Raw genomic sequence first — 99,460 nt, 5'->3', positions numbered from 1 at the left:
CGCTTCCGCTTCATCTGTCCGTCCTTCGTCAGGGCGGACTCTAAATCCTTCTGGAGGAAATTCTTAGGGGCAGGTCAACCGCAACCTCGAAACAATCGCGTCAGGGGCGGGGATCAACACCCAGGACATTGTCGGACTGGATCAAGCAACAAGAGCGCAGTCGTGGGAGATATTGACCGTCCATCGCGCGACGGTTTGGAAGTCTCGACAAGCAGCTCCACGGCAAGGGATCTCCAAAATTTCTTTCGTGTCGTGACACAATCTAATGTTGCTTTCTATCATTATATGCAATTTAAAATTAGCACCGACGATTCTTGCAAGGATTTTGGAACATGATTTCGTGGGCAACGAGTGGGACCATACTCTCCACGCTGATCAGGTTCGCAAGGCGGGTAGCAGATTGGTGGTCAAGCGGGCGACCGCCGTTTCTGGCGCCCACATTGGCGCCGTTCAGTGACCCTGAAATGTTGAGGGCCTTCAGGGTTACACTGAAGAATGTTTCGTCGGTCAAAGTACAACTCCATTCGATATTCATTCGAGCACCTAAAGGCGCAGAATTTGCAATTTCCTGGCACGTACCGATGACGATTATCGGCGGCGTGTCCTCGCCCAAGATCGAATGGGAGCGATCAAGGGGAATACCGGCTTGATCAGTCGCTTGATCCGGGGGAAGACTACGATTGTGAGATAGGCATCCCATCGGGTTTCGCCATTTCCGCTTCTCGCAAGCCGCCGGTCACGATCTCCGTCAAATTCAGGACTCTCGGCACGGAGGAACGCACAGTCATTCAAGACATCAAACGGCGGATATCAGTCGATTAGCTAATCCGTAGCCTGAATTTCGGTAACAGCGCTGGACTGGACCCCTGTGCTATAAGTTGCACAACCGGCAGCAAAGCATCATTTCCAGCGGTTGAGGAGGCGTCAGCCGTGGGTCCTCCTTGCTAAGGGCTAGCTTCAGCGAAATTGAACGGAGAAGTCAGAATGGCCAAAAATAAGAGAAGAAAGGGCGGAAAGGAAAGGATACGCCAAGCTGATCCGGCCAGAGATGGATTGGCCTACAAGATGTTGAACCACTTCATCCCATACGAAGTAGGTATGATGCGGGCACTCTTCGAACGTTTATCGGCAGGATCGCCTTCGCAGCTTCAGCGCAACGCGGAGATTGAGGCGTTTCACATTCACGCACGCAATCTGATTGAGTTCTTCACGAACGACAAGCAATGCGCTATCGATCCGAGAACTTTTGCGGATTCAAGTTATACCGTGAACGGCAACTTCATTCCGAAGAAGCTTGAAAGCAAGATCAGTCAGCAAATCGTGCATCTCACACATGAACGCACCGATGTCGAAAAGGACAAGCTGAGCGATAGCGAGCGAGGTGAGACGCTTAGGTTCATCGAAGCTCAAATACGACGATTTGAAAAGGCTCTAAAGCCCGAATGGCAACAGGGGTGGCGCGACGGCCTCACAAGGATGAACTTCAGTGGTCCCGTCGGCCCGAATCCGCGCGCACAGCAGACAACCGGTCCAACTGGTCCAATTAGACCGGTTCACTTTGCGAGCACTGCGAATTTGGTAGCCGGAGCAACAAATCACATCGAAGCGACTTCATCTCAGCCCACCGCTGGCGCGCTCTTTCCTGAACGAGCATCGGACATGCCCCAGAAGACCGAAATTCGCACGGACTACGATCGTGACCGGAGCATCTGATCGCTAGGCGAGCACGTATACACCATCGGACAGATTTGGATTTCAGCTCGACTGAAGATACCGATCTGGAATTTAATTTCACAGGCGAGGAATTGATTCTCCAAGCGGAGCTTTCGCGACGCGAAGAAACGGAATCGTATTTCCTTCGTGAAGCTAAACATTGCGTCGGCCTAAAGTACGTTCGCCTTAGCAGGCGGACGTACGACCAAGATCAGCTTAAACGACCTCGGCTCGACATCGCCCTCCGCATCCCACCTATGCCCAAACTGCCCGTCGTGCCACTCTGTCGCAGGGTGTGCGGCTTGCAGCGTCGGGCAAATCAGAACGATCATCCTCGCCGTCTCGCGCTCACTGGAGGGGCGTTTCGCGATCGTCACGGACCGTGGAGCGTGGGATGCGGTGGCCGCATCGGGTCGCAGTGCGCGTTTCGCGTGCGGACGAACGACCTGGTCGCGGACGGTCAAGCCGTGTGGTCTCGGCACCCCGACGCTGGTGTCCCGCGCAACGCGCCTTGAAGGCGCGTGATCGCGAAAGCGACGAGGCCTCGCCTCGCGCGGAGGGGGCAAGAAAGCCCGGTCCCCTGGGAGAGCACGGAGCAGCCGTTAAGACCATCGCGCAGGGAAGGCCGGATGTTCGGCCAATCCTGTGGTGACTGCCGCCTGCTTTTCTTGTTGCAGGCGGGCCATGGGTGCGGCCTGCACCCGGCCTTCCCTGCGCCCTCCTCATTGAAGGGCGTCCATCTGGCAAAGCTCGGACGCTGATCGCGCCGCGGGGCTGCGAAGTCGCGCCGCCAGACCAGAGATCGAGGGAAAAGCGCCTGATATGGCGCGCACTCGGAATAAAGCTCGTATGGGATTGAGATGCAACGTTTTGCGTGGACCACACAGAGAACCAGGCCAGTTGCTAGGCTCCCAATGCGCTGGCGAGAGCGACAAAGCTGTCCGTGTAGATATCGAACCAGGTCTCCGATGCGGTATCAACGGTCCCGCCCGGGCCGAACTCCAATTCGCGCGCCACGAAGGCCGTGCGCATCCCGAATGCGCGCGCGGCTTTCAGATCGTATTTGTGGCATGCGACCATCAAGATCTCCCCAGGCTGATAACCGAGGTAATCGACTGCGAGCTGGTAAACCGCAGGAGCCGGCTTGTAACTGTGTGCAAGCTCAGCCGTCAGCACGGCGTCAAAGGGCAGGCCGGCATGCTTGACCACCGCGACCACCGCGGCCATGCCCGCATTGGAAAGGGTGGCTGTGACGAAGCGCCGCCGCAGTCGCGTCAGTCCTTCGACACTGTCCGGCCAGGGATCAAGCCGAGTCCAGATTTGATTGAGCTCATCTCGCTCGGCCGGCGTGAAGACTGCCGACAGCCCCTGGCGCTCCAGCAGCGTATCCAGAGCTTCGCGATAAATGCGGTCCACACGCAGCCATGGTCGGCGCCGCGCGATGACGTGATCGAGCGCTTGGCGGTAGAGATCGCGCCATTCAGAGGACAGGGCTGCCCAATCGATATCGAGGCCCTTGGCCTGGTTCAGGGCATGACCCAAGCGCAGGATCGGCTGGTAGAAATCCACGCATGTGCCCTGAACATCGAAGGCGAGCGCACGAACCGCTTCCAGGGCCCGGTCATGTCTCGCAAAAACCCGCTCCGTCACGGCCTTCCTCTCCGTTCAACTCATCCGGCCAGGTGGCCCGGATCGTGCGCAATGGCGCAACATCGGATCGACGACGGGTTGTAGGGATGGAATTCTCCGATGGGAACGATGGCATCCGCGAAATGGTGACACAGTGTCACGTTGTGACTGCGACCTTCGCCGATTTGTCATCTTTGTGTGTGCGCGGCCTGGTCGCGCATGTCGGTGCACGAGCGGCGGTTGAGAGGTTGGAAGATGAGCGAAGGCGGCGCGCGGCGCTGGCGCGCTCTAACCCTCGGCGGGAGGAAGAAATCCGCTCAACGCTTTCGCTTCGGCCATCAGGGCTTCGATCGCAACCCGGATCGCCTGCTCGTCGAAGCGGGTGCGGATCGAGGACACCGACAGCGCGCCGCGGAGCTTGCCGTGCACATCGATGACCGGCACAGCTGCAGCGGCGACCTCGGGGTCGCGTTCGCCTGCAGACAGATGAAAGCCCCTGGCGCGGATGGCTCGGCTGTCGGGGTCGTCGCCATTGCCGAAAGCGACGAGAACGCGTCCTGCGGCGCCGCGGTCGATCGGCAGCCGCTGGCCCTCCTCGAGATGGTGCCGCACCGACCGTGGAGAGTTGAGCCGATAGAGGCAGATGCGTTCGTTGCCGTCGGCGATGTAGAACGAGGCGGTCTCGCCGGTCGCATCGACCAGGCGGCGCAAGCATGGCCTGACCACATCGCCGAGATCGAGGCTGCGCTGATACAGCGCACCGAGCCGCCACAGCTCCTGTCCGGGGCGGAACAGACGATCGGCGCCTCGCACCAGGAATCCCTCGGCCTCGAGCGTCGCAGCCAACCGCAGCACCGTGCTCTTGTAGAGATCGGTCGCGTCCGCAATTTCGGTCAACGACATCGCTGCACGATCCGAATTGAACGCCTTCAGGATCGCCAGCGCGCGCGCCACCGCATCGACACCCGTCTTGGCCAAGCCCGCTTCCCCATGAGTTCTGCTGTACAGAACAAATATTGAAAATGGCGCCGATAGTCCATCAAAAACGATGAATGCCAATTCTATTGCACAGAACCCGCTTGACTCGCCTGATCGCTGCTGCCATTGAGTTGCACGTATCAGAATAAGTTCTGCGGGATGAAACAAATGGATGAGCGGCCCCCGCTGGCGGTGGACCTCAGCAATGTGATGATCCGCTTCGGCGACTTCGTTGCTGTGCGGAGCATGGATCTCGCGGTCGGCGAGACCGAGTTCGTTGCGGTCGTTGGACCGACCGGCTGTGGCAAGTCCACCATTCTCAACACGGTCACCGGATTGCTGCGGCCCTCAGCCGGCGATGTCCGCATTTTTGGCAAGGCGCTCGCGGGACTTAACGAGCAGTCTGGCTACATGCTGCAGCAGGACGGCCTGCTGCCGTGGAAGACCGCCGAGGACAATGTCGGGCTCGGCCTCGTCTTTCAGGGCAAGCCGATCACGGACGCGCGCGAGAAGGCACGCGTCTGGCTCGCCAAGGTCGGGCTCAAGGGTTTCGAGAAGCGCTACCCGCATCAGCTCTCGGGTGGCCAGCGCAAGCGTGTCGCGATGGCCCAGACCCTGATCATGGAGCCGCGGATCGTGCTGATGGACGAGCCGTTCTCGGCACTCGACGTCCACACCCGCCGTCTGATGCACCGCATCCTGCTTGACCTCTGGCAAGCCGACCGGCGCTCGCTGATCTTCATCACCCACGATCTCGACGAGGCCATCACGCTGGCGGACCGGGTGGTCGTGATGTCGGCCGGCCCCGGCAGCCGCATGGTCGGTGACGTCAGGATCTCGCTGCCGCGGCCGCGCGACGTGTCGGCGCTGCAGACCACCGACGAATTCATGGCGCTCTATCGCGAGATCTGGTCGCTGCTCGGAGCCGAAGTGGAGAAGAGCTATGCCACGCAGGCTTAAGATCCTCCTCACCCAGCTCGCGATCGTGCTCGGCGTGATCTGCTTGTGGGAGGCAGGCGTCCGCGCCGGCCTGATCGATTCCTTCTTCTTCCCGGCTCCGTCGGCGCTCGCCGCGCGGATCGCCGAATGGGCAGGCAGCCAGGATTTCTGGACGGATGTCGCCACCACGCTGGCGGAAACCGTGCTGTCCTTCATCGCCGGAATCGGCATCGGCACGGTGCTCGGCATCTGGCTGGGCTTAAGCCCGTTTGCCGCCGACGTGGTTCAGCCCTTCATCAAGATGTTCAACGCGATCCCGCGCATCCTGCTCGGGCCGATTTTCGTGATCTGGTTCGGTCTCGGCCTGACCTCCAAGGTCGCGCTTGGCGTGACCTTGGTGCTGTTCGTCGCCTTCTTCAACACCTTCCAGGGCATCCGCGAAGTCAATCCGGTCGTGCTCGCCAATGCCCGGCTGCTGCGGGCATCGCGTGCCTCGCTGTTGCGCCACGTCTATCTGCCCTCGGCCACCACCTGGATCTTGTCGAGCCTGCGCGTCTCGGTCGGCATGGCCGTGATGGGCGCGGTGGTGGCCGAATATCTCGGCTCGTCCGCCGGACTGGGCCACCTGATCGCGCAGGCCGAAGGCGTGCTCGATGCCACCGGCGTGTTCGCCGGAATCGTCGTGCTGTCGGCCTTCGTGGTCGCGCTCGACGCCATCGTCGACCGGATCGAGAAGCGCCTCTTGGTCTGGCGGCCGGCCCATGTTCACGAAGCCTGATCGATACCGGGGAGGATAAAAAGATGCGCGTCGCAACTCGCCTGTTTGCCGCAATGCTGGCCGTCGTCCTATCGGGCGCCACTGCCCATGCCGCCGAGCCCGAGAAGCCCAAGCTGAAGCTTGCGGTCGGCTCACAGATTCTCAACTACATGCCGCTCGAGCTCGGCGTGAAGCTCGGCATGTTCAAGGAGGAAGGGCTCGACGTCACCGTCGAGAATTTCCAGGCGGGCGGCTCCAAGGCCCTGCAGGCGCTGATCGGCGGCTCGGTCGACGGTACGGTCGGCTTCTATGACCACACGATCCAGATGCAGGCCCAGGGCAAGGAGATCACCTGCGTCTTCCTGCTCAACGAGACGCCCGGCGTGCTGCTCGGCGTCCGCAAGGATCTCGCCGACCAGGTCAAGTCCGGCGCCGATCTCAAGGGCCTCAAGCTCGGAATCACCACGCCCGGCTCGTCGACCGATACGATGGCGCGCTTCTACCTCAAGAAGTCCGGGTTGACGCCGCGCGATGTCAGCATCATCGCGGTCGGCAGCGGTGCTCCCGGCATGGTGGCGCTCGAAGCCAAGACCATCGATGCGCTGGTCTATTTCGATCCCACGGCGACCCTGCTGGCGCGCAAGAATGCCGCCAGGCCGCTATTCGATGCACGCACAGTCGAAGGCTCCAGGCAGGCGTTCGGCGGCGCCTATCCCAGCGCCTGCCTCTATCTGCCCCAGGCGTTCATCGACAAGAATCCGGAAACCACGCAACGCATGGTCAATGCGATGCTCAAGACCCATCGCTGGATCCATTCGGTGCCGACTGAACAGCTGGTCGATGCGATCCCGACCGGCTACAAGACCGACAATCGCGACGTCAACATAGAAATCCTGAACGCCTCCAAGGCCCTGTTCTCGCAAACCGGCCTGATGGATATCGAAGCCGCCAAGGTGCCGCTCGCAGTGCTGAGCGATTACGACCCCAAGATCGCCGCCGCCAAGATCGATCTCACCAAGACCTTCACTAATCGCTTCGTCGAACACGCGGCGAAGCAGCTGAAGTAATCGACCGGCGCGTCACGCCATACGCGGGCGCCGCGCGAGAAGGAAGTTCGTCATGTCCCTGCCGCTCAACGGCGTCCGTGTCCTCGATCTGTCGAACGTGCTTGCGGGTCCGTTCTGCGGCTATCACCTCGCGCGCCTCGGCGCCGAGGTGATCAAGATCGAGAACCCGAAAGGCGGCGATCTGGCGCGGCGACTGGGCGCGGATGCCGAGCGCGCCGAGCGTCTGCAGGGACTGTCGTTCGTCGCCGTCAATGCCGGCAAGCAGTCGGTCGCGCTCGATCTCAAGTCGGAGGCCGGACGTGATGTATTCCTGCGCATGGTGGATCAAGCCGACGTACTGCTGGAAAACTTCCGCCCCGACGTCATGAAGCGGCTGGGCCTCGGCTTCGAGGTGCTGAGCGCGCGCAATCCGCGCCTGGTCTATTGCGCGATCTCAGGCTTCGGCCAAAGCGGGCCATGGGCGGGCCGCCCGGCCTACGACCAGATCGTGCAGGGCCTGTCGGGCGCGATGAGCGTCACCGGCGATGCGCAATCGGCGCCCTTGCGTACGGGGTTTCCGATCTCCGATACCATCGCCGGCCTGACCGCGGGGTTCGCGATCTCATCGGCGCTGGTCGAGCAGCGCCAGACCGGCCGCGGCCGCTTCATTGACGTATCCCTGCTCGAGGCGACCCTGGCCGCGATGGGCTGGGTGGTCTCCAATCATCTGAATGCAGGCGTCGAACCGCAGCCGATGGGCAACCAGAACTTCACCGCCGCTCCGTCTGGCACGTTCCGGACCGCGACCGGGCCTTTGAACATCGCCGCCAATGAGCATAAGCAATATCACGCGCTGTGCGACATTATCGGTCGGCCCGATCTCAAGACAGATCCGCGCTTTTCGCGCCGTGACCTGCGCAAGCTCAATCGGAACGCGCTCAATCACGAATTGAACGAGAGTCTGCAGTCGCGCTCCGCCGAAGAGTGGGAGGCGGCACTGAACGACGCCGGCGTGCCGGCCGGGCGCGTGCTCAGCGTTGCCGAGGTGCTGCAAGAGAAGCAGCTGCGTGACCGCCACTTCGTTGAGACCTTGCCGGCGGAGCCGGGGGCTGCGCAGCCGTTGCGGGTGACGCGGCCGGGCTTTCGCCTTGATGAGGACTACCCGGCCCCGTCCCAACCGCCGGTGCTCGGCGCCGATACCGAACGATGGCTGGCGCGGCTCGGCTATTCCTATGCGGACATCGAGGACCTCGTCGCAAGCGGTGCGGCCGGCACGCCCAATCATGGCGACGCTTACTGGTCGGGACTGCGGGCGCCGCGGGGCGGCGCGGAGACATGAGCAGTCGCGCGAAAGCCGCATCGCTGCGCGAGGGCCCGCGGCAAGAAAGGAAACGACCATGACGGAGCAGGATGTGCTGGCGCAGGCCGCGCGCTGGTGGCGGACATCGATCTGCGACATCGCGCCGGGCCGCATCGCCTATCGCGGCTACCCGATCGAGGAGCTGATCGGCCGCATCTCGTTTCCCGCTATGATCTGGCTGATGCTGCGCGGAGATCTGCCGACGGCCGCCCAGGAACGTCTTTTGCAGGCAGCCCTCGTCGCCTCCGTCGATCATGGCCCTCATGCGCCCTCGATCGCCATCGCGCAGATGGCGGTCAGTTGCGGGCTGCCGCTCAACGGCGCCATGGCGTCGGCGATCAATACGCTCGACGATGTCCATGGTGGCGCCGGCGAGCAGGCGGTGGCGCTCTACGACGATGTGCTACTACGCGCCAAAGCGCTGGAGATCGACGCAGCAGCTGCTGAAGCCATCGACCATTTCACGACGACGCACGGCAAATATCTGCCGGGCTTCGGCCATCGCTTTCATCCCGTCGATCCGCGCGCCGCTCCCTTGCTGGGGCTGGTCGATCAGGCCGTGTCAGACAGTGCCGTCAGCGGCCGCTACGCCGCAGCCGCGCGCGCGATCGAGCGGGTGATGCAGGCGCGCAAGGGCAGGCTGATCCCAATGAATATCGACGGCGCCACCGCCGTCATCTATGGCGAACTCGGCTTCGCACCGCCGCTCGCCCGCGGCATCTTCTGCCTGTCGCGGGCGGTTGGCATTCTCGCCCATGCCTGGGAGCAGACCGGGCGCAAGGATCGCAACAAGGGGCCGATGCCAAAGCAGTTCGGCTACAAATATGAGGGCGAGCCCCACCGCAGCCTCGATGTAACCTGATCATGATGTATCTCGATGCACCTCCTCGCTTGATCGAGACGCGCCTGTTCTCCACCATGCCTGCGGAGTTCCGTAGGAGCGGCGTCCGCTCGGCTTGGGCCGATGCAAACAAGGGCGGACACCCGGTGGACAGCTTCATCGAGGGGCCTGCCTTCGATCGGGACGGGCATCTCTATCTGGTCGACATTCCCTTCGGCCGCATCTTCAAAGTGGCGCCCAACGGGACGTGGTCGCTGGTCATCGAATATGAAGGCTGGCCGAACGGCCTCAAGATCACCGCCGGCGGTCGCATCCTGGTCGCAGACTACATGAACGGGCTGATGGAGCTGGATCCGGCACGTGGGACGATCCGTGCCCTTCTCGGCCACCGCAATTCGGAGTCCTTCAAGGGCTGCAACGATCTTCACATCGGACTGGCCGGCGAGATCTTCTTCACCGATCAGGGCCAGACCGGATTGCACGATCCGACCGGCCGGGTGTTCCGGCTGAGCCCGGATGGCCGGCTGGATAGGCTGATCGCGAACGGGCCGAGTCCGAACGGTCTCGTGCTCGATCCCCATGGCACCGTGCTGTTCGTTGCGATGACGCGCGACAACAGCATCTGGCGCGTCCCCTTGATGCGCGACGGCAGCGTCGCCAAGGTCGGACGCTTCGCCTCCTTCTTCGGCACCAGCGGGCCGGACGGCCTGGCGCGCGACAGCAAGGGGCGTCTGTACGTCGCGCACGCCTCGCTCGGCCATGTCTTCGTGCTGGCGCCGAACGGCGAATGCATCGCGCGCATCAGGTCCTGCGCCGGTCCCACCTGCACCAATGTCGCCCTCGATGAGGCCGGCAAACGGCTGATCGTGACGGAATCATCGACCGGATCGCTGCTGGTGGCGGATTGGCCGGAAGATCTCTAGCACCGCTGCTCTTCTTCGCCATGCTGCCGAAAGAGCTCGAGCAAGCGCTTGCGCATGATCATGCCGGGGCGGTCGGACGGCATATGCATCTCGATCTTGCGGCCCATATCGACGATGGCGTCGGGATCAGTCGATTCCAGCATGTCGCGATCTTCGGCGATGATCGCGGCATCCCAGTCGATCAGCTCCTGCGTCGAGCAGTCGGCCTCGGTGTCGTTGCGGAACAGCAGCTGAACAACCTGGATCTGTCCATCCGAGATCGGCGTCGCGCAGTTGAAGATGATGTGACGGATACCTGACGGATATTCCATGTCGAGACGACGGCAGAACGGCATGAACCATTTGTTGCGTTGATGACGTCTGGTCATCGGCTCCTTCGTGCCGGTGATCCTATAGGCATCGGGCGGGTTTCGAACCGTGATGATGGTCTCGGCATCGAAGCCGGCATCAGACTCGACGATCTCATACTTCTCCGGCTTGGGCTGATTGATATCGCCGAAAGTCCCCTTGTGAACGAAGGCGAAGTGGGCATTGTCGAAAGAATTTTCCATCAGCCGCAACGCCGCCGTGTTCCATTTGTCATAGAACTGATTGATGCGGCGATAGCCCGGCATATCGTCCTCGGGGATCGAGGGGATGTCGCTCAGGGGCTCATCGAGGGCCACCCAGACATAGCCATAACGGGCCTTGGCACGGAACGAGCGCGCCTTCGCCTCCGGGACAGGCTGCTCGAACGGAAACTGCGGGATCATCACCAGCTTGCCGTCGCGATCGTATTCCCAGCCATGATAGCCACAGACGATGTTGCCGTTGTTGCACCAACCCTTCGACAGCCTTGCGGTGCGGTGGCAGCAGCGATCTTCCAGCGCGGCGGGCTCGCTCTTGGCATCGAGGAACAGCACGATCGGCTCGCCCAGCAGGGTGAAAGGCTTCGGACCATCCTTGAGATGATCGACCGGCATCAGCGCATACCAGAACCGGCGCAGCACGGGCTGCTTCGTGCTCAACATGACTTGTCCTCCCTGAGCCTATGCGGCCAGGCGCGTGATGACGCGCGCGGCATCGGTTTTGAGCTTTTGCAGATCGAGCCCAGGGATACCGCCATCCTCGACGACGATACGGCCGCCGATCAGGAGATAGCGGAGTTTGGGCGAGCCGCCGCAGGTCACCGGCGCAACCAGAGGATCGTGCATGCCGAAATGACGGGGTTCATCAAGATTGAAGATGGCGATATCGGCCTGCTGCCCCGGCGCCAGCGTGCCAACATGGGGCATGCCGAGCACACGGGCACCGCCCGCGGTTGCCCAGTGCACGATGTCCTCCGCCGTCACGGCGCCCGCACCCTTCACTGCCCGATGGGTGTGCCAGGCGCTGTGCATCTCGCAGAGCATGTCGGCCGCTTCATTGGAGGCGGCTCCGTCGACGCCGAGCGAGACCGCACCTCCGAGGCGCGCCATCGCATCGGCGGGCGCGACGCCTGAGCCGAGGCGGCAGTTGGATTGCGGACAATGCGCCATTCCGGTGCCGGTGCTCGCCAGGATCCGCACCTCCTCCTCGTCGAGATGCACCAGATGCGCGAACCATACGTCCTCGCCCAGCCAGTCGTGATCGGCCAGCCAATGTACCGGACGCTTGCCGTGGACGGACATGCAGAACTCGACATAGTCGGCCGTTTCCGACAGATGGCTGTGCAGCCGCACCCCCATGCGCCGCGCTGCCGCGATCACTTCGCGCAGTTCGCCGGGATCGAGCGACCAGGTCGGCGTGGTCGGCGCCAGCGCAACCCGCGACAGGCTATTCGGCGACGAATCGTGGAAACGCTGCGCGCACGCCTCCACCGACTGTAACATGCGATCGAGCGTTTCAACCGGCATCGCTGCAAATTTGCCGGTATCGACGTGGCGCGCCGTGGTGCCGCCACCGCGGCAAAACACCAGGCGAATGCCGAGACTGCGCGCGACATCGAAGATGACCTGAGCCGGGTCGAACCGGAAGGTGTCGCTGAAGAGATAATGATGGTCGGCGACCGTCGTCGTGCCCGACAGCAGCAGTTCCACGAGTCCGATCCGGGCCGCGACCGCGAGCGCCTCCTCGTCGAATTTCGACCAGAACCGATAGGGCACCGCGCGCAGCCAGCCGGCCAGCGGCAGGTCGATCCCGGAGCGTACGCCCTTCAAGACGCTCTGGAACAGATGATGATGCGTCGAGACCAGACCGGGATAGACCACGCCGCCCCGCGCATCGAGCCGTTCCTCGCCCGCCTCCGGCGCGAGCGCGCCGATTGCAACGATCACACCGTCACGGATGCGAATCTGGCCAGTGGTGCGCATTGCGGCGCCGGGCAGGCCGGTGAAGATGCCTGCAGCATTGTCGATCAGCATCGCGGTCATGTCTCGGTCCTGGTCTCACTGTCGTGCCAATTCGCCAGAGCCAGTTGCGACAGCGCGACCATGGCCGCGAACAACAACACGCCGGTCAACGTGATCAGGAACAGCGCAGCAAACATCCGGGGAATATCGAGGGAGAACCCCGCATCCAGGATTTCGTAGGCGAGCCCCGACGAACGACCGCCGGTGCCTGCTACGAACTCCGCGACCACGGCCCCTATCAGCGCGAGGCCGCTCGATATCCGCAAACCGCCGAAGAAATAGGGCAGTGCGCCGGGAATGCGCAGCTTGACCAGCGTCTTGAAACGGCTGGCGCGATTCATCCGAAAGAAGCTCGCAAGTCCGGGGTCCACGCTGCGCAGGCCGAGCGTCGTGTTCGAGATGATCGGAAACAGCGCCACCAGCGTGGCACAGATGGTCAGCGACAGCTGGGTGTTCTTGACCAGGATGATGATGAGCGGTGCGATCGCCACCACCGGAGTCACCTGCAGGAGCACAGCGTAGGGAAACAGGCTGACTTCGATCGCCCGGCTCTGCACGAACATGAAGGCGATCAGCGTGCCGAGAATGACGGCCGCCACGAATGCCTGCAAGGTCACGCGCAAGGTCACAAGCAGCGCACGGAGCAGCGAGGGGCCATGTTGCAGGAAGCTGTTAAAAACGTCGCTCGGCTTCGGAAATAGATAGACGGGAACGGCAGCCAGCCGAAAACCGATCTCCCAAACCGCGAACAGCACGACCCCGACCGCAAGCGGGGCTGCGATACACACGAACGTCTCGGATTCGAACAGCGGCTTCACTTTTGCCCTCCCCCGGCCGATTGCAGGGACGCCTCGGTGAGCCACGTCGACAATTCGCGGCAATAGGCTGAAAATTGAGGACTATCGCGAAATCCCTGATCGCGTGGCTGCGGATGATCGATGGTCATGACGCGGAAGATGCGCCCCGGGTTGGCAGCCATGACGATGATCCGGGTCGAGAGGAACACAGCCTCGTAGATCGAATGGGTGACGAACACCGTGGTCAGCTTGCGTTCCCACGACAGAGTGACGAGATCATCGTCGAGCCTGTTGCGCGTGAACTCGTCGAGCGCGCCGAACGGCTCGTCCATCAACAGGAGATTTGGGTTCGTGACGAGGGCACGTGCGATGGAGACGCGCATCTTCATGCCGCCGGAGAGCTGCCTTGGAAAATGCCGGTTGAATGCAGAGAGACCGACGCGCGCAATGGCATCGGCAACCTTCGGATCCGCGATGGCTCGCGGCATGTTGGCGAACTCGAGCGGCAAGCGGACGTTGGCCTCGACCCGCGCCCACGGCATCAAGGTCGGCTCCTGAAACACGAATGCGAGGCGCCGGCCCTCCTGCCCCACTTGCGTGAAATCGCCACGCCACCACAACAGCCGGCCATCGGAGGGTTCGATGAGATTGGCGATCAGCTTGAGCAAGGTGCTCTTGCCGCAACCGGATGGCCCGATCAGGGTCAGGAATTCGCCCTCGACTATGGCAAGGTCGATCGGCGCCAGGCCGCGCGCACCGTTGGCAAAAACCTTCTCGGCAGACAGGACCTCGACCGCCGGCGGCCGGTCATCAGCAGTCGTGGTCTGCTTTGCCCTCTCCTCGAGCGGCTCAACGGGCAACAGCGCCGTCATCTCAGCTTCCCCTACTTCAGACCGATCTTCAGGTTCCTGACGAACCGGTCGTCGAACGACTTCTGCCAATCCACCTTCGGATCGAGCAGGCCGCCGGCGACCAGGAAATCGTAGATCTGCCTGTAACGATCGGCCGTGATGATGCCGACACCGAGCGTTGCAGCGTCGCCACGGTCGATTGCCTTCATCTCCTTCATTCGCTCGACCGCGAACGCGAGCTGCCCGTCCGTCATCTTCGGATTGTCGGCCTTGATAAGCGCATTTCCGGGCGCGGGATCCTTCATGTAGTCGTACCAGCCTTCCAGCGAGGCCTTGACGAACCGCTCCACCACGCCGGGTTTTTCAGCGATCATCTTCTCGGTCGTGACGATTGTTGAGCCATAAGGCGGGTAGCCGCCATCAGCGAGCAGGAAGAACTTGACCTTCTCATGCTGCTGCTCGGCTTGATACGGCTCGGACGACGGATAGGCCTGCTGGGCCACCGTCTTGTCGGCGAAGAAGGGCTGCAGATTGAAGGTATAGGGGCGGATCTGGTCGTCGGTATAGCCGTATTTGGTACGCAGCCAGGGCCAGAATGTCGTGCGCGCCGATCCGGCAATCAGGATCGGCCGCCCCTTGAGCGCGCCGAGATCGGCGACGTCGTCATGGGCCATGATGCCCTGCAGGTCGAACTGGAACGAGGAAGCGACTGTCACAAGCGGCAGGTTCTGCTCGCGTCCCTTGAGAACCTGGATGTCGTAGCCCATCATGAAATCGGTATCGCCTGCCAGCAGAAGCTGTGAGCCGTTCACCTGCGGGCCGCCCATCTTGATCGTGACATCCAGGCCGGCCTTCTCGTACAGCCCGGTCGCCTTGGCCTGGTAGAACCCGCCATGTTCAGCTTGCGCGAACCAGCTCGTCAGGAACGTTACCTTGTCGGCAGCCCGCGCCGGCGTAAAGGCGGCGGCCAATGCTGCGCTCGCCAACAGACCGGCTGCGATCATTCTGGACAGAGTTTTCACGGCCATACTTGTGCCCTTCTGCATCTCGCCGGCCTCGACCGGCGAGCAGTGTGCTGAGAGACTTCCGAGCTTTTAGGATGCCTAAGCAGACTGTCACCTCAAAGCATTTTAATTCGAGCAATCCGTTGCCTTTCGAGCAACGCCGCTTTCGTGTGCAGGTGGCCTCGGCCGACGAGATCGGTCGCGCTCCATCGACCCATCCCCTTCGCAGGCCTCGGTCCATTAAGCAGAGCCGAACATGGGCTTGGCAGGACAGGACCGAGTAGCCCTGCGCATCTTGTTACCCGCTCAGCGATGCTGATTTCATGGGCAACTGGCTGCCAGAGATAGGCACAAGGTGGGCTGCGAGGGCGAAGGGCCTCGTGCCGGTGACCAAGTCGTCACCGGCACGGAGTTCGTCAGAACTTCATGGTGACGCCGGCATAAACCGTCTCCTCCGTACAGCTATTGTTGCTGCTTCCTTTGAAAAGACAGCTTGAGCTGCGATTGTGATCGAGGCCGAACTTGTTCTGCCAGTAGCGGTACGCAACCCAGAGATCGACCAGGTGGGCGTAGCGCGGTCCCCAGAGTGCCTTGCTCGCGTCGAATGTCAGGCGAATGGGCTCCGAGTTCAATGTCACCACAGTGGGCGTGCTGACGACCGGATTCTTCTCGTAACCTTTTGGTCCCTGCCAGGCGGCTCGGCCGCTGATCGACCAAAACTGCATGTTCTCCGGCAGGAAGCCTAGATCCATGTAGTAATTCGCCTCCACCGACCAGGTGGGATTGAAACTCCGCTCGCCGTCGGCGAGACAGGTGGCGCCGGCGGCGGGATAAGGAATGCCGGCTCCAAAGAGGCCGCATTGTGCGAAGGCGTTGCGGCTGGAATATTCCCAGTAAGCAAGCGGCGCGACGTTGACGTAGCCCTTGTAAGGCAGGTCAAAGGCAAACTGCAGACCGGCCACGACGGCGCGTTTGGAGTTCGCCAGGAAGCTGTTTTCCGTGTTCGCGTCCATGCCGACATCAAATGAAATGTTGTGGAGCGGCCCGATCGCGAACGCCTTGGTGTTGAATATCTCGTTCCACCCGAAGGTCGAACGAAACAGACCGTAAATTTCAGTCATCCCGGCGCAACTGGCCGGCAAGCCGGATACGCTGCTCACGATGGCGCCGGACGAGTTGGTAAGGCACGGATTGGCCGGATCGTTATGATCCGACTTCAACATGGAGACCGAGAGGAAATTGGTACCATACGCCCAGACGTCGAAATGCGTGAAAGCGTAGACTTGCTTCGCCGTGGTACCGTTGACGCTTCCGTTCGGTCGAACGCTGAAAAGACCAGGATCAGTCGCCTTTGGCATCCACGCATATGTCAGGCGGTCATCGACCACGAGAAAGAACGGAAGATCGGGCGTCTTCTTGACGGACTTGACCGCCAGGTCGTCTGCGCGGGCAAAGCCATCTGCATTCAGAGCAATCAGCGACAGAGCCGCCGCAGTCAGGAATCGTCGAAGATCGAACATTGAGTGTGCCCCTGGTTTGACAAGCGGGCGCTCGCAACCGTTCGCAGCGACGGCTTCGTCGCTACGGCTGTGGCTCGAGCATTTTACAAGGAGCGTCCCCCGACGACTGCGTCCTCGCCCGTACTCAAGATGCACAGGCAAGCTGTCGCCTAGAAGCATTTTGATTCGAGCAATGCGTTGCCTTTCAGATCACGCGCGAATATTTGCCGACATGCTGCACCAACATTGCTGATGCACGACAACATTCGCCGGCGGCGTCGAACACGTAGCTGATCTGTTCGTTAGTAGTAGGCCGCATGGTCAATCGCGTCCACGCGCGCGGCGTGATGCGCTTCGCGAGACGCGGCTAGAACCGGCTCATGTCCCGCGCCACCTTTGCAAGAAAGCGCCTGCGCTTCTCCGCGGTCGCGACGTTCATGTGGTAAAGCGCGTAATAGCGCACGCGCGCCTTGCCGCCGGTGAACCAGGGCAGATAGCGCTTGATGATCTTGCGCGGCGGATCGGCCATGCCGATCGCCTGCCAGCGCGGCCGGCCATAGGTCGCAATGCCCGTAATGCGTTCGATGTGTTGCAGCATCGGTTTCGCATGACCTGGATCTGAGAGATCGAGCGCGATGCCCGGGCCGAACATGCGGTCGAACCAGCCTTTGAGCATCGCCGGGGGTCCGAACGACCAGGTCGGAAACTGCACGATCAGCGCGTTCGCCGCCATCAGGCGCGCGGCATAGGCCTCGTTGTTGAGCCGGTTGCGCACGGGATCGTGGTAGTCGCGGCGGCGCTCCGCGTTCAGGACGGGATCAAACCCCTCGGCATAGAGATCGAGCAGATCCACCGTGTGGCCAGCCCGCGCGAGCCCGGCGAGCGCCTCGGCTCGAATGGCCGCATGGAAGCTGTCGGCGAGCGGATGGCAATACACGTAAAGTACGCGCATCGCTCATCCCCTCGCGCTGACAAAGCTCCGCATCTTGCCGGGATTGAGCAGGCCGTGCGGATCGACCTCATGCTTGAAGCCGAGTTGGTCCGCATCGGCGCGCTTGTAGCGGCTGCCGTCCTCAATGGTGAAGACGTGTGGATTGGCGATGAAGACACCGCGCTCCTCGTGCAGACGGATGATCTCGTTCAGGCGGTCCGCATCGGTGTAGCGGATCACCGGCAAGCTGCTGCACGTGACCCGGCCGCCAAAGCGAATGAATTCGAGGTGCTGCAGGACCTCATCCGGAAACAGCTCGCGCATCTCGGCGACCTTTTCCAGCACACGGTCATGAGGGTAGAGACATTGCAGGTAGGTCACGGAGCGATCGCTCTTCAAGACCTGCAGCGTGGTGTGATTCCAGCAATATTCATAGAGCGGGACCCGGCTCGGGCTGTCATCGGTCGGCGTCTCCAGCGTGATCGTGCCGCGGCCACCGAGTAGCGACTTGAAACTCTCAAGAGACGGCGCGGCGATCATCGCCATCAGCACGCTCTTACCCTCGGGACAATGCGGCTTCAGCGCGCCAAAATAGGAGGGCAACGGCCAGGTGACGGGCGAGAGAACCTTCTTCACGATCCCATCGGCGAGAGCAGCCTCGTAACCGAACGCCGCAGCTTCGATGAAATCGTCAAAGGCGACCACGACGTCGATCCAGTTCCACGCCGGCGCCAGCGGCATTTCCAGCGCCGTGATGATCCCGGTGGTGCCATAGGCGCGATTGACCTTCTGCGCCGCGTCGCCGCGCAATTCAATCACGCGCGGCTCCTCCTCGAGGGTCACGATCCGCGCTGCCAGAATGTTGCCCGGCTCCCGCAAGCCGCCATAGGTCACGGACCCGATCCCGCCCGACCCGCCCGCAACAAAGCCGCCGATCGTCGCCATGCGCTTGGTCGATGGATGCAACCGCAACTCCCACCCCTGCGCCTGCGCAGCGGCATCGATCGCGTTCATCTTCGCGCCCGCGCCGACCCGGACAGCGCCGGGCTTGATCCATTCGATGGTCTCGAGCCCCGAGATATCGAGCAGCACGCCGCCTTCGAGCGGCACAGCCTGCCCGTAATTGCCGGTCCCTCCTCCACGCACAGTAACCGGCACCCGGTGGCGCGCGCAGACGGATGCAATCCGAATTACATCGTCCTCGTTGCGGGGCAATGCGATCAGATCGGCCGACTTGCCATCGAGTTGTGCGTTCAGGATAGGGCTATACCAGAAGAAATCGCGCGACCTCCGGCGCAGGGCCTTCTGTTCGGTGACGACCGGAATGTCGCCGAGATCGGCCATAAGCCGGTCCAGCGCATCGACTGCGACATCGCTCACGATCGGTCACTCCTGGATGGACGCTGGGCGAGCTCAGACGCAATGACCTCGGATCTGACCACGAAGCCAAAGCACTGGTTAACATTGTAGATCGTTGCGGCCATGCAGTAGTCGGGCGACGTCGTGGCGGCACAGTCCTCCAGAAGCACGCAATCGTAGCCTCGGAAATTCGCATCCTGCAACGTGCAGAGCACGCACTGATCGGCGTTCACGCCCGCGAACAGCAGCGTGGTCACGCCGAGATTGCGAAGAATGCTGTCGAGCTCGGTGTCCTGGAATCCGGACATCCGGTACTTCGCGACATGGACGTCGGTTGGCGCGACCGGAAGCTCATCGACAATGGCCGCCGACCAACTGCCCCGCTCCAGCACCTTTGCCCCCGAGCCCGGCAGCGCGTCACCCAGACCAATGCCAACGCCGCTCGGTTTGTAGACATGCAGCAGCGACGGGCTGAGGTTGAGGCGGTCGGGCCGATTGCCCCAATTGAGCCAGATGATCGGCACCGAAGAGCCGCGCAGCATCGGAATCAACCGGCGCAACGGCGCGATCGGACGGCGTGCCGGCGCGATATCGACGCCGATGTGCGCCAGCCAACCTTCGGAGTGGCAGAAGTCGTTCTGCATGTCGACGACGACGAGCGCAGTGCGGGCAAGGTCGAACGTGATCAGCTTGCCCTGCGCCTTGACCGTGATCGGTCGTGGCAGGACCACTTGCCGCACCAGATTCGCGCGATCGTCGGAAACCATCCAGCTATTTGATCCGGTCGATCCGAGCGGCAGCAAGCCTTCGTCGTTGATGGCAGGATCGGTCGATACCGCGTCCATGGATCAGAGCCCTTGCAGAACGCGGATATCCTCGGCGTCGAGCTCCACCGGTTCGCCGCCGCGGATCAATTCGGAAAAGCCCTCGTTGGGTGTCATCACGGTAAGCGTGTAGAGCTTGCCTGGTCCCGTATTCTCGATGACGTGCTCGGAGCCGGGATGCAACAAGAGCGAGTCCCCTTTCTTGATCGGCAGGACCTTGCCGTCGCAGCGCGCAACGCCAACCCCGTGCAACACGTGAAAAAACTCGTGCGCGGAAGCATGCTCGTTGGGCGGCGTCGCCCCACCAGGTTGGAAAATCTCGATGACGAAGATGTTGCCGATCCGGTCCGTCACCTGATCGAACAGGACCGCGAAATAGTTGGTGTCCTTCGGCGAAATGCGAAAGGCCTTCGCACGCGTGAGTTCGGCAACGCTGAACGACATATGATGAATTCCCTTCGACAGTGCGCGTGTCGTCATCATGCATGTCGCATGCCCCAACGTCACTTCAAAGCGCTTTAATTCGACAGACCCGTTGCCTTTTTGGCAACGAAACGCCATCCTTCGCAATTCATTGGGGGGCAAGGATGCTTCACAGCCGGCTGCTGAACTATGTCGATGAGGTCGCCCGTACGGGCTCGATACGCAAGGCAGCGGACCGTCTGAATGTCGCAGCGTCGGCGATTAGTCGCCAAATTCTGGCACTCGAAACCCAGCTGGGAACGCCCATCTTCCAGCGCCTTCCCAAGAAGCTGATCCTCACCGCCGCCGGCGAAGTGCTGATCGGACATGTTCGTCAGACGCTCAAGGAGCTGACCCGGACACAGATCAAGATCGAGGAATTGAAAGGCCTGCGTCGGGGCGAGATCACAGTGGCGATGATGAGCGGCCTCGCCTCGAACCTCGTCCCCAGTACCGTCAAGGAGTTTCGAGCTGCCAATCCGAGGGTCAAGCTCAATCTGACGCTGTTCAATACGGGAGCGGAGATCCAGCTCGCTGTTGCCAATGGTGAAGCGGATCTCGGCATCGGATTCGACTTCGGCAAGGACAGCAGCCTGAAAGTCCTGGCCCGAGGCGTCGGTCGGCTCGGCGCAGTCATGGCGCCCAATCACCCGCTGGCCAAGCGAACCAGCATCCGCCTCAGCGATTGCACCGACTACCCGCTGGTCATCGCCGACAGCACCAGTGCGATCCGGCCGTATCTGGATACGGCTTTCGCCCGCGTCGCGATCGACCTGCAGCCGGCGATCGAGACGAACTCGATCGAGATCATGCGGCACGCAGTCATTTTGAACGACGGCATCACTTTCTTGACGCCGTTCGACGTCGAGTCCGAACGGCGTGCCGGGCGGCTGACCTATGTGACCATTCGAGAGCTCGCCCACGACACTCAGGCGCTGATGCTGATCGGCCATGTTCGCGGGACCAGCGCTATCGCGAGCGTGTTGGCGGAGATGCTGAAGGCCATGATCAGGGACGTTGCCGAGTAAAAGGCGGCCAGCGGTGGACGCGCAGCGTGATGATGGCAGCCATCTGCGGGCCACATCGCGTTGCCGAAAGGGCAACACAACAGGCTAAATTAAGCACTTTTCATACCTGAGTGGATATCTGACAGTGAGGTGGCCCGAAAAGTCGTGGCCCGATGCTGCGAAAATGCCACGCGCATCCTGCTCGCTAAAACGGAAAAGCGCTGAGATGAAGCTGAAATCGCACTGGTGGTGGGACCTTTCTGCCGAGGATTTCCGTCGCCTCGACGTGGAGAGGATCGTCGCTGTTCTGCCGGTCGGCGCCGTCGAGCAACACGGACCACATCTGCCCGTCCGCGTTGACACCGCCATCGTCGAGGGCATCATGCAGCATGCAGTTGCACGGATGGCCGACGACTTTCCGGCGCTCATCCTGCCAACAATGTCTATCGGAAAATCGAATGAGCATTCCGCGTTCCCGGGGACGTTGACGCTGTCGGCGGAAACTCTCGGGCGCCTTTGGTACGAGGTCTGCGAAAGCGTTCACAGAGCTGGGGTCCGCAAGGTTGTCTTCGTCAATTCGCACGGAGGGCAGCCGCAAGTCATGGAGATCGTCTGCCGCGAGCTCCGCATCAGGCTTGGAATGCTCGCCGTCTCCTCGCAGTGGTCGCGCTTCACGGACATGTCCGACCTTTTCACCGCGACCGAGCGCAAGCATGGAATCCATGCTGGGGAAATCGAGACCAGCGCGATGCTCTATCTTCATCCCGGTCTGGTCGACATGACCCTTGCCGAGGATTTTCGGTCGCTGTCTCAGACCCTGGAGACAGAATGCGAAATCCTGATGCCGGAGAGCCATGCAGTTGGATTTGGTTGGCAAATGCAGGACATCAATCCCAAGGGCGCATGCGGCAATGCAGCCCTCGCAGATGACAAGCGTGGCCAACAAGCGATCGACCGCGCGGCCAGTCGCCTGATCAAGCTGATCTCCGAGGTCGACAACTATCCGCTCTCTCGCATCAGGGCGACAGCGGACCCGGCGCCACCGACCAAGGATTGAGTCTGCGGCAGGCGGGCGATTCGAACCGCTCGCATACACGAATTCACTTCGACGAAGTCCGAGCAGATGTCAGCAAAATCTCTCCAACTACCCGTGCTTCCGCCCGAGATCGAGACCTTGACGTTGAAGGACGGCACGCGGCTCGATGCGGACGTCTATCGCCCGGCCGCGCCAGGACCCTACCCGGTTCTGCTGCAGCGGCAGGCCTACAGCAGACGCATCGCCTGCAGCATCTGCTACGCACATCCTGCCTGGTACGCCTCACACGGCTACATCGTCGTGGTCCAGGACGTCAGGGGACGCGGCACGTCGGAGGGGACATTCAGGCCCGGCGAAACCGAAATCGAGGACGGCGCCGAGAGCGTTGAATGGGCGGCGCGTCTCGATGGCGCAAACGGCGACGTCGGGATGTACGGCTTTTCCTATCAAGCCTACGACCAACTGCTTGCGGCCGCGGGCGACTGCCCGTCGCTGAAGGCGCTCGCGCCGGCCATGGGCCCTTGGAATCCCGCGCACTGGGCCTACGAGAACGGCGCCCTGCAGATGAAGCACATGATCGGCTGGGGCATTCAGATCACGGCCGAGGCCGCACGACGCGCAGGCGATGACGAGGCGTTCAGTGTCCTTCAGGCCGCCGGCAGCTACCTGCCATTCAATGGCCCGGTCGCGGCGATGCCACAGCTATTGCAGACGTACCGGCACTATTCACACGTCATGGACTGGCTCGAAACCCCGGTCGATTCACCGTATTGGGACCGCATATCGCCCGTGACACATGTCGACGCCATTCGTGCCCGCCATCTGCCGATGCTGTTCGTCGGTGGCTGGTTCGACCCTTTCCTGCCGGCAACAGTCGAGTCCTTCCGGGCTCTCGCAACCAGCAGCGAGGACACCAGACTGATTGTCGGACCCTGGATCCACTTCCCCTGGACGCGAAAGGTGGGCTCGGTCGATTTCGGTCCCGAGGCGCAGCGCAACGTGGACATCGATCACATCCGGTTCTTTGACCGCGTCCTCAAGGGCGCGCCGAGCGAGGCGGAACATCAAAGGATCGAACTGTTCGACATGGGGCTGAAAACATGGCGACGGTACCAGGACCTGCCGAATAACACGCAAGCTCTGTTTCTGGGCGGCACGGGGCGGACATCGATGGACCCTCAGGATGGCTCCCTTAGCCCTCGGCAGAGCCCGGACGACCATGTCGAGCATATCGTGCACGATCCCTGGCGGCCCGCACCGACCACTGGCGGCTACTATGGCGTTCCGACCGGGCCGGTCGACCGCCGGTTTACCGATGAACGCGGCGACGTGCTCACCTTCACGACGCAGGCCCTCGAGACTTCGATAGAGATCGTCGGCGAACCCGCGGTCGAACTCGACGTGAGCTGTGATCGCCCCAGCTTTGATCTTTCATGTATTCTTTCGGTCGTGACCTCAGATGACAGAGTCTTCCAGATTTCCAGCGGATATGCGCACTATCGCAAAGCGAGGGCCGGTCGATATCAGCTGAAGTTGGCCACTACGTGCGCGACGCTCAAGAAGGGCGAGCGGCTGCGTCTCTCCATCGCGGGCGCGGACTATCCGGCGTATCCCGTCAATCCGGGAACGGGCGAAGATCCGGTGATGACCCCAAAGACGCATGCCGTCGTGACCACAATTGCCGTCCATCATGGTCCATCACGGGCTTCCCTTCTCCGGCTGCCTGTCGGGCCCGGTTCGGACATCGGTTCCGACAGATATTGGGCCGGCTCTTAGGCATTCGTGTCGGCCCTCGCCGGCGTCTCGAACGTTCGCAGGTGATCGATCGTGCCTGCCGCAGCTTTGACGACACCGTGCAGGCGACAATCGTGAGTATCAGCGTTTCCGTCCGGTCAGCTTGACCCCAGTACGAAGCGCGCGCGATCCGTCATTCGTCCAGCAGATCCAAGAACTGTTCGACCCTTCGCAAGGCATGGTCGCTGCTCCGTCCGGCATAGATGACCCGATTGCCGTCGCGCTGCAGCAAGCGTGAATATGACTTCCGGAGCTTCCCCGCGAGCATGGTTGCGGCAATCGCCTCCGGCCCGACGTCAAGGCGCATGATCCCCCGCTCCCTGCAACTGACCCTGAGCTTGGCGACAGCGAAAAAATTGCTAGCCGCAGGCGGCAACTTGCCGAACCGGCGGAGCGTTTCATCCTCGAGCTCCTCCAGCTCCTCATCACTTCGGCACCGCGCAGCTCGAGCATAGATCTCGAGCCTGACCGCCTCCGACTGCACATAGTCTGAGGGAAGCAGCTCAGCGATAGGCAAGTTCAACTCCGGGACCCAGAGCGCGCACATTCCGTCGCGATCTCCCTCCAGGGCAAGGGTCAGAAGATGGCCGTAGAGCGTCGGGCCGAACACCTGCATGTGACCGGACTGTCGATCCGAGAGCATGTCGCCGCCGCCGCGGAGGTCGAGATCGCGGGCGCTGATCGCAAAACCTGCGCCAGGGCGATTCAGCTCCTCGAGAACGGCTAGCCGCTTCTCCGAGCGGTCGGAGCCGCCCTCCGTCAGAAAATGCGCAAACGCCCGGATACCGCCGCGCCCCACCCGCCCCCTGAGCTGATGCAGTTGCGCCAAGCCAAATCTTTCCGGCCAGCACACCACGATGGTGTTTGCACGCGGGATGTCGAGGCCGCTTTCCACGATGTTGGTCGCAAGCAATACGTCGGCCTTGGCTTCGACGAAGTCCATCAACCTCTCGTCGATCTCATCTGCAGGCAGCTTGCCGTGAATCGTGATGATACGTAGTTCAGGTGCCAGCGAATGGATGCTGGCCAGCATGGGATCCAGATCCTGGATCCGGGGACAAATGACGAAGCTCTGACCGTTGCGTCTATGCTCGCGGACCAGGGCTGCGGCGATCGCAATGTCCGAAAGTGGCGCCACCTTGGTCACGACCGGAACACGATGAACCGGCGGGGTTGCGATCACGCTGAGATCCCGCAGGCCGGTCAAGCCGGCTGCAAGTGTGCGGGGGATCGGTGTCGCGCTCATCCAAAGCCTGTGACCGTTCTTGTTGAGACCCGACAGCATGGCTTTTTCGGCCGCCCCGAAATGCTGCTCCTCGTCGATGATGATCAGGCCAAGATCGGCAAACTTCACTTCCTTCGATGCGAGCGAGAGAGTCCCGACGACAACCTTGAGCTCTCCGCTCCTGAGTCCCTCTCTCACCCGCCGCGCCTCGGCCGCCGACGCGACCCGCGACAAGTTTCCGACCTCGATACCGAGCGGCGCAAAGCGCTTGCGGAACGTTTCGACATGCTGTCGTGCCAGCACCGTCGTCGGCACGACGATCGCAACCTGCTTTCCTGCAAGCACGGCGGCCGCCGCTGCGCGCAATGCCACCTCGGTCTTACCGAAGCCGACATCACCGCAGACGATACGATCCATCGGGTGCCCCGAGGCAAGGTCATCCAGGACGTCGCGGATGGCTTTGGCCTGATCGGGGGTGGTGAAATACGGAAAGCGGGCGACGAACTGTTCATAGCTGGCAGGGCGCGGCACGAGCTTCGGTGCCGGGCGCCGCCGGCGCTTGCTCATCTGCTTGGCGAGCTCCTTGGCGACCACGTGAACCTCGGTCTCGGCAGCAGCTCGCCGCGGCCGCCATGAGCTGCCGTCGGCCTTGTCCAGCGAAGTGTCTCCGAGCTCAGCAGCGTACGGCCAGGTCAAAGCCAATTCCGCGAGAGGCACCAGAACGGCGTCGTTTCCGGCAAACACCAACCTGACCATCTCGCGTGCGGAGAGATCGCCCGTGCCCATTGACCGCAAACCGCCAAGGCGGGCCAGCCCGCGTTGCAGGTGGACGACCACGGATCCGAGTTCGGGCAGGTCCACCGCATCGAAGCCCGGCGTCCATGCCCAGTTCGCCGGTTGCGGTTGATGCGCCCTGCTGCCGAGCACGTCGGCAGCAGTGATGACCACGAGCGGCTTCCTTCCGGGAACGACAAAGCCGGCATCGAAGCCGGCCAGCATCGCGGCCTCCCGCCTGCCCTTCGCCGTGGCCTGCGCCCAATCGGTCACGCATTCGGCCTTGACGGCGCTCATCCGGGCCATGAGACGCAAATCCGCGTCCACCGCGGCGACGAACAGCAGACGTGCGTCACCACGCTGGGCTTCCTCGATAAACGCGCGCAGCGCCTTCCGCGGAGAAGCTTCCTTGTAGAACTCCGGCGTCGCCCGATACGGAGCAGTCGGGGGCAGCAGGGCGATCCTCTTCGCCGCCTGATCCCATTCGCGCCGGCTCAAATATGCGCGATCACGCTCGCCAGAGGCGGCCGCATCCTCGATCGTGCTCAGCCAGGTATCGGCGTTTCTGGGCACAGCGGTGTCGGCAATCCACTTGGCGCGCGCGCAGTACTCGAAGAGGTCCGACTTTTTCCGAGCTCGGTCCTTGAACGCTAGCTGCTCGGACATTGGATCGATCAGGAGCTCCTTGGGTTCGGAAATCACCTCCTGATCCATCGGGTTGAAGGCTGCGATCCGCCGTATCTTGCCTCCGGAATGCTCGATTCTGAAGGGGCCGAGCGCGCCGGCTGGAAAGATCTCGAACGTATTGCCGTGAAACAGAACGCCACCGGGATAGTCCGGACTGTCGTCCAGATCATATCCGAGAGCACCCAAGCGGACCTGGAGATCGTCTTCGGAATAGGCGCCCCCGGTGCGAAGCGGCAAGCCGATCCGAGACCAGTTCGCCGGCAACGGCAAGCGCTCCATCATTGCTTCCGCCGTGGTGATCAGCAGGATGGGCTTCTTCGCGCCGGCAAGATGTCTCAACACGGAGCTCCGCCTGCCCGCGATATCACGTGACGGCTCAAGCTGATCGAATGGCAGCGTGTTCAAACGCGGGTAGACGAGCACATCACACGTCGGCTCGATGACCTGGATGACGGAACCCAACCGTTCGGCCCGGCGCTCATTCTCGGCGAGAAACACAAGACCGCTGCGGCCCGACGTACGCCACTGGGTCACGAGATGCAGTGCCAACATCCCCAATGGAGATGAGGAGGAAACGCCGATCCGGGCTGGCGCCGCCTTCTTAGGCGCAGCGGAGGCCTTCTTCCGCGGAGCAGCCTTCTTTGGTGACGTGGAGTGCTTTGGTGAAGCGGTCTTTCGCTGCGCTGGGCTGCGAGGGGTACGAAGAACAGAGGGCAAGGGGGTCTCATGCGTGATCTGCAAACGCCAGGGAACCCCCAGCGAATCTGCCCCGAGCTTTAGCGGATTCGGTCGTTCAAAGGGACCCAAACTTCGGGGAGCTTGATCACGGCGTTGGCTTGAGCTCGAAGGTGTCACCGAGCAGCATCAGCGGCACCGCTCGTATCCCGGGAAAGCGGCGCGCAAGCATGAACATTCCGCAGACTGACCGATTGCAGCCGTTCCCCCGCAAAAGCAGCAGAATGGGAAGATCAGCGCATGTGGTATTTCCGCCTGGGTTCTTGGTGTCGGCTTCGCGTCTTGCTCGCCATCATAAACGCATTGTGCGGATGGACCGAAGATGTGCGACCCGCCAACAACGAAGCACACCACTGAGATGGCCTCGCTTGCCGAAGCTCAGATGCTGCTCAACCTGCCCTGCCGGTTGAGCGCATCATCCTCATGTTGGTTGGAACGCTTTACCCGCCGCTTCCGGCAGATGCCACGGGACGCGTTAGCCACCTGTCGGTTGGCCTTGCGTTCCGCGCGATGAGCGCAGGTGTCGTTCGCGGCGTCGGATTCGTTCCGCACTCCCGCTGACCTCAATGGCTGTTCTCCGCCTGCGAACAGGTTCAACGCACGTAGGAGCGTGCGGTACGGGGCCAGGGCTCACGACGTGAGCTCGCTGGATAGCGGTCTGCAATCTCGCTGTCGTTTCCCCGGTTTGACTTGGCGCAATGACCAACGGAGTCACTCACGCCATCTTGTTCAGGAAACATGAACTGAGGGTGGCTCAATGATAAGGACGGTGTTGCTGGCGGCCGCCATCGTTGTCGTCTCTGCAACCTCGGCGCTCGCGCAGGGCACTGGGGTTGTCTCAGCCCAATGTGCGGCCGACATTCAGACCTTCTGCGCGGGTAAAGGGCACGCTTCGGGCCAGACCCGGAGCTGTCTGGAGGCCAATCGGGACAAAGTGTCCGCCGATTGCCGTCACGCGCTTGATACGACCGGGCCAGGGCGAGGCAGACGTTCCAACCGATAGGGATCGAGGACCACTCCGGGAGCGCCTGTAGACCTGATCTGAGCAGTTTCATCTGGCAGATCGGCCAGCGGCTGCTCTATTTTCGGTTGGACGCGACTGGAATGCGCAAGGAAGATTGGACCAAGGCGTTTCCGCCGCTGCAGCAGTTGCCGCCTGAGACAGTCGAGCGACTACGCGCTGGGAGCCTGCTCGTCGAACTCCCTGAAGGCAGCCGGATCTTCGGGCCAGGGCAGGCCCCGGAGTCCTTCCTGCTGCTGCTCGCAGGGACAATCCGCGTGCAGCAGACCTCGGAATCCGGCCGTGAGATCGTGCTCTACCGGGTGCACGCCGGCGAGAGCTGTGCGCTGACGACGGCCTGCCTGATGGGCTACGAGGAATATCAGGCTGAGGGGGTTGCAGAGACCAAGGTGCGGGCGGTTGCGATTCCGCGGTCGCTGTTCGATGATTTGATCGCAACATCGCGCACATTCCGGCAGTTCGTGTTCACGGCCTTCAGCCGGCGAGTGACCAATCTGTTCCGGGTGATCGAGGAGGTTGCGTTTGAGCGCATCGACGCCAGGCTCGCGCAAAAACTCCTGGCACTCGCTGGGAACAACGCGCAGATCGTCGCCACGCACCAGGAGCTCGCCAACGAGCTCGGTAGCGCCCGCGAGGTAATCAGTCGCCAGTTGAACGAGTTTGCGCGGCGCGGCTGGATCAAGTCACTGCGCGGGACCGTTGAAATCACCGACAAAGCGGCGCTATCCCGGCTGGCTCAGCACAGTTGATCCGCCAGATATGAACACCCGCCGCCTCGGTGACTTAGTTACATACGGAAGGCCGGTCGCGCCCTAGGTTTTCGCCTATCACGGAGCAATGGGAGCGCCAAATGGCACAGAATATCGGAAAACTCGACCGGACGATCCGCGTCATCGTCGGGGCGGCCATCCTCAGCTTGGTCTTCGTCGGACCCAAGACGATGTGGGGCCTGTTGGGGCTGATTCCCCTTGGCACCGCACTGATCGGGTGGTGCCCGCCCTATGCGATGCTGGGAATCAGCACCTGCGGAACGAAATCAAGCTGAGCGGAATAGCGATTCGCATCTCGTCTGGCGGTGCGGCCGAAAGACGGCCGCACCGCCGGTTGAACTGCCTGAAGCGAGAAGCGTCCTGACCGCCTCGATCCAACAGTGGAGGAGATAATGCCCTATCCCATCGATACCGGCGTAAAACCGAAGGTGGCGGGCTTCTTCGATCCCGACACCAGCACGATCAGCTATGTCGTGCAAGATCCGCAGTCGGCGTCATGTGCGATCGTCGATCCGGTGATGGACATCGACTATGCGGCCGGCCGGATCAGCTTCAAGTCCGCAGATATTGTAATCGATTATGTCAGAACCAACGGGCTGACGCTCGAATGGCTGATCGAAACGCATGCCCATGCCGATCATCTCTCGGCCTCGCCCTATATCCAGGAGAAGCTTGGCGGAAAGATTGGGATCGGCGACCATATCCTGACCGTCCAGGAGACGTTCGGGAAGGTCTTCAACGAGGGCACGGAATTTCGCCGGGACGGCAGCCAATTCGACCGGCTGTTCAAGGACGGCGAGACTTATACGATCGGCAACATGACCGCGTTTGTGATGCACACGCCAGGACACACGCCGGCTTGCGCGACGCATGTGATCGGCGACGCGGCGTTCGTCGGTGATACGCTGTTCATGCCTGATGGTGGGACCGCTCGGGCGGATTTCCCGGGCGGCAACGCGCGAACGCTGTTTCGCTCGATCCGAAGGATCCTGGAGACGCTGCCGCCGGAAACCCGACTGTTCATGTGCCATGACTATGCGCCAAACGGACGGGACGTCCGGTGGGAGACGATGGTGGGCGAAGAGCGGGCCGCGAACATCCACGTTCGCGACGGCGTGACCGAGGACGAGTTCGTCGCCATGCGCGAAGCGCGTGACCGGACGCTTGGAATGCCGCGGCTGATCATTCCCTCGCTTCAGGTCAATATCCGCGCCGGGCACCTCCCTCCGCCTGATGCGAGCGGAAAAACGTTCCTGAAGGTCCCGATCAATGCTCTCTGAGGTGATGCCGATTTACCCTCGGCGTGCCCCTACGGCTCGCGACCTTAGGCAACCGCCCGATGCCGACATCGAGCAAAATAAGCGAGCAAAATAAGCGCGTGGATTTCAGGTGACCTGCCCGCCCCGCGCGCGCCAGCCGCTCATCCCGCCGGCGTAGTGGCAGACATCCTGCCGACCAGCGGCAAGCGCGCTCCGCAACGCCTTGGCCGACCGGCCACCCGCCTGGCAGATCAAGACAACGGACTTCCCCTGCGCAAGCCGCGCAGGATCGAATTGCGATAGAGGATGATTGATCGCGCCAGGAATATGCCCGCTCTTGAACTCATGCGGCTCGCGGACATCGATGATGACGCAACTCCGCTCCTGACGGGCTCGGACCAGTTCGTCGTGCTCGATCACCGGCACGCTCGCCGAGCCCATCAGCTTGTTCAAAAATCCAGACAGCATCGTTTCGACCTTTCTCTTGTGCGGACGCCGACGCCGCGAAACGCCGTCGGCGTGCTCGTCCCCGCCTATTAACGCCTTTGCTTGGCCTCAGTGGATTCGACCCAGAGGAAGAACGCGCCGGCCAGAATGGCGAGCGCCGCGAACCAGACCGCATCCGGCACGCCGGTGAGGTCAGGCAATCGCAACTTGCCGAGCGCCCAGACGTTGAGAATATGCGCCTTGAGCCAGTCGAAGCTCAGCGCATAGAGAATGGCACCGGCAATCATTCCGAGCGCGCCGACGGCGGCATGAACGCTGCCGCTTGCAATGGCGCCGAGCGCAGTGCCCGGACAATAGCCATAGACGACCATGCCGATGCCGAACAGCGCCGCGCCGAGCGCGACCGCGAGCATATTGGCGTCCTTGACGTAGTACTTGGTGTTGCCGGTATCGACCAGCAGCAGCACGCCGACGCCTCCGACCACGATCGCCGTGCCCATGACTTTGAGCACGGTGAAATCACGCAGACGAAATTGATTTTCGATGACATTGCAGCTCGTGACTTTGCCACGTTGCAGCAGAAAGCCGAATACAGTCCCCATCAGAAGCGGACCGAGAACACTTGCCAGTGCGGTCATGATCTCATCCTTTCACGATTTGCGGAACATAATGCGCGACACCAACAGGCCGGTCGCAAACATCACGACGAGGAAGAGCCAACTGGACACCGCAAGCTGCAGACCACCGGAGATACCGTGCCCGCTGGTGCATCCGCCGGCCAGACGCGCGCCGTACATGATGACGATGCCGCCGAGGAAAGCCGCGATGAACCGTTTGAGGACGGACGGTCCGAAACGCTCCTTCCAGACCTCAGGTACCAACTCCAGCCGCCACGTTCCCGACAGGATCGCAGACAGGAAGGCACCAAGCGGAATGCCGACCAAAAACCAGACGCCGTAGTCCCACTTCAGCGGCATCGATTTCCAATAGCTGTTCGCGGCGACTGCGTCGGCACCCATCACCGGAATTGCAAACAGTGAAGCCACGCGCGAATAGGCCGTGGTGACGCCCAAGGGATCTCCGAACGCCGCAAATGCCACCCAGCTCAGAACGCCAATTCCGGCGCCGACCAGATAGGGCGACCAGTTGATCCATCCGGATTTCTTGGTATCGCGGACTATGACGTCCGTCATCATCGTCATAGCAATGTCCTCCCTGCCTCTGGCAGCCTCCTTGCTGCCGTCCCGGCATTATATATTCATATCTTCGAATTTGTGAAGATAATTATGATGCTGCACGGCCGGCGAGATCGCCGGCCTGCTGTGCCGGTTTCCGGGACATGGTCCACCGGTCGACCACGAGATCGGTCATCGCCGCCCCGATCCACATTCCGCCCAGCACCAGCCACGCGGTCAGCGCGAACACGGAAGCTCCGGTGACGCCAGCGCCGACGGCGCAGCCCCCGGCCAGCATCGCACCGAACCCCATCAGCACGGCGCCAACCAGATAGCGCCGCATCCCGCGTCCGTCGGAGAAACCCTCGAGATTCAGCTCATGGGCAAGCGCGGCTGCCGCAAACGACCCGAGAAAGACTCCGGGTATGACGCCGAGATCGAAGTCAGGCCTCAGATGCGGGCTCGCGAGAACCTGCATCAGCAGCTCGGCCGATGGGCCGCTGAAGGTGAGACTCTTCAACGTCACCGGCGCAAAAGAGGCCTGGCCGAGCTGGTAGGTGAAGAGCCAACCCGCAACCACGGCCGCGCCGGTCGCGACGGCAGCCAGGGTCATACGCAGCCCGATCCGGAACCGCGCGACACCTGCGAGCCCTGCAAGCAGCCAGAGCAGGCTGAAGCCAAGCTTCTCGGGCGAGCCGCCGCCGATCAGGCTCATAATGTCACGGGACGGGCCACCATCGACCAGCCAGAGACTGGTCAGCCACTCCCGTGCTGGCGCAAGCAGGCCACGATAAGCCGATTGTGCCGTCACTGCGAACACGAGCCCCGACAGCAGCGCCCGCAGATTACCGTTGGCCGACAACACCAAGAGCCGGCTCGCGCAACCGCGCGCCAGAATCATGCCGCAACCGAACATCAGCCCCCCGATCATCGCGCCGGAGATGCTGCCCTGCTGCGCGAGCTGGCGCGCTTCGGAGACATCCAGTAGGCCTGCCGCGACGAACGCCTGGGTGCCGAGCAGCGCCGAGGCGAATGTCAGCAGCCAGACCGTCAGACGTGCTCCGCCCTGCCCGCGCGAGAACTCGATCGTCGCGGCTCGCAAGCAGAACCGGCTGCGCTGCGCGAAGAAGCCGAACAATCCCCCGACCAGAAGCCCGCCCAGCAGCGAGACGAGCTCTTCGCCGAGGAGATCGACCGCTTCATTGAGCAAGGGAATGCCTCGTGCTTGCGCTTGCCGGCTATGGGCGCAGGTAGGCGTAGCCGTCCTGCTGCAGCTCCGTCAGTCGGACGACGCCGCCCTTCTCGGCGACGATAAACCCATCTGTCAGGTCGTCGAGCTTCACGCCCTGCGCCTTCATGGTGTTGGCACAGGCCTCGAGGGCCGTTCCGCCTTTGATCAGACGAGCCGCGAGCTCCGCGATGTTGGGCTCGATGGAGATCGCGTGGAAAGCACGCAACGCCGGCCCGTGCACAACCAGTCGGATGTCCGCCTTGCCGGGTCCGCCGGTGCCGTCGATATGGTTCTGGATGTTGCCGAGCACGAACAGCACGCGGTCTTGGTCCGACAAATGGTACGCGACGCGTTGCCGCGGCCGTTCGGGGCCGGCCGCCTGGGCTCGGTTGGCGCCCAGCACGCCAACCAGGGCTGCAAGGCCTGCGCGCATGATCGATCGTCGTTCCATGACATCCTCCTGACGCGCCGCTCTGACCAAGCTTCCGCCACTCAGGGGCGCACGATAGTCCAGTGCTTTTCCGCCAAATCCATCATAGTGGCAACACCCGTCTCGACCACAGTGACTCCGGGCAGCAGCGGAGGCGAGGCACCTTCCTTGCGAGCAAGCGTCTCGAGCGTGTTGCCGCAGGCAATGAAACTGACGTTCGGCATCGACTTGGCAAAGCCTGTAAGGCGCTCCTTGACCGGCGAGCGGTCGGCCAGCAGCATGTCGAGCCCGCCGTTGAAGGCGACGACGACGATGTCGACCTCCTCGCCCTGGCCGGTATAGTGGCGCGAGACATTTGCCGCCACGTCGAGCACGGCATGCATTTTCACCGGGTCATCATCGCTGATCTGGAGCACCAATCTATGCGGTTCGGCCGCCAGAAGCGGTCCAGCGGTAACGATCAGAAGCCCGGCGGAGATGATCGCCGAAATAAGACCCCGACGGCTTTGGGTCCTTCCGGTCACTCGACCCCTCGGGATTTTCCCTCCTTGGCATCCTCAGGCGTGACGTCGACCGCGGTCGCGCGCCCAGTGATCTTGACCGGCGCAATGCAGTCCTTCATGCACGGGTCCTTCTGCCAGAACGCCTTTTCACTGGTGGCGCGGTCGTCCATGATGAAGCCGGCTTCGTTCGGCATCTTGATCGAGGCAAGGTTCTTGTTGTTGAGCTCGAAGTTCTGATCGGTGACGACGTCGTTGAGGTACAGAACGTAAGCGACGAGCGAATAGTAGTCGTCGACACTGAGAGTCTCGGCATTGCCGAACGGCATCGCGTGCCGCACATAATCGAACACGGTCGACGCATAGGGCCAGTAGGATCCGACCGTCTTGACCGGACTGTCGGCCGTCAAGGATCCCTTACCGCCCGCGAGCACCGGCCAGCGGCCATTGCCCTCGCCGAACTCGCCATGGCAGGTCGCGCAATTGTCCATGAACAGCTTCTCGCCCTGAGCCACGGTGCCCTTGCCGATCGGCAATCCCTGTCCGTCAGGACGCACATCGATATCCCAGCCGCGGATCTCCTCCGGTGTCGGCGCCCGACCGATATCGTAGTGCGGAGCCGGTTTCGCTTCGCCCTTCAACTCGGTTGGTCCGCCCGCGAACGCGGCAGATCCACTCAGGCAGGCCAGCACCAACGCAACGACAAGCTCAGGCGACTTCAACATTCTCGACCTCACCGTTGGCCTGCACGTGCCAGGTCTGGATGCCATTGTTGTGATAGATGGAGTTGTAGCCGCGCACCTTGCGCAGCTCCGCCTTGGACGGCTGCACATAGCCGGTCTCGTCCTGTGCGCGCGACTGCAGCAGCAGCGGCTGCCCGTTCCAGTCGAACTCGTAGTAGAAGCGGGTCAGCGCCTTGTCGAGCACCGGACCGTCGAGCCGCGCCGGCCACCAGTTGCGTCCGCCATCGAGCGATACATCGACGCGCTTGACCTTGCCATTCCCGGACCAGGCGAGACCGGACAAAACGGTGAAGCCCTTGCCGTGCCTGATCGGCGCCTGCGGGCTGGGATTGGTGATGACGGATTTCGCATCCATCACCCAGGTGAAGCGCCGCGCCTTGCCGTTTGGCAGCAGGTCGGTGTATTTCGAGGTTTCCTCGCGGGTCTGCCAGGGTTGATCGCCGACCTTGATCCGGCGCAGCCACTTGACCCAGAGATTGCCCTGCCAGCCCGGCACGACGAGTCGCATCGGATAGCCCTGCTCGGGATAAAGCGCTTCACCATTCATTTTGTAAGCGATGATGCAGTCGTCGAGCGCCTTCTCGATCGGCAGGCTACGATCCATCGCGGCCGAATCAGCGCCCTCGACCAGCAGCCATTTGCCGTTGCTCTTGACGCCGACCTCTTCCAGCAGCGTTCGCAGCGACACGCCGGTGTACTGCACGCAGTGGACCATCCCGTGGGTGAACTGACAGCCGTTCAGCTGAGCCCCACGCCACTCCATGCCGGAATTGGCGGCGCATTCCATGAAATGGATGCGGTTGACGCGCGGATAACGCTTCAATTCGTCCAGGGTCAAGATCAACGGGCGCTCGACGAGGCCGTGGATCATCAGGCGATGATCGGCCGGATCGATGTCGGCCATGCCGCCATGATGCCGCTCGAAGCACAGGCCGTTCGGCGTGATGATGCCCTCCAGCTCATGCAGCGGCGTGAAGCTGACTGAGGATTCACGCGAAGCCGTCAGCCACTCAACGTCACGGCGGATCACATCCTTCTCGAATTTCGACGGCTTACCATAGGGGCGCACGGCGACACCCTCGCCGAGCGATCGCGTCCACTCCGGCACGTTCGGCGGCTGGTTCGCCGGGTTGCCGCCGGCGCGCGCCGCTGGCGCAAGCGCCGATGCTGCGAGTCCGCCGGCTGCAGCGAGAAAGCCGCGCCGAGATTGGCGAGCAATCGAGGCTGATTGAATCTTGTTGTCCTTGGACATCGTCCTCTAAACTCCGGTGACTTTGACGGCGCGGTTGGGTTCGAGACGAACGGTCTTCTGCCGCTGCAAATAGGAGGACACGACCTCCCAGATCGGCGGCCCCTGCGTGCCTTCATTGACGCTGGCCCAGCCAGCGACCTGATATTCGCGCGACGGATCGATCGCAGCGCCGGTCTTGATCAACCGCATGTCGGAGATGCGTTGCCCCTGCGGCTTGTTGATATCGATGGCGTAAGACATGCCGCCGATCCGCACCATGTCGCCGCCCTGCTGATAATAGGGATCGACATTGAACAGGTTGTCGGCGACATCCTCGATGATCTCCTTGAGCCGCGCTCCGGTCATGCCCATGCGGTACACGGCGGGATAAGTGATCGCGGTCGCGTTGGTCACATCCTCGAAGGTGATATCCTGGCCCGGCATCACCGTGGTGCCCCAGCGGAAGCCGGGCGATAGCGCGATCTCCGCGTCGCGCTCCTGCAGCAGCGCCTGGCAGATCAGATCGTCGAACGTGCCGTTGAAATTGCCGCGGCGATAAAGCAGCGTCTCGGTGCGGCCCAGCGCGCGGCCGAGTTCGGCTGCGAACGGCTTGCGCACCTCGGCGATCTTGGCGGCCATCTGCGCGTCGGGCGTGATCACGTCCGAGAACAGCGGGATCAGCTTGTAGCGGTAGGCCTTGACCTCGCCGTCCCTGACATCGAGATCGAGCCGCGAGACGAACTTGCCGGACGAGCCGGACGCGATCAGCAGGGTCTTGCCCACCTTGACCGCCTCCGGCAGCGCATCATGCGTATGACCGGTGAGGATGACATCGAGGCCCTTGACGCGGCTTGCGAGCTTACGATCAACATCGAAGCCGTTGTGGGAGAGCAGCACCACCAGATCGGCGCCGCCCTTGCGAGCCTTGTCGACCTGCGCCTGCACATCCTCCTCGCGTACGCCGAACGACCAGCTCGGGATCATCCAGCGCGGATTGGCGACAGGCGTATAGGGAAACGCCTGGCCGAGAACTGCGATCTTAGCGCCGCCGCGCTCGATCGTCGTGGACGCCTCGAAGGCAGGCTCGTTCCATTCGGTATCGCGAATGTTGAGGCCAAGGAACGGGAAGCCGAGTGCATCGACGGCCTGCTTGACGCGTTCGGTGCCGTAGGTGAACTCCCAATGTCCGGTCATCGCGTCCGGCTTCAGGAGCGCCATGCAGTCGATCATGTCCTGGCCGCGGGTCTGCAACGACGACCACGAGCCCTGCCAGGTGTCGCCGCCATCAAGCAGCACCACGCGATCACCACGTTCGGCGCGGATTGCCTTGATCACAGTTGCGGCCCGATCGAGCCCACCGATCCGCCCGTAGGTTTTGGCCAGCGCCTCGAAATCCTCCGAGGTCAGAGCATAGGCGGCCGATGAGCCCGGCGCGACGCCGAACCGCGCCAGAAAATCGCGGCCGGTGATATGCGGGGGCTGGGCCTTGGCATCGCCAACGCCGAGATTGGTCGACGGCTCCCTGAAATAGAGCGGCATCAGCTGGCCATGGATGTCAGTCACATGCACCAGGGTCACGTTGCCGAGCGGCTCGAAAGCCAGGAGCTCCTTCTCGGTCAGCTTCTGCTGGGCGAAAGCCCGCGTCGCAGTGCCGCCGGCTCCGGCCGCCAGCGCGGCGGTCGCAAGCGCAACCTGAACGAACTCGCGACGTGAAATCATCGCTCTCTCCTTACGACCGGGGTTAGTTGCGGACCGAGGGCGTCTCGACCGGAAGGCCGATGCCGCGCCACGCCACATACAGTTCGAGTGCAAGGAATTCGTCCGACAGCGGCTTGTACGGCACTCCACGGACATCGAACATGCAGCCTTCGAACCGCTCATGGAGCGGGATCAGCCGCTGGTCGCGCAGTCGGTAGGTGGGAAAGCCGTTGCTCTGGCCCTGGCTCAGGAAATCCGCCCGCAGGAACTTGCCGTTGTTCTGCTCGTGACAGGACGCACAGGCGAGATCCAGCTGCCCGACGCGCGTGTAGTAGATCTGCTTGCCTTTCTCGAACCATGGCGACATCGGGCCGTCGGTCTTCACGGTCACCGGCATGCCGCGCGATTGATTGCGAACGAAGGCCGTCATGTCGGTGAGCTGCTGCGACTTGAAGGCCCAGGGCTCAGCCTTCATGTGCTCGCTGCGGCAGATGTTGATCTGCTGCTCCAGATTGACCGGCTTGTTGAGCTTCTCGCTCCACTTCGGCATTGCCGCGCCGACGCCCTTCATGCTGGTCTCGGCGTCGCCATGGCAGCTCATGCACGATTTGCCCTCACTGCCTTCGACCGTCTTCCACATGTCCGTGGCGCGCTCGATCGCCAGGAATCCTGGATTCTCCAAGTCATCGTCCTGCAGGGCGCGCGTCTCCTTGGAGCGATACTCGTAGCCCGAGATGATGGTCTTGAAGACGTGACCGGGAGGCGCCGGAATGCCTTTGCGCTCGGCCTCCTGGCCTGACGCGGCAAATCCCGACAAGACCAGCGCAACTGCAGTCAGCAGGGCAAGTGAATCATAGCGTGCGACCATCCGTCCCTCCCGTGGCATTCGGACGTCAGTGAAATCAGGCTTTGAGCGTGATCTTTTCTTCCGCCGTGATCACCGTGCCGTCGTCATCAGTCCAGGCAAACTTGAACGTTCCGGCTTCGTCGACCCGGGCGTCGAACTGGATGTAGGGGTTGGCGGAGATGGCCGGCTCGAGCGCACAGGCAAACACCGCCTTGCCGTTGAACTCGCAGGTGAACTTGTTGATGATCTTGCGCGGAATCGTCTTGCCCTGCGCATCCTTGCGCTGCCCCGATTCCATCAAATGCGACACCAGGGTCTTGATCTGGATGATCTCGCCCTGCTTGGCTTCCTTCGGAAGCTTGATCCGCGGCCTGTCTGCCATGTTGTCCTCCCTGTTTTAGCCGCCGCAGCCGCCGATAGTGACCTTCACGGTCTTGCGCTCGGTGAAGAGCGAACCGTCGCTCATCCTTGCCACCGCGATGACGTTCTGGGTCTGCGCGAGCCGGATGCGAATCGATGCTTCGGCCTTGCCGGACAGCGGCGAGAACATCAGCGTGGCGACGCCGCCATTCGGATTGCCATCGGCTACGAACAGGACTTCCTTGACGTAGTTATCCGCGGTCATCGGGCTGTCGACCGTGAGCGACAGCGGCACGGTGTTGCCGTTCTCGGCGATCTCGGGAAGATCGAGCGAGATCTTGCCGCTTGCCGCCTCCTTGCCGCCGGTGAATTTCTTGATCAGCTCGGCCGCGTCATTACTTGGCTCGGCATCTGCGGCCATCGGCATCAGCGTCAGGGCGACGAGACCGCCGCCAAGAAGAAACGCCTGTCGTCTGTTGATTGCGCCCATGCATCCTCCTCAAAAGGCGGTTATTTCAAAGTCTCGAGAAACGCGACCACATCCTCGACCTGCGCAGCGGTGAGGATCGACTTGCCGACAAATTCCGGCCTGACCCGGTTGAGCCCTTCGTTCCGGAAGAACGCAGGCATGACGGTGTCGGCGAATATCAGCTTGGGATTGGCAACGATCAGGCGCAGCTGCGCCTCGCTGTAGCGCCCGGCCACGCCATCGAGCGAAGGACCGACCTCGCCATGAAATTCTTCGGATTTCAGGCTCGATACCTGATGACAGGCAAGACAGTTGCCGAGCGTCCGGTTGAGAAACACTTTTTGTCCGGCATCGGCGCTGCCGGGCGTGCCTGTCAGTGACTTGGACAGCGCGCCATCGACGACGTCGAGCTTGATGGGCTCTTCGGCCTGCGCCGAAACGGCGAGCAGCAGGCACCCCAAAACGGCCGCAAGCGGGCTCCGCATGTTTCCACCCTGATGCGAGGCTTCCCTCGCCTTGATCGATGGGCTTACGACCCATCATATTCACAAATTATGATATGAGAATGAATCGGCTGTCAAGACGATTTGTGTGCGGCGATGCCGTCAACCTTTCGACGCCGAAAGATATTCGAGAAACGTGCCGCGCTCATAAGCCTGCTCGCGCACGAAGCGGAACATCGCGAGGAAATGCCTCGGCTTCAGATAGCCGGGCGCACGTGCCACCTCGCGCGCCATCGGCTCTTTCTGCGCGAGGCCGTCGGATGAGGACGGAAAGAACTGGAACGTCGGTGTGAAGCGAATCGCGTATTTTTCGGCGAGCTCTTTTTCGCTGGCTTCCTTGCCGTCGAAGTCGACGACCTTCCTTGAGCCGATCAGATTCAGCTGCAGCACCTGGAAATTGGTGCGGATGTAGCTCGCGATCTCCTGATCGGCGAAATTGACGAGGTGCGTCTCGCGACAATACGGGCAGCCCCGCAGCTCCCACATGATGGCGAGCCGCTTGCCTTCGGTCGCGGCGGTGTCGAGATCATCGCGCAGATCGAGAAAGCTGCTCAGGAACCATGGCTCATGATAGAGCCCGTCATCGCCGAGAACCGGCTCGGCTTTCGCCGGCAGTTGGGCCGCAGCGGTGATGACCGCGGGTGCCAGCGCGACAAACGCCCGGCGCGTCATTCTCGTCTGCGAAGCCGCCGATGCATTCATCCGCTTTACCGAAGCTACAACCTTACGCTACATAATATTCAAATATCAAAATGTGAAAAGGACATTCGATGCTGCATCGCGCCATCATCCTTGCCTCGATGCTGCATCGCGCCATCATCCTTGCCTTGCTGCTCTGGGCTGGTTGCGGCTCGTGCATCAATGCCGCTGAGACGCCGGACCCGGCCGGGATCATGCAAACGGTCATGGCCAGCCTTCGCGCTGCAGCGAGCTATGCGCGCACCAGCAATCTCGCCCTGGCGCAGGTCGAGCTTGGTGACGCAAGAGGTGCTTGGGACAGTTGGCTCAGCAGTTTCTCCGATCGGCCTGCACCCTACTCGTCTTCGGCCTTGCACAACCTGCTGATCGCCGAAAAAGACAATCTCGCGCGGGCAAGTGACGCGCTCCGTGCCGGCGACGGCTCGGGTGCAACATCCGAAATTCTGGCATTGCGCCGATCCATTCGAGAGCTGAGGCGCGAGGCAGGACTGTTCGAGCTGAACGACTGCGTGTTCGATCTGGCGGCGCCGATGGAGCAGCTACGATCGGCGGCCGTGCGGTTCGGCGAGGCAAAGGCCGGCGCTGAAGAGGTTAAGACTGTTGGCGTGGCTTTGCGCGATCACCTGCAGCGCTGCAACGGCCTTGCCTCGCCCGAGATCGCCAGCGAGGCCGAATTCCGCCGGCTGATGGACGGCGCGATCTCGAGCGCCGGCGAGATCGGCAGCGCGGCGACAGCGGGAGATGCCGGCCTCGTCCATCGCTACCAGATCGAGCTGCAGTCCTTCGTCAATCTGCTCGACTTTCGCTTCGGCTGATCAGCCGATGGTCGAGAGCGCCGGAAACTGCTCGAAGATCCATTCCGAGATGCGCGGGATCACGCCAGATAGAAACGCGATTCCAGTCAGGACCAGGAAGCCGCCCATCGTCTTTTCGATCAGCGCGAGGTGCGGGCGCAGGCCCTTGAGCATGGTCATGAACTGTCCGGTAAAGGCTGCCGCGATCAGGAACGGAACGCCGGTGCCGATCGAATAGGCCGACAGCAACAGGGCTCCCTTGCCCACCGTTGCCTCGGCTCCGGCCATCATCAAGACAGCCGCAAGAACCGGTCCCGCACAGGGGCTCCAGCCGAAGGCAAAGGCCAGCCCCATGACGAACGCCCCGAGCAGCCCGGCCGGCTTCTGCGCAAGCTGAACCGTGGCACTCCGATACAGCAGCGGTATCTTCAGCAGCCCGAGAAAGTGCAGACCCATGGCGACGATCACAGCGCCGGCGATGACCCCGAGCTGAGCGAGATGGCTGGAAATGAAGCGGCCGAACACCGACGCCGTGGCCCCAAGTCCAACGAAAACCAGCGAGAAGCCGGCGACAAAGCACAGCGCCGAACGGATGGTCTGCCGCCGATGGCTGGGGCTGAGTTCGCCGCCTGCCTCGACCGACACGCCCGCCATATAGAAGAGAAAGGGCGGGACCAATGGCAGGATGCAGGGTGAAAGGAAAGACAGAAGGCCCGCCAGGAACGCGGCCCCGATCGTCACATCCAGATCCATGTCCTTACAACCCTCCCCTGGTACATATTCGAATTTAATGATAGATAGAGGGCCAAGTCCAGGGTGGTCCGATGCTCCACAAGGTTCTTCGCTTAGCCGTTGCCGCACTGGCCGCGTTCTGGCTGCCGGCACAAGCCTTTGCCGCGGAGCTCGTGATGTTCGAGCGCGCCGGCTGCACCTGGTGCGCACGCTTCGACGCCGAGATTGCGCCGGTCTACGCCAAGACGGACGAAGGGCGGGCCTTGCCGCTGCGCCGGGTGGACCGCGACAAGCCGCTTCCGGACGATCTCGCGGCGATCGATCCGGGCGCGTTCACGCCGACCTTCGTGGTCGTCGACCAGGGTCGGGAAATCGGTCGAATCAGAGGATATCCGGGCGACACTTTTTTCTTTGGGCTTCTCGGCCGTATACTGATCGCCGCGCCCGCGCTTCAGGCCCGCTCTTGAAGGGAAATTAGGAGATCACGACCCCATGCCGCTTCCGAAGCTCAAGGACATCGAAACCTCTGCCGAACTTGAGCAGATGATCGAAAAGGCGCGGGAAGCCAGCGAGATGCTGAAGGCGCTGTCGCACGAATCGCGGCTCTTGCTGCTCTGCATCCTCGCGGAGGGAGAGAAGTCGGTCACTGAACTCGAGCAGTTCCTCGGCGAACGGCAGTCGACAGTCTCGCAGCAATTGGCCCGCCTGCGGCTGGACCGGCTGGTGACGACGCGGCGGGACGGCAAGACGATCTACTACAGCCTGGCGAGCGACGATGTCCGCAAGATCCTCACCGCCATCTACGACGTGTATTGCGAACCGGTGCGCAAGCGAAAGCGCTAATATAACCTGGATGCGACGCTGGATTCCTTGCCGCGGGTGGCGCAGAATGCCGGAAGACAAGCAAGGACATCCGGGGGAATGCTCAGCCAATCTGCCATGATGTTCGCCTGTGGCCTTATTGCCGGTGGCGTGCTTGGCGTCGCAGGACGCGCGGGACGCTTCTGCACGCTGGCGATGCTGGAGGATGCCTTCTTCGGCTCGGATACGCGCCGGCTCAAATCATTCACGTTGGCGGCAGCCGTTGCGCTGGTCGGAACCCAGCTTCTCTCCGCTTTCGGCTTCGTCGACCTTGCTCGTTCGATCTATCTCATCCCGTCCATTCCGCTTGGCGGCGCCATCCTCGGCGGCCTTCTGTTCGGCATCGGCATGGCGCTGGTCGGCACCTGCGGCTTCGGAACGCTGGTCCGGATCGGCGGCGGCGACCTGCGCGCCGTCGTGGTCTTCCTTGTGCTCGGAATTTCTGCGCTGGCGGCGATGCGCGGCCTGACCGGCTACCTGCGTCTCGCTCTGACCGAACCGCTGTCGTTGCGCCTGCCTGAAGGCATGACCCAGGCGGCGGATTCGCTCTTGTCATTTGGGCTGGGCCGGCTGGCGCAGCCGATCGCGGTTGCCGTTGCGGCTGTCGCGCTGACGGCCTGGTCGCTCGCGGATGGGCAACTTGTGAAGTCGCCTCGGCTATTGCTTGCGGGACTCGGTGTCGGGCTTGCAGTCGTATTCGGCTGGTTCGCCACGGGCTGGCTCGGCAACGATGATTTCGACCCGGCGCGTCTTGCCTCTTTGACCTTCGTCGCTCCGCTCGGCAACACGGTACTTTATATCGCTACCATGTCGGGCGCCCACGCCGATTTCTCGATCGGCTCGGTGGCCGGCGTGATCCTCGGCTCCTTTCTCTCGGCGATATTTTCGCGGCGCTTCCGTTGGGAAGCCTGCGACGACGCGCGTGAGCTGAAGCGCCACATGACCGGCGCGCTGCTGATGGGGACTGGCGGAATCATGTCGATGGGCTGCACCATCGGTCAGGGCCTATCCGCATTTTCCACGCTGGCCGTCTCGGCCCCGATCACGATGCTCGCGATCGCTTGTGGCGCGCGCGTCGGCCTCGAATACACCATGACGGGTGAGTGGCGGCCGGCGCTGCGCAATCTGCTGAGCGTGCACTCCTGGTCGACCAAATAGGTAGGACGCGGCAAATTGGCGTACTCTTCCTCAGCAGGAGGTGACGAGCCTTCGCCCAGCTCTGGAGGGAAGCCAACGGGGAGCTGCCGACCGACCGCTCCAAGCGAGATCGTCAGGTCGATGGTTGCTGGAGTCTGCGGCAGCATGGCCCATCTGCTGCTGATGTCCTTCAAATCCTGGTCGGGACTGCTTCCCTCGTTCCAGCCCTATGAAAATCTGCAAGCCACGCTCCACCAGATCACGGGAAGCTCGGTCGATCCGATCGTGCCCTGGGCACTGTCTTTCCTGAACGGTTCAACCATCGTCGGCGTGGTCTTCGGTCAGCTCTATCGATGGCTGCCGGGCTCCTCCGGCGAAACCAAAGGCGCGGTTTACGGCGTCCTCGGTTGGCTCATCATGGGAATCCTGTTCTTCCCTATGATCGGTCTTGGCGTCTTCGCCACCGGCGCGGGCCTCGGCATCGCTCCCGCCCTGTTCTCGCTTGCCATGCTACTCACCTATAGTGTGGTTCTCGGCAGCGTCTATGGTGCGCTCGATTGCGCCAGCCGCTGAAGGGCCAACTCACTCTACCAGGTCGATCGGAACGCGCGCTGCATCATGCAGCTCTCACGCCGTCGATGAACTTTCTCACTTCCAGCTTCAGTCGGGCGCTGTCGCCTGCCAGGGACTTCGCGGCCGACAACACCTCGGTGGCCGCAGAGCCGGTCTCGACGGCGCCGCGCTGCACGTCGGTCACGTTGGAGGACACCTGCTGGGTGCCCGAGGCAGCATGCTGAACGTTGCGCGAGATCTCCTGGGTGGCCGCACCCTGCTGTTCGACCGCCGCGGCGATGGTCGATGAAATCTCCGAAAGCTTCTCGATTGTCGTACCGATCTCCCGGATGGCGCCGACCGACTGCTGGGTCGCGGCCTGAATGCCGGAAATCTGCTGACCGATCTCGCCGGTGGCCTTTGCCGTCTGCTCCGCCAACGCCTTGACTTCCGACGCCACCACGGCAAAGCCGCGGCCGGCATCCCCGGCACGGGCCGCCTCGATGGTGGCGTTGAGGGCAAGCAGGTTGGTCTGTCCGGCAATGGTGTTGATCAGCTCCACGACGTCACCGATCCGTGCCGCCGCCTTCGACAGTTCACCGACTTGATCGTTGGTCTTGCGCGCCTGCGCGACCGCCTCGTTCGCCATCCGGGCGGAGTCTTGGACCTGGCGGCTGATCTCTGTGACCGATGCGGACAGCTCCTCGGTCGCGGACGCGACGGATTGCACGTTGGCGGACGCCTCCTCGGAGGCGGATGTCACCGCGGTCGCCAGCTTCTGCGCGCGATTGGCTGTGTTGCTCAGGCCGTCGGCGTGACCTTCAAGTCCGTTCGATGCCGTCGAAACCGTCTCGACGATCTCCGCGACCACGCTTTCGAAGCGCCTGGTCATGTCATCCAACCGCTTGGCGCGCTCGATCTTCACCCGCGCGTCCGTCGCCGCCTCGTCATCGGCCGCCTTCTTGGCGATCAGCGCAGTCTTGAAGACCTGCAACGCATCCGCCATCGTGCCGATCTCCGTCCTTTCGCCACGATGCGGGATCTCAGTCGCGAGATCGCCCTGGCCCAGCGCCTGCATCGGCCGCAGAATGGAGGCGATGGATAGAGTGATGTCGCGGACGAACCAGAAGCCGACGACGATGCCGGCCACGACCGCCGTCACGATAATCGCGGACACCATGGTGAATGACTGCGCATAGCCCTGGGCAGCGTTCCGGGTCTCGGCTTCCGCACCTTGATTGTTGAGGTCAATCGCCTTCTTGAGATAGCCGTCAGATTCATTGGCTACGCTGCGGACGGTCTTACGAAACTGTTCACTTGCCGCGCGCGCCGCGTCGGCGCCTCCCTTCCGGGAGATGTCGAGCACATCGGCCGTCGCCCTGACATATTCGTCCCAGCTTTTTGACCAGTTCTCGAACAGCGATCGCTCCTCGGCAGACGAGATCAGGACGGAATAGGCCTGGCGCGCGTCCGCAATGGAGCCCAGCGTGGCTTTCATGTTCTTTTCGAGCATTGCCCGCTCGTCTGGGCTCTCAGCCGTCATATAGGCGCGGAGCTGCGCTCGGTTGAGGTTGATGTCCGACCGCAACTCACCGAGAACGCGAACGCTCGGCAGCCAGCTGTTGGCGATCTGCTCGGTATGCGCGTTGATCACCTGCATGCCGTGGACCGCCATCGCGCCAAGCAGCGCCATGGCCACCAGCAGCAGCAAAATGACCGCCACCATCTTTCCGCGAATTGAGAGCTGCGACATCAATTTAGCCCAATGGGGTTTATGAGCGACTGCTTGCGACAGCTGGCCCGGATCCGACAGTAGCCATCAAAGCTCGCCGAATGGTTAAGATCCAGTACCATACCACCGGTCGTTGCTGTGTCCGGCTTCGACGCAAAGATATCCGCTGTTCAATGATCTCCGAAATACACGGATTTCGTTCAGGTGTTAGCACGACGATTTTCGACTTCTTCCGACCTATTACGAGCGTTTCACGCGGACGCGTCAGGCAGGCGCGTGCTCGCGACGGCCTGTGATCGGCTTTGCCGGCAGGCGACGACAACACCTGTGGTCCATGCGGGAGTTCGTGCTGGGCCCGCGTGCCATGCGAGCGCACACGTCGACGTCACATCGTCATTACTGTCGCGAGTTTGGCTCATGAACCGGTGCCATCAGCCGAGGGCACCTTCGTAAGCACGATCATGGCGGCGTCCTTCGCGGCGAGAAACACGAGACCGCCGCGGCGCAAGCAGCGGAACTGGCGGGGTCAGAACTCGTTCAGAATGGACGCTCGTTCTTGCCCGGGGCATCGGACCCGGATTGCACCGTTTCGTCCCTGCTACTATCCTTGAGGTGAGACACGCGCTGGCCCGCATCCAACAGGAGCGCCCCATGCCGACTGCGAGCTTGGCTCCCCTGGACGAGACCATCACGATCGCCGAGCTGACGCGCGATCCCTATCCGATCTACCAGCGCCTGAGACGCGGAGCGCCCGTCCTGCGGGTCAAGTCCGTGGGCCGTACGTTTCTCACCAAAGCGGCTGATACCAAATACGTCAAGGACAATGCGGCGCTGTTCTCGTCCAACGATCCGAACACGCCGATGAAGCGGGCCTTCCTCGCGCATACGCTGATGCGCAAGGACCACGACGAGCACCGGGCCGAGCGCATGGCGATGATGCCGGCTTTGATGCCGAAGACAATCGAAGCCGTCTGGGAGCCGCTCTACAGGACGTTCGCCACTGACTATCTCGACCGGCTGCCGCGCGGTGAGGTGGTCGATCTGTTTCCCGCTCTCGCAGGACCGCTGGCCGCGCGCATTCTCGCTGAAGTGATGGGCGTGCCGGACGCCAGCGACGCGGACATGCAGCGCTGGTCGCAGACCCTGATCGACGGCGCCGGAAACTTCGGCTGGACTCCGGGGCCGTTCGACGCGACCGACCTCGCCAATGCGGAGATGGACCGCTGCATCCGCGCCAATGCCGAGCGTGTCCGCGCTGAACCGGATTCCTCCGCGCTCTCCTTCATGGTCAACGCGAAGAACCCGATTGCGGAAAGCCAGATCATCGCCAACATCAAGATCGCGATCGGCGGCGGCATCAATGAGCCGCGCGACGCCCTGCTGACGATCATCTACGGCCTCCTGACCAATCCGGAGCAGCTTGCCGCCGTGCACGACCAGGACAAGTGGCGCTCCGCGTTCGAGGAAGGGGTGCGGTGGGTGGCGCCGATCCAGGCGAGCTCACGCCTCGTGATGGAGGACACGGAGATTCGCGGCTGCCTGATCCCGAAGGGCGACACCGTGATGACGATCCAGGCCTCGGCGAACCGGGACGAGGACCTCTTCGACGATGGCGAAAACTACAACGCGCTGCGCGACCCCAATCCTCACCAGGCCTTCGGCAACGGCCCGCATCATTGCGCCGGCGCCCACCTCTCCCGCCGCACCGTCGGCGCCATCCTGCTGCCCATGCTGTTCGAGCGTTTCCCGAAGATGACGCTGCCCGATCCGGCGAGCGTGCGGTGGCATGGGTTTGGGTTTCGAGGGCCGCTCAATCTGCCGGTTCGGATGCAATAGGATTGGGGCGAGGGAACTAGGCTAATCGCGGTCGGAAAGTAGGCACTCTAAAAGAGCTTTGTGGTCAAATAGATGTGGTTCTCGCTTGTCCGGGCCACGTAGAAACTCGAAAGGCGGAAATCTCAGTTCGCCGTCATAATCACGCGATCTCATTTCGCATCGCGCGCTCTTCAGGCGAGGAACGACGGAAGCATATTCGCTTGCCTTACTGAACTTAAGGTATTCATCAGTTTTCTCCTTGAGGCACTTGTTCATGACCTCCATTCGCTGATCAACGCTAGTTGCACGACTGAACGCTTGCTCTACGCAAATAGCTTTCGCTACCGCGATGTTATATAGTAGGCCCTTGATACCTTTTTCGGCATCCGCCCGATCACTACTCGAGGATGGCGCCTTTCCCCGCGCGATCTTGCGTTTATCCTCGAGCGCTACGCCATCCCAAAATCTTTGGTAATCGGCGCGAATCTCCGGCTCAAGACTCCGGTAGAAGCTTTGTATGTCTTTAATCTCTTGAGAGAGGCCCGCGGTGCACCAAGCCACAAAGAGCGCACTTAGACCGACGCGATGGATGCACATAGTCGCAAGCCCCCATGATTTCCTTGTCACAGCGACTCTCAGCCTACATTTTCATCACTCCCTACAAGCCAATTGCACTTTCACTGCAACTTGCGCAGGAGATACCCGGTAAATACCAATTCGTTACAGTCGAGTTTTCTTGTAATAAGCTGAATCGTTTCAAGGTTCTCGCTCGTCGAGAAAATCACCTGTTGATTGGTCTGCTTCGAGGCAGAAGCTCGTCGCAAAAGACTCTCAAAACTCACTTCTGAGGAAGATTGCTGCCTAGGCTCATCGAACACCAGCAGGTTTGGATGATTGGTCCTTTTTTCATTTGCTAACTCAAGAAGACTTAACTGGTAAGCCCACTTGAGACGAATCGCATCGCTCGCGGACGTCTCAAAGCCGATCTCGAAACCTTCCTTTTCTGGGCGATAGCTATCTTCTGAGACCGACAGCTCTCTCGGAACCGCAGCAGCAATCGCTGAGATAAGTGAATCAAATTCGGTATGAAGAACAGCGCTCGGTGTTGGACCACCTCTCGAGCCCGCAAATTGAAGGCGGCGAGCCCGACTTTTGATCGCCGACATGATTTTTTCGTGCAGATCTGGCGATTCCGTTCGGAGCGCATCTAGCATTGCATTTCCCTGAAGGAAATCTCGAATAGTTTGAGCGACTGCAGCTTGAACTTGATCGGGGCTGGCCCGCTTTCTCATTTTTTTCGTCGCGTTTGCTAGCAAATTTGATGAGCTGGCAGCCCATTTATCAAGCTCCTCTTGAGAGAGGTTCGGCACTGCCAGCGTTATGGTGGAAAGAGAGGACATTCCGGCAGCGATGGCATTGCAGGGGAATGAGCTGGTATCTTGAATCTTGACCTCGAATAGCGGATCAAGAACCGGACATTTCGTCTCCCGCATATCTCCAGTCTTTTTTGCGCAGTGGAGATTGACCTCTTTGCTGTCGTGAAGAGGAGCGAGAAGTATCCAGTGCTTGATCGGCACGCCTAGAAATAGCTTTGCAATATCGAGGTAATTAGCCAGAAGCTTGGACAAGTCCTTAGTAATCTTCGTCTTTTGTCGTTCAGCACGCGTCGCGATATCGACCGGCTCTTCTACCGAATAGCACTGGTAGGCCACCAAATCATTAGTGCAGTAATAGTCTATCCCGTAGTCACCCTTGTGCGCAGCGGGTATCTTTTGCACGTTCAATGGACCATGACGGTTCTGAAGCAGACCTAGCGAGAACAATTCCCAGTCGTCAGGATTCCAGATTTGCACCTGATTGATCATTGGTTGCAAAAAACTCCTCCCACACCACCACTTTACATTTCTCCGTCCATCCAGCAATGGTCGCCTTGGCCTATTCAGTGACTTTATCCTGCGTTCCTAGAGAGGGAGGCGGCACGCCGGCCCCAAGGCTCGCGCCGCGTGCGGGCTAGGCGCAACCCCATGGAATTGGCAGACAAGAAGCTTTTTGCGCTCCCTCACAAATTTCCTTTCGCTATTTCGGAAATTCTGCTCTGACTACGTCTCGCCCTCACTGAAGGGGCGTTTCGGATATCGGTGACAGTGCGGATATCGGTGACAGTGCATTCAATTCTGTCGGTTCGCTCAGCTCGGTTAGGGATTCTCGCGAAAGGCGCCGCCTTCGTCTCCGCTGGCCGGCATAGTCGCATCCCACCCATGCCCCAACTGCCCGTCGTGCCAGTTTGCCGCATCACGTCGGGCAAACCGCGGCTTGTGTCGTCGGGCAAATCAGGACGATCATCCTCGCCGTCTCGCGCTCACTGGAGGGGCGTTTCGCGATCGTCACGGACCGTGGAGCGTGGGATGCGGTGGCCGCATCGGGTCGCAGTGCGCGTTTCGCGTGCGGACGAACGATTCCGTTGCGGACGGTCAAGCCGTGTGGTCCGGGCACCCCGGTGCTGGTGCCGAGTTGGCGATGATGATTTGCCGATGACGGGGGCAAAAAGCCGGTCCCCGCGGAGAGCGCGGAGCAGCCGTTAAACCCATCGCGCAGGGAAGGCCGGTTGTTCGGCCAATCCTGTGGTGACTGCCGCCTGCTTTTCTTTCTGCAGGCGGGCCATGGGTGCGGCCTGCACCCGGCCTTCCCTGCGCCCTCCTCGTTTCGAGGGCGTCCACGAGAGCAAAGCTCGGACGCTGATCGCGCCGCGAGGCTGCGAAGCCGCGCCGCTCAGGTCAGAGTTTTCAGGACAAGCGCCGGAAATGGCGCTCCCTAGGGGAATCGAACCCCTGTTTCAGCCTTGAGAGGGCTGTGAATTTTTCCTTCGACCGTCCACCGACGTCCACCACAATCCAATAAAATCAAACACTTATTGAAACGACGCCCATGGTCGTCTACCACCGTACAGGGATTTATATTCGACGGTTATTCGACGACTTTTGGGGTTGGGGCGATGACGAAGACACTCACAGAGGCTCAGATCACGACGGCCAAGGCGCGCTCCAAACTGGGCGCCGGCGTGCATTGGCGTCGCCTCGATGCCGAGGCGCACCTTGGCTACCGCAGGGGAAAGCGCGGCGGCGTTTGGCTGGTGCGCTGGCGTAACCACTATGAGGGCGCCAACTACAAACAGGCGCAACTCGGCATCGCGAATGACATCAACGACAAGCCTACCGAAGGAGTGCTGACCTTTGAACAGGCTGCGAGAGGGGCACGGGATTTCGTCACCCATTCCAGAACGGAAGCCGCCGCACATGCCAGCGGACCCGCGCCGACCGTGCGAACGGCTGTCGAAGCCTATGTTAACGAGCGCAATGCTCGTGACAGCCGAAGGTCCGGCCGCGAAGTTCGATCTGACGCGGGACACCGCTTACGACGCTACGTTCTCGGTCAGGAGAAGCGCGGTAAACAGGAAGCCATCGGTGCAGCACCTCTTGCCGACATCCACCTGCACGCGCTGAAGGAAGACGACCTTCTAACCTGGCGCGACGAGCTGCCCGAGGAACTGAAAGCCACGACGAAGCACCGGCTCTCGAACGACCTCAAGGCCGCGCTGAATGCAGCATGGCCGCGGCTGTCCGTGGAGCAAAAGAAACTAAACCCGACGTTTCTCGCGATCGTGAAAGACGGCTTCAAGGCCGAGCGCATCGATGATGACGACGACGCATCCATCGCGCGAGACAACCAGATCCTCACCGATGCGCAGGTTGGCGCCCTGCTTCGCGCTGCGGGCGAGATCGACGCCGAGCAGGAAAGTGAGGGTGACCTCTACCGACTTGTGGTCTGCCTCGCCGCCACGGGCGCACGGTTCGCGCAGGTGCGGCGGATGCGCGTCAGCGATGCCCAGCTCAAGGAGCGCCGCTTGATGATGCCGGGCTCCTACAAGGGACGCGGCGGCAACGGTGGCTCCGTTCCGATTCCGGTGGGCGACGACGTGATCGAGGTCCTGCTGCCCGCAATCGTAGGCCGCCCAAAGCAGGCTCCGCTGTTCGAGCGCTGGAGCTATAAGCAAGAGCCCCACAGCATCGCATGGACGAGATCAGAGCGCGGCCCATGGAAGACCGCAGAGCTTACTCGCCCTTGGCAAGCGATCCGCCAGCGCGCTGGACTGCCGGAGGTGATCCCCTACAGTCTGCGCCATAGCAGCATCGTCCGCGGCCTGCGAAGCGGGCTCCCTATCCAGCAAGTCGCGAAGCTGCACAACACGTCCGTGACGATGATCGAGCGGCATTACGCGAAGTACATCGCTACGGCATTGGAGGATCTCGCGCGAGCAGCGGTCGTTCCCCTGGTCCCGCAGCCCCACGACAATGTGGTTACGATTGCCAAGCGCGTTTGATGGAGCGCTCATCGCCCAAAGCACCGCAGCGTCGCTACGTCACCGCAAGATTGCAGACCTGAGAACACCGCACACTTTGTCCACAAGCATCCACAGGCGCTCTGACGGAGTTTGAGGACTTATTGGGATTCTGGAAATTCCACTGGTGCGTATCAGATCGAATCACCTATCTTGTAATCGTTAACCCCGCGCAGGATGTGCGGCCCCTTGATCAGGGAGCCCATGCTTGCGCGTTTTTCGTTTTTGCGCTGGGCTTCCCAATGGCGGAACGCCAAATGCACAAAGACAACGACTATCACCCCGACGAACGACTTGCGTACAGGCCGGCTGAAGCCGCCCGGCTCATCGGCTATTCTCGCAGTGGCTTCTATCTGCTGCTGAGCAGCGGCGAGCTCCCATCATTCAAGCTCGGCCGCAAGCGCCTAATCCGGCGCTCAGACCTTCTGGAGTTTATGCGGCGTGCCGTAGCATCTGCTCCCTCACCGCACGACGGAGAGGAGAGCACATCGTGAGAAAGGCTCTCCTCGATACCCGAACCGCCGATCTACTGGCAAAGATCGCCGGCATGTTCGGGTCCGAACATCCTGGCGAAAGAGCGGCTGCCGCTGCTCAAGCTCATGCTTTGATGACCCGGCTCGATATGACTTGGCGAGACTTGTTCTTCAGGCTGGCCGAATTGCCCTCGGACACGACCGCAATCCGATCGGATTGGAGGCATATGGCGAAGGTCTGCGGATTGAACGTTCACCGCTTTGATCCTCGCGAGGCCAAATTCGTCCGGGATATGCTGGTCATACGCTGGCAGCCCTCCGGGAGCCAGTTGGATTGGCTTATCAAGCTCTATAGGCGGATCGCTTGTGAGGCTCCACAAATGGCCACGCATCGCTAGCGGATGCTTCGCCGACGCCGCCGAGATCGGCAAGAATCCCTGACGCTTGCCACGGACGCCGAGCGCTGGCTTCGGTCGCTGCCCGCCGCAGCGGCCTAACCCTTCCATCAATCTTCACCCGTGTCGGGCTTCTCGAACGAGAAGCCCGCGCCGCCTCGGCGCATCCGGGCTTATGAGACATACGATGATGAGCATCGAAAGCAAATCCGACGTTTCTGCTCACGAAGGCAACGTTCACCCTTTGCGAGTTTCCGACCCCAAGATTCGCGTCCAGCTTCAGTTGGCAGGTCTCCGCTACATGATCACCAGAGCGAATTGGCTGATCAGTGAAGCCAATATATTGGGCACCGCTCTTAAGGCGGGTCTCATGACGTCCGCAGAGGTCGATGCCGAATTAGACAGAATGGGTGCGCTCGACCTTGTCTATCCCGACCTCATGATTGCTTCGATGGAGCGGGGATGGTGATGTTGCGCCAGACTTCTAATCATACAGCAACTGAGATGCGCATGAGTGGTGAATGCCAGGAGTGGCTCGCGCATGACATTTACAACTGGCAAACCATACCCAGCAAGGCGGCGACGATCGGCACCCGAGCGGTGCTCACCATGTGCGATAGCCAGTCTTACCGGGCAGGCACGAGCGTGAGGCTCCGGTTCTTCGCCACAGCAAGCGTGGAGACATCGGAAGGCAAGCCGCCCTACAAAACAGCGCCATTCGCGCTCTCAAGTGCGAGTTCGCCCGGCAATTCAGGTCGGACAGCACCAATTCCAGGGAGGCCCTATGAGCATCGCTGATGTAGATGGCCTCGACAATGCCGCTCTCGATCGGATCGCATTGCGCCGAGACCAGCAACACGAGCGGAATCGGGCTGGATTTCGCTACGAATTGATGTCTGAGTTCGGCCTCCACGCGTTGCGGAAAAACTGGATTTTGAAAGGCATCATCGCGAAGGGCGAGACGACCGCGTGGGTCGGCAAGCCCGGGTCGCTGAAATCGGCCCTCATGGCGGACCTGTGCCTTGCGGTGGCTGGCGGGAAGGATTGGCGCGGCAATCGCAGCAAGGCGGCCTGTGGCGTTGTCTACTTTGCGCTCGAGCGGGTAGATCTCGTCCGGCGCAGGCTTCGGGCCGGCTGGCCGCCGGCCGAGAGCGATCCACCAGTGGCCGTCGTACCTGAAACCATGAACCTCATGGACGTCCGCACGGTCGGCAAGGTGATCGCCATCATCAAGGACGTCAACGAACGCATCCAGCCGCACCAGGTGGGCCTGATCGTAATCGACACCTTCGCCAAAGCCATCGCAGCGGGTGGTGGCGACGAAAACTCCGCCAAAGATCAAGGCGTCTGCTTTGCCAACCTTGCACGCATCAAGAATGCCACCGGGGTGCATGTCGCGATCGTCGGTCACACCGGCAAGGATGAAGCGCGGGGCATGCGCGGCTCCAACGCCAGCTATGGTGACGTGGACGTCATGGTGGAGATATCGGGCGAGCAGGTAAAGACCGCGACCGTAACCAAAGCCAACGATCGGCCCGAGGGCCCTCTGCTCTCCTTCCGGTCGGAGACCATCGAGCTGGGTGTTGACGAGGATGGTGACCCTGTAACGGTCAACATCGTAAGCCAGGAAGCGGTCGAAACGGGGTCTGGTGGTTCAAATTCGGTTCGACTGACGCCCAATCAGCAGACCTTCTACCGCATCCTGTACGACGCCGGCGACCAAGGCCTCACCCTCGAGCAATGGAACGAGCAGGCACGGCAGGCGGGATTGGGCGAACGGCGCAGGGCCGACTTGCTGGACCTGCGGAAGGCATTGCGCGATAAGCAGCTCGTCCGAGAAAGCGGCGGCCGGTGGCGCGTGGACCATGCCTGACGCCGCGGCACGGAACGTTACGTTCGGTTCGTTTTCTCCATAGGGCCGTATCCGAACGTAACGTGTCATTGTTCGCGGCTATTCGCGACAGGGGTCTGGTGATGACCAACAAAGCACGGCGTGGCCGACCGACCAATTACAGCCCGGAAATCGGGAACGTCGTGTATCGCTTGATGTCTCAGGGCCTCTCCCTCACCGCCGCGGCCGGCGTAATGGACATCGCCCGCGCAACCGTTCACAACTGGATGAAGCGATACCCGGAATTTTTGGACTCTGTAGAGAGAGGCCAGGCCGCCCGCGTTTACAGGCTCGAGACCGACATGCTCAACGCCGATCAAGCCCACATTGTCCATGCGCGCCGTTTTGCCCTGGTGAACGCAGCACCCGCCGAATGGCGCAGGAGTGGGTTGGAGAGCACGGCGTAACCTGCCGCGCTGCGTAACCACACTCGCACGGCGGCAGCGTAACCAATGGAATCCGCTTCGTATCGCTGGGTGCTAAAGGTCAGCAAACGGTTTAGATGCCGAGGACCCTCATCTTGGTAAACACTGCGCCCGAAGATTGGGCCAAGATGCGGGTCAGTCTCACCGGGGGGAGTGCCTGCGCGCTTTACGGCTCGTCCACACCGGCTACGGGGCCCCGCCTCCGTGCCCACACCATGTCGGGTGATTATCGGCGTATCACGGCCTTTGGCCGTGGCGTGCGCGTCGTTCTAGCGTCCGACGGATGTTGGGGTTGAGATCGGGATGACGTCAGCGCAGCCCCTCCGGCGCGCCGACTGCCCGGATTCCGGTAACCAGCTCCGCCCAACATTGTCGAAACTCACCACCTTCATGGACGAGGCCGACACCGACGTGATGGGCCTCTTCAAGGCGTGACCACGGTCGCGCATAGCCTTAGAAAGGGCGTATCAGCTGCAGCGCAGCGGAGGCACGTCGCTGGTGTCAGAACCGGCTAAACGGCCCCCGCAGGAGCGTGAGCACAGCGACGTCGCCGCGGACGCGGCGACTGTACGCGGGACCGAGTGTCCCAGCGAGGCGCTCCGAATCCCTTCCGCGAAGGATCGTACCCGTAGGGCCGAGATTCGCATCGCGGGGCTAGGTGACGTCCGCGCAACCGCGGCACAGATCCTGGCCCCCGCAGGCAGCGCCCTGAAGGTGCTCTGTGAAATATTGTTCCGACCAAGGGGATCTGGCACAGCAGTGGCTGAACAGCCTCGCGCTGGAACGGTTGATAACTTGCATTAGGATAGCGCGGCCAGTCGAGCGCAAGACCGTTTCGCACCAGCCACTCGCCGAGATCGACATTTCCGACGGAGCAGCTCGCGACCCTGCGTCCATAGCGGTCAAACAACATAGGCAAGCGGTTCATAGGCCGTCGCGCGAGGAAGGTGTCGAGTTCGTTGCATGCCTTCTCACCGCCCCACAGGCAAATACGGATTCCATGGATGTCCACAGTGTCTCCATCAATAACGCAGGCTACTCCGGCGAGCTCGCCTGTTTATGTTTTCACCGGCAGCCAGTGAAAGGCGCCGGCGGCAAAGGCAGGGGTGAGTCGCCGGTTTCATTGCCCATCAAACATGATGGTCGAAATTCGTGATGAAGGAGACGCGTGAGGTCGCGCACGCCGACCGGCCCGGTGCGATGCACGAGCAGTAAGCGTTAGCCAAATGCTCCCCGATGGAACGGAGTGAGCCCGTAACCCGCTCTGAATCTTCGTATATTCGTCGAATACCCCCGTTGCAACCGCTCGTTTTATGATTATGGTGCACAGGCTGGCCGGGTGTCGCAGCATGGCTTACCGTGGATAGGCGTAATGGTGGTCGGGGCCTTTCGGAAGCTCAGGGATGCTGTCCGGGGTGACGACGGGCGAGCGAAAGCACAGGGCTATCTGAAGCCGATCGATGTCGATGAGATTGCCCGTCGGATGGATCTGGCGCGGCTGTCGAGCGATCGCGGCAGACAGGAATTGCCGCCGTCGGATTCGCCGGGGCTCGATTCGATCGAACAGCAGATCACCCAGACCCTTGAAGGCGAATGGGCTTGGCATGGCGCCGAGCTGATCAACAATCTGCGGGCCTATGCAGCGCGACTGATCGCGGTCTCGGTCTCGACCGAGCTCGCCAATCTACGCCTCGGTGCGAAGAATACGCTCGCCCAACTGCGCAATGCCCATCATCGTGCAGAAGCCGAACTTGGACCGTTGGGGGAGCGTTTCGTGGCCTATCGCAATGAGCTGCGCGATTTTCAGGAGGCGAACCGTCTCAAGCGAACTGCCCGGCCGCCCTCGAACCGTTATACGACCCTCGGCCTGCTGGTGCTGCTGGTGGGGGCAGAAGCCGGGCTGAATGGCCTCTTTTTTGCGAAGGGATCTTCGTTCGGGCTGGTAGGCGGGATCGGAACGGCGCTCGGTATTTCGTTCGTGAATATCGTCACGTCCTTTTCCGTGGGTCTATTGCCGCTGCGATGGGTCAACCACCGAAACATCGTAGTCAAACTGTTTGGCTTCCTGCTGGCGGTCGGGGTCATAGCAGGGCTGGTGTTCCTCCATGGCTTCGCCGCCCATTACAGAGATGCAACCGCTCTGGTGGGCGAAGATCGCGCCTTTGCTGCCGCGCGTGAGACGCTCCTCGCGAGCCCTTTCATGCTCGCCGACCTCAACTCTTTCTATCTGTTCGGCCTTGGCCTTGTTCTTTCGGCCCTGGCGATTTGGAAGGGCTATACGTTCGACGATCCCTACCCGCGCTATGGCGCGCATTGGCGGCGGGCAGAACATGCCCGCGAAGATTACAGCGACGAGCATGCAGTTCTTTTCGACGATCTCGAAGAGATCAAAGAGAAGACAGTCGCTGAACTCGATGCGGGCATTCGCCGGATCCCGCTCTTTCCGCAGCAGGCGGCCAATGTCCGCGCGCAGCGGGAAGCCGAATTGCGGAGCTTTCAGGCTTATGAGACTGCCGTTGAGGCGGCCGTCAACCGTCTGCTGGCCATGTATCGTGATGTCAACCGCGCGCAGCGCCAGTCGCCGACGCCGAAATATTTCAGCACGCAATGGAAGTTGCCGCGGAGCTTTCTCAGGGATGCGGCCGTGCTAACGGAGATTGCCGAATCCCCGACCCCGCCTATCGACGCCGCAACGGCTCTTGAAGAGTTACGCACGCTTTCGGAGAGCGTGATAGCCGAGTATGAGGCGCTGATCGTCAAATACCCACACCCGACGCAGATGCCCCGCTGATGGCGCGGCATTCGCGCCATTCCAAGCGGCGCATGGATGGCCTGCGGGGCGCCCTGCTGGGCCTTCTTGGCCTTCTGCTCATTGGGGCGTTCCTGGGAGGCTATTGGTGGGTCCAGCGCACGCATCCGGTCCTGGATGCCGAGACCAATTGCCCGTCCTCGGGGCCGACGGCAATCCATGCCATCCTTTTCGATCGCAGCGATCCGATCACGGATCAGCAGGGGCAGCGCATCAGGCAGGCGATCGACCGCTACAAGCAGGACGCGTCGTTCGGCACCCGCTTCGATATTTATACTTTCGAGGGCGATGCCGTCCATGTCCTGAAGCCGAAGCTCGTCCTTTGCGCTCCCGGGAAACCGGGCGATGCCAATCCGTGGACGGAAAACCCCGAACAGGTGCGAAAGCGATACGAGGCGAAGTTCTCCGCGGTACTCGATCAGACCGTGGATGATCTTTTGCGTGCATCCCGTCAAAACTCGTCGCCGATCATCGAAAGCTTGCGCGCGGCCAGCGTCACCTCGTTCGGTTCGGTCGAAGCCGGCCAGGTGCCGCTGCGGCTCACCATGGTATCCGACATGGTTCAGCACACCGCCCTCGCCTCGCAGTTTCAAGCGGAGCCCAACTTTTCGACGCTGTCGCACAGCAACGCATGGCCGCTGCTCGAACCGCGACTGAAGGGGGCCGAGGTAAATATCCTTTATCTGCTGAGGCCGGCGGCCGTCCGCGGCAAGGCTCCTATTCAGAACCGTGGCCATCAAGCCTTTTGGGAACAATTGATTGCAGCTTCGGGCGGTCGGCTTGCGACCGTCGAACCCCATTGATCGAGCGAGACGACGACAATGGCTGACATTGCGCAAACCACAGATGCAGCGCCGGAAGACGTACTTGAGGCGCGGCTTGATCGCGCCTCACACTTGCTACCGCGCCGGCGCTTCTTCAGCGACATGCCCGACAAAGGGCTGTTCGCGCTGGTCGCCGTACTCGGCTTTGCCGGCATTCTGATCTTCAAGCTCAAGCAATTTGATGCGGATTATATCGCAGCCGGCGCGGTCGGACTGATGCTCGCCTATGGCCTCGTCGCCTTTCAGTTTCGCCGCGTGCGGATGCGGCCTGACCGGCTGGGCGATAATTTTTACTATCTCGGCTTCATCTTCACCCTCGCAAGCCTTTCCGCGGCGCTCCTGCTGCTACGTAACGGCGGCGAGATCAAGGATATGCTGGGGAGCTTCGGCATTGCGCTGTTTACGACGATCGTCGGCGTTGCCGGACGCGTGCTGTTCGTGCAGATGCGCGCCGATATCGATGAGGTGGAAGACGAGGTACGGCGTGATCTGTTGAACGCATCCGCGGATCTTCGTGCTCAACTGAGCCTGACACTCGCTGAGTTCGAGACGTTTCATACGGGCGTCCAGCAGGCCGCACGGAAGGCGGCCGAGGAGTCGGTCGGCGCCGCGCAGGATTCTCTCTCGAATATCAGCCGCGTGGCCAACACGACCGCCGACAATATCGACCGCGCTTTCCGTACCGAGGCCGATCGCATGGAAGGGTTGCGCCAGAGCACCTCGAAGATCGAGGCCAAGCTCGTTCGACTGGCCGACGATCTGAATGACCGCTTTGACGAATTCGGCAATCGGCTCGATCGCGTCGTCGACCGGCTGGCGGCCGCCGTCGCTCTGGTCGAAAAGCGTCCGCGCAAGTTTCGGTTTTGGCCATTCCGTCGACGGTAGGAGGAGGATCGCATGCCTTCCCGCACGGCCGATGAACGCGAACAGCGCCGTGGACTCATTCTGGGTCTGACGCTGGCCGAAATGCTGCTGCTGCTTCTGTTTCTCCTCTTGCTCGCGCTCGTGGCCGAGCTCAAGGACTGGCAGGACAAAGCCAACCGGGCAACCGCGGGGCTCGAGGCGTTGAAGCCCCTGCAGGAGGAGCTCTTTTCTCGGGGCGCCGTCGATATCACCGGCGTCGAACAGCTCGTCGAGCGTTTCCGGCATTTGCAGGAGCTCGAAGCTGACAATAAGACGCTGAAGGAAAGGAACGAGGCTCTCAGTGAACAGTCCAGCCTGTTCAAATCCGTCGGAGTCGATAAGCCGCAAACATTGCGCGGGCTAGCCACGGTAGTTGAACGAGCGGCAGAGATCGATCCCAACGATCCCCCCGCTTTGCTCACGCGAGCCGTGGAGATCCTGAACAAGTTGGGGCGCGATACACGCCCCGAGCAGGTCAAACCACTCTCGGAGATGGCGAGCGCGGACGATCTCGCCAAGAAGCTGGCGACGGTCGAGGCCGAGCGTGAGAAGTTCCGGCTGGACGCGCTCAATCTGATGCACCGGAGCGGAAATGGCCTGACTTATCCGTCCTGCTGGAAAACGCCCACCGGTCAAACTGAGTATATCTTCGATATCACGTTCGATGATCGTGGAATCCGGGTCAAAGATGCGACGCCTGGCCGCGCCAAGGATGAGGCTTGGGATAAGGTCGGATCCTTTCCGCGTGACGCCGAGATCGATGAGCGGAGCTTCGTCGCGGCGACCAGGAAGCTCGCCGACTGGGCCAAGACGCAGAACTGCAAATTCTACACCCGCAACAGGGATGAAACCGGCCCGGCGAACAAAGTACGGTACAAGCTCCTCCAGCGGACCGTCGAGCAGAATTTCTATCCCTATTATCCGCCAGTCGCCAACGCGCCCCATACCAAGCCGCAGGCAGGTGCGGCTGCAACGGTTGCGCCGGCGGCGTCTCCGACCGATATCCGGCCGGAGTGAGCCAGGCCGCCTGTTGCTCCTTTATGACTTCCACATGCGGGCGGCGAACGTCCTTTCGTCCGGCCCGGAGAACTCGTAATAGATCGCGGTGCTTTCGGCGAGGCGTGGCCGAGCCAGCGTTGAATGAGATGTTGCTGCACCAGGCCTATCGTGGCGTTGACGCCGAAGCCGTGCCGGAAGCCGTTAGGCATGGCAGCCGACTGAATGATGCCGGCGGCCGCCATCATCTCCTTCACACGGCGCCAGGCCGTCGTCCGGCTCCATCGCCAGAGGTGCAAGCGAATCTCGGTGGGATCGCACTGCCGCCCCCGAATGTGAAAGGCGCGGTTCAAGGCGCGAACGAGGCTACGTAGCAGCGGCCGTTGCGTATGACGCCGGCCCAACTAACGACGCTCGAGGGGTGGATGGTCGCAACGCAACATTCGAGATACATAGCCGCAGGGGTCAGTACCAGGATCTCTGAGACATGGATGCCGCTGAAGGCCACGGTCCACATAGAAGAACCTTACTTCCTCGGAGGTAGCGCGTGACCACCCGCAAGAATGAACCTTCACGCGCTCCTGGAGACAATCTCCGACGCGGCTCTTTTGCGCGAGCGATTGCCATCCAGAGAGCAGATTTGCAATTAGGACCATATCGTTCCCAATTGTCACCACTCGCCGACGCGGACGCACCGCGGTCCCATTGGTATTGGAACGCCCGTGTCTACGTCTTCGCAATTCGGTATCGCCGTCCCGGTCTTCTTCTTGAACAGTTCGCCCCCCGACGCGATCGACGCCAGCATCTTGCCTCCAGGGAGCAGAGCCTGGTCGCAACCGTAATAATCGAACCACGGCAGGCCGGCTTCGGAATACTCGCGCGCTGTCGGCGGATGATGGGGGGCATTTTCTCCAGTGACGGATTTCCAGTCTTTCGCGTGTAACAATGTGACAAAAACACGGTCCATCGATTCGAGATCCCAGTCGTCGAGCTGAAATTGATCTGGATGGATTGCCTGCTTCATCAGGCCGCCAGCTCCCAGTCCCATAAGGCGATTGCTACTTTCGCAAAGCCTGGGTGCAGACTCGGCAAAATGTGGCCGACGCACTTTCTCTCTCCATGCCCCACGCATCTTCTGCCAGATATGCTTCTTGAGCGGGGCGACCTGAATCTGTAGGCCACCCCATTCCTCCCTGCCGGAAATCTGCTGCTCGACCGTGTAGCCTTCGCCCAGTGGCATGGCGACGAATTGGCGGATGACACCTGGCTTGACGGCAAACCCATCTAGCCATGGCTGCTGCGGTGAGACCATGTAGTCCTGGGGATCACGGCAAAGCCCAGGCCTCCACGTTTCGCCGGTTACAGCATTCATCTTGCCGGCCGCGACCTTGATCGCAACAGGGAAACTGGGCCCGTCATACCGTGACTGGTCGCTAAAGTTCAGCCACATGGCTTCTGCCTGCCACATAGGCATGACGACGCCGCCGCGGGAGACGGTCGCACGATCCAGACGATCAGCGAGATCCTCGACATGACGTAACGGAAAGAGGCCGAGGCCCGGCGGCAGGCTATAAGTCTTGTCGGTGTCGGGAATGCGAAGCGTGCGTTGAAATTCGATCGAGAACTGCGCGCTTTCCTCAATGTGAGGAAAGCGGAACACTAAACGGTTGCTTTCAAGAGTCGGCATTAATCTCTCCTCCTCACCAATCACCGTCACGAACTTCCCGCACAATGCGCAGCAAGGCATTGTCGGGCATGGATTTGAGCGCGCGGATCAACTCCGCAAAGAGCTGGGGGCGCCCCAGTATGACCGCGCGTAGATCGCTCGAGATTTTGCCGGCAAGAGCCAGCATCACATCGCGATTTTCGCCAAGCTCATCGGCCAGTTTGACCAGGGTTTCTTCACCCGGCGGAGGTACCTCGTCGCGCTCGACCCGCGAGAGATAGGCAGGGGTGACCCCGCACCGAATCGCAACCTGACGAAGGGAAAACGCCTTGTCGAAATCTGCCCGCTTTTCCCTGAGGCCGCGGATATGGTCACCTAATCTGCTGACCTTGGCCGCCGATTGTTTCATGTTGCGTATATAGACAACACTTGTTAGACGGTCAAGCAGGATGCGTCACGCTCCTCATCACCGAAAGCCGCCTGAATGAGGTCAAGAATGTCAGCAAAATCAAAACGGGGCAAAGTAACGAGCTGTCGCAAGAATCCAGAAACCGGCCAGCTCGAATTTTACGAGATGACGCCGGAGGATATCGAAGACATCTTCCATGCTCTGGAGCAGTTGCCGCCGGCCAAAGCCCAAGAATTCAAAACCGTCGCAGGTGAAGCAAAGCGCGGCACCCGCCATGCTCAGCGGTTCCTCGCGGAAAGTCCTACGCAGGAGGACATTCAGGACAAATGGGATTGGACTTGGGATGAGACCGACATGAACTCCGACTGTCCTGCAAGTCTGGCCTATGACGAAGCATATAGAAGAGCGCTGCGCGGCAGTCTTACCTAATTCTAATTGCAATCTGATCCGGCTTTCGCGCATATCTATTGAGCAGGCCGCAACGACCTGCACGAGCCGCAAAGTCGGTCCGCGCCGCCATATCTCGAAGCCGCCGCCATCTGCAGCTTCTCGGCCGCGCTTCAGGGCCTGACGCTGCTCAACCGAAGTGATGACCTCGAATCGCCCGGTCGTCATGTGAGTACTCCTGTGAACACTCCGTGACTAACCCGCGATCGCTCACGAGTGAGCTAAATAAGATCAGAACGGAATGTCGTCGGGCGCACTCTCTAATTGAGTTGCAAGATGACCCATTCCCTGACCCGTCAAACTAGCAACAATTTCCGCTTTCGGCAGCTTTTCGTTTTCATAGATGTAGCGGCAGAAATTGTTAAAGCTGTGGGATCCGCGCAGATCCGCGCTTTCCTCAACCGAAGCGTTGAGAATACGCTTGATCTGAACTTCGGTGAGGTCGGCTAGAACAGGCTCAATCACCACCGAATAATTTGTGTTCGCGTCGTCCCAGCTGTGCGACTCACAATAGACATCGACACCTGCTTGCACAAAAATTGGATGTTTCGACTTTTCGACGATAAGCCCAAGTTGCTTGGGCGTGAGCTTCTTGGCCCTCTCTTTCACAGCCTCGTTTAGATCCGGAATTTCTGCCGACGCGGGCAACACTCGGACCGCGATCCCATCATCCATTCGTCGCACGACCTCCTTAAGTCGCGCTTGATTGTCCGCCTCCAGAAAGTTCCAGGCCTGCGAGAGATGGCGTTGAAGTGCGACAAACAGAGGCAAAGTTGGGTCCTGTGCACGCCTGCAGATCAGATTAAGGGCCTTCTTCACGCGCGGCTCACACGCGAGCGGATGAAGTTCACAGACAGCGCGCAATGCCGTAGCCGTCTGGGCGCGCCCCTTAAGACTTGCCGATCCCTCAAGTAAGCCAAAGACAAGATGATCCGCCACCGATCGAAATAGACTATCTCGCGCCCGGTCAAGGCCGGCCGCCTTAAGCTGCAATTTTGCCGTTTCCGGGTCGGTCGGGAAGTAGGCGGACTCGACTAGCTTTATTATTTGCGCAGTCGCGGCCTTACCTTGAACGGGAGCTTGCGACAGCACATGGCGCACCGCGTCAACCAAATGGGTCCGCGCAAGCTCAGCGCTCGGAGCATACGGCTGTTCTGTTCCCTGGTATGTCGGATGTGCACATCGATTGCGATCATCGTGGAGGCGCTCGAGATCCTGGACTTGCAGCCCTTCGAAGAAAACAAACTTGGCGTTCACCAGTTCGACAATGGAGCGCTCTAGATCGAGCGATTTCTTTATCGCCCCCATGTCGCCCTTGCCGATTAACGGCTGCCATCGATTCAGATCATCGATAATAGCCTGAGCTTCAGCATCACCAGACAGAGCCAGTTCGCGGACTTTGGAAATGAGATCGAATACGACGGCGATCCACGTCGAAACTATGCAAGCTCGGTACGCACCCGCTCTGTAACAAGCAACAGCTTCAGCAATGTATCCTCGGCCCTCCTCATTCCGGCACGTTAGAATCAGTTCGTCCAGATCTCTAAGGCTCATGTAATCACCAAATCCGATACCGGGGACAATGGCAGCACGCAACCTGCGGATTTTCGGGAGGCTCAATTGGCGGAAGCAGTCCAACTCTTGCCTATGTCGCGAGCTTTCGCGCATTTTCGGTTTTTGTCTTTGCGATCAGAGGACTCGACAGCCGTTGGGCGGCGTCACGCATGTTGAGCCACCCATTCGTCGGGGCCACGTTGTCTTCGACAATCGGCCATTATTGAACATCCTGAGCGATCGAGCGGAGCCGACCCAAGATCTCGGACGGCTTGAGAGCCAAATCGACCGTGACGAAACGGATTCTATGTCCCTGGATGTTGAACGTCTCATCCACGTCACGGTCAATCGCCGGATAGAGCAGCACGCCTTCCGCTTTGTCGCACAGGGGACCACGTCCGCGCTGGGAGTGCAGATAGGCGTAGATCTGATAGATGTTGGCGCTTTTGAGCCTGTCCTTGTCGGCAATGCCTTTCGTGAGAACACTGGTGAATTTGGTGTCGATGACGATCCTGCGCTCCTGGCGCCGGTCCAGCACGATGTCGGGCACCATCCCCGGCAGCAGCCTCTCATCGTCGGATCCACCCGGCTCCAGTTGCCAGCTTTGATAGTTCTGCACCCGCACGCGCCAGCCATCCGATCGGCGCAAATGATGCCGGTAGAATCCCGCGACCGCCTTCTCGAAGATCTTGCGCAGGGTGAACTCGTCCCGCTTGAGCCGGGGCAGTTTCATGTCGCCGTGCGTTTCGTTCGGCAGCAGCATCTCGAACACTAGCTGGGCTACGCTGATCATGAAGCGGTCTTCGGATTGATGGCTGCCGATCGTGTCCGCGGACATCTCCTGCCGGGTCGGCCGTGACGCCGCGATGCCCAGCCGCCCGAGGTCCTCACCGAGCCGGCGGCACTCGGCGGCGACGGTACGATTCCGCACCCGTCCGGCGATCGCGATCAGCGCGCAGCGCACCAGCCGGTTTCGCGGCGTGTCGAACGACAGCTCCTCGAACCGGCATGCGAGGCGCCCACGCTGCAGATGCTGTCGTGACAGCGTCTGCAGCCAGTCCACCCGTCCCCTGACCCGCGGGATCACGGCTTCCCTGCGCTGATAGCCGCGCGACAGATTCGTCCGCAGCCGCCGCTCGACCAGCCTGGCCAGCAGGCGGCCGAGAATATCGGCCAGCTCGATGTCGTCATCCGTGCCGGCGCCGCACTGGCTCTCGAACTCGGCAAGCCCGGACGCATAGACGAGCAACAGCCAGAGATTACGGATCGGAATGCCTGTCTGGCTGCGCCAGAGCTGATCGGACATCGGCATCCGTCCCTACAGGCAGGCCTGCAGCATCTTGACTTGATCCTCCGCCTTCTCCTTGGCGTCGTACCAGTATTCCAGCAGCAGCGGCCTGATCTCGGTCAGGATCACATTGCCGAGCCATGTCCTCCATCGTTCGGCATCCATATCCTTCGCCTCCTTCGCCGGCGTCAGAAAGCTGTGACCGACGCTGAACTGTGCGCCGAGCGAAGGGTCCGCCGCAATCGCTTCGTTCAGCGCGACGATGGCCTGCCTGATGGACTGCAGCAGCTCATCCGGTGCACCACGCGCCTTGCAGTATTGCAGCCAGGCCGCCCCGAAATTCGGATTGAGATTAACGAATGCGAAGCGGCGCCGCAGCGCGAGGTCGACCAGCGCCAGCGAACGGTCAGCAAGATTCATTGTCCCGATGACATGAAGATTGTCCGGCACATGAACCCGCTCGGTCTGCGACATCGGATAGGCTAGCCGAAGCGCTTCGCTCTCGTTACGCTTGTCCGCTTCCAGCAAAGTGAGCAACTCGCCGAAGATCTGCGCCGGGTTGCCTCGGTTGATCTCCTCGATCACCAGCACATATGGCCTCTTCTCGGTCTTCGCCGCCGCAACGGCTTCCAGGAAGGCGCCATCGACCAGTTGCAGGCCGGTGGTGCCGTTCGGACGGTAGCCACGGACGAAATCCTCGTAGGATAGCGAGGGCTGGAATTGCACCGCCATCAGCCGCGACGGGTCCTGCTCGCCGATCAGCGCGTATCCCAGCCGTTTTGCGAGCCAGGTCTTGCCGGTGCCCGGAGGCCCCTGCAGAATCAGGTTCTTCTTCGTCTTCAGCAGGGCGATCGCCTGTTCGAGCGTTGCGCGTTCCAGGAAGCAGCCTTCGTCGATAATGGCATCGAGCGTATAGGAAGCACCGGAGCCGAAAGCTTCCACGATGAGTTCGGGCACGCCGTCATCCAGCGCTTCGGCCGAAGCGTTGATCCGCCAGCGCTCCTCGAAATCGTGCGGCAAAGCGGATACATATTCCTCGCCGTCATCCGTCAGATAAATCCGATTGATGCCATTAACAGCTTCGGCTCTCGCGAGACCAGTTGCTCTCGCCCACGCGATGATGTGCGACCCCGGTATAGCCGTCTTCCAGGTCGGCACCAGCGATTGCAGCCATTTGGCCGCCTCGGTCGCCCCCATGCCCTCGGGGTGCCGCGACAGTTGCAGCAGCAGCTGCCCCATGCCGAACACACGGCCGACCAGCGGCGCGCGCAGCACGTTCGCCGGTTCGTTCGCAGACAGCAGTTCGAGGCCGCGCTGCGTCGGCCGGTACGCGCCGTCGACGAGATGAATGAGTCCGAGGCCGCCTGTGGCCTGCGAGATCACATTGGCGGCGCTGTTCGTATTGAGCTGCGGCGCTTCCGACAGAATCACGCTGGCGAGATCGTCCCGTGCAATCCCGTTCTCCGCTTCCCGGACGACGGCGACGAAGACGCCGACGGCTCCCTTCATGCAGGCCAGGCTGCGCCGCTGCGCGGTCACCGGCAGCAGCGACAGAGGCGGGATGTCACTTGCCTCCGGCTGCACGGCCTCGACAGTGACGGCCCCTTCGTCGGGACGATTCAAATATCTGTTCCAGAGAAACCACGCGAAGATCGACTGGTCGACCTCGCCCGCCATGTCAGGCGCAGGCCCGATCGCGTCGCGGATCCGCTGCCGGAGCGCCGGATGCTGGGCGATGAAGTCACCGATCAATCGCGGCGCACCGATCAGGCGTTGCGTGGCCCATACCCTGTTGGCATCCATCAGACAGGTCATGTCGCGCGGAAACATCGCCGCCATCAGCCGGACCAGGCGCGCCTTCGGCCGGCGCTTGGCGTGAGCCGGATAGACCCTGGCCAGAACATGATCGAACATGTCCTGGAGCCGCTTCCCGCGTTCGGCGAGATCGCTGCCGATCGGCGCGTTCCGAAACTGAAGCAGCTCACGTGCGAGCGCGACGTCGGAATACGCCCCTTCCACCGTGACCGCAGTGCCCGGCCCGATGTTGGAGACGGGATTCTCGTCCCAGAGCCTGCGCTGGAATGCCGGGTCGAGCCATTGCGCCTCGTCCGCATTCTTCGCCAGTTCGACATGGGCTGCATACTTCTGACGCCACTCCACGGCCCACGGCTCGTCGCGGTAGGCGCGAAACGGTCCGTTGAAAGCCTCGATCAATGCCTTGTCGTCAAATGAACCAACCATCCCGTCGCCCCTACGAGCCTTGATGTCATTCTAGCTTGGTGATGTTCGCTCGATAATAATCTTTGAGATACCGAACTTGTCGCTCGCGCTTAACACGTTCAAAAGATCGTCTTTCATAGATTCGGCACAACCGGCGATCTGGTTATTACCTGGCCCTTCTTCGCCGACGCGAGAAGAGGATGAAAGATCCTGACTGAGGCGAAGCTTCGATCAGAGCCATTTGGCGTTTTTCAGAGCCAGCGAGGTCGCTTTGGACGAGTCCCTTCACCGGAAGCCAAGGCTCATGCCTGGTTTCATCGTGAATTGGCTCCTCGCCAAACTCCGGGACCCACGCACTTCTCCCGTCGTCGAACAGATAATCATATCTGTCTGTCAGGTCCCTCAACACTCTGACTCGAGTCTGCTGCATCCCTCTCGACGTCACCGGCCGAAATGGCCTCTTGGTCGGCCTCAATTCGGGTTGCTTACGATCCTCGATATTCCAGTCAGCGTCGAGCTCTAGGCCTCCTCGCCCCATCTCGATGCCCTCCGTCTTGCAGAAGAGCGCGTACGAAGTATTCTTCAATGAAGACAGTGCTTGAGCTGGACCGGCAGGAAGGCTGCTGAACAGATAGATATGGACTTCTGCATTAATTCGATCGATCTCGCTCAGGTCTTCGGCAATCTCGAAATAGATGATGTCACCAACTTTCGGGCGACGACCGCTGGAGACGGCGGCGAGGATGACAATCGTCCTTTGTCCCTCAGAGTCCTTTGGAGCATCGTTGGCCTCGATCCGAAGCCCGTCGAAATATTCTCTCGTCCACCAGGCATAGGCTTCCTTCATCGTCGGATCATACGGCACCGCCTGCGCGAAACTCTCTGCGATATGACGCCGGATGTCTGCGAAGGCTGCATCAGAGCTGGCGCCTTCGAGCAGCACACCTGCCTCGCCATTCAATCCCCGCAACGCGAAGCCGGTGACGTTGTGAGACCCGATCAGGGCTGCGGATGAGCCGTCAGTCATCTCAAAGAGATAAATCTTGCTGTGCAGCATTGGATGGTAACGCTGAAAAAGATTTTTGGTCGCAGATCTGGACCGGTTGTGACCAAGATGGATGCGGACCCGGTCGAGCGGCACACCCGCACTGATCAGCGAATCGATTGCCTCGAAAGCTCGATATGTCCCTGCTCCGATGACAAGCTCTGAAATCTTTGTTGCATGAGCCATTGCATCGAAGCCGGCCGCATCGATTCCGTCCGGCGTCATGAAGCCGGCCACAACAGAGGCCGTGCGACATCTCGCGAGCCGATCGCGCAACAACGAACCAATCTCGGACTGAGGGCGCGCAAAAATTACTGTCGGCGTCAAAATTGCACCTGTTCGATCAATATCTCAATTGCCCAGAGCGGCGAAAAACACCTTCGCGCAATGCGGCCGCTCAAACATTCGGCGTGCCCTGCCGATCATAGGTCGCCGAAAAGATCGTGTCGGCGAGCCAGCGCCTGAATTCGGGATTGTCGCTATATTGTTTGAACAGCTCGGTGTCGTCCTTCATCAATCCGACGATCACGCCTGCCAGCGCCCTGTCGTGCTCGATGCGGGCGTTCTGCTTGTCCGAGTTCTGCATCGCGTTCTGGTAGGCGCCATTGGCTGCGACCTTGTCGGGGATCACGGACGCGATCAGGCGACGAATGCGGTCGCTGTCCTCCCAGGTGATGTTGCCGAACAGATCGTTGAAGCTGCGGATGATGTTGGACAGACGATCGAGCTCGGGCTCGGCCCGATGCCCACCGCCATCGGTCGGCACCGGATCGATCTCCGCATCCTGATCGGTCAGCTGCACTCGCTGCGCGGCTTGCTTCTCGACCCGGTAGCTGTCCATGTCGATAGCTTCGAGAATCCCCTTGGACAGATCCTCCTCGCGAGGAGCCGGTAGTTTCGGCACAAGAAAATTGAGGAAGATCGACAGCTTTTCCCAATCCGCGTTGGTGTAGGGCAGAATCGATGAGATGAAGGCGTATGTGCGGGTGAACGCCTTGGCCTTGCCCTTGAAATCGACCTGACCGTCCTCGTCGAGGTTATCGACGTAGACCGCGACGCAGGCATCGAGGATAGGATCGAGCCGATCGCGATCCGCGCCCGCGAGATACAGCTCGACGAGTTGCTCGATCTGGGCGGGCTCATAGACCTGGTGCGCGTCGAGGCTGGCCTTGAGATCATGCAGCCGGTTCGGGTCGGTCTCGTCGCTGAGGATCGTGGTCCGGTAGAATGTCTCGAACGACGCCCGTATCGTCTCGATATCGTTCATGAAGTCGAGCACGAAGGTATCGTGCTTCTGCGGATGCGCGCGGTTGAGGCGCGACAGCGTCTGCACCGCCTTGATGCCCGAAAGCGCCTTGTCGACGTACATCGTGTGCAGGAGCGGCTGGTCATAGCCGGTCTGGAACTTGTCGGCGCAGATCAGGAACCGATAGGGATCGGTTTCGATCCGGTCCGCGATGTCCTTGGAGGGGAAGCCGTTGAGACTGGCCTCGGTGACCTTGACGCCCTCGAACTCGTGCTCGCCGGAGAACGCGACGATCGCACGATAAGGGCTCTTGCGTTCGACCAGATAGGCGCTCACCGCCTGATAATACTGGATCGCGCGCTCGATGCCCGAGGTCACCACCATCGCGCGCGCTTGGCCACCGATCTTGTTCAGCGCCAGCACCTGCTCATGAAAATGATCGACCATGATCTCGGCCTTGAGCCGGATGGCATGATCGTTGCTTTCGACATAGTAGCGAAGCTTCTTGGTCGCACGCTTGGTGTCGAATTCCGGGTCGGCTTCGACCGTCTTGACCAGCCGGTAATAGCTGTTGACCGGCGTGTAGTCGGCAAGCACGTCGAGAATGAAGCCTTCCTGGATCGCCTGCTTCATCGTGTAGCTGTGGAACGGGCGATGCTTGACCTTGTCGCCTTCCGGCCAGGGCTCGCCGAAGATCTCCAACGTCTTGTTCTTCGGCGTGGCTGTGAACGCGAAATAGCTGGCATTGGCGAGCATCTTGCGGCTCGCCATGATTGCATTGATCCTGTCCTCGACGGTTTCGTCCTCGTCGTCATCGTCCACGCCGGCCAGCGCCGTGTTCAGCGCAGCCGCGGCCCGGCCACCCTGGCTCGAATGCGCCTCGTCGATGATGATGGCAAAGCGCCTGTCGCGGTGCTGCGAACCGATGTCATCGAGGATGAACGGAAACTTCTGCACCGTAGTGATGATGATCTTCTTGCCGTCGGCAATGAAGCGGCGGAGATCCCCTGAGCCCTCGGCATGGCCGACGGTGGCGCCGACCTGAGCGAACTGCTTGATAGTGTCGCGGATCTGCTGGTCGAGGATACGGCGGTCGGTGACGACGATGACGGAATCGAACACCTGGCCGGCGGTGTTCGCGAGCCCGACGAGCTGATGTGCCAGCCAAGCGATCGAGTTCGATTTGCCGGAACCTGCCGAATGCTGGATCAGGACCCGTCGTCCTGCTCCCCTCGCTTTGGCGTCGGCAAGCAGCTTGCGAACCACATCCAGCTGGTGGAAGCGCGGGAACAGCTGCTCCCGCTTGGTCCTGTTGGTCTTGGGATCCTTACGCTCGACGATCTGCGCGTAGTTCTCGATAATGTCTGTGAGGCCCAAAGGCGTCAGGATGTCCTTCCACAGATAGTCGGTCTTGAGTCCCGCCGGGTTTGGCGGATTGCCGGCGCCGTCGTTCCGGCCCTTGTTGAACGGCAGGAACCATGAGGCTTTGCCCTTGAGCCAGGTGCAGAACTTGACCTGCGCGTCGTCCACCGCGAGATGCACGATGCAGCGGCCGAACTCGAAAAGCTTCTCGCGCGGATCGCGGTCGCGCTTGTATTGTTCGACCGCGTCCTCGACGGTCTGCTTGGTCAGGCTGTTCTTCAGTTCGAAGGTGGCCACTGGCAGGCCGTTGATGAATAGCGCCAGATCGAGCGCATGGGCGGTGTCGTCGCGGCTGTAGCGCAGCTGGCGAGTGACTGAGAAGCGGTTCAGCGCGAAGCGTTCGGCTGCCTTGGCATTGCCCGGCGACGGTGTGCCGTAGAACAGCTCGACCTCATGAGCGCCATGCTTCACGCCCTTGCGCAGTACATCGATGATGCCGCGCTTGCCGATCTCGCCCTGCAGCCGGGCCAGGAATTTCTGCCTAGCCGGGCTGTCATGGTCGAGATCGAACACATCCACCAGCAGCGGCTGGGTCGCGCCGACGAACGCGCGCAACTGCACGAGATCGACGGTCCAGGCACGATCATAGGCCTTGGGGTCGCCGAGCAGCCAGTTGTGCAGGCCGGCGAAGGGATTGGGGTCCTCGGAGAACCCGCCGACGGCTGAAGCGTTGCGGCCAGTCATGTCGGCGACGATGAGGGCTTCCAGGCCCTTCTCCGAGGTGTCCGTGCTCATGCCGCGGTCAGCCATCCCTTCGCGCGCAGGGTATTATAGGCGATGCCGATCTGGCGCGGCGAGAAGCGCTTCTTCCGATCGTTCCAGGCATAGACCTTCGCCGCGGCCTCATCAGCGCTGGCCGCCTTCTCGTTCTTCACCACCCAATGGACGGTGGCCAGCAGTTCCAGCCCGAACGGCGTTTCGAAGCCTTCAACCAGCGCGCCGACGCGATCGAAGCGCTCCCTAGTGTCGCCGTCATCGCTCAGAAAGGCTTCCGCCTCCTTCACTGCACCGGGAACAAGTTCGAGCTCCTTGTCCGGTGCGTCTCCACCATCATGATAGCCGGACACAAGGTGCCCCTCGATGGCCGTCAGCACATGCCGCAGATTCTCGGCATAAGGGCCATAATGATGCTTGATGTACTTCAGCTTGAGCGGCTCCCCCGCCTCTTGCATGAAGTACATCAGCTTCTGCACCTCGATCAATGTGACGAACGGGTCCATAAGCCCACCGAGATAACGGTGCATCAGGCCGACGAGCGCCGCGCGGCCCGAGGTCATCTTCGGCACCTCACGCGATCTGGTTTCGACCGGCGCGCTGTTCGGCTCATAGACGAGCACGCTCAGATCATCGAACTTCTCCAATGCGGAGACAATCCGAGGTCGAACATCGTCCCACTTCAACCCACCGAGGCCACTGCCGAGCGGCGGGATGGCGATCGAGCGGATGTGGCGCGTACGGATCTCCTCAACCAGAGCCTTCAAGCCGGATTCGATGTCCTCCATCCGGCTCTTGCCCTTCCAGTGACGCTTGGTCGGGAAGTTGATGATGAATTTCGGATTGGTCAAAGTTCGCGTCTCGTACACGAACATCCGGCCAGGCTGCACCTCCTCGCGCGCACACGCGGCCTGATAGGCCTTGAAGTTCTCCGGAAACGAATTCTTAAACTGAAGCGCAATGCCGCGGCCCATGATGCCAACACAATTGACGGTATTGACGAGCGCCTCGACGTCAGCTCGCAACATGTCTCCGGTCCGAAATTCGATCATGTCTCGTTCCTAGTAGTACCAATCGCCCTTGACTTCGAGCACCGGCCTATGCGGCGCCCCCAGCATCGCATTCGACGCCCGCTGGGCAATCCCCTGCGAGTAGACCCCAATCCGTCGAACCAAGTGCCACGGGAATGAATCTTGGAGTAGAAATTCGGCCTGCTTCTGATCTCTGCAACCGGTCCAGTACCGAGTAGCGACGGCCTCCCAGTTGACCTGGTCGAAATGATCAACCCTCCCATAGAACTCGGCAGCCCCATGCGCCGCATTTATCGTCGAGAAGGCCCATCTGCGGTCGCACGACTCCGCCCATTCAATGACCTCACGGAGATCCGCTTCGAGGTGGACGATCGGCTGCTGTCCACCCCGATAAGCCAGTTCCGGGTGATTGGCACAGTGGATGACGTACAGCATGATCGATCTTGGACAGAAGTAGAACGGAACGCAATCGCCAACGTTCAAGTTCATGTGGCATGTCACCGCAAGGCCCAGCCGTCGTCGCTTGATGCTGCCCATCCCAATCACAGTGGCGCCCTGCCGCTGGATCATCACGGAATCCGACCATAGGCAGCCATCCGCCACGATCGACGCCAGATTGTCGACATGCACGATGTGATAGATCTTGGAGTTGGTCGGAACGGTCATGACTAGGCGGCTATCTCCTCGCCTTCCGGGCCTTCAATCCCTTCGTCGAGGTCGTCGTCGTTCTCAGCAACGTCATCGACGGGCTCCTCGTCTATTGTATCAGGCAGGCTTGCAGCCAAGGCCCGAACATCAAGCTTACCGGTGACGACGTCAGAGACAAGTCGCGCTCGAAACTCCTGAATGAGGCTGATTTCGTTCGTTGCGGCTCCGATCCATCGCGTCAATCCTGACGTAGACGTCTCGCAGCTATCGATTATCCCACGTTGCTCATGAGGAGGCGGAATTGCGATCGCAATACCCATAAGCCGGTCTTGAGTGAGCTTCGGCTGAGCTGCCCCAGAAATCCATGGCAGAAAGTTTAGTCCTTCCAGAACTGCTGCAAGGAAGCGAATATCGCCTCGACGCGGTTTGAGAATGTGAGCGTGGTTATTGACCCAAAATTTTCCCTCGGCAACAATTGCCAACGGCAAATTGCGAAGGACCAAATTGGCCCCATCTTCCGCGATCAAGAGGAGCTTGTCGTCGAACAGATAGTCATCGACCTTGTCTATGATACCGGATGCTCCGTAATAGTCATACAGGCGACGAGTCATTTTCCCACGTTCGGTGCCGCTTAACGGAATTCGGCGATAGTTGAGACATTGGAACTCTGTCTTGACCCGCGAAACACTCCAGTCTTGCGGTATGTCGCCGATCCAAGGAATACTGGTGGGTTTGAGCTTAGGATTCGGATCAAGCCCTCGAGTAACAGCGTGGTGGATGATTGCCCGTTTTCGTTCATTCAGCAGTGCAACGATCTTCTTCTTCGCGCGGATTAGCTTCGCTGTCTGCGCACCATGCCAATCCAGAAACCGCACGATCAGGCGCTGCTCCTCAAGCGGCGGTTGCACAATGGGAATATTGAGGAAATCAGGCGGATAGAGCCGCAATCTAGATGTTGTTATGCCCCGCGAGCTACGCAGAAATTCTGCGCGGTACACCTCGGTTCGGAGGAGGAAGTCGAGATACTTCGATTCGAATCGGTCAGCAGTTCTCGGGCGGTAGACGGCGTAGGCCGGACTGACGATTCCGACGTGGCGACTGACACCAACCGCGGCCATCCACGCCCACATCGTATTCACAACGATGTCGTCGGGTCGACAAACCTTGTGCCCCTCATAGCTTTCCGCCATGAACATGGTGATGTTCTTTTGACTACGCGGCGTCACACCCGTCTTGTGGGAGACGGACAGCAGCTCTTCGGCCCCAGTTTCCGATCTATCGTCAACCTCTTTGAACGAGTATTTCGCTCTGTGGACCTCCCAGCCCTCAGGCAGCGAGGGCAGCCAGTCGACGCCGGTCGGCTTGAGCGCCCCATAAGGATGCAATCCGTCGATCATCGGGCAGCTCCGATGATGCCGACCATCAAGCCATCGGTCTCACGCTCCAGCGCCAGAATATCCGCCCGGATCAGCGCCAACGGGCGCAGCGGCTGCGGCTTGTAGAAATAGCGGGTGAAGCTGATTTCGTAGCCGATCGTGGTCTTGGTCTCGTCGAGCCAAGCATCGGGCGCATGTGGCAGCACCTCCCGTCGGATGAAGGCCTCGATCCCGCCCAGCTCCTTAAGCGGCACCGTCTCGGTGTCGCGCAGGTCGCTATCCGGCTCGTATTCGACCACGCAGTTCTTACCGCCGATGGTGCGCGGAAACAGTCCACGCAAGGGATCTGCCCCGACCCTGCCCACCTTGTGAATCCTGCGAATTACGGGCTCGCCGTCCTCGGCGATCCGTCCCTCGTCCTTCAGCGCCTTGATCTCCTTCGGCGAGTAAGCACGGTTCGCCTCGATGCCCGTGGCTCGCAGGGGCCGCTCGACCGTGACCTTGGAGTAGCCGAACTCAGCATTGTCGAAGATGCGGGATTGCTCGCTTTCTTCGAACGCCAAGAAAGTAGCAAGAATGCGCTCGATATCGGCATCGGTCAGCTCGCAATTCTTCTTCCCGAGATTCTTGCGCAGCGGCTTTGACCACTCGGTTGCATCGATCAACTGCACCTTGCCGCGGCGATGGCCCGGCTTGCGGTTGGTCAGCACCCAGACATAGGTGGCGATGCCGGTGTTGTAGAACATGTTCAGCGGCAGGGCCACGATAGCCTCCAGCCAATCGTTCTCAATGACCCAGCGCCGCACATTGCTTTCGCCTGAGCCCGCGTCACCCGTGAACAGCGACGAACCATTGTGCACCTCGGCGACGCGCGACCCCAACGGGGTGTCCTGCTTCATCTTCGACAGCATGTTCGCCAGGAACATCATCTGCCCGTCGCTGGAGCGGGTGACGAGGCTGTAGTCAAGATCACCCGCGTGCTCGATCACGAAGCGCGGATCGCGAAGGCCGGCCTTCCCGCCCATGCGTTCCTGGTCGCTCTTCCAGCTCTTGCCGTAGGGTGGATTGGACAGCAGGAAGTCGAACTCGCGGGACGGAAAGGCGTCGTTCGCCAGGGTCGACCATTCCGGCCCGCCGACGATATTGTCGGCCTCCTCGCCCTCGCCCTTGAGCAGCAAGTCGGCCTTGGCGATAGCGTAGGTCTCACCATTAATCTCCTGCCCGAACAGATGGGTGGAGACTTGCTTGCCGTGCTGCGCGGCCAGCTCCTTCAGCGTCTCCTCGCCCACGGTCAGCATGCCGCCGGTGCCGCAGGCGCCATCATACAGCAGGTAGGTACCGGACTGGATCTGGTCGGCGATCGGCACGAACATCAGCTGGACCATGAGCTTAACAGCATCGCGCGGCGTCCAGTGCTGGCCAGCCTCCTCATTGTTGGCCTCGTTGAAGCGACGGACCAGTTCCTCGAACACCGTGCCCATCGCGTGGTTGTCGAGGCCGGGGTGCTTGATCGAGCCGTCGCCATTCAGCACCGGCTTCGGACCAAGATTGATCGAACTATCGAGGAATTTCTCGATAAGGGTGCCCAGCACGTCGGCCTTTGACAGCTTCGGGATCTGGTTGCGGAATTCGAAATTGTCGAGGATCACCTGCACATTGGGTGAGAAGCCGTCAAGGAACGCCTCGAAATCGGCTTTCAGTTGCGCCTGAGACGCGCGGTTGCGAAGGTCACGCAGATTGAACGGCGAAGTGTTGTAGAACGCCTGTTCCGCCGCTTGGCGCAGCGCCGCGTCCTGGTTCGTGACGCCGGCCTTGTCGAGATTGAGCTTCATGGACAGCACGGCCGCCTTGGTCGGCTCCAGCACCGCATCCAGACGGCGCAGCACCATCATCGGCAGGATCACGTCACGGTACTTGCCGCGCACATAGAGATCACGCAGGGCGTCGTCCGCGATGCCCCAGATGAAGTTCGCGATCCAGTTCAGATCACCGTTGCTCATGTCTTGACCGTAGTCCCCTTAATCTTGCTCGGCGCCGCCGCGCAAGCGCTGTCCGGCGCGCAGCTCCGTTGGCGCGCTCGCAAGGCCGCTCATATTCTTCGATGGCCAGCACGACCACAACCGGCCGGCCATGCTTCTCAACCGTTACCGGCGCGGCGTGGGCCAGATCGATCAACCGTTCAAAGCCGTATTCGCGTTCTTGGCCGATATGCTCTGCATGGTGTGCCCTGCCCGAATCGGCGCGACTTTTGGCCATTTTGTCTATTTTGGCAAAAAAGGTTGGCCAATTTGGCAAAAAAGGTTGGCCAGTGGGGGAGTTGCGGCCAAGACACGCGCCGCGCCCAGAGATGGCGTTCGCCAGCTTGACCGGAGCGGTCTACGGCGAGAAGAGCGCCGAGCGATTGGCCCAGTGCAACGGCTATCGTGGTCGGACTGGGAGACCGGGCGGGCGTCTCGAGCCGCTCGGCGGACGATCTGGTGCCGGCGATGAGGATGAGTGGGATCTTCGAAAGCGTGGTCTCGGGGCTACGTGCGGAGATCGACAGAGTGAAGTCCGTTCTCACGCGCCCGATCGAAGGCGACTGGCAGAAATAGACCGTGGTTTCGAGTTCGACCTCATGGCAGCCAATGGGCGCCCCCGGCGCACTTTCCAAGTCGCCGCGGTCAATTTGGAGATCTGAGGAGCCCGGCGAATTTCGACGCGCTCAAAGATGATCCGGCACATAGCTGTGATCCGCGCCTGAGAGGGTGTCGAGCTTTGGCGTCAATCGTGAAAAGGAAGGGGTCGAAGGGCGATCCACTCCGCAAATGTCCGTGGACGTCCACAGACGCTTATTCGACGGATATTCGACGACTTTTTGCCGCAACAGCTAAGTCATTGATTCTGCTGGCGCTCCCTAGGGGAATCGAACCCCTGTTTCAGCCTTGAGAGGGCCGCGTCCTAACCGCTAGACGAAGGGAGCGTGATTTGAACCGAATAGCCGCGAAATCGGCCCGCCGCAAGACGGGCGGTGGAATTATCGTGAGGTTGTTGGTGGGGCGGTGTCAGGCCGCGGCAGGACGGCCTGCACCTCGCCCCGCTTGCGGGGAGAGGTCGGATTGCATCGCGAGATGCAATCCGGGTGAGGGGGACTCTCCACCAGCCCGGTCCGTGGAGAGTCCCCCTCACCCCACCCTCTCCCCGCAAGCGGGGCGAGGGAGCAAACCGCCTCAGCCGCTCCAGCAGGGCTCAAAAGGGTTTTGGAAGCAAGCGCAACAGGATGCGGAAGGTATTCCGCGCACGAGAAGGCGATCTTTTGGCCCTCACGGCTCCACGGCGAAGCGCAGGCGCCCCGTGGGTTTCAGCGTCTTGGCATCAAAAGTGCGGATCTCGGTGGTGCCGCCGATATCAATGGTCACCGCCAGGCGGTCGCCGCCGGCGGCGGTCGAGACGATCCGGCCGCCCTTGGGCAGCACCGCGGTGATGTCCGGGCCGGACGCCGCGCTTCCCTCGCCCTTGAAAAGGCGATAGCCGATGGCGACCAGCAGGACGGCGATCGCGACCGACGTGGTCACCCCTGCGATCATCATCATGCGCCGCAGCCGCGCCATCAGCTGGACCTGCTCGGGGGATGAATCGGGCGCAACGGTAGTGTTCATGGAAATCTCGGCTTCCCATCCTCAAGGCCTGGTCAAGGTCGTCGTCGCCGGCGACGAGGGCTCGTCGCGGCTCGACCGCGTGCTCGCGGCCAGGCTGCCGGAGCTGTCGCGGTCGCGGCTGAAGGCGCTGATCCTGGCGGGCCAAGTCAGAATCGACCAGGTCAGCATCGGCCAAGGCAGCATCGGCCAAGCCAGCACCGACAAGGGCAGCACCGACAAAGGCAGCGTCTTCGTCGCGGTTCGCGACCCCGCTTACCATGTCGAGGCCGGCCAGACGATCACAATCGACGTGCCGGAAGCAGCAGTAGCCGAGCCCGCGGCGGAGAATATCCCGCTGCAGATCGTCTACGAGGACGCGGACATCATCGTGATCGACAAGCCGGCCGGGCTGGTGGTGCATCCCGCGGCCGGCCACGAGACCGGGACTTTGGTGAACGCGCTGATCGCGCATTGCGGCGCCAGCCTGTCGGGGATCGGCGGCGTCAAGCGCCCCGGCATCGTGCACCGGCTCGACAAGGACACCTCGGGCCTGATGGTGGTGGCCAAGAACGACATGGCGCACCAATCGCTGAGCGCCCAGTTCGCCGATCACGGCCGCACCGGCGCAATGGAGCGCGGCTACCTCGCCTTCGCCTGGGGGGTGCCGCACCGCCAGCACGGCACCATCAACGCCCCGATCGACCGCCATCCGCACGCCCGGGAGAAGATGGCGGTGCGCGCGCGCGGCCGCGAGGCCGTCACCCATTATGAGGTGCAGGAGAGCTTTGCCGGGCGGGACGGCAAGCCGGTGGCCTCGCTGCTGGCCTGCCGGCTCGAGACCGGCCGCACCCACCAGATCCGGGTGCATCTTTCGCATCTCGGCCATCCCCTGCTCGGCGATGCCGTCTATGGGCCCCATTTCAAGACCAAGGCGAGCCAGCTTGGCCCGGCGGCCCAGGCCGCCCTCGCCTCCCTCGGCCGGCAAGCGCTGCACGCATACCTTTTGGTAATAGAGCACCCGCGAAGTGGGGAGCTGATGCACTGGGAATCGGATCTGCCGCCTGATCTCGCCGATCTGCGGCGTGCGCTGGGGGCGGCGCTATGACGCAGGGGCTTCAGAAAAGCGTAAGCATGCCAATACGTTATAGCAGCCACACGGGGACGTGACCCCGGTTATCCTTCCAACCGGGGGTCGTCTTAGTGTATGTTGCGACTGCGTCGAATAACCGACGCAGGAACATCGCTAGGCGGTCGGCTTTAACCAAGCGACCGTCTTGCCGGGCCCGCCGCTATCGGGGGCCTGAACCAACTGGAGGGCGCTCGATGGCCCGTACAGCTACTTTACCGGTTCTCAATGGAGAATCCGGACTTGCCCGCTACCTCGCCGAAATCCGCAAGTTCCCGATGCTGGAACCGCAGGAGGAGTACATGCTCGCCAAGCGTTGGCGCGAGCATGACGACAGCGACGCAGCGCACAGACTCGTAACCAGCCACTTGCGGCTCGTGGCCAAGATCGCCATGGGCTACCGCGGCTATGGCTTGCCGATATCCGAAGTCGTCTCGGAAGGCAATGTCGGCCTGATGCAGGCTGTGAAGCGTTTCGAGCCCGACAAGGGATTTCGCCTGGCCACCTACGCCATGTGGTGGATCAAGGCGTCAATACAAGAGTACATCCTGAGATCCTGGTCGCTCGTGAAAATGGGCACCACCGCGAACCAGAAGAAGCTGTTCTTCAACCTGCGCAAGGCCAAGAGCCGCATCAACGCGTTGGACGAAGGCGATCTTCATCCGGACCAGGTCAAGCTGATCGCCAAGCGCCTCGGCGTGACCGATCAGGACGTGGTCGACATGAACCGCCGCCTCGGCGGCGACGCTTCGCTGAACGCGCCGATCCGCGACGACGGCGAGGCCGGCGAATGGCAGGACTGGCTGGTCGATACGTCGCCCAACCAGGAAGCCATCATGGCCGAGCACGAGGAGTACGACCACCGCCGCCAGGCGCTGAACGGCGCCATCGGCGTGCTCAACGCCCGCGAACGCCGCATCTTCGAGGCGCGGCGGCTCGCCGACGAGCCGATGACGCTGGAGGATCTCGCCGCCGAGTTCGGCGTCTCCCGCGAGCGCGTGCGGCAGATCGAGGTCCGTGCCTTCGAGAAGGTGCAGTCGGCGGTCAAGGGCGCAATCGCCAAACAGGAGGCGGCAGCGCTGGAAGCCGCGCACTAAGCGCGGCTTCGACGCGATACGAGAGATCGGTCAGAACTGACGATGGTCAGGAGTGATGATCAGGAGTGACGACAACAGCCGGCGGCAACGCCGGCTCTTTTTTTCAGCCCATTGAGGCCCCCTGCGCGGCACGATCGGAGAACGAGGTCCCGATTTCGTCCGGCGCCAGCGGCGGTGTGCCGTCATAGAGCGCGTAGCGGTTCTTGCCCTGCTTCTTAGCCGCATAAAGCGCGTGATCCGCATGCGCGATCAGCCGGTCCGGAAACAGGCCCACCTCGCGGGTCCATTCTGCAACCCCGATCGACACCGCAATGCCGACATCGCTGCCGGCGCAGGCCTCGGCGTCATCGCGGCAGACCTGCAGCACGCGGCGCGCGATCATCTCGCCTTCGCGCAAGGCGGAGGACGGCAAGACAATGCAGAACTCGTCACCACCAGTGCGCGCAAGCATGTCGTCAGGCCGCAGCCGTGTCTGCGCCATCAAGGTGAAATGCTGCAGACAGGCATCGCCCGCGGCATGCCCGTAGCTGTCATTGATCAGCTTGAAGCCGTCGAGATCAATTACCAGCAGCGCAAACGACCGGCCCGAACGTTCCGAGCGCGCGCATTCCTCGGTGAGCCGCTGCATCAGGTGACGCCGATTGGCGACGCCGGTGAGATCATCGAGCAAAGCAAGATCCGCGACCTCGTTGCGGAGCCGGTCCACCGCCATCAGGAGGAAGCCGAAATTGAGCGACATCGACAGGAAGATCAGGAACAGCACCGCGACCGATTGCACGTTGCTGGAATGGGTGATGTTGAAATCAAGACCCGTCAGGGTGCCCACTACGCGCAACACGAACATCGCCATGATCATGACGGCGAGAACACCGGCCAGCCGTGCGCCGGGATTGACGCGTCCGTGCTGCGGGTCGAGAAGCTGCCGCGCGATCAGAAATACCGGCACACACTGGCCGATCGAGTACGCCATGATCCGCAAGGATTGGCTGTCATAAACATAAACGAAGAACGTGACCGCAAGGCTGGTGAGCAGAACGATGAGCGCCGTATTCCGCCACGACACCGGCCGGCCGTAGAAGCGCTGAACCCCCATCGCTTCAAGACAGATCGCGAAGACGATCATCGCGCTGCCCAATAACAGCGGCAGGATCGCGTCAAAATAGACCCGCAACAGAGCGAGCATCGCGGCGGCGGCGGCAACGAGCGCCGATCCGGTCCAGAAGCGGGCAGCTTCCAGATTGGGATAGCTCCGCATCACGTAAGCCCAGATCAGACCCAGCGCGAGAAAATTGACGATGAACGCGGTCCACAGCGTCGGGACGCTCAGCATGGCGGCAGCAGAACGCGCGCTCTGTCCCGTCGATGTGCGAAGCTCTTGGCCATGGCGATCCCTGATGGTTGGAGCACCATGGGGCGGGCGCGCTTAAGAGAACCTCAATGGCGGAACCGAGATTTAGCCGTGGTTTTGAATTGATGAAGATCGCCATTTGCACCGCGTTAACGCTGACGCCAGCCCGGCCGGCCGGCGTCCGCCTGCATCGAGTTGTGGATAACGGCATGACAGACCGGTGACAGCGTGGGGCAGCGGTTCGCGAATCTGTTGGGATCGTCATCCGAGGCTGATGCACAGACAGACGTCCGCTGCAAAGGCCTCGAGTCGCGTTTCAATCCATGAACTCCTGACGAGGACCTGATGGCAAAGAAAGCGAAAAAGGCCGCGAAAGCGACCAAGAAGGCCGCCAAGAAGACCAAAAAGGCCGCCAAGAAGAAGTAGTTGCGCTGCCCCCGGGTGGGAGCACCGCTTCCACCCGGGCTCTCTCCCGCTGGGACACGTGGGATCGCGTTAGCGGTCCGTCAAGGCAAGCCGGGCGCCGAGCAGCGCAAAACCACCGGCAAAGGCGCGGCGCATCCAGCCCGTCACAGCCGGCCTGCTGACCACCCTGTCGCGCACGCGGGCGGCAAACACGCCATACAGCACGAAGACGACGAAGGTCATCGCCATGAACACGGCGCTGAGCAGCAACATCTCGCCCAGCGGATGCGGCGCGTCCGCGGCGATGAACTGCGGCAGGAAAGCCAGGAAGAAGATCGACAGTTTCGGGTTGAGAATGTTGATCAGAAAGCCGGTCGTGATCACCTGCGCCTGCGATTTCGCCTCGGTGCGGGTTTCGACCGACAGCGCCCCCGTCTCCTGCAAGGTCTGCCAGGCCATGTAGAGCAGATAAAGCACGCCGCACCATTTCAGCGCGGCAAAGGCCAGAGCGCTGGTGTGCAGCACCGCGGCGAGCCCAAAGATCGCCGCCACCATCGCCGGGATGATGCCGAGCGTGCAGCCGAAGGCAGCGGCGATGCTCGCGCGCCCGCCACGGGTCAGCGCTACCGCAAGCGTGTACAGAACTCCGGTGCCGGGCGAGGCCACCACGATCAGGGAGGTCAGGAGAAAGGCGATCGACATCCTCAGTCCGCCCTCTCTGGTTTGGGCGGTGCGACCGCGACCGTCGTGTCCACCTGTGCGGTGGCCGCCTGCTCAACGGCGTCAGTTCCTACATCGCTCGCTGCGCTTTCGGTCGACCCGCGACCTGCCGCCGGTACGACGAGATCCGGAAAGATCTCGGCGAAGCGCGCCCGCTCCCCCGGAAAGACGGCAAGCCAATGCCTGATGACCTCATCCTCCTTGGCACCGGAGACGCGCAGTGCCCGGAACAACTCGGTCCTCATCTCCTGCAGCCGTGTCCCCGGAAACAGCTCCATTTGAAACGACTCGGCAAAATCCGCCGGCAGCCAGCGGGCAAACATCTGGCTGAGCAGGCGAGCGCGGCTTTGCGCGGCCCAAGGAGAATAGGATGCCAGCACGAGTTCGGCCGCCTTCATTCTAAACTGCGCGCGCGCTTGCCAGAACAGGGTGATCACGGCGGCCACGAAGGTGATCAGCGCCCCTACGATCGGAATGCCGACGCTGAGAGCGTTCCATTTCGCCTTGCTGCGTTCCAGCTCCAGCTTGTCGCGCTCCAAGTCCAGGCTCGCCCTCTGATAGGAGCTGAGCTGATCGACGAAAGGCGGAGCCGCCGGCACTACAGCTCCCGCGGCCGGTGCGTTGGAGGACGACGCCGGCGTGGGAGGATCGGCGTGCGCGACGGTCCCAAAGAGCGCGACGAACGCGAGCGTTACAACGACAGCGCAGGACCAACGGACGCAACACCCCATGCGCCTCTCCCCATCTGAAGGTCGAGCCACGAGACAATATAGTTGATCTTTGGTCTGTTCGCACGCCTGTTCGCAAAAAGGTGCCGTCCCCGGCTCTAATCCCGCCGCCGCTCCTCCGCGGCCGGGTCCGCCGCGTTGAGCGCAACCTCGGCCTCACGCAGCACGTCGAGCGGCGCCCATGGCTTCGACCAGAACTTGGTGTCGCCCGGCAGCGGCTCCGACAGCGGCCGTCCGGAGGTCACCACCACGCTGAGCCGCGGCTGCTGCTGCTTGGCGATATGCGCAAGCTCGACGCCGCTCATCTGGCCCGCCAGATTGACGTCGGTCATCAACAGCACCAGGCGATTGCCCGGCTTGTTCAGAACGAGCTCGGCCGCTTCCGCGCTCTCGCATGCGATCACGTCGTAGTCGCTCTCCTCCAGCAGCATCGTCATCATGTCGCGCTGCATAGGATCGTCCTCCACGATCAGCGCCGTGGCGCGAAATGGTTTTGATTGTCCCATGCGGGGCCTCCAGAAATGTCCTCGACAAAAGCAATATGGGTTAAAAGCGGAACCGCTGGATGGTTCGGTTCCAATCTGAAAAAGTGTGAGGAAACCGAGATGGCGCTGCAACGCGCAGCGCGTGTCTCCGGGGAGGGAGCAACAAAACAATGACGGCAATCCGGGGAACGGCGGCGATCACGGGGGCCGCAAGCGGCATCGGACGCGCGCTTGCGCATGAGCTGGCCGCGCGCGGCTGTGACCTCGCCCTCGCCGATCGTGACGAGGCGGGCCTGGCGAGCCTCGCCGACGAGATCGCACGCAGTGGCCGCCAGGTCAGCACGCACCGCCTCGACGTCAGCGATGCCGGCGCGGTCGAGGAATTTGCCGACGCGGCGACCCGCGCACACCCAGCGCTGAACATCCTCATCAACAATGCCGGCGTCGCGCTGGCCGGGACCTTTGCCGAGATCTCCCAGGCTGACATGGAGTGGCTGTTCAACATCAATTTCTGGGGCGTCGTCCATGGCACGCGCGCCTTCCTGCCGCATCTTGCGCGCAGGCCCGAGGCCCACATCGTCAACCTCTCCTCGATCTTCGGCATCGTCGCGCCGCCCGGACAGTCTGCCTATGCAGCAGCGAAATTCGCCGTGCGCGGCTTCTCCGAAAGCCTGCGCCATGAGCTCGCAGTGGCGCAGAGCCCGGTCAGGCTGTCGGTCGTGCATCCCGGCGGCGTCGCGACCGCGATCGCGCGCAACGCGCGCATGGGCCAGGGCATGACCGACAATGAACGGCGCGTGCAGGGCATCGAGCGGTTCGAGAGGTTTGCGAAGACGACGCCGAAGCAGGCGGCGCTGCGCATCATCAAAGGCATCGAGCGCAACGAGCCGCGCATCCTGATCGGCAGCGACGCGCGCGTCATGGATATCTTGCAGCGGCTCATGCCCGGCACCTATTGGAAGGTGCTGGCGAAGCAGCTGGAGAAGGCGGCGGCGAAAACGGGGTGATCGAACAAGTCTGCCCAAATATCGGCTGGTCATTACCCGCGAATGCCGGTGATCCAGTATTCCAGAGACCGTAGCTAAATCCCGATAGGCCTCGGCGTACTGGATGCCCCGCTGGAGCCTGTCCGCGGGCTCGCCGAAGGCGAGATCCGGGGACGGGGCATGGCGAATGAGTGTGAGGCAGCGTTCTCGCGACATGGCATGCCCGAGTCATGATCGACATTTTTGCTCCCTCTTCAAGCAGAGGGCGCAGGGAAGGCCGGGCCTCGGCTGAGGCCCGTGGCCCGCGTGCGAAAGAAAATGCACGCGGCGGTCACCACAGGTTCAGCCGGAACGACCCGGCCTTCCCTGCGCGATGGTTTACCGCTTATACGCGCTCTCCTCGGGGACCGGCTTTCTTGCCCCCGTCCGCGCGAAGCAAGGCTTCGTCGCGTTCGCGACAACGCTTGCGCGTTGCGCGGGCCTCAGCACCGGGAGGCCAGGACCACACGATTTCGCCGTCCGCATCAGAATTGTTCGTCGGCTCGCTGATCGCGCGCTGCAACTCCGATACGTCCATCGCATCTCAGGCCCGACACTCGTGACGATCGCGAGGCGCCCCTCTTGTGGGCCGAGACGCGGGAGAGTGTGCCGGTGATTTGCCCGACGCTGCAAGCCGTACGCCTGCGACAGGTTGGCACGACGGGCAGTTTGCGCATGGGGTGCATGCGCCGCGCCATCAACACGCATGGCGGCGCCATCTTCTCAAGCGTCATCACCCGCGAAATGTTTAGTCCGGAGACATGGCTGACACCTGTTCGGAGACATCACTGACACCTTGGCCATTGGTCAAGTCGATTGTTGCGACTTGCCAGCTGGCAAAGAAGATTCCGTATTGACCGTCGCGATCGAGCGGTCGGATAGCGAGGCGCTCGCCGCAGAAGGCTTGCGGGACCTTCCAGAATTGCCCTCGGAAGGACACGTAGCTACGTGTCGAGGAGACGGTGCGAACGATCTCACGAGTGTCATATTGGACCTCCGGCACACGTGCCGGCATGGCGCGGGGGGCTCGGCCGGTAGCGATCGGCAGGGACAGCCATGTCCAATCCCTCGTGAGGACGCTCCAGATTGTAGAGCGTGCGCCAGCTATCGAGGGCGCGTTGGACTTCCGTCAAGCTGCGGAACGCGCGCATGGCAAAGACTTCCGCGTTCAAGCTGCGGTGAAAGCGTTCGTTCTTGCCGCGGCCCTGTGGGTGGCGCGGCCTGGCATGCACCACGTTGATGCCGAGCTTGAGCAGCCACACCTTCAGCGCGGTCCAGCGGGCGCCGGACGTGTCGCCCCAGGGCGAACCGTTGTCGATGTAGAAGGCGTCCGGCAGGCCATAGCGACGGAAGGTCTCGGTCAAATGCTTCTGCACGCCGGGACGCTGCTCATTGGCGCAGGCCTTCAGGCACAGGGCATAGCGCGAATGATCGTCGACCATGGTGAGCGGATGACATCGCGTCCCGTTGGTCAGCCGCATGTGGCCCTTGAAATCCATCTGCCACAGCTGATTGGGCGCCTGCTTCTCGAAGCGATGACCTGGCGGGCTAGGTGGGGCCTTCTCGCTCGGCTTGATCCGCTCGTTCCGACATAGGATCCGATGCACGGTGGAAGGGACCGGCACGGCAGGCTGTCCGGCGCGCTTCAGGCAATGGGCGATCTTGCGCGCGCCCCAGGCCGGGTGCTTGTCGCGGACCGCTACGACCTCTGCCTCCACTGACGCGGCGCTGCGCTTGGGCATGCTCTTTGGACGGCGGGACTGATCAGCCAGCTCCCGATCCCCGGCCTGCCAACGCCGCAACCATTTGTAGCCCACATCAGGACTGATCCCGAACCGTCGGCATAGCTCTCGCCGGTTCGCCCCCTCCTGTACGGCAAGCCGCACAAACTCACGTCGCTGATCCATTACCGACACCTCGCTCCAAGGCATGGACGGCCCCCCGAATCGACCAATCCAGCCCAGTTTGATGTGTCAGCTATGTCTTCGAACACCTGTCAGTGATCTGTCCGGGCTGAACAGAAAGCGGGTGATCCAGTATTCCAGAGACGGCAGTTGTCCCCTGATAGGCCTCGGCGTACTGGATGCCCCGCATGCGCGGGGCATGACGAGGGAGAGGCGTGAAACTCCCCTGCCCTCACCGCCCCATCAGCTGATCCGCGAAGTAAGCGATGGTCTTGCGGTAGATTACCGCCCTGTTCCACTCGCGCATCGCCTCGAAATTGGCGCTGCCTTCCTCGTAGGATTGGCCCATCTTGAAGCCGTTGGTGTGCAAGAGGTTCGCGGTCGAAGCCAGCACATCGGCGACGCTGTGGCGCAGATCGACGCGGCCGTCGCCGTCGAAGTCGACGCCATATTTGATGTAGGACGACGGCAGGAACTGGGTCTGCCCGATCTCGCCGGCATAGGCGCCGATCAGGTCGCGCAAGGGCAGATCGCCGCGCTGCACGATCTGCAGGGCCGCCAGCAGTTCGGTCTGGAACAGCTCGCTGCGGCGGCAGTCATGCGCGAGCGTCGCCAGCGTGCGGATCACCGGCAGCTTGCCCATGTCGCCGGTGCCGAAATCGCTCTCGAGGCCCCAGATCGCCACCAGGATCTGCCGCGGCACGCCATATTGCTGCTCGATGCGCGACAGCAGCGCCGCGTGGCGCTGCAGCCGGGCGCGGGCGCCATTGATGCGGCCGGGGCCGACGCGCGTTGCGACATACTGTTCGAAGGTCTTGTTGAAGGTGTAGCGCTGGCGGCGATCGAACGCGAGCACGCTTTGGTCGACCGTCACGCCGGACAGTGCCGAACTGACCGTGGCCGACGAGATGCCGGCTCCTTGCGCATCCGCCGAGACATTGGCGATGAAGGAATTGAAGTCGCCGCCGCAGCGGGCGGCCTGCGCGGAGCTTGCCGCAACACAGGCCACGAACAACACAGCCAGACGACGAATCAGCATGCACTTTCCTTCTCGATCGTTGCGATCAGCGGATGATGCCACGGGCGCGACGACGCCGTCAAAAATGCCACTCCCTGCCGCAATCCTGCCGAACAGACTTGATCCGCGTCAATTTCGCACCACCGCTCACCCTTAAGCTGAACGCAAAAGGAGAGACGCCATGATCGGAATTACCTTGTCGACCGACCAGATCCGGAATGCGCCACCGGAGGTGCGGCGCTGGATCGAGCATCAGGTGCTGGCTGGCCTTGGGCTCGCTGCGGACGCGCCGCCGCAGCCGACATTGCCGGTGCAGGGCGCGCATCTGGTCGCGCTGTCCGCCGAGGACGCCGGACGCATCCTGGCGCAGATCGAGGGCATGCTGCCCGCCGTCAACGTGTTCTTCGAATTCGCCCGCCCCGGTGTGGCGCTCGGCCAGCCGCCGGTGATGATGGTCCGCCTGATCGACATCCTGCATCACACCCGGCTGCAGAACATCGGTCAGGTCATGGGCTGCCTGGAGCTGATCAACCGCGCGCTGATCGAGATCCGACGCGATCCGTCAGCGCGCTTCTGCGGCTTCGACAATGAAGGGCACTGCCTGATCGCACCGGAAACCCAGCGCGCGATTGCAAGCGTCTGGCAGACCGTCATCGCGCAGCAGCACGGCGTCGCCGAGGGCGAGGCGGCGTAGGCCTGCGATTGAATTGCTCGGCGCTAGGACACTAACGTTTTGCAGCCGTTGGCGCGTGGCAGTCGTAGTCCCGTGGATGCAATTGCATAGCCGGGACTCTCGCGCCCAATCTCCATCGTCATTCCGGGACGCGCTCGAAGAGCGCGGGCCCGGCATCCATAACCACAGGCTGGCGTTTCGTTACGCCACCCTCTCCCATCGTGCTCGATGATCTCTCCCTGTGGTTATGGATGCCGGGCTCGCGCAGAGAATGTCATTAGACCGCGCTTTGCGCGGTCCCGTTGGCGCGCCCCGGAATGACGTGCCGCTACTAGGTACCGCGCTGCGTGCCGGGGGCCTTGAGCGCGCTCCGATCAGTGGTAGACTTCTGTGCTCACGACCACCAGGGATGACAAGCGATGGCAAACCGGATGCTGAGACAACGCAGCCTGTTGCGGCTGCCGCTGCTCCGACTGCTGGCGATCAACCTCGCGCTCGGGCTCGGCATGGCGACGCTGCTGGTCGGCGGCCTGCTCGCGCTCAATCCGGGCGGCCTGCGCCATCTGATCTTCACCGACCGCTCCCCCGGCGTCGCGCTGGGGCTGCTCCTGATGTCGTTCTTCATCACCTTCGGCTCGACCGCGATGGGCACCGCGATCATGGCGCTCGGCAGGCGCGAGGATGATGACGGTCCGCCCGGCGGCACGCGGGCGCATGCGCAGGTGAAGGTGCGACACAGTTAGATTCAAGATCTCGCCGCGGCAGCGGTGGGCTCCCTCGCCCCGCTTGCGGGGAGAGGGTCGGGGTGAGGGGGACTCTCCACACACCGCACTCCTGGAGAGTCCCCCTCACCCGGATTGCATCTCCGATGCAATCCGACCTCTCCCCGCAAGCGGGGCGAGGTAAAAAACGCTGGGAGCAAAATTCCCCCTCACCAATGCCCCTTCCACCTGTTCCAGGCGAACAGCACGTCGGCGAAGCGGTCGTAGCCGAGCCGCGTGACTGGCCGCATCACGCGGTTGCCGAGCAGCGTGGCCAGCCAGCTCTCGCCCGGCGTCAGCTTCCACAATAGCAGCGCAACGTCGGCGCCGGTGATCAGCCGCCCCTCCTCGTCGGTCGCATGCAGCCGGCGCCTGACGTCGTCGACATCGGCGCCATAAGCGGCCAGCGCCTCCGGCTCCTCGTTGATGTCCTTGAAGGCGACCCGGCCCGACTTGACCAGCGCGAGCAGCTTGTTGCGCTGCCAGTCGATGCCGGCATCGCAGACCGGACAGCGCGTGTTGTACCAGATGGTCAGTTGCGGCATGGACATGGGGCGTCTCGCAGGCCTGGATTTGTCTCATCAAGGCACCGGCATCGGGCAAAATCGAGGAGCTTGCGGAGCCGCCGGCCGGTGCGGCGACCCCGCCTTGACAACGCGGTGGGCCACCCGATCGGCGGGTCCGAACACGTCTCGATTCTGCGAAATTCATGTGACGGAACGCGCAAATTCGGGCAGCGGATCAGCGCATTATTGCGTTGACCGGGCCCGCCCGGCCGCCGTAAAGCGGCGCCATGGCGAAAAAACCCGGCACCAATCCCAAAGGCGAATTCGCCTTCTTCAATGTTACCTATGAGGACGGCTCGCAGCGTTCCAACCGGCGCGTGCCGACCGAGCTGCTCGGCGGCCTCGACGGCGATGAGCCAGCGCGCGGCTTCATCATGGAGCAGGACCGCGAGATCGCCGAAAAATCCGGCCGCCCGCCGCTGGCGATCAAGGAGATCAGCCGGGTCGGGGTGAAGAAGAAGTAGCGCCTTAAGCAACCGGTCCGGTCAGCCGATCGGCTCCTCGTCATGCGCGGGCTTGACCCGCGCATCGACGTCTTTCTTCGGTCAGTGGACAAAGACGTGGATGGCCGGGACAAGCCCAGCTATGACGCCGTGGGTGCATAGCCTATGCCGCATCCCTCTGCTCCTGCGGCAGCGCTGCTTCCTCATCAAGCACCTGCATCTCGTTCGGCCGGTTGATCAGGCTGACCAAGGTGTAGCTGATGATCAGCAGCAGAAACCACGAGCCGAGCTTGGCGAACGAGACCATGGCCCAGCCGTGGCTTTGCGACGGGTAGAGCCAGGTGCAGGTGAAGGTGCCGATGTTCTCCGACAGCCAGATGAACAGCGAGACGAGCACGAGGCCAAGCAGCAGCGGCATCGACCGATGCACGCGCCAGACCCGGAAATGCACGGTGGCCGGACCGATCAAGAGCGCCGCCAGCACGAACAACACCAGGCGCAGGTCGAAGCCGTAATGGTCGAGAAAGAAGTTGAGGTAGATCGCAGCGCTTAAAGCTATCAGCCAGCGGCGCTGCGGATGGTCGGTGAAGCGGAAGTCGAACAGGCGCCAGACGCGGCAGATGTAGCTGCCGATGCAGGAATACATGAACCCCGAGAACAGCGGCACGCCGCCCAGCCGGATGAGGCTCGGCTCCGGATAGATCCAGGAGCCGGTCGCGGTCTTGAACAGCTCCATCGCCGTGCCGACGAGGTGGTAGATGAGGATGACCTTGGCCTCCTCGAGCGTCTCCAGCCTGGCCGCGAGCAGCGCGGCCTGCACGCCGAGCATGCAGAGGAAGAGGAAGTCGTAACGCGCGAGCGGCGCGTGCGCCGGATAGAGCTTCCAGGTTGCCAGCATCAGCGCCACGGCGATGCCGCCAAACAGACAGGCCCAGGCCTGCTTCACGCCGAAGCGGAGGAATTCGTAAGTAGCCGCGGTCCAGGGCTTCTGCGCGGCCGCTTGCGCCAGCCGCGCTTCGGCGGCGATGAAGGGACGCAGCGATACCCAGATCGCGGCTGCGCTGGCGGGCGTGGCAGTTTCAACAGATTGGTTTTTAGTATCGCGCATGTTGGCCCTGGCGGCAAAGCAACACGCGCATGTTTAGCAAGCGACAGACCGCGACCGCCTCCGTAAAGCCTGGCCGGTTTCAGCCAGCATGCGGACAAATCAGCACAGCTTTAGAGATTCAGTAGCCCGCATGAGCGAAGCGACATGCGGGATTGAAGAACCGCTCATTCGGGATACGCTTGCTCCCGGAGCGATGCACACATTTTCGCACATAGTTCGCTCAGCAATTGCGGCGACGAGCGGATCAGCGCGAGCTAGAAATTTTTGCCCCTCACATCGGAGAAACCATCCAACTCATCGACGTCGCTTGAAGTTCGGAAGATAAGAAGCGGTGTTAATAAATGTGCCCTCTCCCCTTGCGGGAGAGGGCATCTCCGGCCATCCACGCCCGCGATTGGGTGAGGGGTATCTCTCCGCGAACGATGCTCGACGGAGAGATACCCCTCACCTGACCGATCTTGGCGCGCTTTCCTACATGCCCTCTCCCGCAAGGGGAGAGGGCGCTGTATCGCACAGTAGTAGGATGAGCAAAGGCCCGCCTGCGATATTCTCTCGCCTTGCTCCGGCGTTGAGCGCGCCGTGCCACCGCCGCGCATTGATCGCGCGCTTGATGGTGGGCACGCGCTGCGCGCTTTGCCCACCATCCACGCTTGCAAATACTGGCGGCACCGCACCGCTCGTACCTGCTCACGAACTCCGCAGACCAATCGCTGAGCACGAGCGGACAATAGCTAACGATCCCCAGGACGACGCCTTGGCTGCTGGTCTTAACAAAAAACGGCGGACCTTTCGGCCCGCCGCTTTGTCTCGATGGATTGCCGGGTCAAGCCCGGCAATGACAGTCAGAACTGACCGACGATCAGTTATCCAAGAAGCTCCGCAGCTTCCGCGACCGTGACGGATGCTTCAGCTTGCGCAGCGCCTTGGCTTCGATCTGGCGGATGCGCTCTCTCGTGACCGAGAACTGCTGGCCGACCTCTTCGAGGGTGTGGTCGGTGTTCATGCCGATGCCGAAGCGCATGCGGAGCACGCGTTCTTCGCGCGGGGTGAGCGAGGCGAGCACGCGCGTGGTGGTCTCGCGCAGGTTGGACTGGATCGCCGCATCGATCGGCAGGATCGCGTTCTTGTCCTCGATGAAGTCGCCGAGATGGCTGTCTTCCTCGTCGCCGACAGGCGTTTCGAGCGACAGCGGCTCCTTGGCGATCTTGAGGACCTTGCGCACTTTCTCCAAGGGCATGCCGAGCTTCTCGGCCAGCTCCTCCGGGGTCGGCTCGCGGCCGATCTCGTTGAGCATCTGGCGCGAGGTACGCACGATCTTGTTGATCGTCTCGATCATGTGCACGGGGATGCGGATGGTGCGGGCCTGGTCGGCGATCGAGCGGGTGATCGCCTGCCGGATCCACCAGGTGGCGTAGGTCGAGAACTTGTAGCCGCGGCGATATTCGAACTTATCGACCGCCTTCATCAGGCCGATATTGCCTTCCTGGATCAGGTCGAGGAACTGCAGGCCGCGGTTGGTGTATTTCTTGGCGATCGAGATCACCAGGCGGAGGTTGGCTTCCACCATCTCCTTCTTGGCCTGGCGCGCCTCGCGCTCGCCCTTCTGCACCGAATGCACGATCTTGCGGAATTCGACGATCTCGAGCCCGGTGAGCGCGGCCAGCGACTGCACCTCCTGGCGCAGCTCCTTGATGCGGTCCTTCTCGTGGTGGACGAAGTTCTTCCAGCCTTTTGCTGAAAGCTTCGACACGCGGTTGAGCCAGCGCGGATCGAGCTCCGAGCCCTGATAGTTGCGCAGGAAATCCTCGCGCGCGACGCCATGGCTGTCGGACAGCCGCATCAGCCGGCTCTCGAACGAGACCAGCTTCTTGTTGATGTCGTAGAGCTGCTCGACCAGCGAGTCGATGCGGGCCTGGTTGAGCCGCAGCGACTTCACCTCGACGATGATCTCATCCTTGAGCTTCTTGTACTTGCGCTCCTGCGAGGGCGAGAGCGACTCGCTCTGCAGCTGGTTCTGGATGTCCTGCTCCTGCAGACGGCGCAGCTTCTTGTACTCGCTTGCGATCTTGTCGAAGGTCTCGACCACCTTCGGCTTCAGCTCGGCCTCGATGGCCGCAAGCGACATCTGGTTTTCGAACTCGTCGTCCTCCATGTCGGCTTCGGCCGCGGCCTCGCCCGGATCCTTCTCCTCGACGTCGCCGCCGACGGCCGGCGCGGGACGGAACGGGGTCGGCTGCGGCGGCGCTGCAGGCGGGGCGACATGGGTGGCCGCGACATGCGCGGGCGCAGCCCCTTGCGGCACGGGCGCGCCGGCCTCGGCGGGGTCACCCTCGCCATCGCCGCCGGGCGCCGCGATCTGCGGATTCATGCCGCCCTTGGCCTCGGGACCGGCATAGGTGGCCTCGAGATCGATGATGTCGCGGAGGAAGATCTTGCCTTCGTTGAGCTCATCGCGCCAGATGATGATGGCCTGGAAGGTCAGCGGGCTTTCGCACAGGCCTGCGATCATCGCCTCGCGGCCGGCCTCGATGCGCTTGGCGATCGCGATTTCGCCCTCGCGCGAGAGCAGCTCGACGGTGCCCATTTCGCGCAGATACATGCGCACGGGATCATCGGTGCGCTCGCCGGGCTCCGACTTCTTGACCTCGGTGACGGCCTTCTGCGTGATCTCGACGAGCTCGCTGCTCTCGTCGTCGTCACCGTCGTCCTTGTCATCCTCGCCCTCGGCGTCCTCGGCTTCGGTGACGTTGATGCCCATGTCGGAGAGCATCGACATGATGTCCTCGATCTGCTCCGGCGAGGTGGTGTCGGAGGGCAGCACTTCATTGAGCTGATCGAAGGTCACGAAGCCGCGCTTCTTGGCCTGCTTGATCATCTTCTTGACGGCGGCGTCCGACAGGTCGAGCAACGGGGAAGGCGCATCGGTGGCGTCCTTCTCAGGCGTATCCACCGCCTTGTCGTCCTTTTCCTTGTCTTTCACCTGCAGCGTCTTTGCCTTCGTGGCCATTCAATGCTCCCGAAACGCGCCCGCTTTGCCTGTGGCAATCTCACACCTTGGCATTGCGGCACCCGCCTGATCTACTTACTGTCCTCGACGCGGAAAGGGCGGCGCACTTTAACGTCGCCACCCCCTAATTTCTGTCACCGGTTTGTCCCTTTGAGGCCCGGCGAACGCTTTTTTGCACGTGATGCGGTTTTGCCACGCGACGTGTCTGCAAAAGCGATACCGGTTTTGCCATCGGACAACGCGCCCGCAACGCCATCCAGCGCGACGCAGCTTCCGACGGCCCCAGCGACCCCTCTTTCGAAAATGCTCCGGACCCCTTAAACTTCGCTTAACCCTGTTTTTGAAGCCAAACCATGGGTTTGGCGAGTCTTTTTGCGAGGCCCGCAACTCGCGAGCCCGCCGTCCGACCGAAATGTGCTTAGACGTTCCGGCTGAACCGGCCCGACAGTTCCCCGAATCCCTCGATGAGCGCTTCGGTTCCGTCCACCTCGGCCATCCTGGCCTTCACGTCCTTCAGCCAGCCCAGATTGGCGTCGCTCGGGTCGTCCCCAAGCGCCAGCTCGGCATCTTTCAGCTCCCTAAATAATGTGTGCCACTGCCTATGCAAGGCAACTAGTTGATGCCAGGTGGCAAGAACATCTTCCCGCGCCGCGCCCGGCCTGGCAGCCCACACCGCCCCGGTGGTGATGGCACGCTCAACCCTTTGAAGGATTTGTGAAAAACCGGCCTTCTCCAAGTCGGCGCGCATCTTCTCGGCCTGCTCTTCCGGGTCCGGCGAATGGTGATGATCGTGGGCGAAGGCGGCGATGATGGCGGCGCGCAGCTTGTGCGCCTCCGCATGCGGCAGTTCCAGCGCCGCGGCTTCCTCAAGATGGTCGTGCAGCAGCCAGGGATGATTAACCAGACAGAGCAAAATCAGCGCCTCGCGGCGCGAGATCGCCGAGCGCTGGCCGCGCATGAGCGGGCTCGCGGCGAGCTGCGGGCTCATCGCCTGGTAGGGTCCGCGCCCGAGCGGCGCCCCTGTGGATAAGCCGCCGCCACGGCGGGGGCCTGTGGACAACCGCCCGGGCGACTGTCCGGAACCGGGACCGCGCGGGGCAAAACGGCGTCCTGATTCGGCACCGTAGGCGCGGCCGAAGCCGCGGCCGCCCTCCGGCGCGAAGGCGCGCGACAGCCGTTGGGAGAGGTCCTGGCGGTAGTAGCGACGCACCACCTCGTCGCGGATGCCGTTGGTCAATTCCCCGATCCGTGCCTCCAGCGCGGCCCGCCGTTCCGGCGTGTCGAAGCTGCCGCCCTCGATCTCGCGCAACCAGATCACCTCCGCGAGCGGCTTGGCGACGGAGAGCACCTCCTCGACCGCACTGCGCCCACCGGAGCGGACCAGATCATCCGGATCTTGGCCTTCCGGCAGCAGCGCAAAGCGCAGGCTTTTGCCCGGCTTCAGATGCGGCAGCGCCAGGTCCGCGGCGCGATAGGCGGCCTTCTGGCCGGCACGGTCGCCGTCGAAGCAGAGGATCGGCTCGTCCACCATCTTCCAGAGCAGCGCCAGCTGGTTCTCGGTCAGCGCGGTGCCGAGCGGCGCCACGCTGCCGGCAAAGCCGGCGGTGACCATCGCGATCACGTCGACATAGCCTTCCACGACGATCAGCGGCGCATCATTGTGCGCAGCCTGGCGGGCGGTGGCGAGGTTGTAGAGGTTGTCGCCCTTGTGGAAGAGCGGCGTCTCCGGCGAGTTGAGGTATTTGGCCGGAACGTCCTTCTCCAGCGCGCGGCCGCCGAAGGCGATGACACGGCCTCTGACGTCGGTGATCGGAAACATCACGCGGTCGCGGAAGCGATCATACGGCACCGGGATGTCGTCGCCGCCGATCAGGAGCCCCGTCTCCACCATGTCAGTGACGGGAATGCTGTGGGACCCCAAGAATTCTTTCAGCGCGAAGCGCTCCGGCGGCGCGTAGCCGAGCCGGAACTGCAGCTGCGTCTGCGGCAGGACCGCGCGGTCGGCGAGATAGCCGCGCGCCTTGGCGCCCAGCCGTGACGCCAGCGTATCGGCGAAGAATCTCGCCGCGAGCTCCATCACGTCATGGAGCGTTTTCCGATGCTGCTCATGCCGCGCGGCCTCAGGCGTTGCCACCGGCAGCGCCAGGCCGGCCAGGCCCGCCAGTCGCTCCACGGCCTCCGGGAACGAGCAGCCCTCGGTCGCCATCACGAAGTCGAAGATGTTGCCGTGCTTGCCGGAGGAGAAGTCGTGGTAAAAGCCCTTCTGGTCGTTGACGTAGAAGGACGGCGTCTTCTCCTGCTGGAACGGCGACAGCCCCTTATATTCGCGCCCCGCTTTCTTCAGCTTGACGCGGCGGCCGACCACGTCCGAGACCGGAAGCCGGGCGCGGAGCTCGTCGAGAAATTCCTGCGTGAAGCGGGCCATATGGGTGAAGGCGCCTTTCGGCCGATGTCAGGGCATAGGCATATAGGAGCAGTTCACAAAAAGTGAATCGAATCGGCGTTGTCCGGGCTATTCACAGGTCTGGCTTTGTTGCCGGCTGTCATCGCTCCAGGAACCGGCCCGTGCTGATCCGCGGCAACTTCTCGACCGGCCAGTTGTAGAGGTAAGTCCAAGCTGTCTGAATTGAGCCGTCGCACGCGCGGCCGTCGGCTACCTGCACGCTGAGCAGCCGGCGGACATATTCGGTCGGCTCGGCAAACCG

93 protein-coding genes, 1 tRNA gene and 1 pseudogene (1 of these 95 only partly in view) are annotated in these 99,460 nt (G+C 61.8%); 40 read left to right on the top strand and 55 right to left on the bottom strand.

All coding sequences use genetic code 11. The features are described 5' to 3' along the window. Positions 1-984 precede the first annotated feature (984 nt). A complete protein-coding gene (locus tag ACQR1W_RS08980) occupies positions 985-1,713 on the top strand; it encodes a hypothetical protein (protein ID WP_434850420.1) in 729 nt (242 codons plus the stop codon). A 903-nt stretch (positions 1,714-2,616) separates the two neighbouring features. Here the strand turns inward: ACQR1W_RS08980 and ACQR1W_RS08975 are convergent. Beyond that, the gene (locus tag ACQR1W_RS08975) at positions 2,617-3,363 is read right to left on the bottom strand and encodes a haloacid dehalogenase type II (RefSeq protein ID WP_434850419.1); all 747 of its coding nucleotides are present in this window, start codon (positions 3,361-3,363) and stop codon (positions 2,617-2,619) included. Between the two features lie 267 nt (positions 3,364-3,630). Further along, positions 3,631-4,320 carry an IclR family transcriptional regulator gene (locus tag ACQR1W_RS08970; RefSeq protein WP_434850418.1) on the bottom strand — a complete coding sequence of 230 codons (690 nt, stop codon included), beginning with the start codon at positions 4,318-4,320 and terminating at the stop codon, positions 3,631-3,633. A 168-nt stretch (positions 4,321-4,488) separates the two neighbouring features. Here ACQR1W_RS08970 and ACQR1W_RS08965 point away from each other — a divergent pair, with 168 nt between their 5' ends. Genes ACQR1W_RS08965 through ACQR1W_RS08940 form a run of 6 tightly spaced genes read left to right on the top strand, consistent with a single transcriptional unit; the run spans position 4,489 to position 10,186 of the window. After that, positions 4,489-5,280, top strand: a complete 792-nt coding sequence (locus tag ACQR1W_RS08965) for an ABC transporter ATP-binding protein (RefSeq protein ID WP_434850417.1) — start codon at positions 4,489-4,491, stop codon at positions 5,278-5,280. Further along, positions 5,264-6,037, top strand: a complete 774-nt coding sequence (locus ACQR1W_RS08960; protein WP_434850416.1) for an ABC transporter permease — start codon at positions 5,264-5,266, stop codon at positions 6,035-6,037. The genes ACQR1W_RS08965 and ACQR1W_RS08960 overlap by 17 nt, the downstream gene beginning before the upstream one ends. A 23-nt stretch (positions 6,038-6,060) precedes the next feature. Continuing rightward, positions 6,061-7,083, top strand: a complete 1,023-nt coding sequence (locus tag ACQR1W_RS08955) for an ABC transporter substrate-binding protein (RefSeq protein WP_434850415.1) — start codon at positions 6,061-6,063, stop codon at positions 7,081-7,083. Between the two features lie 52 nt (positions 7,084-7,135). Continuing rightward, positions 7,136-8,401: a CaiB/BaiF CoA transferase family protein gene (locus ACQR1W_RS08950; protein ID WP_434850414.1), complete on the top strand. Its 1,266-nt coding sequence runs from the start codon at positions 7,136-7,138 to the stop codon at positions 8,399-8,401. Between the two features lie 58 nt (positions 8,402-8,459). After that, complete coding sequence (locus tag ACQR1W_RS08945) at positions 8,460-9,284, top strand: citryl-CoA lyase (protein ID WP_434850413.1); 825 nt, start codon at positions 8,460-8,462, stop codon at positions 9,282-9,284. Positions 9,285-9,286: 2 nt separating this feature from the next. Next, on the top strand, positions 9,287-10,186 hold the full coding sequence (locus tag ACQR1W_RS08940; protein ID WP_434850412.1) for an SMP-30/gluconolactonase/LRE family protein: 900 nt from the start codon (positions 9,287-9,289) through the stop codon (positions 10,184-10,186). Here ACQR1W_RS08940 and ACQR1W_RS08935 read toward each other — a convergent pair. The 10 genes from ACQR1W_RS08935 to ACQR1W_RS08890 all read right to left on the bottom strand — a co-directional run bounded on the left by ACQR1W_RS08935 (position 10,183) and on the right by ACQR1W_RS08890 (position 20,300). Next, positions 10,183-11,196 (bottom strand): Rieske 2Fe-2S domain-containing protein, encoded by a 1,014-nt coding sequence (locus ACQR1W_RS08935; protein ID WP_434850411.1) that lies wholly within the window; start codon positions 11,194-11,196, stop codon positions 10,183-10,185. The two genes, ACQR1W_RS08940 and ACQR1W_RS08935, sit on opposite strands and share 4 nt — an antisense overlap. 18 nt (positions 11,197-11,214) lie before the next feature. Next, on the bottom strand, positions 11,215-12,576 hold the full coding sequence (locus ACQR1W_RS08930) for an amidohydrolase family protein (protein WP_434850410.1): 1,362 nt from the start codon (positions 12,574-12,576) through the stop codon (positions 11,215-11,217). Further along, positions 12,573-13,373, bottom strand: coding sequence for an ABC transporter permease (locus tag ACQR1W_RS08925; protein WP_434850409.1), 801 nt, complete (start codon positions 13,371-13,373; stop codon positions 12,573-12,575). Before ACQR1W_RS08925 ends, ACQR1W_RS08930 begins: the two co-directional genes overlap by 4 nt. Further along, positions 13,370-14,224 (bottom strand): ABC transporter ATP-binding protein, encoded by an 855-nt coding sequence (locus ACQR1W_RS08920; RefSeq protein ID WP_434850408.1) that lies wholly within the window; start codon positions 14,222-14,224, stop codon positions 13,370-13,372. The genes ACQR1W_RS08925 and ACQR1W_RS08920 overlap by 4 nt, the downstream gene beginning before the upstream one ends. An 11-nt stretch (positions 14,225-14,235) precedes the next feature. Further along, a complete protein-coding gene (locus ACQR1W_RS08915; protein WP_434850407.1) occupies positions 14,236-15,231 on the bottom strand; it encodes an ABC transporter substrate-binding protein in 996 nt (331 codons plus the stop codon). Between the two features lie 392 nt (positions 15,232-15,623). After that, positions 15,624-16,727 carry a hypothetical protein gene (locus ACQR1W_RS08910; protein ID WP_434850406.1) on the bottom strand — a complete coding sequence of 368 codons (1,104 nt, stop codon included), beginning with the start codon at positions 16,725-16,727 and terminating at the stop codon, positions 15,624-15,626. Positions 16,728-17,073: 346 nt separating this feature from the next. Beyond that, a complete protein-coding gene (locus ACQR1W_RS08905; protein ID WP_434850405.1) occupies positions 17,074-17,658 on the bottom strand; it encodes an NAD(P)H-dependent oxidoreductase in 585 nt (194 codons plus the stop codon). A 3-nt stretch (positions 17,659-17,661) separates the two neighbouring features. Further along, complete coding sequence (locus tag ACQR1W_RS08900; RefSeq protein WP_434850404.1) at positions 17,662-19,017, bottom strand: FAD-binding oxidoreductase; 1,356 nt, start codon at positions 19,015-19,017, stop codon at positions 17,662-17,664. Further along, the gene (locus ACQR1W_RS08895; protein ID WP_434850403.1) at positions 19,014-19,841 is read right to left on the bottom strand and encodes a cysteine hydrolase family protein; all 828 of its coding nucleotides are present in this window, start codon (positions 19,839-19,841) and stop codon (positions 19,014-19,016) included. Before ACQR1W_RS08895 ends, ACQR1W_RS08900 begins: the two co-directional genes overlap by 4 nt. 3 nt (positions 19,842-19,844) lie before the next feature. Continuing rightward, a complete protein-coding gene (locus tag ACQR1W_RS08890) occupies positions 19,845-20,300 on the bottom strand; it encodes a cupin domain-containing protein (protein ID WP_434850402.1) in 456 nt (151 codons plus the stop codon). Positions 20,301-20,305: 5 nt separating this feature from the next. On the opposite strand from ACQR1W_RS08890, the gene ACQR1W_RS08885 reads away from it, so the two are divergent. The 3 genes from ACQR1W_RS08885 to ACQR1W_RS08875 all read left to right on the top strand — a co-directional run bounded on the left by ACQR1W_RS08885 (position 20,306) and on the right by ACQR1W_RS08875 (position 24,101). Then, on the top strand, positions 20,306-21,310 hold the full coding sequence (locus ACQR1W_RS08885; protein WP_434850401.1) for a LysR family transcriptional regulator: 1,005 nt from the start codon (positions 20,306-20,308) through the stop codon (positions 21,308-21,310). A gap of 205 nt (positions 21,311-21,515) precedes the next feature. Then, complete coding sequence (locus ACQR1W_RS08880; protein WP_434850400.1) at positions 21,516-22,346, top strand: creatininase family protein; 831 nt, start codon at positions 21,516-21,518, stop codon at positions 22,344-22,346. Between the two features lie 117 nt (positions 22,347-22,463). Continuing rightward, positions 22,464-24,101 (top strand): CocE/NonD family hydrolase, encoded by a 1,638-nt coding sequence (locus tag ACQR1W_RS08875; RefSeq protein ID WP_434850399.1) that lies wholly within the window; start codon positions 22,464-22,466, stop codon positions 24,099-24,101. Between the two features lie 151 nt (positions 24,102-24,252). Here ACQR1W_RS08875 and ACQR1W_RS08870 read toward each other — a convergent pair whose 3' ends face one another. Beyond that, complete coding sequence (locus ACQR1W_RS08870; protein WP_434850398.1) at positions 24,253-27,357, bottom strand: DEAD/DEAH box helicase; 3,105 nt, start codon at positions 27,355-27,357, stop codon at positions 24,253-24,255. A 606-nt stretch (positions 27,358-27,963) separates the two neighbouring features. On the opposite strand from ACQR1W_RS08870, the gene ACQR1W_RS08865 reads away from it, so the two are divergent. From ACQR1W_RS08865 to ACQR1W_RS08845, 5 genes are all read left to right on the top strand, one after another. Further along, positions 27,964-28,101 carry a cyd operon YbgE family protein gene (locus ACQR1W_RS08865; RefSeq protein ID WP_434850397.1) on the top strand — a complete coding sequence of 46 codons (138 nt, stop codon included), beginning with the start codon at positions 27,964-27,966 and terminating at the stop codon, positions 28,099-28,101. A gap of 196 nt (positions 28,102-28,297) precedes the next feature. Further along, a complete protein-coding gene (locus tag ACQR1W_RS08860; protein ID WP_434850396.1) occupies positions 28,298-28,543 on the top strand; it encodes a cysteine rich repeat-containing protein in 246 nt (81 codons plus the stop codon). A 101-nt stretch (positions 28,544-28,644) separates the two neighbouring features. Then, positions 28,645-29,310 (top strand): Crp/Fnr family transcriptional regulator, encoded by a 666-nt coding sequence (locus ACQR1W_RS08855; RefSeq protein WP_434850395.1) that lies wholly within the window; start codon positions 28,645-28,647, stop codon positions 29,308-29,310. A 101-nt stretch (positions 29,311-29,411) separates the two neighbouring features. Then, positions 29,412-29,606 (top strand): YgaP family membrane protein, encoded by a 195-nt coding sequence (locus ACQR1W_RS08850; protein WP_434850394.1) that lies wholly within the window; start codon positions 29,412-29,414, stop codon positions 29,604-29,606. Between the two features lie 117 nt (positions 29,607-29,723). Then, the gene (locus tag ACQR1W_RS08845) at positions 29,724-30,611 is read left to right on the top strand and encodes an MBL fold metallo-hydrolase (protein ID WP_434850393.1); all 888 of its coding nucleotides are present in this window, start codon (positions 29,724-29,726) and stop codon (positions 30,609-30,611) included. Between the two features lie 105 nt (positions 30,612-30,716). Here the strand turns inward: ACQR1W_RS08845 and ACQR1W_RS08840 are convergent, their stop codons facing one another. From ACQR1W_RS08840 to ACQR1W_RS08775, 14 genes are all read right to left on the bottom strand, one after another. Continuing rightward, positions 30,717-31,058 (bottom strand): rhodanese-like domain-containing protein, encoded by a 342-nt coding sequence (locus tag ACQR1W_RS08840; protein ID WP_434850392.1) that lies wholly within the window; start codon positions 31,056-31,058, stop codon positions 30,717-30,719. Positions 31,059-31,126: 68 nt separating this feature from the next. Then, the gene (locus ACQR1W_RS08835) at positions 31,127-31,675 is read right to left on the bottom strand and encodes a YeeE/YedE thiosulfate transporter family protein (RefSeq protein WP_434850391.1); all 549 of its coding nucleotides are present in this window, start codon (positions 31,673-31,675) and stop codon (positions 31,127-31,129) included. A gap of 12 nt (positions 31,676-31,687) precedes the next feature. Then, complete coding sequence (locus ACQR1W_RS08830; protein ID WP_434850467.1) at positions 31,688-32,230, bottom strand: YeeE/YedE thiosulfate transporter family protein; 543 nt, start codon at positions 32,228-32,230, stop codon at positions 31,688-31,690. A 91-nt stretch (positions 32,231-32,321) separates the two neighbouring features. Beyond that, complete coding sequence (locus ACQR1W_RS08825) at positions 32,322-33,422, bottom strand: YeeE/YedE family protein (RefSeq protein ID WP_434850390.1); 1,101 nt, start codon at positions 33,420-33,422, stop codon at positions 32,322-32,324. A gap of 28 nt (positions 33,423-33,450) precedes the next feature. Then, positions 33,451-33,894, bottom strand: a complete 444-nt coding sequence (locus ACQR1W_RS08820) for a DsrE family protein (RefSeq protein WP_434850389.1) — start codon at positions 33,892-33,894, stop codon at positions 33,451-33,453. Between the two features lie 41 nt (positions 33,895-33,935). Further along, complete coding sequence (locus ACQR1W_RS08815) at positions 33,936-34,364, bottom strand: hypothetical protein (protein WP_434850466.1); 429 nt, start codon at positions 34,362-34,364, stop codon at positions 33,936-33,938. Positions 34,365-34,393: 29 nt separating this feature from the next. Further along, on the bottom strand, positions 34,394-35,143 hold the full coding sequence (locus ACQR1W_RS08810; protein ID WP_434850388.1) for a c-type cytochrome: 750 nt from the start codon (positions 35,141-35,143) through the stop codon (positions 34,394-34,396). Continuing rightward, complete coding sequence (soxC, locus tag ACQR1W_RS08805; RefSeq protein ID WP_434850387.1) at positions 35,082-36,368, bottom strand: sulfite dehydrogenase; 1,287 nt, start codon at positions 36,366-36,368, stop codon at positions 35,082-35,084. Before soxC ends, ACQR1W_RS08810 begins: the two co-directional genes overlap by 62 nt. Before the next feature lie 6 nt (positions 36,369-36,374). Next, positions 36,375-38,066: a thiosulfohydrolase SoxB gene (gene soxB / locus ACQR1W_RS08800; protein WP_434850386.1), complete on the bottom strand. Its 1,692-nt coding sequence runs from the start codon at positions 38,064-38,066 to the stop codon at positions 36,375-36,377. 22 nt (positions 38,067-38,088) lie between these two features. Beyond that, positions 38,089-38,913: a sulfur oxidation c-type cytochrome SoxA gene (gene soxA / locus ACQR1W_RS08795; RefSeq protein WP_008967366.1), complete on the bottom strand. Its 825-nt coding sequence runs from the start codon at positions 38,911-38,913 to the stop codon at positions 38,089-38,091. A gap of 34 nt (positions 38,914-38,947) precedes the next feature. Continuing rightward, positions 38,948-39,274: a thiosulfate oxidation carrier complex protein SoxZ gene (gene soxZ / locus ACQR1W_RS08790; RefSeq protein ID WP_008967365.1), complete on the bottom strand. Its 327-nt coding sequence runs from the start codon at positions 39,272-39,274 to the stop codon at positions 38,948-38,950. Between the two features lie 15 nt (positions 39,275-39,289). After that, a complete protein-coding gene (gene soxY / locus ACQR1W_RS08785; protein WP_434850385.1) occupies positions 39,290-39,742 on the bottom strand; it encodes a thiosulfate oxidation carrier protein SoxY in 453 nt (150 codons plus the stop codon). A gap of 20 nt (positions 39,743-39,762) precedes the next feature. After that, on the bottom strand, positions 39,763-40,206 hold the full coding sequence (soxX, locus tag ACQR1W_RS08780) for a sulfur oxidation c-type cytochrome SoxX (protein WP_434850384.1): 444 nt from the start codon (positions 40,204-40,206) through the stop codon (positions 39,763-39,765). Between the two features lie 120 nt (positions 40,207-40,326). After that, positions 40,327-40,896 carry a SoxW family protein gene (locus ACQR1W_RS08775; protein ID WP_434850383.1) on the bottom strand — a complete coding sequence of 190 codons (570 nt, stop codon included), beginning with the start codon at positions 40,894-40,896 and terminating at the stop codon, positions 40,327-40,329. 98 nt (positions 40,897-40,994) lie between these two features. Here ACQR1W_RS08775 and ACQR1W_RS08770 point away from each other — a divergent pair, with 98 nt between their 5' ends. Continuing rightward, positions 40,995-41,738 carry a hypothetical protein gene (locus ACQR1W_RS08770; protein ID WP_434850382.1) on the top strand — a complete coding sequence of 248 codons (744 nt, stop codon included), beginning with the start codon at positions 40,995-40,997 and terminating at the stop codon, positions 41,736-41,738. Here the strand turns inward: ACQR1W_RS08770 and ACQR1W_RS08765 are convergent, their stop codons facing one another. Beyond that, positions 41,739-42,470 (bottom strand): cytochrome c biogenesis CcdA family protein, encoded by a 732-nt coding sequence (locus ACQR1W_RS08765; protein ID WP_434850381.1) that lies wholly within the window; start codon positions 42,468-42,470, stop codon positions 41,739-41,741. 71 nt (positions 42,471-42,541) lie between these two features. Between ACQR1W_RS08765 and ACQR1W_RS08760 the strand changes: the two genes are divergently transcribed. The 4 genes from ACQR1W_RS08760 (at position 42,542) to ACQR1W_RS08745 (ending at position 45,020) form a co-directional block, all read left to right on the top strand. Further along, positions 42,542-42,916, top strand: a complete 375-nt coding sequence (locus tag ACQR1W_RS08760; protein WP_434850380.1) for a thioredoxin — start codon at positions 42,542-42,544, stop codon at positions 42,914-42,916. A 25-nt stretch (positions 42,917-42,941) separates the two neighbouring features. After that, positions 42,942-43,292, top strand: coding sequence for an ArsR/SmtB family transcription factor (locus ACQR1W_RS08755; RefSeq protein WP_008967358.1), 351 nt, complete (start codon positions 42,942-42,944; stop codon positions 43,290-43,292). A 78-nt stretch (positions 43,293-43,370) separates the two neighbouring features. Next, positions 43,371-44,468 (top strand): YeeE/YedE family protein, encoded by a 1,098-nt coding sequence (locus tag ACQR1W_RS08750; RefSeq protein ID WP_434850379.1) that lies wholly within the window; start codon positions 43,371-43,373, stop codon positions 44,466-44,468. 15 nt (positions 44,469-44,483) lie between these two features. Next, positions 44,484-45,020: a DUF6789 family protein gene (locus ACQR1W_RS08745; RefSeq protein ID WP_434850378.1), complete on the top strand. Its 537-nt coding sequence runs from the start codon at positions 44,484-44,486 to the stop codon at positions 45,018-45,020. Positions 45,021-45,063: 43 nt separating this feature from the next. Here the strand turns inward: ACQR1W_RS08745 and ACQR1W_RS08740 are convergent, their stop codons facing one another. Next, positions 45,064-46,752 carry a methyl-accepting chemotaxis protein gene (locus ACQR1W_RS08740; RefSeq protein ID WP_434850377.1) on the bottom strand — a complete coding sequence of 563 codons (1,689 nt, stop codon included), beginning with the start codon at positions 46,750-46,752 and terminating at the stop codon, positions 45,064-45,066. A 630-nt stretch (positions 46,753-47,382) separates the two neighbouring features. On the opposite strand from ACQR1W_RS08740, the gene ACQR1W_RS08735 reads away from it, so the two are divergent. Next, positions 47,383-48,567 (top strand): cytochrome P450, encoded by a 1,185-nt coding sequence (locus ACQR1W_RS08735; protein ID WP_434850376.1) that lies wholly within the window; start codon positions 47,383-47,385, stop codon positions 48,565-48,567. A gap of 656 nt (positions 48,568-49,223) precedes the next feature. Here ACQR1W_RS08735 and ACQR1W_RS08730 read toward each other — a convergent pair. Further along, positions 49,224-50,411 carry a hypothetical protein gene (locus ACQR1W_RS08730; protein WP_434850375.1) on the bottom strand — a complete coding sequence of 396 codons (1,188 nt, stop codon included), beginning with the start codon at positions 50,409-50,411 and terminating at the stop codon, positions 49,224-49,226. A gap of 1,127 nt (positions 50,412-51,538) precedes the next feature. Here ACQR1W_RS08730 and ACQR1W_RS08725 point away from each other — a divergent pair. The 11 genes from ACQR1W_RS08725 (at position 51,539) to ACQR1W_RS08675 (ending at position 61,679) form a co-directional block, all read left to right on the top strand. Then, positions 51,539-52,924, top strand: coding sequence for a tyrosine-type recombinase/integrase (locus tag ACQR1W_RS08725; protein ID WP_434850374.1), 1,386 nt, complete (start codon positions 51,539-51,541; stop codon positions 52,922-52,924). Between the two features lie 122 nt (positions 52,925-53,046). After that, entirely contained in the window at positions 53,047-53,436 is a 390-nt protein-coding gene (locus tag ACQR1W_RS08720) for a helix-turn-helix domain-containing protein (RefSeq protein WP_434850373.1), read from the top strand. Then, positions 53,433-53,813: a hypothetical protein gene (locus ACQR1W_RS08715; RefSeq protein WP_434850372.1), complete on the top strand. Its 381-nt coding sequence runs from the start codon at positions 53,433-53,435 to the stop codon at positions 53,811-53,813. The genes ACQR1W_RS08720 and ACQR1W_RS08715 overlap by 4 nt, the downstream gene beginning before the upstream one ends. Before the next feature lie 184 nt (positions 53,814-53,997). After that, the gene (locus tag ACQR1W_RS08710; RefSeq protein WP_434850371.1) at positions 53,998-54,279 is read left to right on the top strand and encodes a hypothetical protein; all 282 of its coding nucleotides are present in this window, start codon (positions 53,998-54,000) and stop codon (positions 54,277-54,279) included. Positions 54,280-54,594: 315 nt separating this feature from the next. Next, entirely contained in the window at positions 54,595-55,683 is a 1,089-nt protein-coding gene (locus ACQR1W_RS08705; protein WP_434850370.1) for an AAA family ATPase, read from the top strand. 101 nt (positions 55,684-55,784) lie between these two features. Then, positions 55,785-56,108, top strand: a complete 324-nt coding sequence (locus tag ACQR1W_RS08700) for a hypothetical protein (RefSeq protein ID WP_434850369.1) — start codon at positions 55,785-55,787, stop codon at positions 56,106-56,108. 321 nt (positions 56,109-56,429) lie between these two features. Then, positions 56,430-56,561, top strand: a complete 132-nt coding sequence (locus tag ACQR1W_RS08695; protein WP_434850368.1) for a hypothetical protein — start codon at positions 56,430-56,432, stop codon at positions 56,559-56,561. A 937-nt stretch (positions 56,562-57,498) separates the two neighbouring features. Then, positions 57,499-58,917, top strand: coding sequence for a hypothetical protein (locus ACQR1W_RS08690; RefSeq protein ID WP_434850367.1), 1,419 nt, complete (start codon positions 57,499-57,501; stop codon positions 58,915-58,917). After that, entirely contained in the window at positions 58,917-59,738 is an 822-nt protein-coding gene (locus tag ACQR1W_RS08685; protein WP_434850366.1) for a hypothetical protein, read from the top strand. Before ACQR1W_RS08690 ends, ACQR1W_RS08685 begins: the two co-directional genes overlap by 1 nt. An 18-nt stretch (positions 59,739-59,756) precedes the next feature. Further along, the gene (locus ACQR1W_RS08680; protein ID WP_434850365.1) at positions 59,757-60,644 is read left to right on the top strand and encodes a hypothetical protein; all 888 of its coding nucleotides are present in this window, start codon (positions 59,757-59,759) and stop codon (positions 60,642-60,644) included. A gap of 120 nt (positions 60,645-60,764) precedes the next feature. Continuing rightward, positions 60,765-61,679, top strand: coding sequence for a hypothetical protein (locus tag ACQR1W_RS08675; protein WP_434850364.1), 915 nt, complete (start codon positions 60,765-60,767; stop codon positions 61,677-61,679). 649 nt (positions 61,680-62,328) lie between these two features. On the opposite strand, the gene ACQR1W_RS08670 is transcribed toward ACQR1W_RS08675, so the two are convergent. Continuing rightward, positions 62,329-63,345 carry a hypothetical protein gene (locus ACQR1W_RS08670; RefSeq protein WP_434850363.1) on the bottom strand — a complete coding sequence of 339 codons (1,017 nt, stop codon included), beginning with the start codon at positions 63,343-63,345 and terminating at the stop codon, positions 62,329-62,331. Positions 63,346-63,358: 13 nt separating this feature from the next. After that, positions 63,359-63,733 (bottom strand): helix-turn-helix domain-containing protein, encoded by a 375-nt coding sequence (locus ACQR1W_RS08665; protein WP_434850362.1) that lies wholly within the window; start codon positions 63,731-63,733, stop codon positions 63,359-63,361. An 87-nt stretch (positions 63,734-63,820) separates the two neighbouring features. Here ACQR1W_RS08665 and ACQR1W_RS08660 point away from each other — a divergent pair, with 87 nt between their 5' ends. After that, on the top strand, positions 63,821-64,162 hold the full coding sequence (locus ACQR1W_RS08660; RefSeq protein WP_434850361.1) for a hypothetical protein: 342 nt from the start codon (positions 63,821-63,823) through the stop codon (positions 64,160-64,162). 249 nt (positions 64,163-64,411) lie between these two features. Here the strand turns inward: ACQR1W_RS08660 and ACQR1W_RS08655 are convergent, their stop codons facing one another. The 10 genes from ACQR1W_RS08655 to ACQR1W_RS08610 all read right to left on the bottom strand — a co-directional run bounded on the left by ACQR1W_RS08655 (position 64,412) and on the right by ACQR1W_RS08610 (position 78,980). Next, positions 64,412-65,776, bottom strand: coding sequence for a hypothetical protein (locus tag ACQR1W_RS08655; RefSeq protein ID WP_434850360.1), 1,365 nt, complete (start codon positions 65,774-65,776; stop codon positions 64,412-64,414). A 178-nt stretch (positions 65,777-65,954) separates the two neighbouring features. Continuing rightward, on the bottom strand, positions 65,955-67,040 hold the full coding sequence (gene mcrC, locus ACQR1W_RS08650) for a 5-methylcytosine-specific restriction endonuclease system specificity protein McrC (RefSeq protein ID WP_434850359.1): 1,086 nt from the start codon (positions 67,038-67,040) through the stop codon (positions 65,955-65,957). Positions 67,041-67,052: 12 nt separating this feature from the next. Then, on the bottom strand, positions 67,053-69,263 hold the full coding sequence (locus ACQR1W_RS08645) for an McrB family protein (protein WP_434850358.1): 2,211 nt from the start codon (positions 69,261-69,263) through the stop codon (positions 67,053-67,055). A gap of 145 nt (positions 69,264-69,408) precedes the next feature. Next, positions 69,409-70,512 (bottom strand): hypothetical protein, encoded by a 1,104-nt coding sequence (locus ACQR1W_RS08640; protein WP_434850357.1) that lies wholly within the window; start codon positions 70,510-70,512, stop codon positions 69,409-69,411. 172 nt (positions 70,513-70,684) lie between these two features. After that, positions 70,685-73,690, bottom strand: coding sequence for a type I restriction endonuclease subunit R (locus tag ACQR1W_RS08635; RefSeq protein WP_434850356.1), 3,006 nt, complete (start codon positions 73,688-73,690; stop codon positions 70,685-70,687). Next, complete coding sequence (gene darG / locus ACQR1W_RS08630) at positions 73,687-74,721, bottom strand: type II toxin-antitoxin system antitoxin DNA ADP-ribosyl glycohydrolase DarG (protein WP_434850355.1); 1,035 nt, start codon at positions 74,719-74,721, stop codon at positions 73,687-73,689. Before darG ends, ACQR1W_RS08635 begins: the two co-directional genes overlap by 4 nt. 9 nt (positions 74,722-74,730) lie before the next feature. Continuing rightward, positions 74,731-75,366: a type II toxin-antitoxin system toxin DNA ADP-ribosyl transferase DarT gene (darT, locus tag ACQR1W_RS08625; RefSeq protein ID WP_434850354.1), complete on the bottom strand. Its 636-nt coding sequence runs from the start codon at positions 75,364-75,366 to the stop codon at positions 74,731-74,733. Positions 75,367-75,368: 2 nt separating this feature from the next. Next, positions 75,369-76,745: a restriction endonuclease subunit S gene (locus tag ACQR1W_RS08620; protein WP_434850353.1), complete on the bottom strand. Its 1,377-nt coding sequence runs from the start codon at positions 76,743-76,745 to the stop codon at positions 75,369-75,371. Then, positions 76,742-78,724 (bottom strand): type I restriction-modification system subunit M, encoded by a 1,983-nt coding sequence (locus ACQR1W_RS08615; RefSeq protein ID WP_434850352.1) that lies wholly within the window; start codon positions 78,722-78,724, stop codon positions 76,742-76,744. The genes ACQR1W_RS08620 and ACQR1W_RS08615 overlap by 4 nt, the downstream gene beginning before the upstream one ends. Next, on the bottom strand, positions 78,711-78,980 hold the full coding sequence (locus ACQR1W_RS08610; protein ID WP_434850465.1) for a type II toxin-antitoxin system prevent-host-death family antitoxin: 270 nt from the start codon (positions 78,978-78,980) through the stop codon (positions 78,711-78,713). The genes ACQR1W_RS08615 and ACQR1W_RS08610 overlap by 14 nt, the downstream gene beginning before the upstream one ends. Before the next feature lie 167 nt (positions 78,981-79,147). On the opposite strand from ACQR1W_RS08610, the gene ACQR1W_RS08605 reads away from it, so the two are divergent. Beyond that, positions 79,148-79,318 carry a hypothetical protein gene (locus ACQR1W_RS08605; RefSeq protein ID WP_434850468.1) on the top strand — a complete coding sequence of 57 codons (171 nt, stop codon included), beginning with the start codon at positions 79,148-79,150 and terminating at the stop codon, positions 79,316-79,318. Between the two features lie 293 nt (positions 79,319-79,611). On the opposite strand, the gene ACQR1W_RS08600 is transcribed toward ACQR1W_RS08605, so the two are convergent. Continuing rightward, positions 79,612-79,686: transfer RNA gene (locus ACQR1W_RS08600), tRNA-Glu, on the bottom strand. 340 nt (positions 79,687-80,026) lie between these two features. Further along, complete coding sequence (locus ACQR1W_RS08595) at positions 80,027-80,362, bottom strand: hypothetical protein (RefSeq protein ID WP_434850351.1); 336 nt, start codon at positions 80,360-80,362, stop codon at positions 80,027-80,029. Here ACQR1W_RS08595 and ACQR1W_RS08590 point away from each other — a divergent pair. Beyond that, the gene (locus tag ACQR1W_RS08590; RefSeq protein WP_434850350.1) at positions 80,361-81,446 is read left to right on the top strand and encodes an RluA family pseudouridine synthase; all 1,086 of its coding nucleotides are present in this window, start codon (positions 80,361-80,363) and stop codon (positions 81,444-81,446) included. The genes ACQR1W_RS08595 and ACQR1W_RS08590 overlap by 2 nt on opposite strands. A gap of 218 nt (positions 81,447-81,664) precedes the next feature. Then, a complete protein-coding gene (gene rpoH / locus ACQR1W_RS08585; RefSeq protein ID WP_434850349.1) occupies positions 81,665-82,564 on the top strand; it encodes an RNA polymerase sigma factor RpoH in 900 nt (299 codons plus the stop codon). 103 nt (positions 82,565-82,667) lie between these two features. On the opposite strand, the gene ACQR1W_RS08580 is transcribed toward rpoH, so the two are convergent. The 4 genes from ACQR1W_RS08580 to ACQR1W_RS08565 all read right to left on the bottom strand — a co-directional run bounded on the left by ACQR1W_RS08580 (position 82,668) and on the right by ACQR1W_RS08565 (position 86,271). Next, positions 82,668-83,894: a GGDEF domain-containing protein gene (locus ACQR1W_RS08580; protein ID WP_434850348.1), complete on the bottom strand. Its 1,227-nt coding sequence runs from the start codon at positions 83,892-83,894 to the stop codon at positions 82,668-82,670. Positions 83,895-84,407: 513 nt separating this feature from the next. Next, positions 84,408-85,019 (bottom strand): LysE family translocator, encoded by a 612-nt coding sequence (locus ACQR1W_RS08575; protein ID WP_434850347.1) that lies wholly within the window; start codon positions 85,017-85,019, stop codon positions 84,408-84,410. Positions 85,020-85,021: 2 nt separating this feature from the next. Next, positions 85,022-85,636, bottom strand: coding sequence for a hypothetical protein (locus ACQR1W_RS08570; RefSeq protein ID WP_434850346.1), 615 nt, complete (start codon positions 85,634-85,636; stop codon positions 85,022-85,024). Positions 85,637-85,863: 227 nt separating this feature from the next. Further along, positions 85,864-86,271, bottom strand: coding sequence for a response regulator (locus ACQR1W_RS08565; protein ID WP_434850345.1), 408 nt, complete (start codon positions 86,269-86,271; stop codon positions 85,864-85,866). Between the two features lie 149 nt (positions 86,272-86,420). Here ACQR1W_RS08565 and ACQR1W_RS08560 point away from each other — a divergent pair, with 149 nt between their 5' ends. Continuing rightward, the gene (locus tag ACQR1W_RS08560; protein ID WP_434850344.1) at positions 86,421-87,257 is read left to right on the top strand and encodes an SDR family NAD(P)-dependent oxidoreductase; all 837 of its coding nucleotides are present in this window, start codon (positions 86,421-86,423) and stop codon (positions 87,255-87,257) included. Positions 87,258-88,023: 766 nt separating this feature from the next. Here ACQR1W_RS08560 and ACQR1W_RS08555 read toward each other — a convergent pair. Together ACQR1W_RS08555 and ACQR1W_RS08550 are read right to left on the bottom strand one after the other, a co-directional pair. Continuing rightward, positions 88,024-89,206 (bottom strand): annotated as a pseudogene (locus ACQR1W_RS08555) (IS481 family transposase). A gap of 205 nt (positions 89,207-89,411) precedes the next feature. Beyond that, on the bottom strand, positions 89,412-90,218 hold the full coding sequence (locus tag ACQR1W_RS08550) for a lytic murein transglycosylase (protein WP_434850343.1): 807 nt from the start codon (positions 90,216-90,218) through the stop codon (positions 89,412-89,414). 160 nt (positions 90,219-90,378) lie between these two features. Here ACQR1W_RS08550 and ACQR1W_RS08545 point away from each other — a divergent pair, with 160 nt between their 5' ends. Continuing rightward, complete coding sequence (locus ACQR1W_RS08545) at positions 90,379-90,891, top strand: hypothetical protein (protein ID WP_008970569.1); 513 nt, start codon at positions 90,379-90,381, stop codon at positions 90,889-90,891. A gap of 410 nt (positions 90,892-91,301) precedes the next feature. Continuing rightward, positions 91,302-91,613 carry a hypothetical protein gene (locus tag ACQR1W_RS08540; RefSeq protein ID WP_434850342.1) on the top strand — a complete coding sequence of 104 codons (312 nt, stop codon included), beginning with the start codon at positions 91,302-91,304 and terminating at the stop codon, positions 91,611-91,613. Between the two features lie 188 nt (positions 91,614-91,801). Here ACQR1W_RS08540 and ACQR1W_RS08535 read toward each other — a convergent pair whose 3' ends face one another. Continuing rightward, positions 91,802-92,176, bottom strand: a complete 375-nt coding sequence (locus ACQR1W_RS08535) for a thiol-disulfide oxidoreductase DCC family protein (protein WP_434850464.1) — start codon at positions 92,174-92,176, stop codon at positions 91,802-91,804. A gap of 248 nt (positions 92,177-92,424) precedes the next feature. On the opposite strand from ACQR1W_RS08535, the gene ACQR1W_RS08530 reads away from it, so the two are divergent. Further along, entirely contained in the window at positions 92,425-92,661 is a 237-nt protein-coding gene (locus ACQR1W_RS08530; RefSeq protein WP_008974469.1) for a hypothetical protein, read from the top strand. A gap of 142 nt (positions 92,662-92,803) precedes the next feature. Here ACQR1W_RS08530 and ACQR1W_RS08525 read toward each other — a convergent pair whose 3' ends face one another. The 4 genes from ACQR1W_RS08525 to ACQR1W_RS08510 form a co-directional block, all read right to left on the bottom strand. After that, positions 92,804-93,748, bottom strand: a complete 945-nt coding sequence (locus ACQR1W_RS08525) for a DUF817 domain-containing protein (protein ID WP_434850341.1) — start codon at positions 93,746-93,748, stop codon at positions 92,804-92,806. A gap of 859 nt (positions 93,749-94,607) precedes the next feature. Then, the gene (gene rpoD, locus ACQR1W_RS08520) at positions 94,608-96,755 is read right to left on the bottom strand and encodes an RNA polymerase sigma factor RpoD (protein WP_434850340.1); all 2,148 of its coding nucleotides are present in this window, start codon (positions 96,753-96,755) and stop codon (positions 94,608-94,610) included. A gap of 418 nt (positions 96,756-97,173) precedes the next feature. Beyond that, complete coding sequence (gene dnaG / locus ACQR1W_RS08515) at positions 97,174-99,180, bottom strand: DNA primase (RefSeq protein ID WP_434850339.1); 2,007 nt, start codon at positions 99,178-99,180, stop codon at positions 97,174-97,176. 118 nt (positions 99,181-99,298) lie between these two features. Continuing rightward, on the bottom strand, positions 99,299-99,460 hold the final stretch of the coding sequence (locus tag ACQR1W_RS08510) for a gamma-glutamylcyclotransferase family protein (RefSeq protein WP_434850338.1). It continues 252 nt past the right edge of the window; 162 of the gene's 414 nt are visible here — the last part of the coding sequence; its start codon lies beyond the right edge, outside the window; it ends in the stop codon at positions 99,299-99,301.

Origin of the sequence: Bradyrhizobium sp. HKCCYLS1011, from assembly GCF_051167795.1 — a bacterium.
GTDB lineage: Bacteria > Pseudomonadota > Alphaproteobacteria > Rhizobiales > Xanthobacteraceae > Bradyrhizobium.
Note: the sequence above shows the minus strand (reverse complement) of the source record. Positions and strands in the feature narration are given on the sequence as shown.

Excerpts from the sequence above, each read along its gene's own strand:
- ACQR1W_RS08980 (WP_434850420.1), top strand. The coding sequence starts at position 985 with ATGGCCAAAAATAAGAGAAGAAAGGGCGGAAAGGAAAGGATACGCCAA.
- ACQR1W_RS08965 (WP_434850417.1), top strand. The coding sequence starts at position 4,489 with ATGGATGAGCGGCCCCCGCTGGCGGTGGACCTCAGCAATGTGATGATC.
- ACQR1W_RS08960 (WP_434850416.1), top strand. The coding sequence starts at position 5,264 with ATGCCACGCAGGCTTAAGATCCTCCTCACCCAGCTCGCGATCGTGCTC.
- ACQR1W_RS08955 (WP_434850415.1), top strand. The coding sequence starts at position 6,061 with ATGCGCGTCGCAACTCGCCTGTTTGCCGCAATGCTGGCCGTCGTCCTA.
- ACQR1W_RS08950 (WP_434850414.1), top strand. The coding sequence starts at position 7,136 with ATGTCCCTGCCGCTCAACGGCGTCCGTGTCCTCGATCTGTCGAACGTG.
- ACQR1W_RS08945 (WP_434850413.1), top strand. The coding sequence starts at position 8,460 with ATGACGGAGCAGGATGTGCTGGCGCAGGCCGCGCGCTGGTGGCGGACA.
- ACQR1W_RS08940 (WP_434850412.1), top strand. The coding sequence starts at position 9,287 with ATGATGTATCTCGATGCACCTCCTCGCTTGATCGAGACGCGCCTGTTC.
- ACQR1W_RS08935 (WP_434850411.1), bottom strand. The coding sequence starts at position 11,196 with ATGTTGAGCACGAAGCAGCCCGTGCTGCGCCGGTTCTGGTATGCGCTG.
- ACQR1W_RS08930 (WP_434850410.1), bottom strand. The coding sequence starts at position 12,576 with ATGACCGCGATGCTGATCGACAATGCTGCAGGCATCTTCACCGGCCTG.
- ACQR1W_RS08920 (WP_434850408.1), bottom strand. The coding sequence starts at position 14,224 with ATGACGGCGCTGTTGCCCGTTGAGCCGCTCGAGGAGAGGGCAAAGCAG.
- ACQR1W_RS08915 (WP_434850407.1), bottom strand. The coding sequence starts at position 15,231 with ATGGCCGTGAAAACTCTGTCCAGAATGATCGCAGCCGGTCTGTTGGCG.
- ACQR1W_RS08910 (WP_434850406.1), bottom strand. The coding sequence starts at position 16,727 with ATGTTCGATCTTCGACGATTCCTGACTGCGGCGGCTCTGTCGCTGATT.
- ACQR1W_RS08905 (WP_434850405.1), bottom strand. The coding sequence starts at position 17,658 with ATGCGCGTACTTTACGTGTATTGCCATCCGCTCGCCGACAGCTTCCAT.
- ACQR1W_RS08895 (WP_434850403.1), bottom strand. The coding sequence starts at position 19,841 with ATGGACGCGGTATCGACCGATCCTGCCATCAACGACGAAGGCTTGCTG.
- ACQR1W_RS08890 (WP_434850402.1), bottom strand. The coding sequence starts at position 20,300 with ATGACGACACGCGCACTGTCGAAGGGAATTCATCATATGTCGTTCAGC.
- ACQR1W_RS08885 (WP_434850401.1), top strand. The coding sequence starts at position 20,306 with ATGTCGCATGCCCCAACGTCACTTCAAAGCGCTTTAATTCGACAGACC.
- ACQR1W_RS08880 (WP_434850400.1), top strand. The coding sequence starts at position 21,516 with ATGAAGCTGAAATCGCACTGGTGGTGGGACCTTTCTGCCGAGGATTTC.
- ACQR1W_RS08870 (WP_434850398.1), bottom strand. The coding sequence starts at position 27,357 with ATGTTGGCACTGCATCTCGTGACCCAGTGGCGTACGTCGGGCCGCAGC.
- ACQR1W_RS08865 (WP_434850397.1), top strand. The coding sequence starts at position 27,964 with ATGTTGGTTGGAACGCTTTACCCGCCGCTTCCGGCAGATGCCACGGGA.
- ACQR1W_RS08860 (WP_434850396.1), top strand. The coding sequence starts at position 28,298 with ATGATAAGGACGGTGTTGCTGGCGGCCGCCATCGTTGTCGTCTCTGCA.
- ACQR1W_RS08855 (WP_434850395.1), top strand. The coding sequence starts at position 28,645 with ATGCGCAAGGAAGATTGGACCAAGGCGTTTCCGCCGCTGCAGCAGTTG.
- ACQR1W_RS08850 (WP_434850394.1), top strand. The coding sequence starts at position 29,412 with ATGGCACAGAATATCGGAAAACTCGACCGGACGATCCGCGTCATCGTC.
- ACQR1W_RS08845 (WP_434850393.1), top strand. The coding sequence starts at position 29,724 with ATGCCCTATCCCATCGATACCGGCGTAAAACCGAAGGTGGCGGGCTTC.
- ACQR1W_RS08840 (WP_434850392.1), bottom strand. The coding sequence starts at position 31,058 with ATGCTGTCTGGATTTTTGAACAAGCTGATGGGCTCGGCGAGCGTGCCG.
- ACQR1W_RS08835 (WP_434850391.1), bottom strand. The coding sequence starts at position 31,675 with ATGACCGCACTGGCAAGTGTTCTCGGTCCGCTTCTGATGGGGACTGTA.
- ACQR1W_RS08830 (WP_434850467.1), bottom strand. The coding sequence starts at position 32,230 with ATGACGGACGTCATAGTCCGCGATACCAAGAAATCCGGATGGATCAAC.
- ACQR1W_RS08820 (WP_434850389.1), bottom strand. The coding sequence starts at position 33,894 with ATGGAACGACGATCGATCATGCGCGCAGGCCTTGCAGCCCTGGTTGGC.
- ACQR1W_RS08810 (WP_434850388.1), bottom strand. The coding sequence starts at position 35,143 with ATGGCATCCAGACCTGGCACGTGCAGGCCAACGGTGAGGTCGAGAATG.
- soxC (WP_434850387.1), bottom strand. The coding sequence starts at position 36,368 with ATGTCCAAGGACAACAAGATTCAATCAGCCTCGATTGCTCGCCAATCT.
- soxB (WP_434850386.1), bottom strand. The coding sequence starts at position 38,066 with ATGATTTCACGTCGCGAGTTCGTTCAGGTTGCGCTTGCGACCGCCGCG.
- soxA (WP_008967366.1), bottom strand. The coding sequence starts at position 38,913 with ATGGTCGCACGCTATGATTCACTTGCCCTGCTGACTGCAGTTGCGCTG.
- soxZ (WP_008967365.1), bottom strand. The coding sequence starts at position 39,274 with ATGGCAGACAGGCCGCGGATCAAGCTTCCGAAGGAAGCCAAGCAGGGC.
- soxY (WP_434850385.1), bottom strand. The coding sequence starts at position 39,742 with ATGGGCGCAATCAACAGACGACAGGCGTTTCTTCTTGGCGGCGGTCTC.
- soxX (WP_434850384.1), bottom strand. The coding sequence starts at position 40,206 with ATGCGGAGCCCGCTTGCGGCCGTTTTGGGGTGCCTGCTGCTCGCCGTT.
- ACQR1W_RS08775 (WP_434850383.1), bottom strand. The coding sequence starts at position 40,896 with ATGACGCGCCGGGCGTTTGTCGCGCTGGCACCCGCGGTCATCACCGCT.
- ACQR1W_RS08770 (WP_434850382.1), top strand. The coding sequence starts at position 40,995 with ATGCTGCATCGCGCCATCATCCTTGCCTCGATGCTGCATCGCGCCATC.
- ACQR1W_RS08765 (WP_434850381.1), bottom strand. The coding sequence starts at position 42,470 with ATGGATCTGGATGTGACGATCGGGGCCGCGTTCCTGGCGGGCCTTCTG.
- ACQR1W_RS08760 (WP_434850380.1), top strand. The coding sequence starts at position 42,542 with ATGCTCCACAAGGTTCTTCGCTTAGCCGTTGCCGCACTGGCCGCGTTC.
- ACQR1W_RS08755 (WP_008967358.1), top strand. The coding sequence starts at position 42,942 with ATGCCGCTTCCGAAGCTCAAGGACATCGAAACCTCTGCCGAACTTGAG.
- ACQR1W_RS08750 (WP_434850379.1), top strand. The coding sequence starts at position 43,371 with ATGCTCAGCCAATCTGCCATGATGTTCGCCTGTGGCCTTATTGCCGGT.
- ACQR1W_RS08740 (WP_434850377.1), bottom strand. The coding sequence starts at position 46,752 with ATGTCGCAGCTCTCAATTCGCGGAAAGATGGTGGCGGTCATTTTGCTG.
- ACQR1W_RS08735 (WP_434850376.1), top strand. The coding sequence starts at position 47,383 with ATGCCGACTGCGAGCTTGGCTCCCCTGGACGAGACCATCACGATCGCC.
- ACQR1W_RS08730 (WP_434850375.1), bottom strand. The coding sequence starts at position 50,411 with ATGATCAATCAGGTGCAAATCTGGAATCCTGACGACTGGGAATTGTTC.
- ACQR1W_RS08725 (WP_434850374.1), top strand. The coding sequence starts at position 51,539 with ATGACGAAGACACTCACAGAGGCTCAGATCACGACGGCCAAGGCGCGC.
- ACQR1W_RS08710 (WP_434850371.1), top strand. The coding sequence starts at position 53,998 with ATGATGAGCATCGAAAGCAAATCCGACGTTTCTGCTCACGAAGGCAAC.
- ACQR1W_RS08705 (WP_434850370.1), top strand. The coding sequence starts at position 54,595 with ATGAGCATCGCTGATGTAGATGGCCTCGACAATGCCGCTCTCGATCGG.
- ACQR1W_RS08700 (WP_434850369.1), top strand. The coding sequence starts at position 55,785 with ATGACCAACAAAGCACGGCGTGGCCGACCGACCAATTACAGCCCGGAA.
- ACQR1W_RS08695 (WP_434850368.1), top strand. The coding sequence starts at position 56,430 with ATGACGTCAGCGCAGCCCCTCCGGCGCGCCGACTGCCCGGATTCCGGT.
- ACQR1W_RS08690 (WP_434850367.1), top strand. The coding sequence starts at position 57,499 with ATGGTGGTCGGGGCCTTTCGGAAGCTCAGGGATGCTGTCCGGGGTGAC.
- ACQR1W_RS08685 (WP_434850366.1), top strand. The coding sequence starts at position 58,917 with ATGGCGCGGCATTCGCGCCATTCCAAGCGGCGCATGGATGGCCTGCGG.
- ACQR1W_RS08680 (WP_434850365.1), top strand. The coding sequence starts at position 59,757 with ATGGCTGACATTGCGCAAACCACAGATGCAGCGCCGGAAGACGTACTT.
- ACQR1W_RS08670 (WP_434850363.1), bottom strand. The coding sequence starts at position 63,345 with ATGCCGACTCTTGAAAGCAACCGTTTAGTGTTCCGCTTTCCTCACATT.
- ACQR1W_RS08665 (WP_434850362.1), bottom strand. The coding sequence starts at position 63,733 with ATGAAACAATCGGCGGCCAAGGTCAGCAGATTAGGTGACCATATCCGC.
- ACQR1W_RS08660 (WP_434850361.1), top strand. The coding sequence starts at position 63,821 with ATGTCAGCAAAATCAAAACGGGGCAAAGTAACGAGCTGTCGCAAGAAT.
- mcrC (WP_434850359.1), bottom strand. The coding sequence starts at position 67,040 with ATGTCCGATCAGCTCTGGCGCAGCCAGACAGGCATTCCGATCCGTAAT.
- ACQR1W_RS08645 (WP_434850358.1), bottom strand. The coding sequence starts at position 69,263 with ATGGTTGGTTCATTTGACGACAAGGCATTGATCGAGGCTTTCAACGGA.
- ACQR1W_RS08640 (WP_434850357.1), bottom strand. The coding sequence starts at position 70,512 with ATGACGCCGGACGGAATCGATGCGGCCGGCTTCGATGCAATGGCTCAT.
- ACQR1W_RS08635 (WP_434850356.1), bottom strand. The coding sequence starts at position 73,690 with ATGAGCACGGACACCTCGGAGAAGGGCCTGGAAGCCCTCATCGTCGCC.
- darG (WP_434850355.1), bottom strand. The coding sequence starts at position 74,721 with ATGATCGAATTTCGGACCGGAGACATGTTGCGAGCTGACGTCGAGGCG.
- darT (WP_434850354.1), bottom strand. The coding sequence starts at position 75,366 with ATGACCGTTCCGACCAACTCCAAGATCTATCACATCGTGCATGTCGAC.
- ACQR1W_RS08620 (WP_434850353.1), bottom strand. The coding sequence starts at position 76,745 with ATGATCGACGGATTGCATCCTTATGGGGCGCTCAAGCCGACCGGCGTC.
- ACQR1W_RS08615 (WP_434850352.1), bottom strand. The coding sequence starts at position 78,724 with ATGAGCAACGGTGATCTGAACTGGATCGCGAACTTCATCTGGGGCATC.
- ACQR1W_RS08610 (WP_434850465.1), bottom strand. The coding sequence starts at position 78,980 with ATGGCCAAAAGTCGCGCCGATTCGGGCAGGGCACACCATGCAGAGCAT.
- ACQR1W_RS08590 (WP_434850350.1), top strand. The coding sequence starts at position 80,361 with ATGGAAATCTCGGCTTCCCATCCTCAAGGCCTGGTCAAGGTCGTCGTC.
- ACQR1W_RS08595 (WP_434850351.1), bottom strand. The coding sequence starts at position 80,362 with ATGAACACTACCGTTGCGCCCGATTCATCCCCCGAGCAGGTCCAGCTG.
- rpoH (WP_434850349.1), top strand. The coding sequence starts at position 81,665 with ATGGCCCGTACAGCTACTTTACCGGTTCTCAATGGAGAATCCGGACTT.
- ACQR1W_RS08580 (WP_434850348.1), bottom strand. The coding sequence starts at position 83,894 with ATGCTGAGCGTCCCGACGCTGTGGACCGCGTTCATCGTCAATTTTCTC.
- ACQR1W_RS08575 (WP_434850347.1), bottom strand. The coding sequence starts at position 85,019 with ATGTCGATCGCCTTTCTCCTGACCTCCCTGATCGTGGTGGCCTCGCCC.
- ACQR1W_RS08565 (WP_434850345.1), bottom strand. The coding sequence starts at position 86,271 with ATGGGACAATCAAAACCATTTCGCGCCACGGCGCTGATCGTGGAGGAC.
- ACQR1W_RS08560 (WP_434850344.1), top strand. The coding sequence starts at position 86,421 with ATGACGGCAATCCGGGGAACGGCGGCGATCACGGGGGCCGCAAGCGGC.
- ACQR1W_RS08550 (WP_434850343.1), bottom strand. The coding sequence starts at position 90,218 with ATGCTGATTCGTCGTCTGGCTGTGTTGTTCGTGGCCTGTGTTGCGGCA.
- ACQR1W_RS08545 (WP_008970569.1), top strand. The coding sequence starts at position 90,379 with ATGATCGGAATTACCTTGTCGACCGACCAGATCCGGAATGCGCCACCG.
- ACQR1W_RS08540 (WP_434850342.1), top strand. The coding sequence starts at position 91,302 with ATGCTGAGACAACGCAGCCTGTTGCGGCTGCCGCTGCTCCGACTGCTG.
- ACQR1W_RS08535 (WP_434850464.1), bottom strand. The coding sequence starts at position 92,176 with ATGCCGCAACTGACCATCTGGTACAACACGCGCTGTCCGGTCTGCGAT.
- ACQR1W_RS08530 (WP_008974469.1), top strand. The coding sequence starts at position 92,425 with ATGGCGAAAAAACCCGGCACCAATCCCAAAGGCGAATTCGCCTTCTTC.
- ACQR1W_RS08525 (WP_434850341.1), bottom strand. The coding sequence starts at position 93,748 with ATGCGCGATACTAAAAACCAATCTGTTGAAACTGCCACGCCCGCCAGC.
- rpoD (WP_434850340.1), bottom strand. The coding sequence starts at position 96,755 with ATGGCCACGAAGGCAAAGACGCTGCAGGTGAAAGACAAGGAAAAGGAC.
- dnaG (WP_434850339.1), bottom strand. The coding sequence starts at position 99,180 with ATGGCCCGCTTCACGCAGGAATTTCTCGACGAGCTCCGCGCCCGGCTT.